This is a genomic window from Bacillus sp. YBsi01, from assembly GCF_038406745.1.
Lineage (GTDB): Bacteria > Bacillota > Bacilli > Bacillales > Bacillaceae > Bacillus > Bacillus siamensis.
Map to the genome: position 1 here is coordinate 3,664,045 of NZ_CP151679.1, position 115,343 is coordinate 3,779,387.

The 115,343-nt window shown below is 48.1% G+C and carries 103 protein-coding genes and 4 pseudogenes (1 of these 107 running past the window's edge); 70 read left to right on the forward strand and 37 right to left on the reverse strand.

Features of this window, described 5'->3' with window-relative positions; translation table 11 throughout:
* The first annotated feature begins 21 nt into the window (after window positions 1–21).
* Complete coding sequence (locus AADZ70_RS18515) at window positions 22–711, forward strand: DUF421 domain-containing protein (RefSeq protein ID WP_045927133.1); 690 nt, start codon at window positions 22–24, stop codon at window positions 709–711.
* Window positions 712–743: 32 nt separating this feature from the next.
* On the opposite strand, the gene AADZ70_RS18520 is transcribed toward AADZ70_RS18515, so the two are convergent.
* Entirely contained in the window at window positions 744–1,070 is a 327-nt protein-coding gene (locus AADZ70_RS18520) for an antibiotic biosynthesis monooxygenase (protein ID WP_045927132.1), read from the reverse strand.
* Window positions 1,071–1,137: 67 nt separating this feature from the next.
* A complete protein-coding gene (locus AADZ70_RS18525; RefSeq protein ID WP_049628048.1) occupies window positions 1,138–1,500 on the reverse strand; it encodes a VOC family protein in 363 nt (120 codons plus the stop codon).
* A 161-nt stretch (window positions 1,501–1,661) separates the two neighbouring features.
* Between AADZ70_RS18525 and AADZ70_RS18530 the strand changes: the two genes are divergently transcribed.
* The 4 genes from AADZ70_RS18530 (at window position 1,662) to AADZ70_RS18545 (ending at window position 4,054) form a co-directional block, all read left to right on the forward strand.
* Window positions 1,662–2,528 (forward strand): STAS domain-containing protein, encoded by an 867-nt coding sequence (locus tag AADZ70_RS18530; RefSeq protein ID WP_045927130.1) that lies wholly within the window; start codon window positions 1,662–1,664, stop codon window positions 2,526–2,528.
* Between the two features lie 281 nt (window positions 2,529–2,809).
* On the forward strand, window positions 2,810–2,986 hold the full coding sequence (locus AADZ70_RS18535) for a YezD family protein (RefSeq protein ID WP_016936952.1): 177 nt from the start codon (window positions 2,810–2,812) through the stop codon (window positions 2,984–2,986).
* A gap of 30 nt (window positions 2,987–3,016) precedes the next feature.
* Entirely contained in the window at window positions 3,017–3,319 is a 303-nt protein-coding gene (locus AADZ70_RS18540) for a hypothetical protein (protein WP_045927129.1), read from the forward strand.
* Between the two features lie 90 nt (window positions 3,320–3,409).
* A complete protein-coding gene (locus AADZ70_RS18545; protein ID WP_016936954.1) occupies window positions 3,410–4,054 on the forward strand; it encodes a Bax inhibitor-1/YccA family protein in 645 nt (214 codons plus the stop codon).
* A 36-nt stretch (window positions 4,055–4,090) separates the two neighbouring features.
* On the opposite strand, the gene AADZ70_RS18550 is transcribed toward AADZ70_RS18545, so the two are convergent.
* On the reverse strand, window positions 4,091–4,603 hold the full coding sequence (locus tag AADZ70_RS18550; protein WP_342007457.1) for a MarR family transcriptional regulator: 513 nt from the start codon (window positions 4,601–4,603) through the stop codon (window positions 4,091–4,093).
* 149 nt (window positions 4,604–4,752) lie between these two features.
* Between AADZ70_RS18550 and AADZ70_RS18555 the strand changes: the two genes are divergently transcribed.
* The gene (locus AADZ70_RS18555; RefSeq protein WP_045927126.1) at window positions 4,753–5,874 is read left to right on the forward strand and encodes an FAD-dependent oxidoreductase; all 1,122 of its coding nucleotides are present in this window, start codon (window positions 4,753–4,755) and stop codon (window positions 5,872–5,874) included.
* Window positions 5,875–5,910: 36 nt separating this feature from the next.
* Here the strand turns inward: AADZ70_RS18555 and AADZ70_RS18560 are convergent, their stop codons facing one another.
* Window positions 5,911–6,981, reverse strand: coding sequence for a DUF3900 domain-containing protein (locus tag AADZ70_RS18560; protein ID WP_064778021.1), 1,071 nt, complete (start codon window positions 6,979–6,981; stop codon window positions 5,911–5,913).
* A gap of 160 nt (window positions 6,982–7,141) precedes the next feature.
* Here AADZ70_RS18560 and AADZ70_RS18565 point away from each other — a divergent pair, with 160 nt between their 5' ends.
* The 7 genes from AADZ70_RS18565 (at window position 7,142) to AADZ70_RS18595 (ending at window position 17,717) form a co-directional block, all read left to right on the forward strand.
* On the forward strand, window positions 7,142–10,327 hold the full coding sequence (locus AADZ70_RS18565) for a bifunctional cytochrome P450/NADPH--P450 reductase (protein WP_342007458.1): 3,186 nt from the start codon (window positions 7,142–7,144) through the stop codon (window positions 10,325–10,327).
* A gap of 427 nt (window positions 10,328–10,754) precedes the next feature.
* Window positions 10,755–12,683, forward strand: coding sequence for an LTA synthase family protein (locus AADZ70_RS18570; RefSeq protein ID WP_016936959.1), 1,929 nt, complete (start codon window positions 10,755–10,757; stop codon window positions 12,681–12,683).
* Between the two features lie 218 nt (window positions 12,684–12,901).
* A complete protein-coding gene (gene rfbF / locus AADZ70_RS18575; RefSeq protein WP_016936960.1) occupies window positions 12,902–13,666 on the forward strand; it encodes a glucose-1-phosphate cytidylyltransferase in 765 nt (254 codons plus the stop codon).
* Window positions 13,667–13,672: 6 nt separating this feature from the next.
* Window positions 13,673–14,641 carry a GDP-mannose 4,6-dehydratase gene (locus AADZ70_RS18580; protein ID WP_045927122.1) on the forward strand — a complete coding sequence of 323 codons (969 nt, stop codon included), beginning with the start codon at window positions 13,673–13,675 and terminating at the stop codon, window positions 14,639–14,641.
* Between the two features lie 22 nt (window positions 14,642–14,663).
* On the forward strand, window positions 14,664–15,575 hold the full coding sequence (locus tag AADZ70_RS18585; RefSeq protein ID WP_342007459.1) for a putative nucleotide-diphospho-sugar transferase: 912 nt from the start codon (window positions 14,664–14,666) through the stop codon (window positions 15,573–15,575).
* A 27-nt stretch (window positions 15,576–15,602) separates the two neighbouring features.
* Window positions 15,603–16,763, forward strand: a complete 1,161-nt coding sequence (locus AADZ70_RS18590; RefSeq protein WP_342007460.1) for a glycosyltransferase family 2 protein — start codon at window positions 15,603–15,605, stop codon at window positions 16,761–16,763.
* A 15-nt stretch (window positions 16,764–16,778) separates the two neighbouring features.
* Window positions 16,779–17,717: a putative nucleotide-diphospho-sugar transferase gene (locus AADZ70_RS18595; RefSeq protein ID WP_064778018.1), complete on the forward strand. Its 939-nt coding sequence runs from the start codon at window positions 16,779–16,781 to the stop codon at window positions 17,715–17,717.
* 28 nt (window positions 17,718–17,745) lie between these two features.
* On the opposite strand, the gene AADZ70_RS18600 is transcribed toward AADZ70_RS18595, so the two are convergent.
* Both AADZ70_RS18600 and AADZ70_RS18605 read right to left on the reverse strand, forming a co-directional pair.
* Window positions 17,746–18,975 carry an MFS transporter gene (locus AADZ70_RS18600; protein WP_342007461.1) on the reverse strand — a complete coding sequence of 410 codons (1,230 nt, stop codon included), beginning with the start codon at window positions 18,973–18,975 and terminating at the stop codon, window positions 17,746–17,748.
* 116 nt (window positions 18,976–19,091) lie between these two features.
* The gene (locus AADZ70_RS18605; protein ID WP_099744471.1) at window positions 19,092–20,477 is read right to left on the reverse strand and encodes an amino acid permease; all 1,386 of its coding nucleotides are present in this window, start codon (window positions 20,475–20,477) and stop codon (window positions 19,092–19,094) included.
* A gap of 244 nt (window positions 20,478–20,721) precedes the next feature.
* Between AADZ70_RS18605 and AADZ70_RS18610 the strand changes: the two genes are divergently transcribed.
* The 3 genes from AADZ70_RS18610 (at window position 20,722) to AADZ70_RS18620 (ending at window position 24,077) form a co-directional block, all read left to right on the forward strand.
* Window positions 20,722–22,179, forward strand: coding sequence for an aldehyde dehydrogenase family protein (locus tag AADZ70_RS18610; RefSeq protein ID WP_045927117.1), 1,458 nt, complete (start codon window positions 20,722–20,724; stop codon window positions 22,177–22,179).
* 15 nt (window positions 22,180–22,194) lie between these two features.
* Window positions 22,195–23,049 (forward strand): methyl-accepting chemotaxis protein, encoded by an 855-nt coding sequence (locus AADZ70_RS18615; RefSeq protein WP_045927116.1) that lies wholly within the window; start codon window positions 22,195–22,197, stop codon window positions 23,047–23,049.
* Window positions 23,050–23,177: 128 nt separating this feature from the next.
* A complete protein-coding gene (locus AADZ70_RS18620) occupies window positions 23,178–24,077 on the forward strand; it encodes an SDR family oxidoreductase (protein ID WP_032858503.1) in 900 nt (299 codons plus the stop codon).
* A 46-nt stretch (window positions 24,078–24,123) separates the two neighbouring features.
* Here the strand turns inward: AADZ70_RS18620 and AADZ70_RS18625 are convergent, their stop codons facing one another.
* Window positions 24,124–25,191 carry a glycosyltransferase family 2 protein gene (locus AADZ70_RS18625; RefSeq protein ID WP_342007462.1) on the reverse strand — a complete coding sequence of 356 codons (1,068 nt, stop codon included), beginning with the start codon at window positions 25,189–25,191 and terminating at the stop codon, window positions 24,124–24,126.
* A gap of 158 nt (window positions 25,192–25,349) precedes the next feature.
* Here AADZ70_RS18625 and AADZ70_RS18630 point away from each other — a divergent pair, with 158 nt between their 5' ends.
* The 3 genes from AADZ70_RS18630 (at window position 25,350) to AADZ70_RS18640 (ending at window position 29,089) form a co-directional block, all read left to right on the forward strand.
* Window positions 25,350–27,239 (forward strand): ABC-F family ATP-binding cassette domain-containing protein, encoded by a 1,890-nt coding sequence (locus tag AADZ70_RS18630; protein WP_342007463.1) that lies wholly within the window; start codon window positions 25,350–25,352, stop codon window positions 27,237–27,239.
* Window positions 27,240–27,418: 179 nt separating this feature from the next.
* Window positions 27,419–27,841 (forward strand): MerR family transcriptional regulator, encoded by a 423-nt coding sequence (locus AADZ70_RS18635; protein WP_049628076.1) that lies wholly within the window; start codon window positions 27,419–27,421, stop codon window positions 27,839–27,841.
* Window positions 27,842–27,904: 63 nt separating this feature from the next.
* Window positions 27,905–29,089: an MFS transporter gene (locus tag AADZ70_RS18640; RefSeq protein ID WP_064778011.1), complete on the forward strand. Its 1,185-nt coding sequence runs from the start codon at window positions 27,905–27,907 to the stop codon at window positions 29,087–29,089.
* Window positions 29,090–29,133: 44 nt separating this feature from the next.
* Here AADZ70_RS18640 and AADZ70_RS18645 read toward each other — a convergent pair whose 3' ends face one another.
* Complete coding sequence (locus tag AADZ70_RS18645; RefSeq protein ID WP_342007464.1) at window positions 29,134–30,690, reverse strand: ABC-F family ATP-binding cassette domain-containing protein; 1,557 nt, start codon at window positions 30,688–30,690, stop codon at window positions 29,134–29,136.
* A gap of 170 nt (window positions 30,691–30,860) precedes the next feature.
* Between AADZ70_RS18645 and AADZ70_RS18650 the strand changes: the two genes are divergently transcribed.
* Window positions 30,861–31,991, forward strand: coding sequence for a DEAD/DEAH box helicase (locus AADZ70_RS18650; RefSeq protein ID WP_327816175.1), 1,131 nt, complete (start codon window positions 30,861–30,863; stop codon window positions 31,989–31,991).
* Between the two features lie 72 nt (window positions 31,992–32,063).
* A complete protein-coding gene (locus tag AADZ70_RS18655) occupies window positions 32,064–32,510 on the forward strand; it encodes an N-acetyltransferase family protein (RefSeq protein WP_342007465.1) in 447 nt (148 codons plus the stop codon).
* A gap of 53 nt (window positions 32,511–32,563) precedes the next feature.
* On the opposite strand, the gene AADZ70_RS18660 is transcribed toward AADZ70_RS18655, so the two are convergent.
* Together AADZ70_RS18660 and AADZ70_RS18665 are read right to left on the reverse strand one after the other, a co-directional pair.
* The gene (locus AADZ70_RS18660; RefSeq protein ID WP_095242010.1) at window positions 32,564–33,583 is read right to left on the reverse strand and encodes an NADP-dependent oxidoreductase; all 1,020 of its coding nucleotides are present in this window, start codon (window positions 33,581–33,583) and stop codon (window positions 32,564–32,566) included.
* A gap of 113 nt (window positions 33,584–33,696) precedes the next feature.
* Window positions 33,697–34,047, reverse strand: a complete 351-nt coding sequence (locus AADZ70_RS18665; RefSeq protein ID WP_052690277.1) for a DUF3212 family protein — start codon at window positions 34,045–34,047, stop codon at window positions 33,697–33,699.
* Window positions 34,048–34,238: 191 nt separating this feature from the next.
* On the opposite strand from AADZ70_RS18665, the gene AADZ70_RS18670 reads away from it, so the two are divergent.
* The 5 genes and pseudogenes from AADZ70_RS18670 to AADZ70_RS18690 form a co-directional block, all read left to right on the forward strand.
* Complete coding sequence (locus AADZ70_RS18670) at window positions 34,239–34,586, forward strand: general stress protein (protein ID WP_016936978.1); 348 nt, start codon at window positions 34,239–34,241, stop codon at window positions 34,584–34,586.
* A gap of 162 nt (window positions 34,587–34,748) precedes the next feature.
* Complete coding sequence (locus tag AADZ70_RS18675; RefSeq protein ID WP_342007466.1) at window positions 34,749–36,014, forward strand: pectate lyase; 1,266 nt, start codon at window positions 34,749–34,751, stop codon at window positions 36,012–36,014.
* 117 nt (window positions 36,015–36,131) lie between these two features.
* The gene (locus tag AADZ70_RS18680) at window positions 36,132–37,568 is read left to right on the forward strand and encodes an anion permease (protein WP_007408966.1); all 1,437 of its coding nucleotides are present in this window, start codon (window positions 36,132–36,134) and stop codon (window positions 37,566–37,568) included.
* A 106-nt stretch (window positions 37,569–37,674) separates the two neighbouring features.
* Window positions 37,675–38,382, forward strand: a complete 708-nt coding sequence (locus tag AADZ70_RS18685; RefSeq protein WP_029575252.1) for a hypothetical protein — start codon at window positions 37,675–37,677, stop codon at window positions 38,380–38,382.
* Window positions 38,383–38,496: 114 nt separating this feature from the next.
* Window positions 38,497–38,877 (forward strand): annotated as a pseudogene (locus AADZ70_RS18690) (NTTRR-F1 domain); the annotation flags it as partial.
* Here AADZ70_RS18690 and AADZ70_RS18695 read toward each other — a convergent pair.
* The gene (locus AADZ70_RS18695; protein ID WP_342008075.1) at window positions 38,835–46,595 is read right to left on the reverse strand and encodes a DUF4573 domain-containing protein; all 7,761 of its coding nucleotides are present in this window, start codon (window positions 46,593–46,595) and stop codon (window positions 38,835–38,837) included. The pseudogene AADZ70_RS18690 and the gene AADZ70_RS18695 sit on opposite strands and share 43 nt — an antisense overlap.
* On the opposite strand from AADZ70_RS18695, the gene AADZ70_RS18700 reads away from it, so the two are divergent.
* The 7 genes from AADZ70_RS18700 (at window position 46,564) to AADZ70_RS18730 (ending at window position 54,194) form a co-directional block, all read left to right on the forward strand.
* Complete coding sequence (locus AADZ70_RS18700) at window positions 46,564–46,959, forward strand: hypothetical protein (RefSeq protein ID WP_223152455.1); 396 nt, start codon at window positions 46,564–46,566, stop codon at window positions 46,957–46,959. The genes AADZ70_RS18695 and AADZ70_RS18700 overlap by 32 nt on opposite strands.
* Before the next feature lie 425 nt (window positions 46,960–47,384).
* On the forward strand, window positions 47,385–48,989 hold the full coding sequence (locus AADZ70_RS18705; protein ID WP_064778129.1) for a sensor histidine kinase: 1,605 nt from the start codon (window positions 47,385–47,387) through the stop codon (window positions 48,987–48,989).
* The gene (locus AADZ70_RS18710; RefSeq protein WP_016936789.1) at window positions 48,986–49,666 is read left to right on the forward strand and encodes a response regulator; all 681 of its coding nucleotides are present in this window, start codon (window positions 48,986–48,988) and stop codon (window positions 49,664–49,666) included. Before AADZ70_RS18705 ends, AADZ70_RS18710 begins: the two co-directional genes overlap by 4 nt.
* A 12-nt stretch (window positions 49,667–49,678) precedes the next feature.
* Entirely contained in the window at window positions 49,679–50,641 is a 963-nt protein-coding gene (locus AADZ70_RS18715) for a tripartite tricarboxylate transporter substrate-binding protein (RefSeq protein ID WP_045925410.1), read from the forward strand.
* A gap of 193 nt (window positions 50,642–50,834) precedes the next feature.
* Window positions 50,835–52,133: a citrate:proton symporter gene (locus AADZ70_RS18720; RefSeq protein WP_047476462.1), complete on the forward strand. Its 1,299-nt coding sequence runs from the start codon at window positions 50,835–50,837 to the stop codon at window positions 52,131–52,133.
* Window positions 52,134–52,184: 51 nt separating this feature from the next.
* On the forward strand, window positions 52,185–52,979 hold the full coding sequence (locus AADZ70_RS18725; RefSeq protein ID WP_198698942.1) for an MBL fold metallo-hydrolase: 795 nt from the start codon (window positions 52,185–52,187) through the stop codon (window positions 52,977–52,979).
* Window positions 52,980–53,102: 123 nt separating this feature from the next.
* A complete protein-coding gene (locus AADZ70_RS18730; protein ID WP_342007467.1) occupies window positions 53,103–54,194 on the forward strand; it encodes a nitric oxide synthase oxygenase in 1,092 nt (363 codons plus the stop codon).
* Here the strand turns inward: AADZ70_RS18730 and AADZ70_RS18735 are convergent.
* Window positions 54,188–54,460, reverse strand: a complete 273-nt coding sequence (locus tag AADZ70_RS18735) for an acylphosphatase (RefSeq protein ID WP_342007468.1) — start codon at window positions 54,458–54,460, stop codon at window positions 54,188–54,190. The two genes, AADZ70_RS18730 and AADZ70_RS18735, sit on opposite strands and share 7 nt — an antisense overlap.
* Window positions 54,461–54,527: 67 nt before the next feature.
* Here AADZ70_RS18735 and AADZ70_RS18740 point away from each other — a divergent pair, with 67 nt between their 5' ends.
* A complete protein-coding gene (locus tag AADZ70_RS18740; protein WP_016936783.1) occupies window positions 54,528–55,187 on the forward strand; it encodes an MOSC domain-containing protein in 660 nt (219 codons plus the stop codon).
* Window positions 55,188–55,227: 40 nt separating this feature from the next.
* On the opposite strand, the gene AADZ70_RS18745 is transcribed toward AADZ70_RS18740, so the two are convergent.
* The 4 genes from AADZ70_RS18745 to map all read right to left on the reverse strand — a co-directional run bounded on the left by AADZ70_RS18745 (window position 55,228) and on the right by map (window position 56,896).
* Complete coding sequence (locus AADZ70_RS18745; protein ID WP_003155609.1) at window positions 55,228–55,362, reverse strand: YflJ family protein; 135 nt, start codon at window positions 55,360–55,362, stop codon at window positions 55,228–55,230.
* A 179-nt stretch (window positions 55,363–55,541) separates the two neighbouring features.
* Complete coding sequence (locus AADZ70_RS18750; RefSeq protein ID WP_003155608.1) at window positions 55,542–55,697, reverse strand: hypothetical protein; 156 nt, start codon at window positions 55,695–55,697, stop codon at window positions 55,542–55,544.
* 81 nt (window positions 55,698–55,778) lie between these two features.
* Window positions 55,779–56,090, reverse strand: coding sequence for a DUF3243 domain-containing protein (locus tag AADZ70_RS18755; protein WP_003155607.1), 312 nt, complete (start codon window positions 56,088–56,090; stop codon window positions 55,779–55,781).
* Window positions 56,091–56,146: 56 nt separating this feature from the next.
* Window positions 56,147–56,896: a type I methionyl aminopeptidase gene (gene map, locus AADZ70_RS18760; protein WP_016936782.1), complete on the reverse strand. Its 750-nt coding sequence runs from the start codon at window positions 56,894–56,896 to the stop codon at window positions 56,147–56,149.
* A 165-nt stretch (window positions 56,897–57,061) separates the two neighbouring features.
* Between map and nagE the strand changes: the two genes are divergently transcribed.
* On the forward strand, window positions 57,062–58,438 hold the full coding sequence (nagE, locus tag AADZ70_RS18765) for an N-acetylglucosamine-specific PTS transporter subunit IIBC (RefSeq protein WP_342007469.1): 1,377 nt from the start codon (window positions 57,062–57,064) through the stop codon (window positions 58,436–58,438).
* Between the two features lie 128 nt (window positions 58,439–58,566).
* A complete protein-coding gene (locus tag AADZ70_RS18770) occupies window positions 58,567–59,010 on the forward strand; it encodes a YfmQ family protein (protein ID WP_007408492.1) in 444 nt (147 codons plus the stop codon).
* A gap of 40 nt (window positions 59,011–59,050) precedes the next feature.
* Here the strand turns inward: AADZ70_RS18770 and AADZ70_RS18775 are convergent, their stop codons facing one another.
* The gene (locus AADZ70_RS18775; RefSeq protein WP_342007470.1) at window positions 59,051–60,988 is read right to left on the reverse strand and encodes an LTA synthase family protein; all 1,938 of its coding nucleotides are present in this window, start codon (window positions 60,986–60,988) and stop codon (window positions 59,051–59,053) included.
* Between the two features lie 247 nt (window positions 60,989–61,235).
* Here AADZ70_RS18775 and AADZ70_RS18780 point away from each other — a divergent pair, with 247 nt between their 5' ends.
* Window positions 61,236–61,613 (forward strand): DUF1992 domain-containing protein, encoded by a 378-nt coding sequence (locus tag AADZ70_RS18780; RefSeq protein ID WP_016936778.1) that lies wholly within the window; start codon window positions 61,236–61,238, stop codon window positions 61,611–61,613.
* Window positions 61,614–61,622: 9 nt separating this feature from the next.
* On the opposite strand, the gene AADZ70_RS18785 is transcribed toward AADZ70_RS18780, so the two are convergent.
* Genes AADZ70_RS18785 through AADZ70_RS18795 form a run of 3 tightly spaced genes read right to left on the reverse strand, consistent with a single transcriptional unit; the run spans window position 61,623 to window position 62,587 of the window.
* Window positions 61,623–62,054, reverse strand: coding sequence for an Hsp20/alpha crystallin family protein (locus tag AADZ70_RS18785; protein WP_016936777.1), 432 nt, complete (start codon window positions 62,052–62,054; stop codon window positions 61,623–61,625).
* Window positions 62,055–62,069: 15 nt separating this feature from the next.
* On the reverse strand, window positions 62,070–62,312 hold the full coding sequence (locus tag AADZ70_RS18790) for a spore germination protein (protein ID WP_003155595.1): 243 nt from the start codon (window positions 62,310–62,312) through the stop codon (window positions 62,070–62,072).
* Window positions 62,313–62,326: 14 nt separating this feature from the next.
* Window positions 62,327–62,587 carry a spore germination protein gene (locus AADZ70_RS18795; protein WP_007408496.1) on the reverse strand — a complete coding sequence of 87 codons (261 nt, stop codon included), beginning with the start codon at window positions 62,585–62,587 and terminating at the stop codon, window positions 62,327–62,329.
* Between the two features lie 70 nt (window positions 62,588–62,657).
* On the opposite strand from AADZ70_RS18795, the pseudogene AADZ70_RS18800 reads away from it, so the two are divergent.
* Window positions 62,658–62,785, forward strand: a pseudogene (locus AADZ70_RS18800) (trehalose operon repressor); the annotation flags it as partial.
* A 133-nt stretch (window positions 62,786–62,918) separates the two neighbouring features.
* Window positions 62,919–63,584 (forward strand): NAD(P)H-dependent oxidoreductase, encoded by a 666-nt coding sequence (locus tag AADZ70_RS18805; RefSeq protein ID WP_016936776.1) that lies wholly within the window; start codon window positions 62,919–62,921, stop codon window positions 63,582–63,584.
* Between the two features lie 39 nt (window positions 63,585–63,623).
* On the opposite strand, the gene AADZ70_RS18810 is transcribed toward AADZ70_RS18805, so the two are convergent.
* The 5 genes and pseudogenes from AADZ70_RS18810 to AADZ70_RS18830 all read right to left on the reverse strand — a co-directional run.
* The gene (locus AADZ70_RS18810) at window positions 63,624–64,385 is read right to left on the reverse strand and encodes a YibE/F family protein (protein ID WP_047476487.1); all 762 of its coding nucleotides are present in this window, start codon (window positions 64,383–64,385) and stop codon (window positions 63,624–63,626) included.
* Window positions 64,382–65,521 carry a YibE/F family protein gene (locus AADZ70_RS18815; RefSeq protein ID WP_342007471.1) on the reverse strand — a complete coding sequence of 380 codons (1,140 nt, stop codon included), beginning with the start codon at window positions 65,519–65,521 and terminating at the stop codon, window positions 64,382–64,384. The genes AADZ70_RS18810 and AADZ70_RS18815 overlap by 4 nt, the downstream gene beginning before the upstream one ends.
* Window positions 65,522–65,701: 180 nt before the next feature.
* Window positions 65,702–67,837 (reverse strand): annotated as a pseudogene (locus AADZ70_RS18820) (5'-nucleotidase C-terminal domain-containing protein); the annotation flags it as partial.
* Window positions 67,838–67,886: 49 nt separating this feature from the next.
* Window positions 67,887–68,078, reverse strand: a complete 192-nt coding sequence (locus tag AADZ70_RS18825) for a hypothetical protein (RefSeq protein WP_342007472.1) — start codon at window positions 68,076–68,078, stop codon at window positions 67,887–67,889.
* Between the two features lie 729 nt (window positions 68,079–68,807).
* Window positions 68,808–70,127: pseudogene (locus AADZ70_RS18830) on the reverse strand (bifunctional 2',3'-cyclic-nucleotide 2'-phosphodiesterase/3'-nucleotidase); the annotation flags it as partial.
* A gap of 220 nt (window positions 70,128–70,347) precedes the next feature.
* On the opposite strand from AADZ70_RS18830, the gene AADZ70_RS18835 reads away from it, so the two are divergent.
* On the forward strand, window positions 70,348–70,863 hold the full coding sequence (locus AADZ70_RS18835) for a type 1 glutamine amidotransferase domain-containing protein (protein ID WP_003155578.1): 516 nt from the start codon (window positions 70,348–70,350) through the stop codon (window positions 70,861–70,863).
* Between the two features lie 19 nt (window positions 70,864–70,882).
* Here AADZ70_RS18835 and AADZ70_RS18840 read toward each other — a convergent pair whose 3' ends face one another.
* From AADZ70_RS18840 to AADZ70_RS18860, 5 genes are all read right to left on the reverse strand, one after another.
* Window positions 70,883–71,914 carry a LacI family DNA-binding transcriptional regulator gene (locus tag AADZ70_RS18840; protein ID WP_342007473.1) on the reverse strand — a complete coding sequence of 344 codons (1,032 nt, stop codon included), beginning with the start codon at window positions 71,912–71,914 and terminating at the stop codon, window positions 70,883–70,885.
* A gap of 136 nt (window positions 71,915–72,050) precedes the next feature.
* Window positions 72,051–72,935: a shikimate dehydrogenase gene (locus AADZ70_RS18845; protein WP_016936770.1), complete on the reverse strand. Its 885-nt coding sequence runs from the start codon at window positions 72,933–72,935 to the stop codon at window positions 72,051–72,053.
* Window positions 72,936–72,999: 64 nt separating this feature from the next.
* Window positions 73,000–73,761, reverse strand: a complete 762-nt coding sequence (gene aroD, locus AADZ70_RS18850; RefSeq protein WP_045925424.1) for a type I 3-dehydroquinate dehydratase — start codon at window positions 73,759–73,761, stop codon at window positions 73,000–73,002.
* Between the two features lie 27 nt (window positions 73,762–73,788).
* Window positions 73,789–74,982: an MFS transporter gene (locus tag AADZ70_RS18855; RefSeq protein ID WP_016936768.1), complete on the reverse strand. Its 1,194-nt coding sequence runs from the start codon at window positions 74,980–74,982 to the stop codon at window positions 73,789–73,791.
* A 331-nt stretch (window positions 74,983–75,313) separates the two neighbouring features.
* Window positions 75,314–75,529 carry a DUF1128 domain-containing protein gene (locus tag AADZ70_RS18860; protein ID WP_003155571.1) on the reverse strand — a complete coding sequence of 72 codons (216 nt, stop codon included), beginning with the start codon at window positions 75,527–75,529 and terminating at the stop codon, window positions 75,314–75,316.
* Window positions 75,530–75,684: 155 nt separating this feature from the next.
* Between AADZ70_RS18860 and AADZ70_RS18865 the strand changes: the two genes are divergently transcribed.
* Genes AADZ70_RS18865 through AADZ70_RS18875 form a run of 3 tightly spaced genes read left to right on the forward strand, consistent with a single transcriptional unit; the run spans window position 75,685 to window position 77,349 of the window.
* The gene (locus AADZ70_RS18865; protein WP_342007474.1) at window positions 75,685–76,158 is read left to right on the forward strand and encodes a low molecular weight protein-tyrosine-phosphatase; all 474 of its coding nucleotides are present in this window, start codon (window positions 75,685–75,687) and stop codon (window positions 76,156–76,158) included.
* Window positions 76,159–76,171: 13 nt separating this feature from the next.
* Window positions 76,172–76,498: a hypothetical protein gene (locus tag AADZ70_RS18870; RefSeq protein WP_016936766.1), complete on the forward strand. Its 327-nt coding sequence runs from the start codon at window positions 76,172–76,174 to the stop codon at window positions 76,496–76,498.
* A gap of 11 nt (window positions 76,499–76,509) precedes the next feature.
* Window positions 76,510–77,349 carry a YihY family inner membrane protein gene (locus AADZ70_RS18875; RefSeq protein WP_016936765.1) on the forward strand — a complete coding sequence of 280 codons (840 nt, stop codon included), beginning with the start codon at window positions 76,510–76,512 and terminating at the stop codon, window positions 77,347–77,349.
* 185 nt (window positions 77,350–77,534) lie between these two features.
* Here the strand turns inward: AADZ70_RS18875 and AADZ70_RS18880 are convergent, their stop codons facing one another.
* Window positions 77,535–78,713, reverse strand: coding sequence for an MFS transporter (locus tag AADZ70_RS18880; protein ID WP_016936763.1), 1,179 nt, complete (start codon window positions 78,711–78,713; stop codon window positions 77,535–77,537).
* Window positions 78,714–78,871: 158 nt separating this feature from the next.
* Between AADZ70_RS18880 and cax the strand changes: the two genes are divergently transcribed.
* Window positions 78,872–79,927 (forward strand): calcium/proton exchanger, encoded by a 1,056-nt coding sequence (gene cax, locus AADZ70_RS18885; RefSeq protein WP_016936762.1) that lies wholly within the window; start codon window positions 78,872–78,874, stop codon window positions 79,925–79,927.
* Between the two features lie 70 nt (window positions 79,928–79,997).
* The gene (locus AADZ70_RS18890; RefSeq protein WP_095242108.1) at window positions 79,998–80,792 is read left to right on the forward strand and encodes a YfkD famly protein; all 795 of its coding nucleotides are present in this window, start codon (window positions 79,998–80,000) and stop codon (window positions 80,790–80,792) included.
* Between the two features lie 28 nt (window positions 80,793–80,820).
* Here AADZ70_RS18890 and AADZ70_RS18895 read toward each other — a convergent pair whose 3' ends face one another.
* Both AADZ70_RS18895 and yfkAB read right to left on the reverse strand, forming a co-directional pair.
* The gene (locus AADZ70_RS18895) at window positions 80,821–81,654 is read right to left on the reverse strand and encodes a mechanosensitive ion channel family protein (protein ID WP_342007475.1); all 834 of its coding nucleotides are present in this window, start codon (window positions 81,652–81,654) and stop codon (window positions 80,821–80,823) included.
* A 6-nt stretch (window positions 81,655–81,660) separates the two neighbouring features.
* Window positions 81,661–82,782, reverse strand: a complete 1,122-nt coding sequence (yfkAB, locus tag AADZ70_RS18900) for a radical SAM/CxCxxxxC motif protein YfkAB (protein WP_095242109.1) — start codon at window positions 82,780–82,782, stop codon at window positions 81,661–81,663.
* Window positions 82,783–82,927: 145 nt separating this feature from the next.
* Here yfkAB and AADZ70_RS18905 point away from each other — a divergent pair, with 145 nt between their 5' ends.
* Together AADZ70_RS18905 and pdaA are read left to right on the forward strand one after the other, a co-directional pair.
* Window positions 82,928–83,113 (forward strand): SE1561 family protein, encoded by a 186-nt coding sequence (locus tag AADZ70_RS18905; protein ID WP_003155558.1) that lies wholly within the window; start codon window positions 82,928–82,930, stop codon window positions 83,111–83,113.
* Between the two features lie 101 nt (window positions 83,114–83,214).
* Window positions 83,215–84,006 carry a delta-lactam-biosynthetic de-N-acetylase gene (pdaA, locus tag AADZ70_RS18910; protein WP_016936758.1) on the forward strand — a complete coding sequence of 264 codons (792 nt, stop codon included), beginning with the start codon at window positions 83,215–83,217 and terminating at the stop codon, window positions 84,004–84,006.
* A gap of 34 nt (window positions 84,007–84,040) precedes the next feature.
* Here pdaA and AADZ70_RS18915 read toward each other — a convergent pair whose 3' ends face one another.
* From AADZ70_RS18915 to corA, 3 genes are all read right to left on the reverse strand, one after another.
* Window positions 84,041–84,901, reverse strand: a complete 861-nt coding sequence (locus AADZ70_RS18915) for an NAD(P)-dependent oxidoreductase (RefSeq protein ID WP_342007476.1) — start codon at window positions 84,899–84,901, stop codon at window positions 84,041–84,043.
* 50 nt (window positions 84,902–84,951) lie between these two features.
* Window positions 84,952–85,599 (reverse strand): hypothetical protein, encoded by a 648-nt coding sequence (locus tag AADZ70_RS18920; protein WP_342007477.1) that lies wholly within the window; start codon window positions 85,597–85,599, stop codon window positions 84,952–84,954.
* Between the two features lie 63 nt (window positions 85,600–85,662).
* Entirely contained in the window at window positions 85,663–86,622 is a 960-nt protein-coding gene (corA, locus tag AADZ70_RS18925) for a magnesium/cobalt transporter CorA (RefSeq protein ID WP_016936755.1), read from the reverse strand.
* A 106-nt stretch (window positions 86,623–86,728) separates the two neighbouring features.
* Between corA and AADZ70_RS18930 the strand changes: the two genes are divergently transcribed.
* From AADZ70_RS18930 to cyoE, 20 genes are all read left to right on the forward strand, one after another.
* On the forward strand, window positions 86,729–87,592 hold the full coding sequence (locus tag AADZ70_RS18930; protein ID WP_342007478.1) for a DNA-3-methyladenine glycosylase: 864 nt from the start codon (window positions 86,729–86,731) through the stop codon (window positions 87,590–87,592).
* A gap of 144 nt (window positions 87,593–87,736) precedes the next feature.
* Window positions 87,737–89,137, forward strand: a complete 1,401-nt coding sequence (rlmD, locus tag AADZ70_RS18935) for a 23S rRNA (uracil(1939)-C(5))-methyltransferase RlmD (RefSeq protein ID WP_016936752.1) — start codon at window positions 87,737–87,739, stop codon at window positions 89,135–89,137.
* Between the two features lie 481 nt (window positions 89,138–89,618).
* A complete protein-coding gene (locus tag AADZ70_RS18940) occupies window positions 89,619–89,918 on the forward strand; it encodes a YfzA family protein (RefSeq protein WP_016936751.1) in 300 nt (99 codons plus the stop codon).
* 618 nt (window positions 89,919–90,536) lie between these two features.
* On the forward strand, window positions 90,537–91,520 hold the full coding sequence (locus AADZ70_RS18945; protein WP_029575235.1) for a tRNA-dihydrouridine synthase: 984 nt from the start codon (window positions 90,537–90,539) through the stop codon (window positions 91,518–91,520).
* A 189-nt stretch (window positions 91,521–91,709) separates the two neighbouring features.
* Entirely contained in the window at window positions 91,710–92,162 is a 453-nt protein-coding gene (locus AADZ70_RS18950; RefSeq protein ID WP_342007479.1) for a DUF6884 domain-containing protein, read from the forward strand.
* Window positions 92,163–92,434: 272 nt separating this feature from the next.
* Window positions 92,435–93,421: a thiamine pyrophosphate-dependent dehydrogenase E1 component subunit alpha gene (locus tag AADZ70_RS18955; RefSeq protein ID WP_016936748.1), complete on the forward strand. Its 987-nt coding sequence runs from the start codon at window positions 92,435–92,437 to the stop codon at window positions 93,419–93,421.
* A gap of 18 nt (window positions 93,422–93,439) precedes the next feature.
* Window positions 93,440–94,468 (forward strand): alpha-ketoacid dehydrogenase subunit beta, encoded by a 1,029-nt coding sequence (locus AADZ70_RS18960; RefSeq protein WP_016936747.1) that lies wholly within the window; start codon window positions 93,440–93,442, stop codon window positions 94,466–94,468.
* 14 nt (window positions 94,469–94,482) lie between these two features.
* Window positions 94,483–95,676: a dihydrolipoamide acetyltransferase family protein gene (locus tag AADZ70_RS18965; protein WP_342007480.1), complete on the forward strand. Its 1,194-nt coding sequence runs from the start codon at window positions 94,483–94,485 to the stop codon at window positions 95,674–95,676.
* A gap of 14 nt (window positions 95,677–95,690) precedes the next feature.
* Window positions 95,691–97,070 (forward strand): dihydrolipoyl dehydrogenase, encoded by a 1,380-nt coding sequence (gene lpdA, locus AADZ70_RS18970; protein ID WP_342007481.1) that lies wholly within the window; start codon window positions 95,691–95,693, stop codon window positions 97,068–97,070.
* A gap of 107 nt (window positions 97,071–97,177) precedes the next feature.
* A complete protein-coding gene (locus AADZ70_RS18975) occupies window positions 97,178–98,986 on the forward strand; it encodes a sigma-54-dependent Fis family transcriptional regulator (RefSeq protein ID WP_342007482.1) in 1,809 nt (602 codons plus the stop codon).
* A gap of 65 nt (window positions 98,987–99,051) precedes the next feature.
* Complete coding sequence (locus AADZ70_RS18980) at window positions 99,052–99,234, forward strand: small acid-soluble spore protein H (RefSeq protein WP_016936743.1); 183 nt, start codon at window positions 99,052–99,054, stop codon at window positions 99,232–99,234.
* 171 nt (window positions 99,235–99,405) lie between these two features.
* Entirely contained in the window at window positions 99,406–100,755 is a 1,350-nt protein-coding gene (gene glvA / locus AADZ70_RS18985; protein WP_045925445.1) for a maltose-6'-phosphate glucosidase, read from the forward strand.
* A gap of 67 nt (window positions 100,756–100,822) precedes the next feature.
* Window positions 100,823–101,584: a MurR/RpiR family transcriptional regulator gene (locus AADZ70_RS18990; RefSeq protein ID WP_342007483.1), complete on the forward strand. Its 762-nt coding sequence runs from the start codon at window positions 100,823–100,825 to the stop codon at window positions 101,582–101,584.
* A 16-nt stretch (window positions 101,585–101,600) separates the two neighbouring features.
* Complete coding sequence (locus tag AADZ70_RS18995) at window positions 101,601–103,187, forward strand: alpha-glucoside-specific PTS transporter subunit IIBC (RefSeq protein ID WP_045925446.1); 1,587 nt, start codon at window positions 101,601–101,603, stop codon at window positions 103,185–103,187.
* A 195-nt stretch (window positions 103,188–103,382) separates the two neighbouring features.
* Complete coding sequence (locus tag AADZ70_RS19000; RefSeq protein WP_342007484.1) at window positions 103,383–105,707, forward strand: peptidase G2 autoproteolytic cleavage domain-containing protein; 2,325 nt, start codon at window positions 103,383–103,385, stop codon at window positions 105,705–105,707.
* A 296-nt stretch (window positions 105,708–106,003) separates the two neighbouring features.
* On the forward strand, window positions 106,004–107,737 hold the full coding sequence (locus tag AADZ70_RS19005; RefSeq protein WP_342007485.1) for an ABC transporter ATP-binding protein: 1,734 nt from the start codon (window positions 106,004–106,006) through the stop codon (window positions 107,735–107,737).
* Window positions 107,718–109,535: an ABC transporter ATP-binding protein gene (locus tag AADZ70_RS19010; protein WP_064778755.1), complete on the forward strand. Its 1,818-nt coding sequence runs from the start codon at window positions 107,718–107,720 to the stop codon at window positions 109,533–109,535. The genes AADZ70_RS19005 and AADZ70_RS19010 overlap by 20 nt, the downstream gene beginning before the upstream one ends.
* A gap of 167 nt (window positions 109,536–109,702) precedes the next feature.
* A complete protein-coding gene (locus tag AADZ70_RS19015; RefSeq protein ID WP_014304646.1) occupies window positions 109,703–110,107 on the forward strand; it encodes a DoxX family protein in 405 nt (134 codons plus the stop codon).
* Window positions 110,108–110,123: 16 nt separating this feature from the next.
* Window positions 110,124–110,981 carry a VOC family protein gene (locus AADZ70_RS19020; protein ID WP_342007486.1) on the forward strand — a complete coding sequence of 286 codons (858 nt, stop codon included), beginning with the start codon at window positions 110,124–110,126 and terminating at the stop codon, window positions 110,979–110,981.
* A 297-nt stretch (window positions 110,982–111,278) separates the two neighbouring features.
* Window positions 111,279–112,226 carry a heme o synthase gene (cyoE, locus tag AADZ70_RS19025; protein ID WP_342007487.1) on the forward strand — a complete coding sequence of 316 codons (948 nt, stop codon included), beginning with the start codon at window positions 111,279–111,281 and terminating at the stop codon, window positions 112,224–112,226.
* 39 nt (window positions 112,227–112,265) lie between these two features.
* Here the strand turns inward: cyoE and AADZ70_RS19030 are convergent, their stop codons facing one another.
* Window positions 112,266–112,817: a PadR family transcriptional regulator gene (locus tag AADZ70_RS19030; RefSeq protein WP_064778752.1), complete on the reverse strand. Its 552-nt coding sequence runs from the start codon at window positions 112,815–112,817 to the stop codon at window positions 112,266–112,268.
* A gap of 221 nt (window positions 112,818–113,038) precedes the next feature.
* Here AADZ70_RS19030 and AADZ70_RS19035 point away from each other — a divergent pair, with 221 nt between their 5' ends.
* From AADZ70_RS19035 to AADZ70_RS19045, 3 genes are all read left to right on the forward strand, one after another.
* Window positions 113,039–113,641, forward strand: a complete 603-nt coding sequence (locus AADZ70_RS19035) for an NAD(P)H-dependent oxidoreductase (RefSeq protein ID WP_064778751.1) — start codon at window positions 113,039–113,041, stop codon at window positions 113,639–113,641.
* Window positions 113,632–114,720, forward strand: coding sequence for an acyltransferase family protein (locus tag AADZ70_RS19040; RefSeq protein ID WP_342007488.1), 1,089 nt, complete (start codon window positions 113,632–113,634; stop codon window positions 114,718–114,720). Before AADZ70_RS19035 ends, AADZ70_RS19040 begins: the two co-directional genes overlap by 10 nt.
* 343 nt (window positions 114,721–115,063) lie before the next feature.
* On the forward strand, window positions 115,064–115,343 hold the 5' end (the start) of the coding sequence (locus tag AADZ70_RS19045) for a PEP/pyruvate-binding domain-containing protein (RefSeq protein ID WP_342007489.1). It continues 2,132 nt past the right edge of the window; 280 of the gene's 2,412 nt are visible here — the first part of the coding sequence; its start codon is at window positions 115,064–115,066; the stop codon falls past the right edge of the window.

A 115,343-nucleotide genomic window follows, 5' to 3' on the forward strand; every position in this document is an offset into this window, starting at 1 on the left:
TTTTAAGAAGAAGGTGCAGATATGGGACATTTATTTACAGTGGCTTGGGAATTAGTATGCGGTTTGGGTATTTTATTTGTGATTTTAAAATTGCTCGGAAAAACTCAATTCTCACAGATTACGCCATTTGATTTTATTTCGGCGCTTATCCTCGGCGAATTGGTCGGAAATGCGGTGTATGATAAAGGCGTCAGGATCGTTGAAATCATTTTTGCTTCTCTGTTATGGGGGATTTTAATCTATTTCATCGAACTGATTACGCAGAAAGTGAAAAGCTCCAGAAAGCTGTTGGAAGGCGAGCCGAACATTGTCATTCATAAAGGAAAACTGAAATATGATGTGCTGAAAAAAAATAAATTGGACATTAATCAGCTGCAGAGCCTTCTCAGACAGGCGAACTGCTTTTCCATACAGGAAGCGGAATATGCGATTTTAGAAACAAACGGGATGGTCAGCGTCCTGCCGAAATTTCCGTACGACACGACGAAAAACGGCGACATGCAAATAAAACCGAAGCAGGTCTCTTTACCGGTCACACTGATTATTGACGGTGAAGTGCTGCACGAAAATCTGAAAGAAGCCGGGGTGGAAGAAGAACAGCTGATGCAAGACCTGAAAAAGCAAAACATCAAAAAAACGGAGGACGTGTTGTATGCGGAATGGAAGCCCGATAAACCGCTGTTTGTCCTGCCGTATGAGGAGAAAAAATAAAAAGAGCTTTGCCCCGGGGCAAACGCTCTTTATTATTTTCCGTGTACGCCTGTTTTAACGGCTTTGACATGATACATACCGACGTCCGTCCCAAGCATGTAATCAGGTTTCGGCTTGCCTTGGTTTGCTTTGTGGGCCGCGATGTGATCTTCGCTTTTTTCCCATTGTTTCCAATGGTCTTCTGACTCCCAGCGGATTAAGACGACGACTTCTTCATCGCCGCGGCGGATTTTTTTCTCCAGGACTGTTACGTCAATCAAGCCTTCCTGCTTTTCAATTACGCCTTCTGAGCTGAAGCGTTCGATCACTTTATCGGCATGTCCTTCTTTTACGGTCATTTTTCTGATTTGCACGAACATCTGGCATCTCTCCAATCATTTTCATGTTTTATTTTAAATGAAAATGATTCTCAAAGTCAATTGGGACTCATGATTTGAGGAGAAAGACATGGCCTTCCTCGTCTTTAAATTGCACGAAGCTGCCCCACTCCATTTGTTTCGGTTCATCTATAAATGTGACGCCGTTTTTTTTCATCTGTTCGTACGCGGCAAAGACATCTTCGCATTCAAATACGATTGAAGCCTCCATATGCTCGGCCCCTTTCATCATCGCTTTCGGATAGATAACCAAATGAGTCTCGGCTCCTTTTGGCGCTACTTCAAGCCAAAAGGCATTCGGGCCCATCGGATGTTCGGCGACGGTTTCAAACCCCGCTTTTTCCGTCCAGAATGTTTTCGCTTTTTGCTGATCATCAGTGTATACGGCGACTGTCGCGATTTTTTTGATCATCTTACTGACCTCCTGTTTCATTTCTTTTATAGTGTGTCCTGCAGGCGAAAAAAGCAACCGAAAGCTTTAATGTGCCGGCTTTTTTTTATTTCTCTAGTACGATCGGCAATTCCGATTTATAATTTAGACAAAAGTACATATTCTTGAAAGAGGAGACGGCAGTGAACAAAGACCAATTACTTCATGATTATATTATTACACATTCGGCCGAGCTGACGGAAAAATGGCTCAAGCTGAGACGGAAGCTGAGAGGGCATTTTTATTCTGCGAATCAATTAAGTGAGGAAATGAAACAGCTGCTGATCGAGCAGCATACCTTTACGAACACGGCCGTCGCAAGCGCTTTTTTGGAAGACCCGGCTGTTTTTCAGCATAACAAAGAAAAATGGGCCGCACAGGTAGCGAAAAGCAGAGTGGAGCAGGACGCGCAGGTTCATGAGGTCGTTGAAGCGATCGGCAATTCAAGAACCGTCTTTTGGGAGGCGGTCACCCGTTTTATAGATGAGCATCAGGATATCGTAACAAAAGAGGATGTCCGCCGCTGGAATCACCTTGTTAACAGCTCATTTGATCAGCTGATGACGGATTTTACTGAACAGTATCAGACATTAATGATCGCGAGGCTGTCATCTCAGCAGGAGCTTATTTCCGAATTGAGCTGTCCGGTTATTTTGATCGCGGATACGATCGGCACTCTGCCGCTCATCGGCGCGATTGATACGAGACGGGCGCGCGTGATATTGGAGACGGTGCCGGAAAACTGTGTCGCCAAACGGATCACAAACCTTGTGATTGATCTGTCCGGTGTGCCCATTGTCGATACGATGGTGGCGCAGCAATTGTACATGCTGTCGAAAACGTTATTTCTCCTCGGCATCAGAACCGTATTTTCCGGCATTCGGCCTGATGTGGCACAGACTTCTATCCAATTGGGACTTGATTTTTCAGCGTATCAAACCTACGGCTCTCTGGAGCAGGCGCTCGCCAGCATGGGTGTCACATGTACGATCGAGGAAACAAAAGCATAGAAAAAAGGTGCTCCGGCCAGAGGCGGGGCGCTTTTTTTGTCAGCGGGAAACAATTACGATTATCCGGTCAATTGAAGGCATATTATGTTCCTTTTTTAAAAAGGAGATCATATGCCTTTTTTTATGCAGAGAAAGAGAAAAGAAATCATATCCAAAAATCGTGTAAATGTTATTGATTTTTGGAGGGAAACATAATAGTATAATTATATATTTCTTATCAGAATAGTATGAATTAAAATCATTGTCTTAAGATGAACGGCCAGACATAAAGGGGGAGCATGATGACGTCCAAAGGAAACGTAGATCCGCATGTGGTTGAAAAGATTATCAGTGCGCTGGAAACGATCGATTTCGGGACTGTTCAGATTACGGTTCATAATTCCCAAGTGACACAAATTGATAAGGTGGAGAAATATCGATTTTCCCTGAAGAGCAAAGAAGCAAAACAGCAATCTTAAAAAAACGGCCAATGACAGGAGGCGGTACATATGAAGCATTCAACTGTTCCTTTCCGGGAGAGCCGGTATCTGCACCTGCCCGAAGTGCGCTTTCTGCATTGGTGCACAAAGCAATACGGCATAAATAAAGGCGTGCTGAATACAATTGACGGCTGGTTTTATGATGCGGGCATCATTCCCATTCCCGTCAGGCGTCTTTATGTGCTGGCGTTTCTCGATTATGCGAAAACGCCGGGACAGAAGGGGAATATCCGATTCGGGCACGGCGGATTGACGAAAAAACTGCATGATTTCATGAATATGCAGGAGTGTGCAGCAAAACGCCAGGCCTGATATCCTTAAAATCTTCTTAAAATCATGCAAATTTCTCCCATTTTATTTATAATAGACCTATCACGATCATTTTTTGGGAGGACTTTTGACATGCAAACTGCTGCTTATGAGAGCAAACAATCTATTATGCAGCGCATTATAACGGTATTTGTGTTTACGCTGTTAGTTGCGACAATCGGCCTGTATACCGGCCAGTTCATTCCGCCGGCATTGATGCTGCCGCTTTCGATCTTAGAGGTCGTCATGATCTTCGCGGCGTTTTGGCTGCGCCGAAAAAAAGCCGTCGGGTATGCGTTTGTGTTTTCATTCGCTTTTATTTCCGGAATGACGCTGTTTCCGATTATCAGCCATTATGCGTCCGCAGCGGGCGCCTATGTCGTATTGGAGGCATTCGGCTCTTCGTTTGTGATTTTTGCGGTGCTCGGCACGATCGGCGCTAAGACGAAAAAGGACTTGTCGTTTTTATGGTCCTTCTTGCTTGTTGCTGTTATCGCGCTTCTCGCGGTGGGGATCTTTAATATTTTCAGCCCGCTGAATTCCGCCGCTATGATGGCGTATTCCGTCATCGGAACGATTGTGTTTTCAATGTACATCTTATACGACCTGAACCAGATCAAACACCGTGACATCACGGCGGATCTGATTCCTTTGATGGCATTGACGCTTTATATCGACTTTATCAACCTGTTTATCAACCTGCTTCGGTTTTTCGGGATTTTAAACAGTGATGATTAACCGCGCGAAAAAGGCGCCCTTCTAAAGGGGCGCCTTTTATGTTCTGCCGCCGGAAAACAGCAGAATCTTATCAAATAAAACTTCAAGCATTTTTGTGAAGGCCGCTTTTTCTTCAGCGGTGAAGTTTTCCATCACACCTGAAATCTTAGAAAAGTGGCCGGGGAGGAACAGTATCAGCTTTTCTTTTCCTTCCTTTGTGAGCTCGATACTGATTTTTCGTCTGTCGCCGGTATGCCGGCTGCGGTTTACAAAGCCGTCCCGTGCGAGTCCGTCGATCAATCCGGTGATGGTCGCTTTGGTGACGTTGGATTTTTTCGCCAGCTCCGTCGGACTCAGGCTGCGGCCGGGTGCGTCAAACAGAAACATTAAAATTTTGAATTTGCCTTCTGACAATCCGTGACTTGAGAAATAATGCTCCATGACATGATTCATTTTTTTCGCCATATCAAATAAAGTCAAAAATGTTTTCAATGAGTCAGCATCCATATCGGCGTAAATCTCAGCGTGTCCGGCAATCTGCGAGTAATCCGGCAAATCTCTCAATTCCATTTTTGTAAGCCTCCGTACATTTTTGTGATTCAAAGTATAAGCTTGCCGGGTTCAAAAGGCAACTTATAAAGATTGACAGTTTTTCAGCCTGTATAGTAAGGTGGCTAATAGTTAATGAGTGGTAAATAAATAGAGAAGGCGGTAACGTGATGAACCATGAAGTGAAGAAGATCATCATAGCGGGCGGAGGGATCGGCGGCTTGTCCGCAGCGATTTCTCTCGGGAGAGCGGGTTTTGAAGTGACCCTTTGCGAGGCGGCGTCCGACATGCGAAAAAGCGGGGCGGGCATTCTACAGCCTCAAAATGCGCTGCGGGTGCTGAGGGAAATCGGGGTGTATGAAGAATGCTGCCAACATGGCTTTCAAACGGAATGGCTGAAGCAGCATGATGAAAACGGAACGCTGCGGTTTAAAGTGAGTGAGGCGTTTTTAGATGATTCATTGCCTGGGAGGAATAATATACTTCGGCAAACCTTAAATGATGTCCTCAGAAAGCATGCTGAAGCGGCGGGGGTTACGATTCTGCTGGGGAAAAGAGTCGTATCTTACGAAGAAACAGCAGATGAAATAACGGTGCATTTCGCAGACGGAACCGCGATGACGGCTGACATTCTCGCCGGTTTTGACGGCATCCGCTCTGCTGTCCGCGATCAAATGCTGCAAAGGGAAGTGGAAACGGAGTATCTCGGCATGGGGGCGCACAGATTTTACATTTCTTTTCCCGAGCCGATATTTCATGATTCGACACTGATGTATAAAAAAGGGCAGACACAGGTCGGGGTCGTGCCGCTGTCCGAAAAAACAGGATACGTATTTATTATCCGGCCGTATGACGCTGACTTCAGGGATGATGAGGACACGCGTTTTGAACGGGTGAAAGACTTGCTGCGCGGATTTCCTGGAGTGAAGTTTGTGATAGAGAATATGTCAAAGGAATATCCCGTTTTGTTTCATAAGGTTGAGCAGATGGCGGTCAAAGAGCCGTGGCACAGAGGCCGCGTCGTTCTCGGCGGGGATGCCGTCCATGCAGGAGCGCCGACATTGGCGCAGGGCGCGGCGATGGCGATTGAAGACGCGATCGTGCTTAGTGAAGAACTGCAAAAGCACAAAAACCATGAAACTGCATGTCAAGCATACTTCGAACGACGGGCGGAGCGGGCTTTACGGGTGCAGAATCTCTCATCTGAAATCGTCCGCCGCGAGATAAAGGGAACGCCCGGCGTCCAAGACATCATCGGTGAATGCTATCGATTGCTCAAAGAGCCTTATTAAATAAAGAAAGTCCAGAACATAGCGTCTGGACTTTTGTCAGTCTTGTTCAGATTTATTCCGTATCCGCTCAATCACCTCATGCAGCCCCTCAGGCCTGTGAAACTCCACCGGCGAACTGCCTTTTTCAAACGAGATCGTCTCCGCCTCAATGAGCGCGACATAGCGCCCGTTTACTTTTGCGAGATGGATGGATTCGCCGAAATCGGCCAGCAATCCTTTAATCTCTGTTTCTCCGACTTTCATTTTCAGCTCGGCTTCCGGCGTATGTTCAATGATCTGGGCAGATGCCTCGATGACTTGATGGGTGTCGAGGCGCTCCTGAATTTCCCGCTTTTCACTCGCTTCCCAAATTTCAATGTCATGCTCAAACTGCTGAAGCTCTTCGCTGTTTTCTTCAAAGGTTTCATACACGTGTTCCTGCACCATATTCATGACTTGGTTTTTCATGATTTCCGGCATCGATTCGCCGTATTCGACAAATTTGAGAAAGTCCTCAAAATAACGGGCATGCGAGGCTTGGTGGATTTTCAGCTCGTGCTCTTCCGTCATGCCTTCTTCCGGCATATACGGATATTGAATGCTTTTCATGTTTTTTGTCGTGATGGCCATTTCGACCTTTTTAATGAGAGATGAGGCGTCTGAAATCCGGGCGACCTTCGGCTCGAAATCGCATTTCATCATAAAGACGAACTTGTCCTCAAAATATTTACGCGGCACAGCCGATGCCACGATAAAAACACCGCCGCGAACGGCGCTCGTGTCCAGATAAGTGCGGACGAACTGCTCGCTTGCTTCGATAAATGCATCCTTCGTATCCGCAAGTCTGGCACGGTTGAAAAGGTTGTAATTCGGATTTGAATCAAGCTCATGACCCGGCTCCGTGATAAAATGGCCGATTTTTGTGGGGACCTGCTCGGATTGCGGATGCCGTTCGGCTTTCCGTTTGACAATTTTCTTCAATTCCCCGTCCAGGAAATCCTTCAGCTCGCTTTCTTCAAATTCTTCCGTATCAAGCGTCTGGAAATGTTTGAACTGTTTGTTTGCCTGTTCGTCTTTTCCTTCCACTTGAATGACATAAAACGATAAAAACTTGATTTCAAAATCCATATATGAACTCACCTTATTTCTGTATTTGACAAGCCTCTCCAGTATAGAAAAAACCGTTAATGATCGTCAATGAGGATTGCCCGCCCTGGCGGATAATCAGCGGGTGAAAAGGGCACTGTAGTTGGAAGAAACGCATTCCGTTTAAGAAAGGGTGTTATTCATGAAGGAAACAAGTCCGATTCCGCAGCCGAAGACGTTCGGCCCGCTCGGAAATCTTCCTTTGCTTGATAAAGACAAGCCCACCATGTCGCTTCTCAAACTGGCAAATGAGCAGGGGCCTATTTTTCAGCTGCATACGCCGGCGGGCACGATTATCGTCGTGTCAGGCCATGAACTGGTGAAAGAGGTTTGTGATGAAGAGCGGTTCGATAAAAGCATTGAAGGGGCTTTGGAGAAAGTCCGCGCGTTTGCCGGTGACGGGCTGTTTACAAGCTGGACGCATGAGCCCAACTGGCGAAAGGCACATCATATTCTGATGCCGACCTTCAGCCAGCGCGCGATGAAAGATTATCATGCGATGATGACGGATATTGCGGTGCAGCTGATTCAAAAATGGGCAAGGCTGAACCCGGACGAGGCCGTTGATGTGCCTGCCGATATGACCCGGCTGACACTCGATACGATCGGGCTGTGCGGTTTTAACTATCGGTTTAACAGCTATTACAGGGAAACGCCTCATCCGTTTATCAACAGCATGGTGCGCGCCCTTGATGAAGCGATGCACCAAATGCAGCGCCTTGATGTTCAGGATAAGCTCATGATCAGAACGAAGCGCCAATTTCATCACGACATTCAGGCGATGTTTTCGTTAGTAGACAGTATTATCGCAGAGCGTAAGTCGGACGGCGGCCGGGATGAAAAGGATCTGCTGGCCAGAATGCTGAATGTGGAAGACCCGGAAACAGGCGAAAAACTAGACGATGAAAATATTCGGTTTCAAATCATCACGTTTTTAATTGCCGGCCATGAAACGACAAGCGGCCTGCTTTCCTTTGCCATCTACTTTCTGCTGAAGCATCCCCGTGTTTTGGAAAAAGCCTATGAGGAAGCCGATCGGGTATTGACTGATCCCGTTCCTTCATATAAACAAGTGCTGGATCTTACTTATATCCGGATGATTTTGCAGGAGTCATTGCGCCTATGGCCGACCGCGCCTGCGTTCAGTCTTTATGCGAAAGAGGATACGGTGATCGGCGGGAAATATCCGATCACGGCAAAAGACAGAATTTCCGTCTTAATTCCTCAGCTTCACCGTGATAAAGAGGCGTGGGGAGACAATGCGGAGGAATTTTATCCGGAGCGGTTTGAACATCCGGATCAAGTGCCCCACCATGCGTACAAGCCGTTCGGAAACGGTCAGAGGGCGTGTATCGGTATGCAGTTCGCCCTGCACGAAGCAACTCTTGTTCTGGGTATGATTCTTCAGCATTTTACCTTCACAGACCACACCGATTATGAGCTGGATATTAAACAAACATTAACGCTCAAGCCCGGCGATTTTCATATTCGGATGCGGCCGCGAAACAAAGAAGGTGTTTCGGCTGCTCTCCCGGCGGCTGAAAAAGCGGCAGAAGGCGTCAAAAAAGAAAAACAGGAGACAAAAGGCGCTTCCATTATCGGACTTGATAACCGTCCGCTTCTGATTCTGTACGGCTCAGATACGGGAACTGCAGAAGGCGTAGCGCGGGAGCTTGCCGATACTGCCGGGATGCACGGCGTCCGTACCGAAACAGCGCCCTTAAATGACCGGATCGGAAAACTGCCGAAAGAAGGAGCGCTCTTGATCATTACATCCTCTTATAACGGAAAGCCGCCGAGCAACGCGGGGCAATTCGTGCAATGGCTTGAAGAAGTCAAATCCGGGGAACTGAAAGGCGTCCGATATGCCGTCTTCGGCTGCGGTGACCATAACTGGGCGGCGACATATCAGGCCGTTCCGAGACTGATTGATGAAAAGCTTGCCGAAAAAGGGGCGGAACGCTTTTCTGCCCGCGGCGAAGGAGATGTCAGCGGCGATTTTGAAGGACAGCTTGATGAATGGAAAAAAAGGATGTGGGCGGACGCCATGAAAGCGTTCGATCTCAAGCTGAATGAAAATGCCGAAAAAGAGCGAAGTACGCTGGGCCTTCAATTTGTGAGCGGGCTTGGCGGCTCCCCTTTGGCACAGACGTATGAAGCGGTTTACGCCTCCGTTGCGGAAAACAGGGAGCTTCAGGCGCCGGAAAGCGGCCGGAGCACAAGGCATATTGAAATCATTCTGCCGAAAGAGGCTGCTTACAATGAGGGGGATCATCTCGGCGTTCTGCCGGTAAACAGCAAAGAGCAGGTCGGCCGTGTTCTCCGCCGGTATAATCTGAACGGGAACGACCAAGTGCTGCTGACGGCCAGCGGACAGAGCGCGGCTCATCTCCCGCTCGATCGGCCGGTCAGGCTGCACGATCTTCTGAGCAGCTGTGTCGAATTGCAGGAAGCGGCATCAAGGGCGCAAATCCGGGAAATGGCTGCTTATACGGTCTGCCCGCCGCACAAACGGGAATTGGAAGATTTACTCGGAGAGGGCGTCTATCAGGAGCAAATCTTAACATTGCGCGTCTCAATGCTCGATCTCCTTGAAAAATATGAAGCGTGTGAACTGCCGTTTGAGCGATTTTTGGAGCTTTTGCGTCCGCTGAAGCCGCGTTATTATTCGATTTCCAGCTCACCGCGGAAACATCCCGGTCAGGCTTCAATTACCGTCGGCGTCGTTCGCGGCCCCGCCCGGAGCGGTTTGGGGGAGTATCGCGGAGTCGCTTCGAATTATTTAGCGGAACGCAGCCCTGAAGATGGTATCGTGATGTTTGTCCGCACTCCGGAAACAAGGTTCCGGCTGCCCGAAGACCCGGGAAAACCGATTATTATGGTCGGTCCCGGCACAGGAGTCGCCCCCTTCCGCGGATTTCTGCAGGCACGCGCGGCGTTAAAAGAAAAAGGGAAAGAGCTGGGGGAAGCTCATCTGTATTTCGGATGCAGAAACGATCATGATTTTATTTACCGTGATGAGCTTGAAGGTTATGAAAAAGACGGAGTCGTGACGCTTCATACGGCGTTTTCACGCAAAGAAGGCGTGCCGAAAACGTATGTGCAGCACGTCATGACGGAAGATGCCGAAGCTTTAATTTCGATCCTTGACCGGGGAGGGCATCTATACGTATGCGGCGACGGAAGCAAAATGGCGCCTGATGTAGAGGCAGCACTGCAAAAAGCGTATCAGTCGGTTCACGAAACAGATGCACGGCAAGCGCAAGAATGGCTTTTGGATCTCCAAACAAAGGGCATTTACGCAAAAGATGTCTGGGCCGGTATTTGACCGATTTGATGAAAAGGACTGGATGACTCCAGTCCTTTTTTGCATCGGCGGAAAAAAATATTCAAGTTTTTCAATCCCTTTGCATACAATAACTTCAGCCCGCCTGTCGGGCGGCTGCCTTTGATATTCATTTTTCGTTTTTAAGTAGTTTGTGTTATTCTTATATTTGGTATCTCCTAGTTTCAGACCGGGTCTGAAACGGTGCCTTTTAATGCCAGAAAAAAATGTGAAACGAAGAACGGATATCCTGCGTCTAATGGCTGGCGGGATAAGATGTTCAATGGGCATGACACGAATGATAAATATATCGTTTATTAAAATGGTGTGTTTATGGGGCTGTGTGATGCTTTCGTTTTGCTCGGAAAGCAGGAATTGAAGCAAAAAGTAAGAATACAGATTTAAAGTGTTTAGGAAAGTAGAGGTTGCCATGAAGAAATTATTTTCTTACAGACTTAGTTTTTTTGTACTGGCTATTATTTTGTTTTGGGCCAAAACGTATTTAGCCTATCATGCTGAATTCAACCTTGGGGTGAAGGGGCCGACGCAGCAGTTTCTGCTAGTGATCAATCCGTTCTCAAGCGCCATTTTCTTTTTAGGACTGGCATTGTTTGCGAAAGGCCGCAAATCAGCGATTATCATGGTGATTATTGATTTCATCATGACGTTTATTTTGTATGCGAATATCCTATTCTATCGATTCTTCGATGATTTCTTGACATTCCCTAACTTAAAGCAATCCGGTAATGTCGGAAATATGGGAGACGGCATCTTCAGCATTATGTCCGGCCATGATATTTTGTACTTTGTTGACATTATTATTTTAATCGCACTTCTGGTGTGGAGACGTGAGCTGAAGGAATTCAAGCTGAAAAAACGGTATACGTCATTAATTATCGTGACGGGTATTGTTTTGTTCTTTGTTAACTTGGCGATTGCCGAAGAGGACCGCCCGGAGCTGCTGACAAGAACGTTTGACCGCAATTACATTGTAAAATACTTAGGTCTTTATAATTACACGATTTATGACGGCGTGCAGACGGCGCAGACGGAAACGCAGCGGGCATATGCAAGCAGCGATGACCTGACGAGCGTTGAGAACTACACATCGTCGCATTATGCGAAGCCGAACGCCGAGTATTTCGGCAAGGCCAAAGGCAAAAATATCATTAAGATTCACTTGGAAAGTTTCCAATCGTTTTTAATCAACTACAAACTTGACGGAAAAGAAGTCACGCCGTTCCTGAATAAACTCGCCCGCGGCGGTGAGGACATGACGTACTTTGATAACTTTTTCCACCAAACAGGCCAAGGTAAAACATCTGACGCCGAGCTGATGATGGATAACAGCCTGTTCGGACTGCCTGAAGGATCAGCCTTTGTGACAAAAGGGGAAAATACGTATCAATCGCTTCCTGCCATCCTTGACCAAAGTGAAGGCTATACAAGCGCCGTTTTACACGGTGACTACAAATCATTCTGGAACCGTGATCAGATTTACAAACATATCGGCTATGACAAATTCTTTGACGCCAGCACATACGATATGTCTGATGACAACCTTGTCAATATGGGACTGAAGGATAAACCGTTCTTCAAAGAATCCATTCCGAAGCTTAAATCGCTGAAACAGCCGTTCTATGCGCATTTGCTCACGCTGACGAACCATTATCCGTTTACGCTTGATGAAAAAGACGCAACGATCGAAAAAGCGAAAACGGGCGATGCGACTGTAGATGACTATTTCCAGACGGCGCGTTATCTTGACGAAGCGCTTGAACAGTTCTTTAAAGATCTGAAGTCATCCGGTTTATATGACAACTCGGTGATTATGATTTACGGAGACCACTACGGAATCTCTGAAAACCATAACCGCGCGATGAAAGAAATTCTCGGCAAAGAAATTACGCCTTATCAAAACGCGCAGAACCAGCGTGTGCCGCTTATGCTTCACATCCCCGGCAAAAAAGGCGGAGTGAACCATACATTCGGCGGTGAAATGGACGTTGTGCCGACGATCCTTCACTTGGAAGGCATCGATTCTAAGAAATATATTAATTTCGGTACCGATCTCTTCTCGAAAGACCATGATGATACGGTGACGTTCCGTAACGGAGACTACGTCACGCCGAAATATACTTCTATCTCCAATGTCGTATATGATACGAAGACAGGAAAAGAACTGAAAGGCAATCAGGAAACGAAAAACCTGAAAGCCAGAGTCACAGAGCAGCTGAAGCTGTCTGACAGCGTGATGTACAAAGACCTGCTCAGATTCCACAAATTGAGCGACTTTACGCCGGTTGATCCGTCTAAATATCATTACGGCAAAGAAAAGCTTAATGAGGATAATAAATAATAGAAAGAGCCTTACGGATGGTTTTCCGTGAGGCTCTTTTTTTGTGTGTATCTTCACCAATCTGAAAAAAGAGAGAGCTTTCGGTCACAAAGGGCGCCAATCTCTCATATCTTAGAGTAGATTTTGAAACCGGTGATAGAGAATCGGACAAATTATCCGGTTGGTTTCTCTTGTACGGGCGGTTTCGAATCCAATATTCACAGAGAAGAGGGGTAGAGATGAAAGCAGTCATTCTCTGCGGCGGAAAAGGAACGAGAATGAGCGAAATCACCAATGAACGTCCCAAACCGCTCGCCATGATAGGCGGAAAACCGATTCTATGGCATATTATGAAACTCTATCAATACTATGGCGTGAACGAATTTATCCTGCTTCTTGGTTTCAAAGGAGAGCTGATTAAGGAATATTTCTTAGATTATGACTGGAAGAATCACAGTATGACGCTCGACAGCTCTACCGGAGAAGTGCGGATATTGGGAAAATCCGAGCCGTGGAAAATCACTTTTTTAGACACGGGGGAACACACGCAGACAGCGGGGCGGCTTTTACAGGCAAAGGACATCATCGGTGATGAAACCTTTCTCATGACATACGGAGACGGACTGGCCAACATCAACCTGTTTCACCTGATCAGCTATCATCAATCAAAAGGGGCTGCGGCAACCGTCACCGGTATTGAAAAGACCTCGCAATTCGGGACGCTGACGGTCGAAGACGGCATGGCGAAAAGCTTTTCTGAAAAAACCTCGAGTGACGGCATCATCAACGGCGGATTCTTCGTGCTCAGCCCGAAGGTATTTGATTATCTGCCGAAAGACAGCGATGTCATGTTTGAAGAAGAACCGCTGAAGGAGCTGGCGAAGGACGGCGAATTGGCGGTATATCGGCATTACGGTTTCTGGACGGCGATCGATACGTATAAAAACCTGCTGGAAATCAACAAGATGTGGGATCAAGGACAACATGTATGGAAGGTATGGTGATCAAGTTTGAGTTTCTGGAAAAATAAAAATGTGTTTGTGACGGGATGTACAGGTCTTTTAGGAAGCTGCTTGGTAAAGGAACTGATCGATCAGGGGGCCAATGTGACAGGCCTTGTCCGTGACACTGTGCCCAAATCTAATCTGTATCAGGGAGAACAAGTGAAGCAAATGAATATCGTGCAGGGCGCTCTTGAAGATCTGGATGTGATTGAGCGGGCGCTGGGCGAATATGAAATCGACACGGTCTTTCATTTAGCAGCACAGGCGATCGTCGGCGTCGCAAACCGCAATCCGATTTCCACATTTGAAGCCAATATTCTCGGCACATGGAACATCCTTGAAGCGTGCCGCCGGCATCCGCTCATCAAGCGGGTGATCGTCGCCTCCAGTGATAAAGCATACGGCGACCAGCCGGCACTGCCGTATGATGAAAACATGCCTCTTCAGGGCAAACATCCGTATGATGTGTCAAAAAGCTGTGCCGATCTGATAAGCCACACATATTTTAATACGTACGGCCTTCCGGTTTGTATTACGCGCTGCGGCAACTTATACGGCGGCGGGGATTTGAATTTCAACCGGATTATCCCGCAGACGATTCAGCTCGTGCTGAACGGTGAAGCGCCGGAAATCCGCAGCGACGGCACATTTATCCGTGATTATTTTTACATTGAGGATGCGGTCGAGGCGTACCTTTTGCTGGCGGAAAAGATGGAGGAGCTCAATCTTGCGGGAGAAGCGTTCAACTTCAGCAATGAGATTCAGCTGACGGTGCTGGAACTTGTAGAAAAAATTCTTAAGGCCATGGACAGTGACTTGAAGCCGAAGGTGCTCAACCAGGGGAGCCACGAAATCAAGCATCAATATTTGTCGGCGGAAAAGGCGAGAAAGCTTCTGAACTGGACACCCGCGCATACCATTGATGAAGGGTTGGAAAAAACGATCGAATGGTATAAAGCCTTTTTTCAAAAGTAACAGAAACAGAGGTGATAAAGACGTGACAAGCGCATATTGCACAGTTTTATCAAAAGGAAGGCTGTATCAGGCCATCGCTTTATTCGGCTCATTGAAAGAGGTTCAGGCGGACGCCCCCATTTTTACTTTGTGTATGGATCAAGACACCTATGACGTGCTTCAGGCAATGCATCCGGATAATGTCACCCTGATTCCGGTGTCTGCACTGGAAAATGAGGAGCTCCTTGAATTGAAGCGGACGAGAGACCAGAGCGAATACTGCTGGACGGTGAAGCCGGTATTTCTCGAATTCGTGCTGGACGGACATCCGGACTTAGAGCGTGTCACGTACATTGATGCCGATTTGTTTTTTTTCGCTGATCCGCGCCCGATTTTTGAAAATCAGCCGGATTGTTCGGTGCTTCTGTCACGGGGCGATATCGTCATCCCCTCATTTAAAAAACAGGAAATTGACATGCTGCAGCGCCTTTTAGGCCGGTATAATTCCGGTTTTCTCAGCTTCAAAAACGACCGAGCCGGCACAGATTGTCTCAGATGGTGGAAAGAACGCTGCCTTGAAGAATGCAAAAATGCGCCGGGGGAAGGAAAATTCGGAGATCAGGGCTACTTGGATTACATGTCTGATCTATTCCCTAATGTGTGTGACATTACAACGCCCGGTGTGAATATCGGCCATTGGAATTACGGCCGGCACACATTTTCATGGAAGGACGGGCGTCTTGTGCTCGAAGACGGGAGTCCGCTGATTTTCTATCATTTCAGCGGATACCGGATCATCACAGCCGGCGACATTCGGCAGATTCACGAGAAGACCCGGACCGACCTGCCGTTTGTCCATCAGCTTTACAAAGACATTCTGAAGCAGGTGATCGGGACGGTCAGCGCCGTCTGCCCGGAGTTCAGCGGCTTCGCATCTGAGGATGATAACAAATAAATGATTATATACAGGAAGTGAACAAAAGTGAAGGCAAGCGTCATAGTTCCCGCATATAATTCCAGGGAGCGGCTTTATAACAGCCTGCTGTCCCTGAATGAACAGGAATGCACAGAGCCGTTCGAAGTGATTGTGGCTGACAATGGTTCAGAAGACGGAACCTTATCCATGCTCGAATCATTCAGCGCGAATTTTCCGCTGATTTTTGTGAGAATTAAAGAAAACAGAGGAATCGCTTACGGCCGGAATCAGGCGGTCCGCAATGCCAGAGGCGATATTTTGATTTTCCATGACAGTGACATGCTTGCCGAAAAGGATTTGGTGGCGAAGCATATCAAGGCTCATGAGAATCGGGACGATCTTGTCGTATGCGGTATGTTCTGGAAGCGGCTGTACAGCTTTTATTATGACCGTTTTGAAAAAGAGCACAAGGAAAAGCTCGCCGAACTGTATGAAGAGCTGCCGGGCGATAAAGAGCCGCTTCTTGATGAAAGTGCCATCAGAGACGGAAGCTTTCTCGACCGATGCTTTGACTTAGATACCGATTTTATACGTGTGCTGAAAAGCATTTTGGAAAAATACGGAGACGACTTGGAAGGCTACCGTCTGCCGTGGCGTTTTTTCATTACGAACAATTCATCAGTCAAACGGCAGCACGTGGCAGATCTCGGTCTGTTTGATGAAGGCATTGTCAGATACGGTTTTGAAGATTATGATCTCGGCATCAGGCTTCACCAGTCGGGCTTGTCGTTTCAGCTGCGGCGCGATATCATGAGCGTCCATCAGGAGCATCCGAGCAACTGTGCTTCCGTTGATGACATCAGGGCGAATATCGCGTACATGTGCGACAAGTACAATGACATCCATTCGCTTGACGTGCACCTCGCGTTTAACGGCCCGTTTGACGCGGAGTTAACCAACAGCATTATGGCAGACATCGAAGTGCTGCTTGATTATGAGAAATATGAAAGCCTGCTGTACATCTTTCTTGAGCTGATGCACGCAGTTAAAGACCGCAACCTCAATCCGGACTGGAGGACGAAAAGCCCGCGTATCACGGCGAACAGCTTTCATCTGCCGGAGGCCCAAAAGCTTTTGTCAAAAGCGGAAAAAAAGCTGGGCGTTACGCACTTTGCAAGAGCGTTCAAAGCGCTGTTTGCTGATTTACTGCATGTGGATCTAAAATAAATTGGATGTGATATGGTGAGTAAATATCATTTTTCAACCATTGTTTCAAGAACGCATATCTTTAAACTGATGCCGATGATTCATTCTCTCCATGAGCATTGCCGTGATTTTCATCTGTATGTGCTGTGTGTCGACAAGAAGGCGTATGAACTGCTTCAGCAGGTGCCGTGGGAGCATGTCACGGCGGTTCAGCTCCATGAAATGGAGGACCCGGAGCTGCTTGAAGCAAAGGGCGGGCGGACGTTTCATGAATATTGCTGGACGCTGAAGCCGGCATTTTTGTTCCATGTGATGACGGAGTATGATGAAGCCGAATATTTTGCCCATTTGGACACCGATCTCTTTTTCTTCTCAGATGCGGGCGAGCTGTTTGCGGAAAAGCCGGATGCTTCTCTTTTTCTGACGGATCACCGCAATTCAGAACGGTTTGCGTCTTATTACAAGCTGACCGGGCAGTACAACACCGGGTTTGTCGGCGCGCGGAATACCGAGGAGGCGTATCGGGCGGTCTGGCAGTGGAGACAGGATTGCATCTCCTATTGTACGGTGGAGATGAATGAAGAAAAAAAGACATACGGTGACCAAAGGTATGTTGAAAAGTGGCCCGCGCAGTTTGAGCACGTCCATGTCACGGAGTCGATCGGCGCGAATGCCGCGCTGTGGAATATTGAGCAATACGAAGTCAGCCAGCGTGACGGGGCTGTATATGTCAATGACACCCCGCTGATTTTTTATCATTTTTCAGGCTTTACGCTCGTCACGGAGAACGAATTCAATCTCTGCTGGTACTATCACATTGATGACAAGGCGACAGTCAATATGATTTACGTGCCGTACATCAAAAACATAAAAAAATGGATTGATGAAATTCAAAAGGCGTTTCCCGATTTCAGAGACGGGTTTATTCCGAGATATGCGGTTCCTGACACTCATTTTTATACGGTTGAAACATAAAATCCCTGCCGAAAAGGCAGGGATTTTTTTATGAATGCCATTCTTTTAATGTTTTGTCGCTCGGCAGGACAAACGCGAGCAGTCCTAAAACGGGCAGAAAGGCGACGGCTGTCATGGTCGGCGTCAATCCCGCGGAATCAATGAGGGCGCCGAGCGCAACGGCTCCGATTGCTCCCATTCCGAAGGCGAGCCCGACCGTAAGCCCTGACATCGTGCCGATTTTACCCGGGACGAGCTCCTGCGCGTAGACAACGGTCACAGAAAAGCTGGACATCAGGACAACGCCGATCAGCGCCAGTACGCCATAGGCGATGACAGGCCCCGCAAACGGAAGGAAAATCGTCAAGGGAGCCGATGCCATCATTGATACGATAATGACGTTCCGCTTTCCGAAACGGTCTGCCAGCGGCCCGCCGAGAAACGTTCCGACAGCCCCGAAGAATAAAAAGACGAAGATGTAGCTCTGTGCCTGCTGAATGCTGACATGATAGGCATTCATCGCATAGAACGTATAAAAGTTGCCGATCGCGCTCACATACCAGGAACGCGCGAAAATCAGGAAGATAATCATGATAAGGGCAAGAATAATCGGCTTTGTAATCACGGTCTCCACAGCGGCAGCCGGTGATTTTTTACTTGCGGCGCGCAAATGAATAAGGCGCCCTTTATACCATTTGGCGATATAAATGAGAAACAGCACAGCGATTGCGGCGACAAGTGTAAACCAGACAGAGCCGAATTGACCGAGCGGAACGAGAATCAGCGCGGTAATCAGGGGCGCCATCGCCTGGCCGGTATTTCCGCCGACTTGGTAAATCGATTGCGCCAAGCCGCGCTTTTCGCCGGCGGCCATGTAAGCGACACGCGATCCTTCAGGATGAAAGACGGCGGAGCCAAGGCCGATAAAAAATACGCAGCATAAAATTGTCAGAAAAGACGGGGCGAACGCGAGACCTAAAATGCCGAGCATGCTTGCGGTGAGTCCGAGCGGCAGGGCATACGGCATCGGGCGTTTATCCGTATACCAGCCGATGACGGGCTGCATTACGGAAGACACCATATTCAGCGTAAAGGCGATCATTCCGAGCTGTGTAAAGGTAAGACTCATAGAACGTTCCAAAATAGGAAACATCGCCGGAATCACCGCTTGCAGTGTATCGTTCAGCAAATGACAAATCCCGATAATCAATAAAATGGAATACATGGTTGTATCGGGACGATGGACAGGTTTTTCTTTCATCGGTGCGGCAATTGCCAAAGTGATTCTCCTCCTTTTATGTAAGCAAAGCATACACCATATTATTCATAAGGTGAATGAATGATCAAGAGCAAAAAAGGCTCTTCTTTCTCAAATCGAAAAAAGAGCCTCCCTTTTTATTTGTTTAACAAACTGTGTTTTCTCGAATAAACCATATAAACGACGATCCCGGCGGCGATCCAGATGACAAAGGAAAGCCATGTCACGCCGGGCAGGCTGCTTGCGAGATAGAGGCATAAGCATGCGCTGATGATCGGCACAAAAGGAACGAAAGGAACACGGAAGGAAGATTTGATCTCCGGATGTTTCTTTCTTAAAACGATGACGGCGATCGCGATGACCGTAAAGGCCGCCAAGGTTCCCATGTTGACGAGATGCGCCAAGGTTCCCAGATCAATAAGGCCGGCGATCCCGGCGGCAACGATCCCCGTCACCCAGGTGTTTTGAAACGGTGTTTTAAAACGCGGATGCACCTTGGAAAATACGCGGGGCAAAAGACCGTCTCTGCTCATCGCAAATGTGAGACGCACCTGAGCGTACAGCAGAGCAAGCATGACTGTTGTAATCCCGATAATCGCGCCGACGGAAATAATGCCCGCTATTTTGTTCTGGCCGACAAATTGGAGCGCAAATGATACCGGATCTCCGACATTTAATTTAGTGTACGAAAGCATTCCCGTCAGAACGAGCGACACGGTAATGTAAAGGATGGTGCAGATGGCGAGCGCGCCGATAATCCCGATCGGCATTGATTTCTGCGGGTTCTTCACTTCTTCCGATGCGTTTGACACGGCATCAAACCCGAGATACGCGAAGAAAACGGTCGCGGCGCTCGTGATGACGCCTTTCATTCCGAACGGCATAAACGGCGACCAGTTTTCCGGTTTCACGTAGCCGAATCCGACGACGATAAACAGCAAAATGATCGCAATTTTCATCAAAACAATGACATTATTAAAGCGGGTGCTTTCTTTCACGCCTCTTGAAACAATCGCGGTAATCACCAAAATAATAATAACGGCAGGCAGATTGAGCACGGCGCCCGCTTTGCTTCCGGGTGCGGCGGTCAGCGCCTCCGGAAGATGCAGCCCGAAGCCCGCAAGAAGCGACTGGAAATACGATGACCAGCCGGTTGCGACGGCGGAGAGCGCAATGACATATTCAAGCATTAAGTCCCATCCGATTAAAAACGCGAGACATTCTCCGAGAGTGACATAGGAGTACGTATATACGCTGCCTGAAATCGGAATGGATGAAGAAAATTCCGCATAACAAAACGCTGCGAGCGCGCAGGCAAGGCCCGCGAGCACAAACGACAGAATCAAAGCCGGTCCTGCCCCTGTTGCGGCCACAGTCCCGGTAATCACAAAAATCCCCGTGCCGACAACACAGCCGATTCCGAGTAAAACCAAGTCAAAAGCGCTTAACGAGCGGGCCAGACCGGCCTGTTTGCTCTGGGCCTTTAAGTCGGCGATCGGCTTTTTCCGAAATAATAAAGACATATGAGTCCTCCTGAAAATTCATAATATTCATATCATTATATACACTGACGTTTGTATTATATTGTCGAAATTTCGCACAGTCAATTAAAGAATTTTCCACTTTAAAAGGAAAAAGCTCAAAAGCGTCGATGTGCGGAAGGAACAGTAATTTTATTGTGAAATAGTTCAATTTTCTCACGTTAAGACCGATACAAAAAATGACTCATCAACTATTTTCAAGTTTCGGTGAAAGGGAGATGTTTACATGTTTCAATATGAAGAACTAAATAAGCAGTTTATCGGCGGCCGATGGAGGGATGGGAGCAGCCGGAACGTATTGGAAAACAGAAATCCTTATACTCAGAAAGTCATCACCTCATTCCGAAAAGCGACGCCTGATGACGTGGATGCGGCGTATCGCGCCGCAGCTCTTGCGAAACAAGAATGGGACAAAGTCAATCCTTTTAAAAAGCGGGCCATTTTGGAAAAAGCCGTATCTTTCATCGAAGAGCACGAAGAAGCGATCATTTACTTAATCATGGAGGAGCTTGGCGGAACAAGGCTGAAGGCTGAGTTTGAAATCGGACTTGTCAAAAATATGATAAAAGAAGCCGCAACATTTCCGGTGCGGATGGAAGGGAAAATTCTCCCGTCCACGATTGACGGAAAAGAAAACAGGCTGTACAGAATACCAGCCGGCGTCGTCGGTGTCATCAGCCCGTTTAATTTCCCGTTTTTCCTTTCGGTGAAATCAGTTGCGCCGGCACTCGGAGCGGGCAACGGCGTTGTGCTGAAGCCTCATGAAGAAACACCGATCTGCGGCGGAACACTGATTGCGAAGATTTTTGAAGCGGCCGGCGTACCGGACGGGCTGCTGAATGTCATCGTGACGGATATCGGGGAGATCGGCGACAGTTTTGTTGAGCATCCCGTGCCGCGGATTATCTCATTTACGGGTTCAACCGGAGTGGGCAGCTATATCGGACAGCTTGCGGTCAAGCACTTTAAAAAACCGCTCTTGGAGCTTGGCGGAAACAGCGCGCTGATCGTGCTTGAGGACGCTGATCTCGAATACGCCGTCAATGCGGCCGTATTCAGCCGGTTTACGCATCAGGGCCAGATCTGCATGTCGGCGAACCGCGTGCTCGTTCACACATCTGTATATGACAAATTCACAGAGCTTTACGAAGCGAAAGTGTCATCGCTGAAAGTCGGCGATCCGATGGACCCTGATACGGTGATCGGGCCTTTAATCAATGAGAGGCAGGCGGAAGGTTTGAAACGGTCCGTTGAAAAAGCGATAGAAGAGGGAGCGGTTCCGGTGCTTTCCGGCCGATTCAGCAAAACGGTAGCTGAGCCCGTCATCTTAAAAGATGTAAAGCCGGAGATGAGTATCGCAAAAGAGGAACTGTTCGGTCCGGCCGTCTGCATTATGCCGTTTGAAACGGAGGATGAAGCGGTAAGCATCGCAAACGCGACACCGTTCGGTTTAAGCGGAGCCGTGCATACGGCAAACGTTGAGCGCGGCGTTGAGTTTGCTAAGCGGATCGAAACCGGCATGATTCACGTCAACGATACGACCATTAATGATGAACCGAATGTCGCGTTCGGCGGCGAGAAGCAATCAGGTCTCGGCAGGCTGAACGGCGAATGGAGCCTGGAAGAATTCACTACGCTGAAATGGATTTCGGTTCAGCATGAAAAACGGCAATTCCCATATTAAGAAGGAGTGAAAGAAATGAGTATACAGACGGAACAGCAAACGCACAGCCTGCTTGACGCTTTTGTCAAAGTTGCGCCTTTTTTAAACAGCCTGATCCAAGATGACATCACCATCGGAATTTATGATACAGAAAAATTAATCGTGAATATTCCGGCTAAAACGTTTTCTCTTAACGTAAAGCCGGGAGACCCGCTCCAAAAAGGAGACATCATTACAGACGCCATCCGTTTGAATCAGAAGAAGACAAGCATGGTGCCGAAAGAGCTGTTCGGATTTCCGCTTATCGCCAGAGCGATCCCGCTTCACGATGAGAACGGAAAAGTCATCGGCGGCGTCGGTCTTGGCACGAGCCTTGAAAAATCAGCCAAGCTTCATGATGTCGCTGAAAGCTTGTCCGCCGTCGTGGAACAGACCGCTTCAGCCATCGCGGATATTTCAGAATCCATCAGCGGCTTTTCAGCACAGATGACCGGGATTTCCGCTCAGGCGAAACAAGTCAGTGAAAGCGCGGGAGAAATCGCCGACATTTCCGTCACTGTCAAGGGCATCTCAGATCAAAGCAATCTGCTCGGTTTGAATGCGGCCATTGAAGCCGCGAGAGCTGGAGAATCCGGCAAGGGCTTTTCCGTGGTGGCGGATGAGATCCGCAAGCTTGCCACTCATTCAAAAGACAACGTCGGCCAAATTGACCAGATTACGAAAAAAATCCACAGCCTGCTGAAAGGGCTGGAGGACTCAATTGAATCCATCAACCAGAACACGGACGGCCAAGCGGCGGCGGTAGAACAAATTTCTGCCACGATGCAGGAAATTTCGGGAAGCGCCCAGCATTTAGCGAAAATGGCTGAAAACGTGCTCGGAGAATCATAAAAAAAGGGAGCTTACGGGCTCCTTTTTTGTTTTCCCTTATCAATCGGAAACTGCACTTACACGTTTGATCCATCATGCTCAGGGGGTACACATACGAATACATCACCAATGATAAAGGAGAGTCTTGTATGTCTGATGCAAATCTGCACAACCCGCTGACGAAATATGATCATGATGAATTTCCAAAACAATATCAAGAACCGCCCGGTTTGCAGAAAGAGATGAAGCCTGTGCCGGACTGCGGCGAAACAAGCTATAAAGGAGCAGGCAAGCTGAAGGGAAGAAAAGCCCTCGTCACCGGCGGCGATTCGGGGATCGGACGGGCTGCTGCGATTGCTTATGCCCGGGAAGGGGCGGATGTGGCCATTAACTATCTGCCTGAGGAACAGCCGGATGCCGAAGAAGTGAAAGCATTAATTGAAAAAGAAGGAAGAAAAGCCGTTCTCCTCCCCGGAGATTTAAGCGATGAAGCGTTTTGCGGAGAATTGGCGGAAAAAGCGTATCAAGAGCTTGGCGGTCTTGACACGCTCGCCCTTGTTGCCGGCAAACAGCAGGCAGTTGATGATATCAGCGATCTTGCCACAGAACAAATCTATCAAACATTCGAAGTTAATGTTTTCTCACTGTATTGGCTCGTCAAAGCGGCGCTTCCGTATCTGCCGGAAGGCGCGTCTATTATCACGACAACTTCTGTCGAAGGGTACAATCCAAGTCCGATGCTGTTGGATTATGCCGCGACGAAACATGCCATTATCGGCTTTACCGTCGGCTTAGGAAAGCAGCTGGCGAATAAAGGAATCAGAGTCAACTCTGTAGCGCCGGGGCCGATCTGGACGCCGCTTCAGATTTCCGGAGGACAGCCCGGTGAAAACATTCCGAAATTCGGCAAGGAAACACCGGCCGTGCCATTACAGCGTGCCGGCCAGCCCGCAGAGCTTGCAGGGATTTATGTTTTTTTGGCCTCAGAAGAATCGAGTTATGTGACATCCCAGATTTACAGTGTCAGCGGAGGTATTCCGACGGCGTAATGAATAAGGAGCTGCCCTCTTACAGGGGACAGCTCTTTTTTCGATGTTATGTGCCGAGCACGTTTTGATTATACAGTACGCTCGGATGTGACGGGTGATAGGAGGCGGCTTTGTCGTTATGAATCTTCGCTTTTTCTCTGTCGCCGAGCTGCCAGTGGCAGACGCAGAGCTGCAGATGAGGATACCAGGTGGAATATTCGAGCTGGGTAAAGCCTGAATCGCTGTATGTGGCGGATAGGGCGAGCTCATACCAAAACACGCCCTGCCGGTATTGCCGTTTCTCCGCAAAATAGTCGCCGAGCCTGCAGCAAAACTCCGGCCGCGGACAATCAATCAGAAATGATTTTAAGAGCGACGTCATGGCGGCCTCTTCATGGCCGACCGCCCTGTAGCAATCGAATAGATATTGGCACGTTCTGATCTCGTCTTCGATCCAGCACTGTTTAGTGGAAAGAAAATGATGATAATACGTAATGGCGCGCTGATACTGGCCGTGATCCTTTAATTCATTCGCGAAATAAAATAAATCGCGCGGTGTCATCGTTTCACTGTTTTCCGCCATTTTCTCGTAAATCCTTAGGTTGCGGTCTGAGGGAGGCGAGTGCTTTTTCTCGGATTTGCGGTGTGTGACGGCGATATCGGTTTCTATAATGTTTCCGTATACTTCCAGATACTCATGCACGGCTCCGATCCAGCGGAACCCTTTTTCCCGCTTGACGAGACGGTTGCGGCGGTATCTGAAGCTGACCTCTCCCCGATCATCAAAGCCGACGTGATAATACATGGATACCGCGTCCACCTCTTTTGAAAGCGACGCCTTCAGTTCAATCAGCTTTTCACGATCCTTTTCCGTCAGCAAATCGTCGGCGTCCAGCCACAGAATATATTCCATTTCCGCTTTCGAAAACGCAAAATTACGGGCGGCCGCAAAGTGATCGATCCATTCAAAATCATAAATCTTATCCGTATAACGGGCCGCGATTTCTTTCGTCCGGTCGGTCGACCCCGTATCAGCAATCACAATTTCATCCGCAATGTCTTTGACGGAATCAAGACAGCCCGCAAGCACTTCCTCTTCATTTTTCACGATAACGCATAAACTGATGCTGATCATGTCATCACCTCTTCATCTCCAGTGTATAAAAGGAGAGGCGGAAACATTCTTCGGACAAAATGATCGCTTCCAAGAAATTTGTCTGCCCTTTTACTAGTTTTATTCCAACGCCTGATTTAAAATGAACACATGAACTTACGTGAGGATTGATAGGAACCATGAGCATCTTAAAAGCGGAAAATCTTTATAAAACATACGGAGAAAAGACATTATTCGACCATATCTCCTTTCATATTGAAGAGAATGAAAGAATCGGTTTAATCGGCCCGAACGGAACGGGGAAGTCCACGCTTCTGAAAACCATTGCCGGCCTTGAATCAACGGAGGAAGGCGAGATGACGGCTTCAGGAAACGTGCATATTGAGTTTTTGCATCAGGATCCCGATCTTCCTGCCGGACAAACCGTCCTTGAGCATATTTATTCCGGTGACTCAGCCGTTATGAGAACGATGCGGGAGTACGAAAAAGCGCTTCAGGAGCTGAATGAAGAGCCGGAAAATGAACAGCGCCAAAAGCACCTGCTTGATGCGCAGGCGAGAATGGACGCGAATGATGCGTGGGAGGCGAATACATTAGCCAAAACGGTTTTAACCAAACTCGGTGTCACCGACTTGATGAAGGATGTCAGCGAGCTGTCCGGCGGCCAGAAAAAGCGCGTCGCGATTGCGAAAAACGTCATCCAGCCGGCTGACCTGCTTATTTTGGATGAACCGACAAACCATTTGGACAATGAAACGATTGAATGGCTGGAAGGCTACTTATCGCAATATCCGGGCGCCGTCATGCTTGTCACGCACGACAGGTATTTTCTGAACAGGGTGACGAACAGAATTTACGAGCTTGAGAGAGGCAGCCTTTATACGTATAAGGGAAACTATGAAGTATTCCTGGAAAAACGGGCCGAACGTGAGGCGCTGGCAGAGCAGAAAGAAACGAAACGTCAAAACCTCCTGCGCCGCGAATTGGCGTGGCTCAGAAGAGGGGCGAAAGCACGCTCAACGAAACAAAAAGCGAGAGTGGAAAGAGCGGAGGCGCTCAAGGAGCAAAAAGGGCCGGCAGTCTCCGGATCGCTCGATTTCGCGATCGGTTCCCACCGTCTCGGAAAACAGGTGATAGAAGCGGAAAACGTCACCCTCACCTACGACGGCCAAGCGCTGATCAGCCAATTTAACGAGCTTGTCATTCCGGGTGAACGAATCGGCATCATCGGGCCGAACGGAATCGGGAAAACGACACTTTTAAACAGCCTTGCCGGCAGAATTCAGCCAGACAGCGGCCGCATCACCATCGGGCAGACGGTCAGGATCGGGTACTACACCCAGGACCACAGCGAAATGAACGGCGATATGAAAGTCATTGACTATATAAAAGAGACGGCTGAAATCGTCAAGACGGCGGAAGGTGATGTCATCACTGCGGAACAAATGCTTGAGCGCTTTCTGTTTCCGCGCCCGATGCAGCAGACATATATCAGAAAGCTGTCAGGCGGGGAAAAGCGCCGTCTGTACTTGCTGAATGTACTGATGCAGGAGCCGAATGTGCTGTTTTTAGATGAGCCGACCAATGATCTGGACACAGAAACATTAAGCGTGCTCGAAGATTACATCGAACAGTTTCCGGGCGTCGTCATTACCGTATCCCATGACCGCTATTTCCTTGACCGTGTCGTGGACCGCCTGATCGTATTTGAAGGACAAGGCGTCATTTCGCGTTTCCAAGGTTCGTACAGTGAATACATGGAATACGCAAAAGCGAAGAAGACTGCGGTAAAACAACCGGCCGAAGAGAAAAAGGCGGAAGAAGAGCCGAAGAAAAAGCGCAAAAAGCTTTCATACAAAGATCAGATCGAATGGGACGGCATCGAAGACAAAATCGCCGGCCTTGAAGAAAAGCATCAGCGTCTGGAAGCGGAAATCGCTGAAGCGGGAAGTGATTTCGGAAAGATTCAAGAACTGATGGCCGAACAGGCAAAAACGGCTGAAGAGCTTGAAGCGGCGATGGAGCGCTGGACCGAATTGTCACTGATGATCGAAGAACTTGAGAATTAAAAAAAGCCGGTACGGCCCAAAGAAAATGGCGGGTCATACCGGCTTTTTTTGTCATGAACAGATGCCCATTATGTGGTATGGATGTTTATCCAGTGAAAATTTCTTTTCAAAACTTCACGTTTACGTTAAGGTTCAAAAGGTGTATAATAGAAACAGAAACGACAAGAGGGGGATTCACCTTGGAATGGATGAAGATTGATCAAGTTGCCAAACGAAGCGGATTGACAAAACGAACCATTCGTTTTTACGAGGAGATTGGTTTGATTCCTGCTCCTAAACGGACAGAAGGCGGCGTCCGGCTTTACTCTGAAGATGATATGGAGGAGCTTGAAAAAGTCATCAGCACAAAAGAAGTGCTCGGTTTTTCCCTTCAGGAGCTTCAGCAGTTTATGGAGATGAGCCGTCAGCTGGAATTAAACAAAGAGGGGTACTTGTTGTCACTGGATCCGAAGGAACGGAAAGCAAAGCTGGAAGAGCTTCAGCACGCATTGAACCACCAGCTTGAGATGATTGATGAGAAGATCAGCACATTTCTGCATTTTAAAGAGCGCCTTAACGGAATGAAAGAAAAAGCTGACCGCGCCATTCAATCAATCGAATGATTTTGCTGTAAACGCTATGAAGATAGCGTTTCTTTTAATGGATCAAATAGGAGGTCTGATCAAATGGATACATCATCACAACAGAAAACAGGCTTATTCAGCCAGCCGAAAGCCGTTTGGGCGGTCGCGTTTGCCTGTGTGATTTCCTTTATGGGAATCGGACTCGTCGACCCGATACTTCCGGCGATTGCCGCACAATTACATGCTTCACCTAGTGAAGTATCTCTGTTATTTACAAGTTATTTACTCGTTACCGGTTTTATGATGTTTTTCTCCGGCGCGATTTCCAGCCGGATCGGCGCCAAATGGACGCTGCTTCTCGGACTTATTTTTATCATCGTGTTTGCCGCCCTTGGCGGAAGCTCAAGTTCAATCGCTCAGCTTGTCGGCTATCGCGGCGGCTGGGGGCTTGGGAATGCTCTCTTTATTTCAACCGCGCTTGCTGTCATTGTCGGGGTATCTGTCGGCGGCAGCGCCAAAGCCATTATTTTGTATGAGGCCGCGCTCGGCTTGGGGATTTCCGTCGGGCCGCTTGCAGGCGGAGAGCTTGGCAGCATTTCATGGCGCGCTCCGTTCTTCGGAGTGTCTGTCCTGATGTTTATAGCGCTTTGCGCGATTTCACTCATGCTGCCGAAGCTGCCGAAACCGGCAAAACGCGTCGGTGTGTTTGATGCGATGAAGGCGCTCAAATATAAAGGCCTTTTAACGATGGCCGTATCGGCATTCTTATACAACTTTGGATTTTTTATTTTGCTTGCTTATTCTCCGTTCGTTCTGGATTTAGATGAACACGGTCTTGGATACGTCTTCTTCGGCTGGGGGTTATTGCTGGCAATTACGTCAGTCTTTACGGCTCCGCTCGTGCACAAAGCGCTGGGAACAGTGCGTTCGCTCGTCGTTCTCTTTATCGCCTTTGCGGTCATTCTCATCGTCATGGGGATCTGGACTGACCATCAGACGTTGATCATTACATGTATCGTTGTCGCCGGTGCCGTGCTCGGTATGGTGAATACGATCATGACAACGGCTGTGATGGGTTCTGCGCCGGTTGAACGTTCAATCGCGTCTTCAGCCTACAGCTCAGTCCGCTTTATCGGCGGTGCGCTCGCTCCGTGGATTGCGGGAATGCTGTCAGAACACTTTACCGCAAGCACGCCATATACAGTTGGCGGGATCGTCGTTTTTGTCGGCATGCTTGTCCTTCTCATGGGACGCAAACATCTCTCCGGAATAAAAGCCGGACATTAAGAAAAAAAAGGAACTTCCGCACAGGCGGGAGTTCCTTTTTGTGTTTACAGCACTTTCGTCGTCCAAGACTCACAGTTCCATGTTTCCGTCGCGATATCCTTGTAAAACTCCGGTTCGTGGGAAATGAGCAGAATGGAGCCTTTGTATTCTTTCAGCGCGCGTTTCAGCTCTTCTTTCGCATCGACATCCAGGTGGTTTGTCGGTTCGTCAAGCACGAGCAGATTTGTTTCTGAATTGATCAGCTTGCACAGTCTGACCTTCGCTTTTTCTCCTCCGCTTAATACGGAGACGCGGCTTTCAATGTGTTTAGTGGTCAGGCCGCATTTGGCGAGGGCGGCGCGGATTTCGTACTGGGTAAAGGAAGGAAATTCGCTCCACACTTCTTCGATGCACGTATTGTTATTGGTTTCTTTCACTTCCTGCTCGAAATAGCCCGTGTATTGATGCTCGCCGCGTTCCACCGTGCCTTCAAGCGGCTGAATTTCACCGAGCAGGCTTTTTAACAGCGTCGTTTTCCCGATGCCGTTCGCGCCGTACAGGGCGACTTTCTGTCCGCGTTCCATTCTGAGGTTGAGCGGGCGTGACAGCGGGGTATCGTAGCCGATGACTAAGTCCTTCGTTTCAAAAATCAGCTTGCCTGACGTTCTCGCCGGCTTGAAATGGAATTCCGGTTTCGGTTTTTCAGCCGCCAGTTCAATCATATCCATCTTATCGAGTTTCTTTTGGCGGGACATCGCCATATTTCTCGTGCTGACCCGCGCTTTGTTGCGGGCGACGAAATCTTTCAGCTCTGCGACTTCCTGCTGCTGCTTTTTGTAGGCCGCTTCGAGCTGCTGTTTTTTCACTTCGTATACTTCCATAAACTGATGATAATCACCGACATAACGCGTCAGCTCTTGATTTTCTACATGATAAATTAAATTGATCACGCTGTTTAAAAACGGAATGTCGTGAGAAATTAAGATGAACGCATTTTCATATTCCTGCAAATAGCGTTTCAGCCATTCAATATGCTGCTCATCAAGGTAGTTCGTCGGTTCGTCCAACAGGAGGATTTCCGGTTTTTCCAAAAGCAGCTTGGCGAGCAGCACTTTCGTCCGCTGTCCGCCGCTTAAGTCAGTGACGTCGCGGTCAAGGCCGACATCCTGCAGGCCGAGGCCGCGGGCGATTTCTTCAACTTTGCTGTCAATCACGTAGAAATCATTATTTGTCAGGGCGTCCTGAATGACACCGACATCTTCAAGCAGCTTCTCAAGCTCATCAGGGTCCGCTTCGCCCATTTTGTTGTAAATCTCATTCATTTCTTCTTCCATCGCAAATAAGTAATGGAACGCATCTTTCAGCACGTCGCGGATCGTTTTGCCTTTTTCAAGCACTGTATGCTGATCGAGATAGCCGACGCGCACGTTTTTCGCCCATTCAACCTTTCCCTCATCAGGCTCAAGCTTTCCGGTAATAATATTCATAAATGTTGATTTACCTTCGCCGTTAGCTCCGATTAAGCCGACGTGCTCCCCTTTTAAAAGACGGAACGATACATTGTTAAAAAGCGCACGGTCACCGAAGCCGTGGCTTAAATCTTTTACGGATAAAATACTCATCATTACACCTCTATCGTTATCAGACACGCTTTTTTATCATGTGTCTTTCTCATTAATGATTATAAAGGAGGAGACCGTTTGTTAAAAGGCTTGGAAGGAAAAAGAAAATTGCGTTTGCCGCTTGCATTTGAGATACTATGGAGTAGATTTTAAGAATTGAGGAGAACGACATGACCCAAACATGGCCATTTTTACAGCATACACAACCATTTATCGCCGAAAACTGGAGAGCGTCAGGCTTTCAGAAGCCGACCGACATTCAGGAAAAAGCCGCTCAGGTGATCATGGAAGGGAAGGACGTCATCGCCGAATCCCCGACGGGAACGGGAAAAACATTGGCGTATACGCTTCCGGTTCTGGAGCGGATCAATCCGGAGCAAAAACATCCGCAAGTGATTATTTTAGCGCCGTCCCGCGAGCTTGTGATGCAGATTTTTCAGGTGATTCAGGATTGGACAAAAGGCTCCGACCTTCGCGCCTTGTCTTTAATCGGCGGAGCAAACGTGAAAAAGCAGGTGGAAAAGCTCAAAAATAAACCGCATATCATTGCAGGCACACCGGGCAGGGTGCTCGAATTGATTCAGGTGAAAAAGCTGAAAATGCATGAAGTCAAGACGATCGTTCTTGATGAAGCGGATCAGCTCGTGACAAAGGAACACCGCGAAACAATGAAAAAAATCATTAAAACGACGCTGAAAGACCGCCAGCTTTTAAGCTTTTCTGCTACGCTGCAGCCGGAGACAGAAGAGGTGCTGAATGGAATTGCACACGAACCGGCCGTTTTGAAGGTGGAGCGGAATACGGCGGAAAAAGCGCGCGTCACGCATCAATATCTTGTCTGCGATCAGCGGGATAAAGTGAAGCTATTGCAAAAGCTGTCACGGCTGAACGGCATGCAGGCGCTCGTGTTCGTCAGAGATATCGGAAATTTAAGCGTCTATGCGGAAAAACTCGCCTATCATCACGTGGATCTCGGCATCCTGCACGGAGAAGCGAAAAAAATGGAGCGGGCAAAGATATTATCAGCGTTTGAACGGGGAGAATTTCCGCTGCTTCTGGCGACTGACATAGCAGCGCGCGGACTTGATATCGACGATCTTCCGTACGTCATTCACGCGGACATCCCAAATGCAGACGGGTACATTCACAGATCAGGCCGGACGGGGCGGGCCGGTAAAGAAGGAACGGTACTCAGCCTTGTCACGCCGATGGAAGAATCCAAACTGAAAAAAATGGCCAAATCACTCGGAATTGAGCTGAAAGAGGCCGTTTATTCAGGCGGAAAATTATCTGAGAAATAAGAAACGGAGGGCGGGAAGCCCTTCGTTTTTTGTTGTAAAATAATAGAAAAGGTTCGCGCGGGGGATGGGAAGATGGTTTCAATAGACAGATTTCAAATATTGAAGGAACGTGAGCTGAAAATACTTGAGCACTGGTTTAAAAACGATAATATCAGACGGAGAATGGATGCGATGCTGCCATTAGATGCGTGGTATGCACGATTGAATAAAGATGAAGACGATACTGTCTTTATGGCATATGACGGGCAGCTGCCGGCTGGCATAGTCTCTATAGAGTTTGTGGAGGAACGGGTGTATATCGGATTGATCGTCAATCCTTTGTACCAGCTTCAAGGGTACGGAAAACGGATATTGCAAAAACTCCTGACTGACCCTGGGTTTACCAGTGTGCGGGAATGGGCGGCAAGCATCGAAAAAGACAATCAAATCAGTTTAGCCTGCTTTCAAGCAGCGGGATTCACTTTGGAAGATACGGAGCCGGATGAAGACGGCTTTCTTACTTTGATTCTTCGCAGCTGATCCGAAAAAGAAGAAAAGGAGGGGACAAAGCCCTCCTTTTCTTCATTATCATGTTAACTTGGATCACTGACTTTGATGATCTGTTTGCCTTTGTTTTCTCCCTTAAACAAACCGAGGAACGCGTCAGGAATATGGCTGAATCCTTCCGTAATCGTTTCTTCATAATGAAGCTTCCCGTCCTTGAGCCATTCAGCCAATTGTTTCGCGCCTTCGGAAAAGCGGTCAGCATAATCACCGACGATGAATCCCTGCATCAGCGCTTTTGTTTTGATCAGTTTCGGCTGTACGCGGGGGCCCATGTCTTCCTCTTCACTTTCGGTATTGTATGAAGAGATCGCTCCGCATACCGGAATGCGGGCGAATTCATTCAGCAGGTTTATCACCGCATCCGAAATCGGTCCGCCGACATTGTCAAAATAGACATCGACGCCGTCAGGGCATGCCTGTTCAAGCGCTTTTTGAATATCATCCGCCGTTTTGTAATTAATGGCTTCATCAAATTGAAGCTCCTCTTTCAGATACGCGATTTTTTCGTCAGAACCGGCGATGCCGACAACCCGCGCGCCTTTGATTTTGGCAATCTGCCCGACCGTTGAGCCGACGGCGCCCGCAGCCCCTGAAACGACGACGGTTTCGCCTTTTTTCGGACGGCCGATATCAAGCAGCCCGAAGTAAGCGGTCAGTCCGGTCATCCCTAAAATGCCGAGATACGCCGAGGCGGGTGCGATATCCGTGTCCAGTTTGCGGAGGGCGGACTCATTCACTGCTGAGTATTCCTGCCATGAGAGATTCCCGATCACGATATCGCCTTTTTTCAGCTTATTGCCGTCTGTGAGAACCTCGGCAATCACTCCGCCTGTTATGGCTTCATCTAAAGCGAACGGCTCGACATATGATTTTGTATCCTGCATTCGTCCGCGCATGTATGGATCAACGGACACATAATTTGTTTTTACAAGCACTTCACCGTCTTGCGGCTCGGGAACGGCAATCGTTTCAAAGCGGAAATCGTCATGGACGGGAACGCCTTTAGGGCGTCTCGCTAATTGAATCTGCTGCTGATTTTTCGGCATGATGCATCCTCCTTCAACATGAGTGTTTGTTTCAAATGTAACACGAACCATTTCCCGAATACAAAATCAAACCGTCCGCCGGCAACAAAAAAAGAAGGGCCCGGGCCCTTCTTTTAATAGAACAACCGGAACATCTCAGTGTTTTTCTCATGTTCCAAATATTCATAGGCATTTGTTTTAGAAGAATGAAGCATGTCGGGGGTAATGACGGGCTGAAGCGCGGTCAGATAAGTACCCAGCGTATTCTCAATTTCTTTCGGCAGAACGGATTCGATATCACCGATATTGATAATAATAGAGAACACGAAATCGATATTAATATGAAAGGTATCTTCAGCAAAGGCCGTAAGCTCTTTTATTCCATCCGGGCAGCGGGTATGCCGGCGGAAAACCTGTTTCACTAAATCACTGACAACCCAAGCGTTAAATCGCTGTTCCGGTGAAAAATAATGAATAGGAACCACCTCCCTGCTTGATCGGCTCTTGAAAATTTTTATTTTTCTGATAAAAGTAGCTTCTCCTACTGTAACATGTCCCGGAAGAAAATATCCACCGACAATCTGCCCGATTTTTCACTGAACGCTCTTTCTTTTGTTTGGCACTTGGTGAAGCGGGTAAACACACAATATACAAAAACAAAAGGGAGGACTTATCAATGAAACCGGTAGTAAGAGAGTATACAAACGATCAAAAACTGATGCAGGACGTAAAAGAGCTTCAGCAAATGGGTGTCGCAAAAGAAGATGTATACGTGCTTTCTCATGATGACGACAGAACGGAACGACTGGCCGACAATACGGATGTTAATACCATCGGAGCAAAAGAAACGGGCATTAAACACGCGGTCGGCAATATGTTTAATAAAAAGGGCGACGAGCTCCGCAACAAAATTCACGAAATCGGCTTTTCAGAAGAGGAAGCATCACAATTTGAAAAGCGCTTAGATGAAGGAAAAGTTCTTCTGTTTGTCACGGATAACGAAAAAGTAAAATCATGGGCGTAAGCCGATCAGGTCCCAAGGGGTTTCGGTCCCTTGGGATTTTTTTGCGGATTCCGCAATAAAACCGAAAGACACAATCAGTACATTTTCGGTGCTGTTTCTTAATTGATTTGATACAATTCTTTTGTAATAAATTGGAATATAAAATCAGGAGGAGCACCATTTATGAAAAAAATGTTACTGATGCTGGCGGTTTGTTTATGGATGATTCCTGCGGGTGTCCATGCCGCTGACCTTGGCCGGCAGACGTTAGGAGCAAATGACGGATGGGGAGCCGCTTCCGGCGGGACAACCGGCGGCGCGAAAGCCTCTTCATCGAATGTATACACCGTATCAAACAGACAGCAGCTCGTTTCTGCATTAGGTGGAAGCGCCAACAGCACGCCGAAGATTATTTACATACAAGGCACAATCAATTTGAATACCGACGACCGCAATAAAACGCTCGGCTTTCATGATTATAAAGATCCGGCATATGATCTCAACGCCTATTTGAAGGCGTACGACCCGGATAAATGGGGGAAAAAAGCACCTTCAGGCACCCAGGAAGACGCCAGACAGCGATCCCAAAAAAATCAGAAAGCGCGGGTCGTGATTGATATCCCTTCAAATACGACGATCATCGGTTCAGGCTCAAACGCCAAAGTGACAGGCGGAAATTTTAATATGAAGAACGGCGTCGACAACGTCATCATCCGCAACATCGAATTTCAAGACGCTTACGACTATTTTCCGCAATGGGACCCGACTGACGGCAGCAGCGGCAACTGGAACTCGGAATATGACAATATCACCATTAACGGTGCGACGCACATCTGGATCGACCATTGCACCTTTAATGACGGATCGAATCCCGACAGCGGTTTTCCCTACTATTACGGGAGAAAATATCAGCACCATGACGGCCAGACGGATATAGCCAACGGGGCGAATTATATTACATTATCTTATAATAAATATCATGACCATGACAAAGGCTCCGTCATCGGAAACAGCGACAGCAAGACGTCAGATGAAGGAAAACTGAAGGTGACCCTTCACCATAACTATTACCAGAACATCGTCCAGCGCGCCCCGCGGGTCCGGTACGGGCAGGTTCATATTTATAATAATTTTTACGCAGGCTCGAAAAGCGCCGCGTACCCGTTCAGTTATGCATGGGGCGCAGGACATGCGTCAAAAATATATGCGCAGAATAATGTTTTTGAGGTGCCGGGCCTGGCTGCCGATAAGGTCATCAGCGTCTTCAGCGGCGGAAAAGCGCTTCATGAAGAGGGCACTCTTTTAAACGGCGCTGCCATTAACGCGTCAGCCGCCAACGGATTAAGTCAGTCTGTCGGCTGGACACCGGCATTGCACGGCTCTATCGGCTCATCCGCAAATGTAAAACCAGATGTTATATCTAAAGCCGGTTCGGGTACGTTAAAATAAGAAACACAAAGGAATATTTTCCTTTGTGTTTTTTAATTAACAAAAACGTTTATTAACTTAGTTAAGTAGTAAAATGGGATGGGGGATGGAAGACAACAAAATAGGAGGAGACCTGTAATGGCTTCAGAAAAAGACGCAAAAAAACAGCAGGCGGTAAAAATCATTCCTTTGCTTATTACTGTTGCTGTGGGATTAATCATTTGGTTTATTCCCGCGCCGTCCGGACTTGAACCTAAAGCATGGCATTTGTTCGCTATTTTTGTCGCAACAATTATCGGCTTTATCTCCAAGCCCTTGCCAATGGGCGCAATTGCAATTTTTGCATTGGCAGTCACCGCGTTAACGGGAACGCTTTCTATTGAAAATACGTTAAGCGGATTTGGAAACAAGACAATCTGGCTGATTGTCATCGCCTTTTTTATTTCCCGGGGATTTATCAAAACCGGGCTCGGCGCAAGGATTTCTTACGTATTCGTACAACGGTTCGGGAAGAAAACACTCGGCCTTTCTTATTCACTGCTTTTCAGTGATTTAATTTTATCACCTGCCATTCCGAGTAACACGGCACGGGCGGGCGGCATTATTTTTCCTATTATCAGATCATTATCCGAAACTTTCGGATCAACGCCGGCAGACGGAACAGAGCGGAAAATCGGCGCTTTCTTATTAAAGACCGGTTTCCAAGGAAACTTGATTACGTCTGCGATGTTTTTGACGGCAATGGCGGCGAACCCGCTGATCGCCAAGCTGGCCCATGATGTCGCAGGGGTGGACATCACATGGACAAGCTGGGCAATCGCGGCCATTGTCCCGGGATTGGCGAGCTTAATCATTACACCGCTCGTCATTTATAAACTGTATCCGCCGGAAATTAAAGAAACACCGGATGCGGCTAAAATCGCAACGGAAAAATTGAAAGAAATGGGTCCGTTTAAAAAATCCGAGCTCTCCATGGTCATCGTCTTTTTATTGGTGCTTGCGCTGTGGATTTTCGGAGGAAGCTTAAATATCGACGCAACGACGACGGCCCTGATCGGATTATCCGTTTTGCTTTTGTCACAGGTATTAACATGGGAGGACATCAAAAAGGAACAAGGTGCGTGGGATACACTGACTTGGTTCGCGGCGCTTGTGATGCTGGCGAATTTCCTGAATGAACTCGGCATGGTGTCTTGGTTCAGTAATATGATGAAATCCTCTGTTTCCGGTTTTTCATGGATTGTGGCATTTATGATTCTGATCGTTGTGTATTATTACACCCATTACTTCTTTGCGAGCGCAACCGCGCATATCAGCGCCATGTATGCGGCATTTCTCGCCGTCATTGTGGCGGCAGGCGCTCCGCCGCTATTGGCGGCGCTCAGCCTGGCGTTTTTCAGCAACCTTTTCGGTTCGACGACGCATTACGGCTCAGGAGCGGCTCCGGTCTTTTTCGGAGCGGGCTATATTTCGCAAAGCAAATGGTGGTCCATCGGCTTTATCCTGTCAATCGTCCATATTGTGACATGGCTTGTGATCGGCGGATTATGGTGGAAAGTATTAGGTTTATGGTAGAAGAAAAAAGGCAGACTCAGGTCTGCCTTTTTTTGTTTTGATAAGAGGCGGGAAGGCCCTGCACATGATGGCTTCAGCGTGAATACAATATAGCCGGGGTGATAATATGAGCAGCGGCCGTAATCAATACATGATATTGAAACAGAAACCTTACAAATATATGAGCAGACATATGAAACGCTGGTATGAACAATTACTATACGATCATGAAAAAACGGAAATAGTGACGGAAAAACAGTTTCCGTCTTTAGATGAAAATCGATCTGCCCTGTGCGTGCCCCAGATGCGGGGTCCCGAAGGCAAAAGAGGCCCCGCCGGCTCCCGCGGTCCGCAAGGGGAAGCAGGTCCGCCCGGTCCGCCTGGTCCCCCGGGGCCTGAGGGTCCGCCCGGTGCGGTTCCGGCTGTAGCTTTTCAAAATACAACAGAACAAATGACGATTCCGTTAGAAGGAACACCGATAAATGTATTAAGCACGGTGGTAGATGCGCCGACAGATCAATTGGTAAAAACGGATGCCGTCATACAAGTAAATGTGGAATTAGATCTGCTCGCTTCTAATTTTTCATTAGACTTAGCTGTCGATCTCCAAAGAAATGGGGTATCTATTCAAACACTAAGACAAGAGCTGAACCTCTTTTCTTCAGGCGGGCAAATCTTGGGGATTCCTTTTACGTACATCGAGGAAATGACAGCGGGAGAAACAGCTGCGTATCAGCTCTTTTTATCTGTACTGTCTTCGAATCATGTCACGCAAGTCACAGCGGCAAACCGTTCCCTCATTGCAACGGGATTCCCCATTCAAGGATCGGACTAAGGTGATGAATAGAAATCACCTTTTTTATTTAGGTTGTCAAAAGACAGCCCGTATTAATATGCTGTCTTAAAATGTAAGGTTATCCGCAACAGGAAGGAGAGGGAAAAAGCTTGAATGAATAATCCGATTATAAATGGGAGCTTTGAAACCGGCACATTAGAGGGTTGGAGTTCGGCAAATACCCAGATTAACAGTTTGTTTGCACATTCAGGGAGATATTCTGCACAATTTATTGGAACTCAGCCATATGCTTACCTCAGTCAAATCATCCCCATTTCAGCTCAGTCACTGACTCTATTCGTATCACTGGCAACGCTCGGAAATGAGCCAAGTCCCCAGGTAACCCTCCAGATCATATATGTCAGCGCAGCAGGTGAACAAATCAGTTCCGTTCAAGAAAATATCACACCCGGAAATTTGCCGAACGTGCTCTTTCACACATGGTCTGAAATCTATAAAACAAGTACTGTGCCTACTGGTGCGGCCTCTGCTGTCATTGTATTAAGTAAAGTTTCTTCCGGCACGGTTTTAATAGACGATGTTTCATTGGCGCAAACCGGGGGTGACCCTGGCGTTACAGGCCCTACAGGAGCAACAGGGGTAACCGGATCAACCGGAGCAACGGGTGCAACCGGATCAACCGGAGCGACTGGAATCACAGGGTCAACCGGAGCGACTGGAATCACAGGGTCAACCGGAGCGACTGGAATCACCGGGTCAACCGGTCCAACTGGAGTAACAGGAACAACAGGATCAACAGGTCCAACCGGTGCAACAGGCTCAACAGGAGCGACTGGGATCACCGGGTCAACCGGTCCAACTGGAGTAACAGGAACAACAGGAGTAACAGGTCCAACGGGTGCAACAGGCTCAACCGGAGCGACTGGAATCACAGGGACAACCGGTCCAACTGGTATAACAGGAACAACAGGAGTAACAGGTCCAACGGGTGCAACCGGATCAACCGGAGCGACTGGAATCACCGGGTCAACCGGTCCAACTGGAGTAACCGGAGTAACGGGAGCGACAGGAGCAACGGGTGCAAGAGGAGCAACCGGAGCGACTGGAATCACCGGGTCAACCGGTCCAACTGGAGTAACAGGAACAACAGGAGTAACAGGTCCAACGGGTGCAAGAGGATCAACCGGAGCGACTGGAATCACCGGGTCAACCGGTCCAACTGGTATAACAGGAACAACAGGAGTAACAGGTCCAACGGGTGCAACCGGCTCAACCGGAGCGACTGGAATCACAGGGTCAACCGGAGCAACAGGAGTAACAGGAACAACAGGAGCAACCGGACCAACGGGACCAACAGGAGTAACTGGTGTAACCGGCCCAACCGGGGCGACAGGAGTAACCGGAGCAACGGGTCCAACCGGAACAACCGGGGCAACTGGAGCAACAGGAGCAACTGGGTTAACAGGAGCCACAGGGCCAACCGGTGCAACCGGAGCAACCGGAGTAACGGGCGTAACCGGCCCAACCGGAGCGACCGGAGTAACTGGAGCAACGGGCCCAACCGGAGCGACCGGAGTAACTGGAGCAACGGGCCCAACCGGAGCGACCGGAGTAACTGGAGCAACTGGCTCAACCGGCCCAACCGGGGTGACTGGCCCAACGGGTGTAACGGGCCCAACCGGATCGACTGGGGCAACCGGGGCAACGGGTGCAACAGGAGTAACGGGAGCCACCGGAGTAACAGGTCCAACCGGTGCAACCGGAGTAACGGGTGCAACAGGAGCAACAGGATCAACAGGATCAACCGGGGCAACCGGAGCAACAGGTGTAACAGGAGTAACCGGAGCAACCGGAGCGACAGGAGAAACGGGATCAACAGGAGCAACAGGAGTAACTGGTGAAACGGGTCCAACAGGAGTAACGGGCTCAACCGGAGCAACTGGTGTAACTGGTGCAACCGGGGCAACCGGAGTAACGGGAGCAACCGGGTCAACAGGCCCAACCGGAGAAACTGGCTCAACCGGAGCAACAGGAGTAACAGGAGCAACGGGAGCAACCGGGGCAACAGGAGCAACAGGTGTAACAGGAGTAACCGGAGCGACAGGAGAAACGGGATCAACAGGAGTAACTGGAGAAACGGGTCCAACCGGAGTAACGGGCTCAACCGGAGCAACTGGTGTAACTGGTGCAACCGGGGCAACCGGAGTAACGGGAGCAACCGGAGCAACAGGAGTAACTGGAGAAACGGGTCCAACTGGAGAAACTGGTTCGACCGGAGTGACAGGAGAAACTGGCCCAACGGGTTCAACCGGAGCAACGGGAGTAACTGGTCCAACAGGAGAAACAGGAGCAACAGGAGTAACTGGTGTAACCGGCTCAACTGGAGCAACAGGAGTAACCGGAGTAACAGGAGCGACTGGAGAAACGGGACCAACAGGACCAACAGGAGAAACAGGAGCAACAGGTGTAACCGGAGCGACTGGAGAAACGGGTCCAACCGGATCAACAGGAGTAACTGGTGTAACCGGATCAACAGGAGTAACTGGAGAAACGGGACCAACCGGATCAACAGGAGTAACTGGTGTAACCGGAGCGACTGGAGAAACGGGAGCAACCGGAGCAACCGGAGCAACAGGAGAAACCGGGTCAACAGGAGAAACAGGAGCAACAGGAGAAACAGGATCAACCGGGGCAACCGGATCGACTGGAATCACCGGGTCAACAGGCCCAACAGGAGCAACCGGATCAACAGGAGTAACTGGTGTAACCGGCCCAACCGGGGCAACCGGCCCAACGGGTCCAACCGGGGCAACAGGAGTAACCGGATCAACAGGAGTAACCGGGGCAACAGGAGTAACCGGAGCAACAGGAGTAACCGGAGCAACAGGAGTAACTGGTGCAACCGGAGCGACTGGAGAAACCGGCCCAACGGGTCCAACCGGGGCAACAGGCCCAACCGGTCCAACCGGAGTAACAGGAGCAACAGGAGTAACTGGAGAAACGGGTCCAACTGGAGCAACCGGAGCGACAGGAGAAACGGGACCAACAGGACCAACCGGAGTAACAGGTGTAACCGGAGCGACTGGAGAAACGGGACCAACAGGAGTAACTGGTGAAACGGGACCAACTGGAGAAACAGGTCCAACCGGATCAACAGGAGTAACCGGGGCAACCGGAGCAACTGGAGAAACGGGTCCAACCGGATCAACCGGTGCAACAGGATCAACAGGAGTAACCGGAGCAACCGGAGAAACCGGAGCGACTGGAGAAACGGGAGCAACCGGAGAAACAGGAGCAACAGGAGTAACTGGTGTAACCGGAGCGACAGGAGAAACGGGAGCAACAGGAGTAACTGGTCCAACTGGAGAAACAGGCTCAACCGGAGTGACTGGAGAAACCGGACCAACGGGAGCAACAGGAGCAACAGGAGTAACTGGAGAAACAGGTCCAACAGGACCAACCGGATCGACTGGCTTAACTGGAGCAACAGGAGTAACCGGAGCGACTGGAGAAACGGGACCAACAGGACCAACCGGAGTAACCGGTGTAACAGGAGCAACCGGCCCAACGGGAGCAACCGGAGTAGCTGGAGAAACAGGAGCAACCGGGGAAACAGGATCAACAGGAGCGACCGGAGTAACTGGAGCAACCGGCCCAACGGGTGCAACAGGAGTAACCGGAGTAACTGGTCCAACCGGAGCGACAGGAGTAACCGGATCAACCGGCTCAACTGGTCCAACCGGCTCAACCGGAGTGACTGGAGAAACCGGCCCAACAGGTCCAACTGGCTTAACAGGAGCAACCGGGGCGACAGGAGAAACCGGCCCAACCGGAGTAACTGGAGCAACAGGACCAACCGGGGAAACCGGATCGACAGGAGTAACAGGGCCAACCGGCTCAACCGGAGTAACAGGAGTAACAGGAGCAACCGGAGAAACAGGATCAACCGGCTCAACTGGAGAAACTGGCTCAACCGGAGTGACTGGAGAAACGGGAGCAACCGGGGCAACAGGAGCAACCGGAGTAACGGGAGCAACAGGACCAACCGGAGCAACAGGTGTAACCGGAGCGACTGGAGAAACGGGAGCAACAGGAGTAACAGGATCAACCGGGGCAACAGGAGTAACAGGATCAACCGGCTCAACTGGAGAAACTGGCTCAACCGGAGCAACAGGAGTAACAGGATCAACCGGAGCAACAGGATCAACAGGAGTAACTGGTGTAACCGGAGCGACTGGAGAAACGGGATCAACAGGAGCAACCGGAGCAACAGGATCAACAGGAGTAACTGGTGAAACAGGACCAACAGGATCAACAGGAGCAACCGGAGCAACAGGATCAACAGGAGTAACTGGTGAAACAGGACCAACAGGATCAACAGGAGTAACAGGAGTAACAGGATCAACCGGGGCAACAGGATCAACCGGAGAAACAGGAGCAACCGGTGCAACCGGAGCAACCGGAGTAACGGGCGTAACCGGCCCAACCGGAGCGACCGGAGTAACTGGAGCAACGGGCCCAACCGGAGCGACCGGAGTAACTGGAGCAACTGGCTCAACCGGCCCAACCGGGGTGACTGGCCCAACGGGTGTAACGGGCCCAACCGGATCGACTGGGGCAACCGGGGCAACGGGTGCAACAGGAGTAACGGGAGCCACCGGAGTAACAGGTCCAACCGGTGCAACCGGAGTAACGGGTGCAACAGGAGCAACAGGATCAACAGGATCAACCGGGGCAACCGGAGCAACAGGTGTAACAGGAGTAACCGGAGCAACAGGAGCAACAGGTGTAACCGGAGCAACCGGCCCAACCGGCCCAACAGGCTCAACCGGAGTAACAGGATCAACCGGGGCGACCGGAGTAACCGGCCCAACAGGAGAAACTGGCTCAACTGGAGTGACTGGAGAAACCGGCCCAACGGGTGCAACCGGAGCAACGGGAGTAACTGGTCCAACTGGAGAAACAGGAGCAACAGGAGTAACTGGTGTAACCGGCTCAACTGGAGAAACGGGACCAACAGGAGTAACAGGAGTAACAGGAGTAACCGGAGCGACAGGAGAAACGGGACCAACAGGAGTAACAGGAGTAACAGGAGTAACCGGAGCGACAGGAGAAACGGGACCAACAGGAGTAACAGGAGTAACAGGAGTAACCGGAGCGACAGGAGAAACGGGACCAACAGGAGTAACCGGAGCAACCGGGGCAACTGGAGAAACAGGATCAACAGGAGTAACCGGAGCAACCGGAGTAACTGGAGAAACGGGAGCAACTGGAGAAACAGGCTCAACCGGAGTGACTGGAGAAACCGGCCCAACGGGTGCAACAGGATCAACAGGAGTAACTGGAGAAACCGGTCCAACAGGAGCAACCGGAGTAACTGGCGCAACCGGCCCAACGGGTGCAACCGGAGCGACCGGAGTAACTGGAGAAACGGGACCAACAGGAGCAACCGGGGCAACAGGATCAACAGGATCAACAGGCTCAACTGGTCCAACAGGCTCAACTGGAGAAACTGGCCCAACGGGTCCAACCGGATCAACCGGGGCAACTGGCGTAACCGGATCAACGGGAGTAACAGGAGCGACAGGAGAAACCGGCTCAACTGGAGAAACCGGTGTAACGGGTGCAACCGGAGCAACAGGAGTAACTGGTGTAACCGGAGTAACTGGTGAAACGGGTCCAACTGGAGAAACTGGCCCAACGGGCCCAACCGGGGCAACTGGCGTAACCGGCTCAACTGGAGTAACAGGAGCGACAGGAGTAACTGGTGTAACCGGCTCAACTGGAGAAACTGGTTCAACAGGAGCGACAGGAGAAACCGGCTCAACTGGAGAAACCGGTGTAACGGGTGTAACCGGAGCAACAGGAGTAACTGGTGTAACCGGATCAACAGGAGTAACTGGAGAAACGGGACCAACCGGAGCAACAGGAGTAACCGGGGCAACAGGAGCAACTGGTGAAACGGGTCCAACCGGAGCAACAGGAGTAACCGGGGCAACCGGAGCAACTGGCGTAACCGGCTTAACTGGAGAAACTGGTTCAACCGGAGTGACTGGAGCAACCGGCCCAACGGGTGCAACCGGAGAAACAGGATCAACCGGGGCAACCGGCTCAACTGGTCCAACAGGAGTAACTGGTCCAACTGGAGCAACAGGAGTAACTGGTGAAACGGGTGCAACCGGAGTAACTGGAGTGACAGGAGAAACCGGCCCAACAGGAGTAACTGGAGTGACTGGAGCAACCGGAGTAACAGGCTCAACCGGAGAAACGGGACCAACAGGAGCAACTGGTGTAACAGGCTCAACCGGAGAAACCGGCCCGACAGGAGTAACTGGAGAAACCGGCCCGACAGGAGCAACTGGAGCAACCGGAGCGACCGGAGTAACAGGAGAAACCGGCCCAACAGGAGTAACAGGAGCGACTGGAGAAACGGGACCAACAGGCCCAACAGGTGTAACCGGAGCAACCGGCTCAACCGGAGTGACTGGAGAAACCGGTTCAACGGGTGCAACAGGTCCAACAGGTCCAACAGGAGTAACTGGTGTAACGGGAGAAACCGGGGCAACCGGAGTAACCGGCTCAACCGGAGCGACAGGAGTAACCGGGCCAACAGGAGAAACTGGCTCAACAGGAGCAACAGGTGTAACAGGACCAACCGGAGAAACGGGACCAACCGGATCGACTGGCTCAACAGGAGCAACAGGTGTAACAGGAACAACCGGAGAAACGGGACCAACCGGATCGACTGGCTTAACAGGATCAACAGGAGCAACAGGTGTAACCGGCTCAACAGGAGTGACTGGAGAAACTGGTCCAACAGGTGCAACCGGATCGACTGGCTTAACAGGATCAACAGGAGCAACAGGAGTAACCGGAGCAACCGGCTCAACTGGAGAAACTGGTTCAACCGGAGTGACTGGAGCAACCGGCCCAACGGGTCCAACTGGAGAAACAGGTCCAACCGGAGCAACCGGAGCAACAGGATCAACAGGAGTAACCGGAGCGACTGGAGCAACGGGAGCAACAGGATCAACAGGAGCAACAGGCTCAACCGGGGCAACAGGATCAACAGGAGCAACAGGCTCAACCGGGGCAACAGGAGCAACAGGATCAACCGGCTCAACCGGAGTAACAGGAGCGACAGGAGAAACTGGCCCAACCGGAGTGACAGGAGAAACTGGCCCAACGGGTCCAACCGGATCAACAGGAGAAACTGGTCCAACAGGAGCAACCGGAGTAACTGGTGTAACCGGATCGACAGGAGAAACGGGACCAACCGGAGCAACAGGTGTAACCGGAGCAACCGGGTCAACAGGGTCAACAGGATCAACAGGAGTAACAGGATCAACAGGAGTAACTGGTGTAACCGGCTCAACTGGAGAAACTGGTTCAACCGGAGTGACAGGAGAAACTGGCCCAACGGGTGCAACCGGATCAACAGGAGAAACTGGTCCAACTGGTCCAACTGGAGAAACAGGAGTAACAGGATTAACGGGTCCAACCGGAGAAACAGGAGCGACCGGAGCAACCGGGGCAACTGGCGTAACCGGCTCAACAGGAGTAACAGGAGCGACCGGAGTAACTGGAGAAACTGGCCCAACGGGTCCAACCGGAGCAACAGGAGTAACTGGTGTAACTGGATCAACTGGGTCAACCGGAGCAACGGGACCAACAGGAGTAACTGGTGAAACGGGACCAACAGGAGCAACAGGAGCAACAGGTGTAACCGGAGCAACCGGAGTAACAGGAGCGACCGGATTAACCGGGGCAACTGGCGTAACCGGCTCAACAGGAGAAACTGGTTCGACCGGAGTGACTGGAGCAACCGGCCCAACGGGTACAACAGGAGTAACTGGTCCAACTGGAGCAACCGGAGCAACTGGTGTAACTGGTGTAACTGGTGCAACAGGAGTAACGGGCTCAACCGGAGTAACTGGCCCAACGGGTGCAACCGGTGCAACCGGAGTAACGGGTCCAACCGGAGTAACCGGAGTAACGGGAGCAACTGGCTCAACAGGATCAACCGGAGTAACGGGCGCGACTGGAGTAACCGGAGCCACTGGTGTAACCGGCCCAACCGGCTCAACCGGCCCAACTGGTCCAACCGGAGTAACGGGAGCAACTGGCTCAACAGGATCAACCGGAGTAACGGGCGCGACTGGAGTAACAGGAGCCACTGGGGTAACTGGAGCAACCGGCTCAACAGGCAGTACACCAACCTTGCTCTTCACAAGAACTAATGGGCCGCTCACTGTTTTTCCGCCGTTAAATACTGAAGTTCCCGTTGCTACGCTGGCAATCCCAGTTAATGCTTTGCAGAATGTAAAGCTGGATTATGCACTCAGTGTCGCGTTAACAACTGCAGCAAATTCAAACTTTGTTTTTGAAGTGAGATTATATAGGGGAGCAGTGCAAATTCATACAAGAACTCTGTCGCGAACTAGTCCAACCGCAGCTACGGATAGTTTTTCGATTGCTGATACAACAGTGGATACTGCGCCGACCGCAGGAACAAACACTTACCAGCTCAGGGTTATTTTCACAACTGCTAATAATTTAACGACAGCAACTGCTCTGAATATCGATTTTAACAGCATTGTTTTTCCGACATCATAATGAAAAGACCTGACTGATATTTTAAAGATGAAAGACCTGACTGATATACGGTTAGGTCTTTTTTTCTGTAAATTAATCCTTTAAATGGGGTTTTGAAACACAGTTGTATTCTGAAAATATTGTAAGAAGAGATAGTGTAGTGAGAAAAGGAGATACATGGTATAACAGATACGAATCTTGGGGTGGCTGCTGTGGGTATTGTTATGAGGCTGTCATTGCCAGCATAAATGAACGGGGTTGACTGAGCAACAGGGCTAACCGGAGCAGGCGCGATCATTCTTTGTTACATAAATCCTCAAAAGTGAAAATATGCCTATCATCCTTTTTGAAAATCAGCAAGAGAAAAAGATCACGAAAATTCTTAAAAATAAAAAATAAGGATATAAAAAGTGGTATGATTTTAGGAGGAAAGGACGGCTGGTGCTGTGTTGGAAGAGAAACGGTTTTATGTCTCTCTGCAAATGAAAATCGCCGGATTAATTACGGCTTTATTAATACTTGTCATCGGAACGCTTACTGTTATATTTGCCTTTCAGCAATTAAAGGAAGGCCAGAAGCAGGCGGAACAGCTGGCGGTGCAGACGGCAAAAACCATATCATACATGCCGCCTGTAAAAGAGGCATTCCGGCTTGCGGATCAAAATGCTTTTAAAAAGTTAGACGTCATTGAACAAATGAAAGAACAGGCAGGTGCGCACGCCGTCTACATTACCGATCAAAAAGGGCATGCCGTGTTTCATTCGGATCGCAGCAGCATTCCGAAAGACAATCAAAATCTGAAAAACAAAGCCGTCATGTTCGGCGGAGCTCCGGTTTCTGACGGAATGAAGGCCGTCCGGGGAAGCGCACCGGTTATTCTGGAGGAAAAAAATCATAACGAAGTCGTCGGAACGGTGACAGTCGAGTTTCTGCAAGATGAGATAGAAAAAGATATGAAAGCGCATCTGCGGCACTTAAGCTATTTTGCATGTTTGGTGTTCCTTATCGGCATCGGGGGAGCGGCGGCGCTTGCAAAAAGCATCCGTAAAGATACACTCGGCCTTGAACCGCATGAAATTGCGGCGCTGTACCGGGAGCGAAATGCGATGCTCCTTGCGATTAAAGAAGGGATTATCGCCGTAAACAAAGAAGGTGCGGTGACCATGATGAATTTGTCTGCGGCTGATATGCTGCATCTTCCGGAACCGATGATCGGAAGGCATATAAAAGAAATCATGCCGGGCGCAAGGCTCATGCCCGTTTTTGCAGGCGGAGAATTACCGCCGAACGTGGAGGTGCGAGCCGGGGATAAAGTGTTTATCTTAAACGTAAAAGAGATGAGACAGGCCGGGCAAGTATACGGAGCGGTCATAAGCTTCCGCGAAAAAACGGAGCTCAAGAAGCTGATTAACGAGCTGACTGAAATAAAAAAATACTCGGAAGATCTCCGTGCGCAAACGCATGAATTCTCAAACAAGCTTTACGCGATACTCGGTCTGTTAGAACTGGGAGAATACGATGAAGCCATTGAACTGATTAAAGAAGAGTACGCCATCCAGAATGAACAGCACGAAATCCTCTTTCAAAACATTCATTCACAGCGGGTTCAGGCCATACTATTAGGAAAAATGGGAAAGGCATCTGAGAAGAAAGTGAAGCTTTCAATAGATGAAAACAGCTTTTTAGAATCGCTGCCGGCGCATGTGGGCTCATCCCAGCTCATTACAATCATCGGAAATCTTATTGATAACGCTTTCGAAGCCGTCGCCGAAAAAGAGAAAAAAGAGGTATCCTTTTTTATGACTGATATCGGAAGGGATATTGTCATAGAAGTGGCGGACTCGGGAGATGGGGTGCCTCAGGAAAAAACAGAAACGATATTTGAAAAGGGATACTCTTCAAAGGGGACAAGGAGAGGATACGGCTTAGCCAATCTGAAGGAAGCCGTCAGTGAATTGCAGGGATGGATAGAGATTTCACAGCAAAAGAGCGGCGGTGCCGTATTTACGGTGTTTATACCGAAAGAAAGGCCAAAGGGGGAATCCGTGTGATTAATATCGCGATTGCAGAGGACGACTTTCGAATCGCGCAAATCCATGAAAAATTCATCGAACATCTTGATGGATTCAATGTCATCGGCAAAGCAATCAATGCCAAAGACACCATATCGCTGCTTGAGAACCGGCAGCCTGATCTGCTGCTTTTGGATATTTATATGCCGGATGAGCTGGGGACAGATTTGTTGCCGCTCATCCGCTGCCGTTTTCCTTCTGTTGATATCATCATTATTACGGCTTCTGCCGAAACAAGATTGCTGCAGGAAGCGCTCAGATCAGGCGTTTCCCACTATGTCATAAAGCCGGTTTCGGCACATAAATTTACAGAAGTGCTTTTGCAGTACCGTGAAAAAAGAGATTGGCTGCACTCACAGCCGGAGCTGAGCCAGTCCGTCATCGATATGTTTTTCGGAAGCGGCCAGAAAGAACAAAAACAGCTCAATGATCTGCCCAAAGGCATTAATTCTATTACACTTCAAAAAATCAAAAACGCGCTCAGGACTGCAGAAAAAGGGATGACGGCTGAAGAACTGGGTGAAAAAATGGGGGCCTCCAGAACAACAGCGCGGCGCTACGCCGAGTTTCTCGTTTCTCAGGAAGAAGCGCTCGCTGAATTAGAGTACGGCATTATCGGCAGGCCGGAACGGAAATATTATTTAGCACATGAATAAGGGATGGGAGAAATGAAGCGGTTGGGAGTGCTCCTTGTTTTGCTGGCGGCGCTGGTTTCATTTGACGGACGGCAGATGGCGGGCATCCGCTCAGCCGGAGGACCGATTGAAATCGTCGTACCCGCAGCGCCTCAAGGGGGCTGGGATGTAACGGCAAAAGCTTTGCAATCGGTAATAGAGCGGAAGCATATATTAGACCGGCCCGTAAAGATTATCTATAAGCCCGGCGGAGGCGGAGACAGCGGCTGGAAATATGTAAACGAACGCAAAACGGATGTCATCAGTATGAATTCAAGCCTGCTGTTAAGCAATGAAATTTTAGGACAAAGCCGGCTGAAGGCAGATGATTTTACGCCTTTGGCCATTATTGCAAAAGAGTGGCAGACTGTCGCTCTTCCGAAAGATTCAAAGATAAAAAGCGGAAAGCAGCTGCTCGGCGATATTAAAACACATCCGGGCGGCATAAAGATCGGATTTGCGCCCGGTCTCGGAAATGATGACCAGCTCTCCTTTGCGAGAGCCGCGGAAATGGCGGGAATTTCGCCGTTTGATATCCGCTTTTTTCAATACGGGAGCAGCAATGAAGTCATTGAAGCTCTTATCAATCATGATATAGATGCCGCCTCGATGACCATTTCAGAAGCGAGAGACACCTATCAAAAAGGGAAAATCACATTAGCGGCCGTTACTTCTGACAAAAGGCTTTCGGGCTTCAGCGATGTCCCGACATGGAAAGAACAGGGAGTGCCGTTTGTCTTTGCCCACTGGAGAGGCATCATGGGACCGAAAGACATGACCGAAGGCGAGATCGCTTATTGGGATCAGGCTTTGAAGCAGATTACCTCATCTGCGGAGTGGAAACAAATGATGAAAAAACAGGATTGGGAGAGCTTTTATAAAAACAGCAGCGGCGCAAAACACTTTTTAGAAGAGCAGACCGAGTTTTATAAAGAAATGATGAGCAGCGAAAAATAAAGATTCCGCAGACATGCGGAATCCTTTTTATTTATAAATGAACAAAATGAACGAAAAGGTTATAAAAAATTAAAAATCTTTAAAATCCAAAATATTTACTTCAACATGCAATTCTCATAATATAGCAAAAAGGCGGATGAAGGGGAATCGGGCCTTTAAAATGTAAGCGTATTCATAATAAGGGGGACATACTGTGTTAGCAATCTTAGGCTTTCTTATGATGGTTGTTTTTATGGTGCTGATTATGACAAAACGGCTTTCGGTGTTAACTGCGCTCGTATTGACGCCGATCGTATTTGCGCTGATTGCCGGCTTTTCATTTAACCGGGTCGGCGGGATGATGATCTCCGGTATTGAACAGGTGGCGCCGATTGCAGTCATGATTATGTTTGCGATTCTTTATTTCGGCATTATGATTGATACCGGTTTATTCGATCCGATGGTTGCGCGTATTTTAAAGCTGGTCAAAGGCGATCCGCTCAAAATTGTTGTCGGAACAGCCGTGCTGACCATGCTTGTCGCGCTGGACGGAGACGGTTCGACGACGTATATGATTACGACTAGCGCAATGCTGCCTTTATATATTATGCTCGGAATCCGTCCGATTATTTTAGCGGGAATCGCCGGGGTCGGCATGGGGATTATGAACACGATCCCATGGGGCGGCGCGACGCCGCGGGCGGCGAGCGCGCTCGGCGTGGACCCGGCGGAGCTGACGGGACCGATGCTGCCTGTCATTGCGAGCGGCATGGTGTGTATGATTGCGGTCGCTTATGTACTCGGAAGGATGGAAAGGAAACGGCTCGGGGTGATCGAATTAAAGCAGCCGTCCCATACAAATGAAACGGCTGCGGCTGTGGAAGATGAATGGAAGCGGCCGAAACTGTGGTGGTTCAATTTACTTTTAACGCTTTCTTTAGTCGGGTTTTTAGTATCAGGAAAAGTGAATTTAACCGTGCTGTTCATCATCGCGTTTTGTATCGCGCTGATTGTCAATTATCCGAAGCTTAACGATCAAAGGGAGCGCATTTCAGCCCATTCGAGCAATGTGCTAGCGATCGGGTCGATGATTTTTGCCGCAGGCGTGTTTACCGGAATTTTAACGGGGACGAAAATGGTTGATGAAATGGCCATATCTCTCGTTTCGCTTATTCCGGAGCAGCTGGGGGGATTTATTCCGGCGATTGTTGCCTTAACGAGCGGTATTTTTACATTTCTGATGCCCAATGACGCCTATTTTTACGGCGTGCTGCCCATTTTGTCCGAAACCGCCGTGGCGTATGGTGTTGATAAGGTGGAAATCGCCCGCGCTTCGATTATCGGCCAGCCGATTCATATGTTAAGCCCGCTCGTGCCGTCGACGCATTTATTAGTCGGGCTTGCCGGGGTAACCATTGATGAGCATCAGAAATTTGCGATGAAATGGGCGGTTCTTGCCGTTATCGTCATGACTGCCTTTGCACTCCTTATCGGCGCGATCACGATTTTTTAACATAAAACAGCCTGTTCGTCGCACACTAAAGGCATCAGAGGAGGTGCCATGATGAGTGATCCGTTTATGCCGCTTTTTTCGGTTAAAAGCGGCGTCGGTTTTAAAGCGGCGGACGGCGTTTACGGACTGACCGTGCAGATTGCGAATGTTTACTTTATCGAAAATCCCTCAGTTCCGGGGGAAATCATTCTTGTTGACGCGGGAATGCCGCAATCGGCGGAAATGATTACAGATGAAATGAAACGCCGGTTCGGGCAGGGGTATCAGCTGAAGGCCGTCATTTTGACGCACGGCCATTTTGACCATGTCGGTGCGATGGAAGAGCTGCTTAAGCATTGGGATGTACCGGTTTATATTCATGAACAGGAGCTCCCGTACGTCACGGGAAAAGCGGATTATCCGCCTGCCAGGCCGGATGCGAAAAAAGGGCTTGTCGCAAAGCTGTCACCGCTGTTTCCCCGCCATACGATCCGCATTCCGTCCGTTCAGGCGCTGCCTTCAGATGGCGCCGTTCCATTGCTTGAAGATTGGAAATGGATTCATACGCCCGGCCACACCACCGGCCATATTTCATTATTCCGGGAGAAAGACCGCGTTTTGATTGCCGGTGATGCCGTGATCACTGTTGAGCAGGAATCCCTTGCGGACGTTGTCATTCAAAAGCAAGAGCTTCACGGGCCGCCCGCCTATTTCACAGCGGATACGCAGACTGCGGCAGCATCCGTTCAAAAACTTGCCGAACTGGAGCCGGAAGCGCTTTTGACGGGTCACGGGATTCCGATGTCAGGAAAAAACTACCGTGATGATTTGCTTACACTGGCTGAAAAACTGCATTCCGTTTTGTGAAACACCTGCGAAAATCACAGGTGTTTTTTCTTTGCACTTTCCAGTATGAGACAAAAAAACCATTGTGTTCACCCTTAAAAACGATACAATGAGAAGCAGATGTAAATTGAAGGAGAGAGTTTTTTGAAACATACGGAATTACTCTGGGATGAGGCGAAGGATTTTATTGAGGTCTGCTATCAGGAACTCGGCATGGAATCGCAAATCAATGCGCGTCTTCACTCGATAAAAGATGAGATAGATCGGACGAGCAGTTATGTCCATACGGCGGAAGAGCTTGAACACGGGGCAAAAATGGCATGGCGCAACAGCAACCGCTGTATCGGGCGTCTGTTCTGGCAATCGCTGAACGTCATTGACCGGCGCGGCGTGAATACAAAAGAAGAGGTGCGCGACGCTTTATTTGAACATATCGAAATCGCGACGAACGGCGGAAAAATTAAACCGACAATTACGATTTTCCCTCCTGAGAAGAATGGGGAGAAACAGGTCGAAATCTGGAATCATCAGCTCATTCGCTATGCGGGATATGAGACTGAAAAAGGAAGAATCGGCGATCCGGCATCGTATGAGCTGACGGCTGTCTGCGAAAAACTCGGCTGGCGCGGAAAGCGGACCGATTTTGATATTTTGCCGCTGCTGTTCCGGATGAAAGGGGACGAGCAGCCCGTTTGGTACGACCTGCCTCAGGCTCTCGTGAAAGAGGTGCCGATCTCTCATCCTGATATTGAAGAGTTTGCCGATTTGAATATCAAATGGTACGGGGTTCCGATTATCGCCGATATGAGGCTTGAAATCGGCGGACTGTCGTACAACGCGGCGCCTTTTAACGGCTGGTATATGGGAACCGAAATCGGCGCAAGGAATCTTGCTGATGAGAAACGGTATGATCTGCTCAGAAAAATCGCGTCGGCCATGGGGATTTCATCCAGCCTGAATACCGACCTGTGGAAAGATCAGGTGCTTGTAGAACTGAATAAGGCAGTGCTCTATTCATACAAAAAACACGGTGTCAGCATTGTCGATCATCATACGGCGGCAAATCAGTTTAAGCGTTTTGAAGAGCAGGAACAAGACGCGGGCAGAAAGCTGACGGGAGACTGGACCTGGCTGATTCCGCCGATCTCGCCGGCTTCCACCCACATTTTCCATAAATCATACGACAATACGATTGTGAAGCCGAATTATTTTTATCAGGACAAGCCTTATCAGTAGCTGATGGAAAAGGTGCGGTACCCTTTCAGATGGCGTGATTCTTCGATGGTTACGCCTGTTACATTTGAGAAGGAGCTGCCTTTTCTGACGGCTTCGGCAAAGTGTTTTAACGACTCTTCAGGGCCTTCGGCAAGGATTTCAACCCGGCCGTCATCGCGGTTTTTGACCCAGCCGGTAATCTTATGTCTGTCTGCTTCCATCTGGACGAAGTAGCGAAAACCGACGCCTTGAACCCGGCCGTCTGCAAACATATGATATTGAAGCATGGAAAAACCACCTTTTTCCTACTATGATAAAGGAAAGATATGATATTTCGCAAAGGATGTGAACGGGATGACGCAAGACTATTCTGTCTTATCTATCAATCTCGGAATGCCGGCAATTCATGAATTTGCCGGCAGACAAATCAATTCCGGCATCGTCAAGCGGCCTGCGGATTCTCCCGTCATGCTGTATAAAACCCATTTTGCGGGGGACGGACAAGCCGATCTGAAGAATCACGGCGGCCCTGATAAAGCGGTGTGCGTGTATCCCGCCGAGCATTATTCATATTGGGAAACAACGCTTGCGAGAAAACTGCCCGCCGCAGCGTTCGGAGAGAATGTAACAGTCAAAGGGCTGGCCGAACAGGACGTATGGCTCGGAGACGTGTTTCAGCTGGGCGAAGCCGTCGTGCAAGTAAGCCAGCCGCGCCAGCCCTGCGTCAAACTCGCCCTCAAATACGGCATCAAAGATATGGTGCTCCGTGTACAGCAGACGGGATTTACCGGCTTTTATTTCAGGGTGATTGAAGAAGGATATGTCGATCCGCATCCGGTCCTGAAGCGTTTGTCGAGAGGCAAAGAAAGCATTTCCGTCTGGTATGCGAATGAAGTGAAATACCATGATTCAGGCAATCTGCCGGCCATTGAAGAAGTGCTGCGGGAAGAAGCGCTGTCAGAAAGCTGGAGGGAGTCCTTCCTTAAAAAAAGAGACAGGCTCTTGAATGTATAGAAAAAAAGCCGCGCTGCACTGACAGCACGGCTGATTGACGTTATGCTTGTTTCTTTGTTTCCAGCAGATTGGCAAGGAAATACTTTTTGAAGCTTTGAAGCTTTCTTCCTTCATAGTGGGTAATTCCTTTTTTCTTTAATTCTTCTACATACCAGCCTTTACTGCCATAATGCATGTCAGAAAACTCCTTTCTCCGTTCTCCCGCAGGGGAGGGTTTCTTCAGTTTTTGCCAAACTTTTGGCATTGTAACATCTATAAAAAGACGCTGAAAAGGGGGAAAGCAAAAACTGAGCCTTTCGATTCAGAGATGTAAAGCTTTCTTACATATATATGTAAAGGGCGGTCTGTTCATGCTTAATGGCCGGTTAATTTTAACAGCACCGTGCCGAGTGTCATAATTCCGAATACGACGCCGAAATAAATCAGCATCCCCTTCTTTTTCTTCACCCCGTAAACGGTCAGAATGATGCTTTCAATAAAGAAAATAAACCCGAAGATAATAAACCACATGTTGAAAAATGGCTCCTTTCACAGACATATGTCCAGTGTAGCACATCTCTTGTCACGAAACATAAAAAGCCGGGCACTGTATCAGTGTCCGGCAAGTTTGACGAGAAGCTGGGCCAAATGCTGTTTTTCATTGTCATCCGCAATATCCCACAGCTCTTGTAAAAGTTTTTCTTCCGCATTGCGGGGCTCCTCGTGCTTGGCGAGATAGTCCCCGAGGATGGCGGCGCTTTTGATGATTTTGCTGTCATCCAGGCCTAGTTTCTTTCCGGCGGAAATTTTCTGGTGAAGGTACGCTTTAAATTCCTCGAAATCCTCTAAAATCTGCTGTTTCGTAACGCCGTGCATGGCGTGTATTTCGTTTTCGATTTTGATTTTTTCTTTATCTTTTTTCATGCGTCTCCCTCCTTCGGGTTAGTTGTTGTATACCTGTTTGGAAGGGAGATGAAACATTACAATGCCGTTAAAATAATCGGTTTGTCTTTTGTGATGACGATGGTGTGCTCCACTTGGGCGACAAGGCTTTTATCCGGTGTTTTATATGTCCAGCCGTCTCCCGCTTCAACAATGGTTTCAGCCTTCGTGGAAATAAACGGCTCAAGCGCGATCACGGTGCCGTTTTTAAACAGCGCGTTATCAAACGGATCGTAGTAATTCATGATGTGGTTCGGCGCTTCATGGAGGTTTCTGCCGATTCCGTGGCCCGTCAGCGTTTTAATGACGGTAAATCCGTTGGAGCGGGCTTCATGGTAGACGGCTCTGCCGATCTGATTTTGGCGTTTTCCGGCTTTTGCCTGCTCCAGTCCTTTTTGAAACGCGGATTGTGCGCAGTTGCAAAGCTTTTGCAGACGTTCATCGCCTTCTCCGAGCACGAATGAAATTCCCGTATCGGAATAAAAACCGCCGAACTCCGCCGAAATATCGATATTTACAAGATCCCCGGCTTTTAAGATTTTAGAGGCGCTCGGAATGCCGTGAGCGACTTCGTCATTTACGCTGATGCATGTCACGCCGGGGAAATCGTATTCCTTCTCCGGAGCGGAAGCGGCTCCGTGTTCGTCAAGCACCGCCTTTCCGATCAGGTCAAGATCTTTCGTGCTCATGCCGGGCTCTGCCTTTTTCTTCATTTCTTCACGCGCCAGGGCGACGATTCTGCCGATTTTTTTAAGACCTTCTAATTCTTGATCGTTCGTTACAATCATTGTCATTCCCGCTTTCTATGTTTAATCATCTGATTCAAGCTTACCACAACTGCTTTATAAATAGAAAACCAACAAGCCTTATGTGCATAAATGAAGGGAAAATTGGTATAGATCACTAGATGACTTATGTGATATATTTAAGAAAAAAGAAGGGGGATGGGTAATATGCTTCAATTTTTGCAAAAACTCGGAAAATCCTTTATGCTTCCGATTGCCGTTCTGCCCGCCGTGGGTATTATTTTGGCCATCGGCAGAGAGGATTTATTAAATATTCCGTTCATTTATGCGGCGGGGACAGCGGTATTTGATCATTTGCCGCTGATTTTTGCGATCGGAATCGCGATCGGGATCTCAAAAGACAGCAATGGGGCCGCCGCTCTGTCGGGAGCAATTTCCTATATTATGCTGGACGCGGCTGTAAAATCGATCAATTCGACAAATAATATGGCCGTTTTCGGAGGGATTATCGCGGGGTTAATTGCGGGATACACGTATAATCGCTTTAAGGATACGAAGCTGCCTGAATATCTCGGATTTTTCAGCGGACGCAGGCTCGTTCCGATTGTAACGGCGCTGATTACCATTATTTTGGCCGGTATTTTCGGCTTTGTGTGGCCGCCGATTCAGTCGGTGATTACGTCATTCGGGGAATGGATGATCGGGCTCGGGGGCATCGGTGCCGGAATTTACGGGATTTTTAACCGGCTTTTGATTCCATTCGGTCTTCATCATGTACTGAATAATATTTTTTGGTTCCAGTTTGGCGATTTTCACGGAAAAACGGGAGATCTGGCCCGCTTCTTTGCGAAGGATCCGACGGCCGGGACTTATATGACGGGATTCTTTCCGATTATGATGTTCGGGCTTCCGGCCGCTTGTCTGGCAATGATTGCCGCAGCTAAGCCAAGCAAGCGCAAAGCGACGGCCGGAATGATGATCGGCCTTGCGCTGACGGCATTTATTACCGGAATTACAGAACCGATTGAATTTGCATTTATGTTTTTATCACCGCTTCTGTACGGGGTTCATGCTTTATTAACCGGGTTCTCTTTATTTATCGTCAATATTCTCGGCATCAGGTCAGGCTTTTCGTTCTCAGCGGGGGCGATCGATTATCTTCTCAGCTACGGTATTGCGGAAAAACCGCTTTTGCTGCTCGTTGTCGGGCTTTGTTATGCGGTGATCTATTTTGCTGTCTTCTACGTGCTCATCAAATCGTTAAACTTGAAGACGCCGGGACGGGAAGATGATGAGGAAGAGGAAGAAGTGCTTAGTGAGGATACGGCCGGTTCGGTTGAAGAACATGCCATGCTCAAGGGGCTCGGAGGCAGACAAAATCTCGAAACGATTGATCACTGTGCGACCCGCCTCAGACTGACCGTTCAGGATACATCCCTCATTAATGAGACGGCACTTAAAAAAGCGGGAGCAAAAGGGGTTATCAAAACGGGGAATAAAACGGCGCAGGTCATTATCGGGCCGAACGTCGAATTTGTCGCAGAAGAGTTGAGAGAGGCCGTCCGCCATGACGGTCAGAAGTAGACCGAAGCACGAATCATCTATGTGATCCGGGTTTTTTTGAACATATATCAAGTTTCACATAATGGACAAAAAACAACGTTTCCTCCTGTGGTAAGATTCATGTAGAACAAGTATGGAGATGATGTAAGGTGACGTGGATTGCAGTTGTTTCAATTGTTGTCATAAGCCTGATTAAGATTGTGCTGACATGCCTTCCTACCGGAGCGGTGGAATGGATTCTCCGAAAATTTGAAACCCATTCGAAGCTCAGTGACGCGTCCGCTGCCGTATCCCTCGGCGGAAAACGTCTGGAAGGCGAAGACAAACGCCGGGTGATTGATGATTTTAACGAAGCCGTATTTATCGAACGGCATTATATATACCCAGGTGATGAAGAGCGGTATCTTCATCCGCAGAACGGAGCCGACCCGCTTGTCATTAAGACGAGAAAAGGGAAAAAAGATGTGACGGTGTTTGTATACAGCTACGAAGATCATGTAGATGTCGTCAAACAGCAGAAAAAGAAAGTCGTCGCTTATTCGGTTCTTTCCGACAGCCTGCAAAAGCGCTCTATGGCCGCTGCCGGGAGCTGAACATAAAAAAGCCAGATCATTGATATGATCTGGCTTTTGTTTATTCTTTTTGATCATCTGCTGAAGAATCTTCACGCTTTGTATAATTGATTTTTGAAGGATCCACTTTCTTGAAGCCTTTCGGCTGATAGAAGCGAAGCAGATCTCCGTTGATGATCTTATCAGACATCTCAAGCTCAGTCTTGACGAGTGAGTCTTCTTTTTTGTCGACTTCTGAATCATCTAAAAGTCTTCCGGTTTTCGTATCGTAATACTTGCCGGATACTTTCGTGTAGTTCGGTGAGATGAAGTCGCCGTTACGGAACGGAATCACTTCTCTGTGCTCTTTCGATAAGATATCTGAACCTGACATGAGATAATCTTTCGTATCGACGCCGAGCAGATGGAGAACAGTCGGCGCGACATCGACATCGCCGGCAAATTTATGATTGCGGCCGCCTTTCACGCCCGGAGCGTGGATAAAGAGCGGAACCCGCTGAAGCTGGGCATTGTCGTATTCATTGATCTCATCTTTGCCAAGCACTTTCGCCATCGCTTTATTATGGTTTTCAGAGATGCCGTAGTGGTCTCCGTACATCACAATAATCGATTTATCATACAGGCCGTCTTTTTTCAGGTCATTAAAGAACTGTTCGATTGATTCATCCAGATAGTTCGCGGACTGGAAGTAGTTATTGACGACCGAATCGCCAAAGTCTCCCGCCGGGAAGTCTGTGTCTTCTTTATCCATCCCGAACGGGAAGTGGTTTGACAGCGTAATGAACTTCGTATAGAACGGCTGCGGCAGGCTCTTTAAGAGCGGCATGGATTCTTTGAAATACGGTTTGTCTTTCATGCCGTAGTTTTTCGTATTCTCTTCGCTCATGTCATAATAAGCAGAATCGAAAAACTTATCGATGCCTTCCGCTTTGTACATTTCGTTACGGTTCCAGAAGGTCTGCGTATTTCCGTGGAAAGCGGCAGACGTGTAGTTTTTGCCTTTTAAAATCGCAGGAACGGACTGCAGCGTGTTTTGCGCTTTATTGACGAAAACCGAACCTTGCGAGAGCGGGTACAGAGAGTTCTCCATCATAAATTCCGCATCTGATGTTTTACCTTGTCCCGTTTGGTGGAAAAAGTTATCAAAGTAGAATGTTTGATTGTCATGCGCCAGTTTGTTTAAAAACGGCGTCACTTCCTTGCCGTTAATTTTGTAATCAATGATGAAGGACTGCAGAGACTCTAATGAGACGTAGATCACGTTTTTTCCTTCGGCTTTTCCGAAGTAGACATTGTTCGGCACGTCATAGTTGGCCTTCATATAGTTTTCCACATCCGTTACATCGCTTGAATCGGCAAGCGCGCGCTGGCTGTTTGACTTCACATTCTGCACGGCATCGTAAATCGTAAAGTTGTACGTGCCCAAGTATTTCACCAGATAGTTACGGTCAAATGAGCGTGTCAAAAGCTCAGGACGGTCGGTTTCCGCTACGGCGAGGTTGATCAGGAACACAAGCACGGCGGAAGCCAAAACGATTCTGAATGATTTCTTCGCCGGTTTTTCAGCCGGTTTTTTCATCTTAAGGGCCAAAATAATCAAAATGACGGTATCCAGGAAGTAGAAGACGTCTGTCCATCTCATTAATGAGAACGCGCTGTCTCCGAGCTGGCCGCCGTTTGTTTTTGCCTGCATCATGACCGGGATGGTAATGAAATCATTAAAGAATCTATAATAGACGATGTTTGCATAAAGCAAAAAAGACAATAAAAAATGAATCACAATAATGGCTGTCTGCTGTAATTTTTTCTTGAAAAGAAGTCCAAATCCAAGAAAGAACAGGCCGGAGCTCAGCGGATTCACAAAAAGCAATATTTTCTGGATCGTGTTGTCTATGCCGAGGTTAAAGTTTAAAATATAAGCAGCATATGTTTTCACCCACAATAACACGACCGCTATCAAGAAGAAGGCAAGTCCTCTTTCTTTTATAAATGTTTTCATTGTTACACTCCTTTTTTCCGATCACGGTTTACACGGAACGATAGAAAAAACGAACGTAATCAATATACCATGAAACCAGCAAATAGAAAAGGTGGAAAAGGCTCATCGGAAAAAGGGCGAAAAACGCTGTCGCAACGGCGGTTTATCTGATGAATGCCGCCTAAGAAAAATCCGAATGGAACAAAATGGGATCAGGATTTTTGTATGGATATGATCCGGTCTAATTGAAAAAAGGAGGTAACAAGTGATGGATATTGCCCATATCGTGGCTGAAGATAAAATCAAGCGCGCCATTAAGGATGGAGAATTCGCCGGCATCAAAGGCATGGGAAAGCCCCTGCCGAAAGACGATGCCGCACATCTTCCGGAGTCGCTCAGAATGGGCTACCGCATGTTGAAAAATGCCGGGATCGCCGAGGATGAGGGCGCGCTGAAGAAAGAGCTGATGACGCTCGATTATTTGATCGCCAAGTGCCGCAATGAAACGGAGCTGGATCACCTGCGGAACAAACGGACGGAAAAACAAGTCAGACTCGACAAGCTGACGGAGGAGAGAGACATGTTCTCAGAACCCGCATCTTCTCATTATAAGGAGAAAGTGTACAGACGCCTGAACCGTCCGTAAACCGGTTCCTTATATTTTCTGCTGAAAAGGAATGTATTCCATAAGGCGCGGATAGGAAATGTGGAGCAGGCCGTTCATGCACTGCGCCTGCAGCAGATGGGGCTCAGCCGGTTCAGGAAGTTCAATCGTCTCATCAATTTCTCCGTAATATCGGTTTTGGCAGATCCCCATGTCCTTTGGAAAAAGGGGCGTGATGTTTCCTTTTATATGCAGCCGCGTTCTTGACACCAGCCTCAATGTCAATTCTTCTTCGTAGACGCCGGGCATTTCCACAATGACAAATGTGTGCTGTTCATCCTGATAGATATCATAAACCAAGGTGTTTTTTTGTAAGGAGAAAAATTCTTCGGGAGATTTCCGTTTCAGGACATTGGTCCAAAAGTCGCTGGGCTTGTGCTCGTTCGTAATCTCAAGCCACTTTCTCATTTTTTCGATATCCACTTCAGCAAACCCCCCTTATATTTGATTTGCGATCGGCATTGACGGGTTGGCGATCTGATCCTGGTCGCTCACATCAGGGTCAAGATGGCCCGAATTCAAACATCCGGCGGCCGGTGAAAAGTCTCCTAAAGAAAAGTTCGCGCCGACAAATTTGCTGTTGGCGGTGTGGCTGTTTTGTACGGTCTGACCGATATCGACGTTTCCGTTTTGGGTGGCTCCGTTTACTTTTATATTGACGACGTTAATTTGGTAAGGCATTCATAAAAACCCCTTTAATCTATAATGGGCGGCACCGGCGTAATATTTGCGGTATCTGCAGTTCCGATGGCTGTCTGGTCGTTTACATCAGGATCATTTAACAAGTTCTCCATCATCGATTCTATAGGTGACGTATCGCCGAATGAAGAGTTCAGTCCTTGTGATTTGTTGTTTGTGGTGGGACTGTTGTATGCCGCTTCCCCAATCGTAATAGATCCGTTGCCAGAAATACTGTTAATCTTCAGATAGTACAGGTTGATAACAGTGGATGGCATCTCTTCACACCTCTTTAACTTAGTTGTACAGTACTGTATGCTTTTTGCGCTCCTGTTGTGAATTTCGCCCGGATTCAGCCATATGGCAGTCGTGAAAAACCGTGTCTTTTTGGAGGACACCAGCTTCTTTCAGTAACGGAAAGCCGGCACAGACTCGATACATTCCGTTTCGTCGGCTTTGCGAGAAGAGAAAAATAAAAACGGACTGCCGCGGCAGCCCGTTTTTTTGTCAGTATCAAAATGAATACTATCCAACAAAAATGTGCGTACTGGTACTTTCAAAAATAATGGCTACAATAGTACATAATGAGATAAAAAGGAGAGATCATGAATGTCAGATAAAAAACAGCAGATCATCGAAGCGTATCAATTCAGACACGCCACAAAGGAATTTGATCCTGAGAAAAAAATTTCAGAAAGCGATTTTGAATTCATTTTAGAAACGGGAAGACTGTCCCCGAGCTCACTCGGTTTGGAGCCTTGGAAATTTGTCGTCGTTCAAAACCCGGAGCTTCGTGAAAAACTCCGCGAGTTCACATGGGGCGCGCAAAAGCAGCTGCCGACTGCAAGCCACTTCGTACTTCTGCTTGCCCGGACGGCAAAGGATATCCGTTTTGACGCCGATTATGTCAAAAACCACTTGAAGGAAGTCAAAAAAATGCCGGAAGATATGTATGAAGGCTATATCAGCAAAACAGAAGATTTCCAGAAAAATGATTTCAATCTGCTTGAATCAGATCGAGCGCTGTTTGACTGGGCTTCAAAACAGACATACATCGCACTTGGCAATATGATGACAGCCGCGGCGCAGATCGGAATCGACTCTTGCCCTGTAGAAGGCTTCAACTACAAAGAAATCCACCGGATCCTTGAGGAAGAAGGACTTCTGGAAAACGGAAGTTTCGACATCTCTGTCATGGCCGCATTCGGTTACCGTGTCAGAGAACCGCGTCCGAAAACAAGATCTGCCGCAAAAGACGTTGTAAAGTGGGTATAAGATCAATAAAAAAAGCTGCCGGGATTTTCCCGGCAGCTTTTAACGTTTCGTCTGTTTCGCTAAAAAACAGGCGGTGATCCAGGACGTAACGGGAATGATGATGCCGATCCCGACGCCGGCGCAAAGAATGGTGACGGCTTCCGCGCTGAAGACTTTTGAGTTCACTATTTTTTCAGCAGAGTATGATAAGTCTTTAAACCAGATAATTAAAGCCAAATAGCTGCCGAAAAAAGCAAAGAATAACGTATTCGTATTCGTTCCTAAAATATCTCTCCCGATGCTTAAACCGAATTTGTACAGATCTTTTCGGCTCATGGACGGGTTATAGCTGTAAATCTCTCTCATCGGTGATGTAATGGAGATCGCCACATCGGTAATTGCCCCTATCGTGCCCATAATGATCATAGCCGCGGTAACCTTCACAAAATCCACCCCGACAAAAAGTGTGAATATGCCGATATCACCCAGTTCTTCTTCACCAAACCCTTGAATCGAAGTCTGTTTCGTGACGGCCAGAATAAAAAACAGCATCAATACGATCGTCAGCATGGCAGAAATAAAGGCGGTTACGGTTTTGACGTTACCCCCGTTAATATAAAAAAGTGTAATGCTGCAAATCGCGGCGGAAGAGAGCAATGTTAAAACAATCGGATTGATGTGCGGGTCTGTCATTAAAATGATGGTGAGAAAGAGAACGCCGAAATTTAAAAATAGCGCAATAAAAGACCTCGCTCCCTTTTTACCGCCGATGAGAACCATCAATAGAAATAAAATCGCCGCAAGAATTACGATGACATTCATGAGCTTGCCTTCTTTCGTTTAATAAAAAAGACAGAAGCATACAGACTGGCGGGGATGGTTAATACAATTCCGATTCCCCCCGCCAATGCTCTGGCTATTTCCAAGGAAATGTTCATAGAAAGAGTGAATCCTATCGGGGAATCATTTTTCAAATACAAAAGCATCATCGGTATAGAGCCGCTGATATAAGCAAAAAACAGAATGTTGGTCATCGCCCCCATGATGTCTTTACCGATCTCCATTCCGGAACGTTTGAGTGCTTGTAATGAGATACTCTTGTTTTCTTCATATAATCCAAAGACAGATGACGTCATGGTAATGGCCACATCCATGACCGCTCCCAGTGATCCGATAAATACCCCGGCCATGAACACCGTGTGATAAGGGCGGGTTAAATACTGCATTTCTTCATATCTGAGACCTTTTTCTCCGGTTGCCGCCATCACCAAATACGTAATGAGCAGGGAGACAAAAGTGCCTGCGAGCGTCGCGGCTATGGCGGCATATGTTTTCGCGTGAAAACCGCTGACAAGCAGCAATGAAATGACAGTAAAGATGAGAATACAGATACCGCAGATGAAAATCAGCCCGATATTCGGGTGCTTTCGGTATAAATCTAATGCATAAGACAATAAAACAGCGTTAAACATCAGGCTGATGATCGAAAAGAAGCCTTGTTTTTTGCCGACGATCAGTAGGGTGAATATGAAAATCCAAGCGATCAGCAAAAGCTGTTTATCCCGTTTTTTATCTATAATGCTTCCGGATATATCCTTACTTGATGGTTTCCCTTTATCAATTGACACGAATACTTCATCGCCGGGCTGATACTTTTGATCATTCGCTCCGGATGAGGAATACTGATTGGACAAATGAATGAGCTTTCCTTTTTGACTGCCGTTTTCAAGTTTGGCTGTAATCGTCTGACTGAAAATCTTATCTTTGTTTTTGTGCATGTCCTGCACATCAGACTGGTGTTCCAATGCTGTTTTCGTCACTTTGGCAATCGGGCGCTCATAAAAAGAAGCGTTGTAATTGACGAAAATGAGCGAGCTGATACAGCAAAGCGCTGTTATCACGTAAAACAGCTTTATTTTGTAAGTAATGCTGTTTCGTTTGTTTTTTGTTATTATCAAAAAAAGTCCTCCAAACAGGCCCCGCCGTGAAGTGTCAAGCTATGCAGCTGCTGCATAAATAACGCTCATATTTTATCATTCGGCCGTACCGCTGTCGATTCAGAAGGCGGACCGGGAAAAGCTCCCCTGACATCAGATCAGGAGAGCTTTTGGGAGAACCGCCCGAGAAAAGCGGCCTTTTTATGCTTCGTTCACTTTTTTTGCTTTTCTTCTTTGATACAGATACAGTGCCGTTCCGAGCGCGCTGATGAGAAACCCGGCAAGGAGGATGGAATACATCGCTGTGGCTGTATCAGGAAGCAGGCCGCCCGGCGATACTCCGTCCTGCGCTTGGCCGGATGAAGGGTTTTGGCCGTTTGGCTGCTTTCCGGAGCCGTGATCTCCGCTTATCGGCGGCGAGCTCTTCGTGTTTGCGTTTAATATCGCGTATTCACTGAAATGATTGGTATAGCCCGTGACGAGATCGTGTGAAACCGATCCGTTGTCTGTTTTTGTATAGGCGTTCTTTTTCCGGTCTATGTGATAAATGCCCGGCTGTTTCGCCTTTTTCGTATTCTCAATGCGCATGGTAAGCTTTACAGGCGCTTTGAATGTTTTGATGTCTTTGTTTTTCTGCTTCATTGTAAAGTCGTATACGTTTGAAAGCGCGCCGCTAACTTTCTTTTTCGGCGTCACGCCGAACCGTGTCTCATCAGCTGCAGCGTTTGCCATCGGCATTTTCATGCTGAACTTGTCATGCAGGATCGTAAGGGAAGAATCAGATGTTCTGTCCTTTAACAGGCCGATCTGTTTTTTGGTTACGCTGAGATCAATCGGCTTTTTGGCGCCGTCATTCTTGTCGTAGTATACGATCGGTGTATTGGCGTTTTTGGCATAAGCCGCAAATGCGCTGTCATCTTCAAGCGTCCACGAGCCGTTTTTTTGTTTCGTCGGCAGGTACACTTCTTGCGCGCGGCCGTCAACTTTCGGTTCCACCGCTTTTCCCGCTTTTTCAAGCTGCTCGATAAAGACCTCATAGTCGACAAAGCCAAGGTCTTCTTTATGGGACGCTTCGTTAAAGACGGAATATCCGTCTCCGCCTTCACCGACAAAGTTACTGGTGGCGACTCTGTATGTTTTCTTATCAGAAATCGGCTTTACGCTGCCGTCATCCTGCACGGCAGCAGCTTGAAGAACGCGGTGTCCCGGCTTTTTATTCAGTGTAAACGTGTATGTTAAACCGGCAACTTGAGGGAAGGCGCCCCCTTGAGCCTCAATTCCGCTTAACCCTTGTTCCAGAGCTTGTTTGATCTGTTTTCCGGTTAAATCCGCGACATAAAGCGTGTTGCCGAACGGCATTACATTCAGCACATCGCCGAGTGTGATGTCGCCTTTATCAATGCCCGCGCGGATGCCGCCCCCGTTTGTGATCGCGATCTGGGCGCCGGCGGCTTCCTTCGCTTTTTGCAGCATGCCGTCCGCGATGAAGTTTCCGAGATTGGTTTCTTTAGAGCGGACATGCTCGCGCCGGCCGTCAAGCGCAACTTTCGTGGAGCCGACTTTTTCATTTTTGACGGAGATGAGCTCTTTTTTAAACGGATCAAGCTCTGTTTTCAGATCCGGGTCTTCTTTCGTCTGCTCATTCACCGGCAGCGCTTGAAGAGAGGATTGTTCCGGAAGAACGACCCCGTTTTTGTCAAATGCGACATCCACCCGGCCTAAATATTCGCCGTATTCTTTTGCCTGGGCAACGATGGTCGGCTCTTCGTTTTTGACAATCTCCATTTTATCTACAAGCGTATGCGTATGTCCGCCGACGATTAAGTCGATGCCTTTTACTTTTTTGGCGAGATCGAGATCACGCTGATGCCCGATATGGGTCAGGGCGACAATTTTATTGACATGTTCTTTGTTCTGTATTTCTTTTACCGTATCTTGTGCGGATTGGAAGGCATCATTAAAGACAATGCTTTTACCCGGGCTTGATGTGACGGACGTATCTTCTGTCGTTAAGCCGAATACGGCGACTTTTTCTCCGTTTACATCAAGCAGAATGTATGGATAGATGCCTGCTTTTTTCTTTTTCCCTGCCGTAAAGGTGTCTGCTTTTTTCATGAATGGTCTGAGTTTTGACTCTTTGGACACATCGACATTTGAGCTGACAAGCGGGAAGTCAGGCGCTTGGAAATTGTATTTTCCGGACGGGTCAGCTGCGCTTCCGTTCCCGCTCAGGAAGCTGGCGAGAGCACCTGGGCCTTTATCGAACTCATGATTTCCGAAGGTCATTGCGTCGTAGCCCATGCTGTTCATCAATTTTAAATCAGCCAGTCCCTGCCACTATCCCAACCCACTCCATCTTAACACCTACACCCTCAACCCTTATCCTTCATCTTCTTAAACGTCCACATACAAACATCAAAACTACAACCTCCAACTCGCTATCACACTTATTTCTATCTATATTACTTAATAAAATCACCCTTATCTCAACATCTACCAACAAACTTCTTCTATATCCCTTAACAACCACAAATACCAATTCTAATACCATACCTAACTCCCTTATAATAATCAACACTACTCTTCTCCTACAACATCTCTTTCTTTCCACCTCAAATCTTCCCCCTCTAAACCAAATACCTTAAAATAACCATATCCCTTCCTTTCATTCCATAACATAACATTCATCTAAAACAATCTAAAATCATTCAATAAACACACAAAATACATCCATTAAACACTTATCATCTAAACATAAAAAAACAAAGCTAACTATATTCCAACCACCTCACCCATACAATTCTCTTACAAACAAATATCCACAACATCAACAACCATCTATTCTAATCACCTTGCCAAACCATAAACATCTTTTAATACTAACCTTCAATCAAACTTTCATAATTACATAACTAAACTTATTAATACTCTTAACGTTGTACATCTACACATAAATTATACTCCTACACATCCCACCCACAATAAATATCTTAATTCTACACAAAAACTCTCCCATTTCATCTCCTTAATCCATATCGAAACTTGAATAAAATATGCCCTGCTGACATTATTCAGCCCGATTTCCTACCGCTGGTACAGCATTACTGCACTTGAACCTTGTTGTTCAACCATTAATACCACGCGCACTATTTTTTTCTTTCCTATGTACACCCATCCGTCCCGTAACCCCCCCCCCCCCCCCCCCCCCCCCCCCCCCCCCCCCCAACCCCCCCCACCCCCCCCCCCCCCCCCCCCCCCCCCCCCCCCCCCCCCCCCCCCCCCCCCCCCCCCCCCCCCCCCCCCCCTGCGTATAGTAGTTTGAACCGTTCCGCCCGCCGGCTTTAAACGGAGCGCCCGCCGAGAGGATTGGCAGATCTTTATATTCCGTATCTTTCATCTTATTTTCGGCGTACCATTTTTGCGCATCCGTCACGATTTGAATGGACGGATCATCTTTGACTTGGGCGAAAAAACTGTTGATATCGGCTTTTGTCTGGCCGACGGGTTCTCTGATGTATTTCAGTGTGCTTTCATGCGCTTTTTTGACGGTATTGACGACGGTTTCGTTTTCCGAAGTCACATGGCCGGCAATCGGCTCGATCCTGCCTTTCCCATCTTCCACATGCCATGCGCCGTCTGTTTTTGCAAGCCGGAGGTCGATGACGCCCGCATATTTACCCCAGCTGCTTGACATGACAACGGGGATGCCGTTAATCGTGCCTTTATCGACGTCGAATTGATCAGCGCCTTTGTATTCAGCATCAGGGAACAGACCGTGCTGATGGCCCGATACGATCGCGTCAATTCCGCTGACTTTCGTTGCCAGATCAAAAACGGCATTTTCCGCACGGGAGGACTGTGCTTTTTTTTCGATGCCGCTGTGGGCGAGGGCGATGACGATATCAGCACCTTCAGTTTTCATTTTCGGGACGGTTTTCTTCGCGGATTCCACAATGTCCTCGACTTGAACGCGTCCTTCAAGATTTTTTTTATCCCACGTCATGATTTGGGGAGGGACAAAGCCGATGTAACCGACTTTTAACTGGTGTTTTCCGCCGTTTTCATCCGTAACGGTTTTGTCTTTTATGACATAAGGCGTATAACGGTTTTCACCGCTCAATGTTTTCACATTGGCGTTGACGATCGGATAATCAGCGCCTTTCATCGTCCCGTCCAGAAAATCCAGCCCGTAATTAAATTCATGATTGCCGAGTGTTCCTGCGTCATAGTGCAGACTATTCATCACTTCAATAATCGGATGGGTCTTTGCGCCTGAAATGATATCGTTTTTCTGATATTTTACAGCGTATTCTCCGAGGGGATTCCCTTGAATCAGGTCTCCGTTATCGACAAGCAGCGTATTCGGATTTTCGCTTCTGTGCTTCGCAATGAGCTGAGCCGTTCGGGCCAGCCCGAATTCCGTTGTCGGTTTGTCGCTGTAGTAATCGTAGTCCATCATATTGGCGTGAACGTCAGTTGTCGCTAAAATGCTGAGGTTCACACTGGAGGATTTGTTTTCTTCTGCTTTAATGGGTGTTATTGGGAGGATTAGACTAAGTATCATAACTAGGGGCAGCAGAATACGGAGTGTCTTATTGACGCTGCATCGTCTTTTCTGTATTCTCACCTGTTCTCCACCTTTCAACAAATTTTGTCATGCAGTACCATTGTAAGAATATTTTGTGAAAGTTTATATAGATTTCATGATGATTCTTGTAAAAAGAAGAAAAATGAGGATAATGACCTATGTAAAACGAATGGGCGGCAAATGAGTCTTTTATGTTTGATGTTAGTGTGGCTGGGGTACATGGATTTATGTAGACTTCATCAAGCAGGAGGTAGTAACTATGGGTAAAAAAATTGCAGTTGTATTAACGGATTATTTTGAGGACGTCGAATATACGGAACCTGCGAAAGCTTTTAAAGATGCGGGTCATGAATTAACAGTGATTGAACAGGAAAAAGGAAAAACAGTCAAAGGCAAACAAGGGGAAGCGGAAGTGAAAGTGGATGCGTCCATCGATGATGTGAATCCGAAAGACTTTGACGCATTGCTGATCCCGGGCGGATTCTCACCTGACATGCTGCGTGCGGATGACCGTTTCGTCCAATTTGCCAAAGCATTTATGGATGATAAAAAACCGGTTTTCGCCATCTGTCACGGCCCTCAGCTTCTCATCAACGCGAAAGCATTGGACGGGCGCAAAGCGACAGGGTTTACATCCATCCGTATTGACATGGAAAACGCGGGCGCAAATGTGGTGGATGAAGAAGTCGTCGTCTGTCAGAATCAGCTGGTCACAAGCCGCACACCGGATGACATTCCGGCATTCAACCGCGAATCATTAAAACTGCTTGCATAATAAAAAGCGGAGCGCCGTATCAGGCGTTCCGCTTTTTTTGTGAAGATTCACGAATGACCAGCTCGGGCGCCAGAATAATGCGCTGTTTTTGGTGCTGGGAATTGGTGATTTTATGATGCAGCAATTGAGCCGCTTCTTTTCCCGACTGCCGGGGAAAAGAAGAAACGGTTGTAAGCGGGGGATAAGAAATTTCAGCTTCCGGCACGTTGTCAAAGCCGACAATGTCAATATCTTCGCCCGGGATGAGTCCTGCTTTTCTGATCCCTTGCATGACGCCGAACGCGACCAAATCACTGAAACAGAAAATCGCGGCCGGGCGCTCAGGCCGGCGGAGCAGCTCCATCACTGCCTCATAGCCTGCCTCGCGGGTCGGCGCGCTGTCAATCACAAATTCATTTTTTACTTCAAGATCCGCTTCACGTAGCGCTTTTTTAAAACCTTTCATCCGTTTCGTCCATGTTGATGAGTGCTTCACGCCGCCCAGAAACGCAATCTCCTGGTGCCCTTTCTCAATGAGGTGGCGCACTGCCTTATAGGTGCCTTCCTCATAGTCAGCTCCGACAAAATCACAGTCCGCATCGGCAATCTCCCTGACGGCGAGCACGACCGGAATATCAAGCTGCTCAAGGCGGGAAAGTGTTTCCTCAGCTGCGCCTGAAACCGGGCATAAAATCAATCCGCCGACCCTGTGTTCCAGCATGGTCGAGATCAGCTGCTCCTGCTTGGCGACGGAATCAAAAGTCGTGCCTAAGAGCACTGTTAATCCGACTTCCTCGAGTGTATTCTGCACGCCGATCAGAAACTCTGAGAAAAACGTATTGGAAATGTCAGTGATAATCAATCCTACCGTTGTGGACGTCTGTGATCGTAAATTCGCGGCGACCCGATCATATACGTACCCAAGCTCCCGCATGGATTGAAGCACTTTCTCACGGGTTGCTTCGGAAATTCGCGGATTATTGCGGACGATTAATGAGGCGGTGGATGTTGAGACGCCGGCATGCTCAGCGACCTGCTGCAATGTCACCCGGCGTTTTTTTTGCTGTTTCATACGTCGCATTCCTCACTTGGTTTTTATTCGTTACCTCCATTATAAGCGTTTTGGCGCGTGAGAAGAAAGAGAGAGGGGGAGAAAAAGATAAAGCGCCGGAAGACGGATTGTCCTTCGGCGCTTCTGTCACAATAGATTATTCAAACATCTGCTCTTTAATATACTGAACCGGCATTTCACGGCCTGTCCAATATTCAAACGCCATGGCGCCCTGCCAAAGCATCATGCCGAGGCCGTTAATGGTCTGGCAGCCGGCCGCTTGAGCCTGTTCAAGCAATTTCGACGTAACGGGGTTGTAAACGACGTCTGTCACAATCAAATCCGGACGGAGCATGGATGTGTCTTCAATGACGCTCAAGCCTTCAAGCGGTTTCATGCCGACACCCGTTCCGTTTGTAAAAATATCGCTAGAAGCGATTTCAGCACGCAGCGCATCTTGATCTTCGAGCGGGAAAAGATTCGCTTTACAAGAAGAGCCCTTCATTTCTTCATTGATGATGCGGACATTCTCTTCCGCTTTTTCGAAAAACGCGTCATTGCGGGCGAAAATTGAGATTTCGCCGAGGCCTTCCAATGCGGATTGAATCGCAATCGGAGTAGCGGCTCCGCCGGAACCGACCAGCGTCATTTTTTTGCCTGTGATGTCGATGCCGTGTTCTTTTAAGTTGCGGACGTATCCCATACCGTCAGTGGAGTGTCCGATCAATTTTCCGTTCTCATTCACCACTGTATTCACCGCGCCGGTGAATTTCGCTGAATCCGCGAGTTCATCGAGGTAAGGGAGAATGTTCATCTTGTTCGGCATCGAGACATTGAAACCTCTGACGTTTAAGGCGCGCATTCCCGTCACCACATCTTCAAGCTGTTCATTGCCGACTTCAAATGCGAGGTAAGCGTAGTTCAGCCCTAATTTTTTAAACGCCAGGTTGTGCATCGTCGGAGATAAAGAGTGTCCGATCGGTGTCGCGAATAATCCGATAAGCTGAGTTTTTCCGTTAATCCGTCCTAAATCTTTCTTCATGATGTATTCCTCCGTTAGTCCATTCATTTGTTTTTCATTCCGCTTGAGGGAAGAAAAACGCTGATTACATATTTTTATTTAAAATGCTGAGTACACTTCGCAATTCAGCAACGGGAATCTGTCCGGGCGCAGATGCTTCTTTGCCCGCGCCGAACGTACACGCCGAGCCGAAGACTTCCCCGGCCAGCCGGCTGATCAGGCCCGTTCCCGCCATTGACATCGTGATGATCGGCCGGTCTGCGTATTGTGTTTTCATCGTATGTGTGGCATCCAATAAGACGAAAACATCTTCAGTGCTTTGCGGCATCACCGCGATTTTCGGAATGTGCGCGCCGTACGCCTGCATTTTCCGCAGCCGGGAGATGATTTCTTCTTTTTTTGGTGTCTGATGAAAATCATGATTGGACATGACGACATATACGCCATTGTCTTCAGCAGTTTTCACAATTGATTTGACTTCCGCTTCTCCCGTAAACAATTCAACGTCTACAAGGTCAATGTGTGTTGTTTCGATTACGGTTTTAAGCAATTCAATGTAAAGGCGGACGTCAATAACTTTATTTCCGCCTTCTTTATGGGTTCTGAATGTAAAAAGCAGCGGTGTTGCGCCTGCGGCTTTCCGCACCTTTTCAAGCATGCCTTTTACGGCGTCCGGGCTCTCAACGTGCTCGTATACATCCGCCCGCCACTCAATGATATCCGGGTTAAGCCTGTTGACGGCTTCAATTTCTTCAAGGAGTTCTTTCTCTCGGGCTGCCATCAGCGGCACAATGATCTTCGGAAGTCCTTCGCCGATGACCGTGTTTCTGATTGTAATAGATTGCATGATACGTTCTCTCCCTTTAAAAAATAGTCAGGCTTTCATCACTTGCTTAAAACGGATACCGATAAACAATGCGAGGAGGGCGCTGACGGCCGCAATTCCGATATCAAGCAGAAAAACAGGGGTCAGGCCGGCCGTTTTGGATATCGCTCCCGTTATAAGCGGAATGACAATAAAAGATAAGCTTGATGCTATATTAACAAAAGATGTGATGGTCCCTTTATTTTTAGGGAATAAAACAGCCATAACCGTCATCGCCAATTGCAGAATGCCCGCAGTTGAAAGTCCGATGACGAAGGAACTGATGACCGATACGGCCGGCTGCTGAATGAAAATCAGAGCAAGCAGCGCGATTGCCGCGATCACCGGGTACAGCACCATAACCGTAATCGGCTGAATCACTCTGTTTAACAGCACAGCCAGCAATAACACGGACACAAGCGCCCCGATGCTGTAATAGCTCAACAATTTGACGGCCTGCACTTCGGGCATACCCAAAACGGATTGACCGAACTTAGGAAGCCATACTTGAACGAGCATAAACAGCGCCGTTGATGAAAAGCCTAACAAAATAATGGCAAGGCCTTCGCGCCATATCGACGGCTGTGATCTGAACGTGTCATCAGACGGGGAAGCTTCCGTCCGGCCGCCGTCATCTTTTTGTTTATGATTCGGGAACGGAACTTTCAACAGGAAAAAGCCGTTCAGGAAGAAAATAATGCCGGGCACGAAAAACGTCCATCCGTAAAATAAATGCCTGTCCGCAATAAATGCGATAAAAAACGGAAGCACCGTCGCGCCGATGGATACAAACGCTTTGATTAACACGGTTGCAGAGCTTGCGTTTTTCGGAAATCCTTCAATAAGCGCCGGATATGTGCCGGAATCCAAAAATGAATTGGCGATCCCTGCGAAAATAGCAAAGATAAACGCTTCCGTATAGTTTGTCGAAAGCGGAATTCCGATTAAGAAAATCAGATACAGAAATGCGCCCGCCACGATAAACGGCCGTCTCCCGAATGTATCCGAGAGCTTTCCGGCAAACAGAAGCGAGATCAGCTTCCCGATGCCGATGGCGGAGACCAAATAGCTGACTCCGGCTGCGGATGTATGAAGCTGTTTTGATAATGCTTCCATATTCGATGCGATAATAATATTGATCATGCCCAGCAGGAAATAGTTGATATAAAGACCCGCTGCCATTTTGGTGTATATGTTTTTCATGATGACATCCCCTAATGCGGTTATTAAAGTTAAATTATTTTTTAAATTGATAAACGCACAGAACCATTCCCCTTTATTGAACCACTGCCTTTCTTTAAAAACTGGTTTGATAAAACGGCTGCAGGTATACTTGATTAACACTGATAAGACAGCAAGTATATCGTTCTACTAAATAAAAACAAATTAGCGGCCCGCTCTTTTAGTATATCGTTCTACCAAGTTCACAGTTACTATACGCCTTCTTTTTAATTGTGTCAAACCGATGAACTTTTATTTTTTACTTTTTTAAATCAAAAAAGCCCCGCTGTTTTTCGGCGGGGCTGACACGGGTTTATTTTCTGAGAGAGGCGAGCTCCTCAGCAATGGCCTGCATTTCACTCGGACTGAATGATGCTTTTTTCATGACCATTTGATGAAGGTATGTAAGATCTTCTATTTTTTCATCACTGAAATCTTCCGCTCTGATGACGCCGACATTGAGCATGTTGAGCTTCTGCGAAATGTCTTCAATCATTTTGTTTAACGTTTCTGTTTGTTGGCTCGGCAAATTCATGCATCCTTTCATGACCGTTTTCGTACCCTTTATTCTAACAGAATTCATTTAGAATAAAAGCTTATTTCCACAGCCGCAGAAAAATTGCTAAGATGTTGATAAGGTTTTTGATCCTCAAAATGCGGGGAAAGAATAGGGAGGTTATCGATATGATACATGTGCTGTTTGTCTGTCTGGGAAATATTTGCCGTTCGCCTATGGCAGAGGCGGTATTTTTTGATATGGTGAAGAAAAACGGGCTGAACGGGCAGATTAACATTGATTCAGCGGGAATCGGCGCCTGGCATGCGGGAAATCCGCCGCATGAGGGAACAGATAAGATCCTTAAAGAGAAAGGGATCAGCACAAGCGGCATCACGGCGAGACAGGTCCGTGAGTCTGATCTGACCGATTTTGATTACGTCATTGCGATGGATGCTGAAAATATCGGGCATCTGCGCAGCATGGCCGGTTATAAAAAAGCGGCGCCGCGTATCGCAAGGCTGCTTGATTATGTACCGGAGTCGGATCTTGCGGACGTGCCTGATCCGTATTATACCGGAAATTTCAGCGAAGTGTACGCTCTGATCGAGTCCGGGTGCCGTCATTTGCTGGAGACAATAAAGAAAGACCATCATTTATAAGGGGGATTGACCGATGAAGCAGACACGCATCATGGCAAAAGCGATTCTGATCGGCGCTGCCGCCGGCGGAGCACTTTCTTTATTACATAAGCCGACAAGAGAGGCATGTTTCCGGAACATGGACGCGTGCAGGCGGCGTGCGGCATTTTACCGGAATAATCCCGAAGCCTTGAAACAGGAGGCTTCTGCAAAACTGGATCAAGTGAAAAGCATCGCCAATACCGTATCGGACGATCTGAGTTTTTTAAACGGACAGATCACCAAGCTGAAGCAGACGACGCCGCAGGTCATTGACCTGTTAAAAGAGACGAAGGAGCATTTTTCGAAAAACGATCATTGAGGTGGGATGTCATGAGTTTTATAAAGGAGCTGTTTGCAAGATTTTCTCTGCATGAAGGACAAAGTAAATCGGCGGAGCTGGCGTATTTTTTTCTTCTGTCATTGTTTCCGTTAATGATTTTCATGCTGACGCTCACCGCCTATCTTCCCATATCGGCAGAAGACGTGCTCGGCGCAGTCGATCAATACGCGCCCGACAGCGCAATGTCCATGGTGAAATCCATTACGGAGCAAACGCTGAACAAACGCAGCGGCGGACTTTTGTCATTCGGGATTATCGCCGTCATCTGGTCGGCTTCTAACGGTATGAACGCGATTGTCAGAGCATTTAACCATGCCTACGAAGTCGAGGAAAACCGCTCATTTATCATCATTCGCCTGACCTCAATTTTTTTAACCATCGCGATGGTGGTTACGATTTTAATCGCACTGCTTCTGCCGGTATTCGGCAGAGAAATCGGACTGCTGGCCGCAGATTTTATCGGCGCCCCCGGCTTGTTTTTGCAGGTGTGGTCGGTTGTCCGCTGGGGTATCAGTCCGCTTATCCTTTTAATCGTCTTTACCGCGCTTTACATTTTCGCGCCGAATAAAAGGCTTTCCCTCCGTTTTGTGCTGCCGGGAGCCGTATTTGCGGCAGCCGGCTGGATTATCGTCAGTATGCTGTTCTCATTTTACGTCGGCACCTTTGCCAACTACAGCGCCACATACGGGAGCATCGGGGGAATTATCGTCCTTATGATCTGGTTTTACCTTACGGGAACCCTGCTGATTTTAGGAGGAGAAATCAACGCGCTTTTACATAAACGTAAAAAGCTTCCTGATGAAAATCCGTATCGCGGGAGCAAGCTATAGAGGAACGGATGACGTTCAAGCTGAAAAACGGAGGGGAATCGGCTATGACCAAGCATACGAAAAAAGGCGGAAGCCATAATAAACAAAACTCAAAAAACGGCCCGAAGAATAAAACAAGCGGAAGCGCCAACGGGCAGAACGGATACCACTAGAAAGAAGCCGCCTGGCCTAAATCAGGCGGCTTTTTATGAGGCGGGAAAAGAATGGGATTCGGATGCGGCGCTGTGCTTTGTTTTCCCGAAGACGAGCGCAAGCCAAATACAGACCAGAATCACCGTAATAAAGTAAAACAAATTGGCGCTTTCAAACCGCTGCATATACCAGCCGCCCGCCACCGGCCCGATCATGCTGCCGAGGCTGAACGAAATCCCGCAGAGCAGATTGCCCGCCGGAAGAAGATGGGACGGCAGCAGGTCGCTCATATAGCTGATGCCGAGGGAAAACATACTGCCGACCGCCATCCCTGCCATGAAAAAGCAGCCGCCGATGACAGAAGGCGACGGAAACAATCCGGCCGTCAAAAAGCAAAGGGCACCCGTTAATAAGATGACGAGCAGGACACGTTTTCTCCCGAATCGATCGCTTAATAAACCGAGAGGGAACTGGAATACAATACCTCCGATGGCGAAAGCGGGCAATATCAGCGCGACGGCATCAACGGATATGCCTAAGCGCAGGGCGTACACGGGAAAACTCCCGTTCAGCGCCGTTTCTAAAAAACCGTAGCCGAAAGCCGGGAGAAAAGCGACCCAGCCGAAAAGAAGGGCGCGGTAAAACCGTTTTGCGCTGTTGTCCCCGGATGTTTCATCCGGACCTTGCGCCGGGTACTCGTTACGTAAGGCAAACACAAACAGCCAGGCGGCAAGACTGATACAGCCGGATACGATAAACGGAAGGGACGGACTTGTTTTCACAAGAGGGACCATGAACGGGCCGACAGCGAATCCAAGCCCGAAGGACAGTCCGTACAGCGAAATGTTTCTTCCTCTGTTTTGGGGCGTTGACTTGGAAGTCACCCACGTTTGGGTGGAAAAATGCAGCATATGATCCCCGATTCCGATCAGCAGCCGAAGAAAAAACCATAACCATATGGATTGAAGCCAAATAAAACTGAATAAGCTGATGATGACAAGAAATCCGCCCGCGACCATCAGAGGTTTGAATCCGAGCTTTCTCAGCGGCGCTTCCATAAATGGCGACGCGAGAAGCACGCCGATATACAAGCCTGTTGCGTGAAGGCCGTTTATGGCGGCTGATTCTCCGTTCGTTTCAAAAATGACGGAAATCACCGGCAAAAGCATGCCTTGGGAAAAACCGGAGATGGAAACAAGCAGAACCAAAATAAAGAAGTGCAGTCGTGACATCGCGTATTTTCTCCTTCTTCAGTATCTGTTTTGATCGTACACGGAATTTTCGCGTCCGGCAACCTGAAAATGCCAATTCGGTTTTCTGCGGAAGTGTAATTGAGGGAGTTTTTGAGAAGGATAAAAAAAGACTCATTCGAAAAAGGAGCCAGGCAGATATGAATCGGATTTTTTTCTTTACGGCTGCGGCGGGAGTGCCGCTTTCAGTCATCGGCGGCCTGATGCACTGGCCGTCAGCGGTTTTGTTTATTATTTATTGCTTGACGATTATTGCGCTTGCAAGTTATATGGGGAGAGCGACTGAATCTCTTGCCATTATCGCGGGACCGCGGATCGGCGGTCTGCTGAATGCCACGTTCGGCAATGCGGTAGAGCTGATTATATCGCTATTTGCCTTAAAGGAAGGGCTGACGGGCATCGTACTTGCTTCACTGACCGGTTCGGTGCTCGGCAATCTTCTGCTTGTCGCGGGATTGTCGTTTTTTATCGGCGGTTTGAAATACAAGCGGCAGGAATTCAATATTCATGATGCCCGCCATAATTCAGGCCTGCTGATATTTGCCATTATCGTAGCTTTTGTCATTCCCGAAGTGTTTTCCATGGATATGGGGGAAAAAAGCAAACTTGATTTGAGTGTCGGCATCAGCATCATCATGATCCTTTTATACGTGGCGGCTCTTTATTTCAAGCTCGTCACCCACCGCGGTGTTTATCAGCCGAACCAGCCGGAGGCCAAGGAAGAAGAGGAGCAGCCTGAGTGGTCGGGGAAAAGAGCGACAGCCGTCTTATTTATCGCAACCATTATTGTCGCCTACATATCTGAAAACCTTGTTCATACGTTTCATGCGGTGGCTGAACAGTTTGGCTGGAGCGAATTGTTTATCGGGGTGATTATCGTCGCAATCGTCGGAAATGCCGCAGAGCATGCGTCGGCCATCATTATGGCGTACAAAGACAAAATGGATGTCGCCGTTGAAATCGCGGTCGGCTCGACTTTGCAGATCGCCATGTTTGTAGCCCCGGTTCTTGTGATCTGTTCCATCTTTTTTCCGGTCAATATGCCGCTGGTATTCACATTGCCTGAGCTTGTCGCGATGATATCATCCGTCCTTTTGATGACAATGATTTCAAATGACGGTGATTCGAACTGGTTTGAGGGGGCTACTCTCCTTGCCGCTTATGTCATCATGGCGATCGGATTTTTCCTGCTTTAACCTGTAAAAAATGCGGATAACAACGATTACGGAGGAAAAGACTAAAGGAAAATGCTATAGAAAGAGTGATATGATGAAAAAGCTGTTTCATGCCACATTGATTCTGCTGTTATCCTTTAGTTTTTTTGCAGCGCCGTCTGCCGGTGCAAAGAAACCGTTTAAGGTTCCCAACTCTGTCGTCAGCATTTCCAAGGAAAATACGTATCCGAATGCTTCACAGGACCAGCCGATGCTTCAGCCGAGCAAACTGGCAAAGGAATTGTTAGATACATCAGAGATCAACATCGAAAATCCGCATCTGATAAAGATGCTGAATGAATCCTCGGTTTCCGGTTCACCGCTTGCCATCGGATACCGGGCGACAATATTTCTCGGGAAATGGGCGCTCGGTTATCAATCGAACGAAACGGTCGCCAACTGGGAATATAAAAAAATCAACACGAACAGAGCGGATAACCGGGGCGGGCAGCAAGCCGCGGAAATCTCATACGCCCAAGAACAGCAATACAAAATCAAAGGCGGGCTCACAGCGAAAGTGCCGAACGCAGAAGACGTAAAAAGCATGATGATGCAAAAAGCGATGAAGAAAACAAAACTGCCGCTTGCGTTTGAAACGGTCATCGGCGCCGGGACAAAACGCGATCAGATTTATAAAATTTCTCCGCAGCGGCTCGGCTATTTACATGCCTATGCCCCGGCCGTTAATGAAAAAGGAAAAGTAACATACGGCGAAGTGTATTTGGTGCTGAAAGGCAGCAAGCGGAAACTTGTCGTCAAAAATGTGACCTCGCAAGGAATCGGTGCTTGGATTCCGGTGCAGGATCATGTCACATTCGGTTTTCAAATGACAGCGCAGCCGAGATAAATAAAAAAAGCTGATTCCGGTTTGGGAATCAGCTTTTTTGTGTATGATTCATTTCCTCAAGCAATTGCACATTGTTGTTGTACAGTTCCCGGGCAAGAACGCGTCTCACCGCAAGGCTCGCCGAGAAATATTCTTTGTCTTGAACCATGCCTTTGACGGTAAACTCAATGCCTCTCGTCAATTTGTTCAGGCTCATGATTCCATGCACTTGAAACGGTTCCGTTGCATTGAGAAATTCATCCCGCTTCAGTGAATCGCGAAGCTCATCATTGAGCATGTCACAGGCTTTTTCTAAGACGGCGTATACCCGCTCAGGATCTTCCTTGTAACTGATCACGACAGACTCGGTAATCCTCATAAAATCAATGTTATAGTTTTGAAGCTGTCTCACCTCACCATTTGAAATGGTAAGCAGCTTGCCGGAGAACTCACGGATCTGCATGGAACGGAGTCCGATTTCTTCGACTGTGCCGTTGAACAGATTATTAATCGTCACGTAATCGCCTTTATGCAGCTGGCGTTCGTATATTAAAAAGACACCGGCCAAAATGTCCTTGATTAAAGACTGGGCGCCGAAACCGATGACGATACCGGCAACGCCCGCCCCGGCTAAAATTCTGCCGAAATCATGAACGAATAAAGAAATGACGTAAAAGATAAATCCGATCGTCGCCGTATACTGGGTGATGGATCGGACGAGGCTCTCAATCGTTTTCCCTTTCCGTTCCTCCAAGAAATCTGTGCGTTTAAATAACACCTGTACAAAGCGGTTGATCAGAAAGACACCGGTGTAAAGCACGAGAGCGACGATGATGATCTCAACCACTTTGCTTTTCAAAATATCCGTAATTGTCGTTTCCATCTTCTGTTAACCTCTGGCTTTTCGTAATGAAAAATCTGTCTCCTGATAATAACTGTTTTTGACAAGGACGTTCGGTCCGAGGCATCGGACGTTTGTACAGCGGCAGTTCAGCTCTTTGCTCAGCTTCGTCTGTCTCCACTTGTCATACGCTTCAGGAAGGCTGTCAGTTTTAATATTGCCGAGCGGCGGTGTATCACCGAAATCCGTGACAATGATATTTCCGTCAAAGATGTTGACATTCAAGCGGGAGCGGCCGTCAGGATCGTTTCGCACCGTAACGTTTTTCGCTTCCCGCAGGCGGCGGAGGAGCTTCTGATCTTCTTCATCAGGGCTGCATGCGTAAAACGGGAGCGTACCGAACAGCATCCATGTTTCTTCATCGCGAATATCGAGCAGATGATGAATGGCCTGTCTCATGTCCTTCAGGCTGAGTGATTCAAGCGCGCTGGCGAAATCACTCGGATACATCGGATGGACTTCGTGGCGCTGGCATTTCATTTCTTCCGTAATCTGCCGGTGAATATGTTCAATATGCGGAAGCGTGCGTTTATTCAGCATCGTTTCCGCTGAAACCATTACACCCGCTTCGACCAGCGTGCGGCTGTTTTCAATCATTTTGTCAAAATAGCGCGCCCGCTGTTCAAATGTCGGTTTTTTCTCCATCATCGCAAATCCGATGTCGGCAAAGTCCTCGACCGTTCCCCAGTTGTGGGAAATGTGAAGGACGTCCAAATAAGGAATAATCCGTTCGTAGCGGCCGATATCAAGCGTCAGGTTTGAATTGATCTGTGTGCGCACGCCGCGTTCATGCGCATATTTCAAAAGCGGGACGACATATTCTTTTACCGATTTCAGCGAAAGCATCGGTTCGCCGCCCGTAATGCTGATCGAGCGTAACAGCGGAATTTCTTCAAGCCGCTTTAATAAAAGCTCGATCGGCAGCGCATTCGGGTCTTTCGGCTGGAGCGTGTACCCGACGGCGCAGTGCTCGCATCTCATATTGCACAAGGTCGTCGTTGTAAATTCAACGTTCGTCAGTTTCATATCTCCATACTGGTCGACATCCATGTACGCTTCCCAAGGATCGTACTCCGGTGTGATCGGACGCAGTGCTGTGTTTTGTGTCATGACTATCTAACTCCTTTATAAATGGGCATACTAACGTCTGCCAAGTGTTAATTTTAGACCTGATCTGCCAAGATCGCAAGTAGCGGAACCATTGAAAAACGGCAAAAAATACGCTACCATTATAAAAAATGAATGGAGTGGAAGTATGGGGAATGCAGTAAACAGCAAAGATCAGCAGCTCGATTACTTGAAGAACAGACTCGATATGTTTATGAATGTCATTGATTCATTAGACCCTGAATCAACGGACGTTGAAGATATAGACCGGCTCATCGGCATGCTTGATGATCTGGAAGCGAAATACGAACGCTTCAAAAAGGATTGGGAATAAACCCCGGCAGTCTGCCGGGGTTTTTCTCTTTCCATAATGCGGCTGTATAAAAGGGGTGAGCCTACTGCAAAATAAGGAAAAATGCAGAAGGAGTGCTGGGCATGAAATGGTTTTGTTCAATTTGCTGCATGGCTGTTTTACTTGCGGGAGGCATAAACAGTGCAGAGGCCGTGCCGAATGAACGGATAAACTGGGGATTTAAACGCAGCGTCAATCATCAGCCGCCGGATGCCGGCAGACAGCTGGACAATCTTGTAAAAAAATACGATGCCTTTTATTTAGGCAATACGAAAGAAAAGACCATTTACTTAACGTTTGATAACGGATACGAAAATGGGTATACCCCGAAAGTGCTTGATGTTTTAAAAAAACATCATGTCACAGGCACTTTTTTTGTCACAGGCCATTTTGTGAAAGAGCAGCCTGATTTGATTAAACGGATGTCAAAGGAAGGCCATATTATCGGCAATCATTCTTTTCATCATCCTGATTTGACGACAAAAACGGGCGATCAGATTCAAGATGAACTCGATTCCGTCACGGAAGCTGTTTACAACATTACCGGAAAGCGGGACAATCTGTATCTCCGTCCGCCGCGCGGCGTGTTCAGCGAATATGTCCTGAAAGAAACGAAGCGCCTCGGCTACCAAACCGTTTTCTGGTCCGTCGCATTTGTCGATTGGAAGGTTAACGAGCAGAAAGGGAAAAAATACGCCTATGATCACATGATAAAACAGGCGCATCCCGGCGCGATCTACCTTCTCCACACTGTTTCAAAGGACAATTCAGAAGCTTTGGACGATGCGATTACCGATTTGAAAAAAGAAGGATACACGTTTAAAAGCATCGATGATCTGATGTTTGAGAAAGAAATGAAGCTGCCGCGTCTGTAAAAAACACCTCTCCGTTATAAGGAGAGGTGTTTTGTTATTTCAGACATTTAATCAAAGCGGCCCAATCCAGATCCCCGAAGCCTTGTTCGATCCCGCTTTCAAAATGGCTCTTGGCCAGCTCGGCAAGAGGGAGTTTGGCGGAAACCTGTTCCGCGGCGGTGAGCGCCAGATTGGTATCCTTCAGCCCTAAAGACATCTTGAAACCGGCCGGCTCAAATGCCTGCTCAGCCATAATGGTACCGTAATTTTGATAGACAGGAGAGCCAAAGAGCGCGCTGACGATTTCTAAAAATTGTTTCCGTTCTAAACCGTACTTCTCCATCATTAAGAATGATTCTGATAGCGCCTCCAGCATAGAAACGAGCAAGAAATTGATGCTGATTTTCGCAGCATTGGCGGTCTTTGTTTCTTCACCGACGTCAAATATCTGCTGGCTCAGGCTTTTTAGCAAAGGCTCGGCCTTTTTCTTTGCTTCTGCCGGTCCGGCTGTGATGATGCGAAGCTCGGCCTTCTCAGCGGCATCGGGCCGGCCGAGGACGGGAGCGGCGATAAAGGATTGGCCTCTGCCCGAATGTGCAGCGGAAAGCTGTTCTGACAGCGCCGTACTGATGGTGCTCATTGAAATATGAATGCCGTTTTCAGATAACCCGGCAATAATGCCGTCAGCTCCGAACGTCACGCCTGTTACGGCTTCATCGTCTGACAGCATTGAAAGCACAATGTCCGCATGTTCTGCTGCCTGGCGGGGCGTTTCGGCATATTCAGCCCCTTTTTCCAGCAGATCAGCCGCTTTTTCCTTCGTCCGGTTATATACAGTCAGACTGTATCCGGCTTTCATGATATTTTCGGCGATGGGGTGTCCCATGTTGCCGAGTCCCGCGATGGCGATCTTCATTTGACAGTCCCTCCAATGTAATGTTTTCCGCTATTATACATGCAAAATGTTTATTGTGCTGTGTACAGGCTTGCCACTTTCAGTTCTGGGTCTGATGACCAGCCGGAATCTGATGCGGCTTTCCCCTTATGAAATCCGGTAAACCGCGTCTTGATGATTGTTTTTGAACGGGGCTTTACTGTGAACGTTTTTGATTTGAATGTGACGCCTTTTATGTCCTTAGATAAATCCGGCGTGACAGAAATGGCTTGTTCCCCTTTTCCATAATGATTGATATAAAGTGTGCAGCTCATGCTCGCTCTTTTTCCCTCAATGAAATGGCTGCATTCGCTGCGGTGCTTCAAATATTCGACAGCCTCTTTTTCGGGCGCGAATTGTTTTAAGGAAAAAGCGGCATATTCGGTGGCGGGACTGATACCGGAAGCGGCTCCCATACTGAGAAAGATCAAAAACAGCCCCGCCGCGGGAAGCGTCCGCCTGAACGCGGCGGCACACCAGATTAACGCCGCAAAGTAAAGGACGACCCCGGGAATGACGGAGATATGGGCTCCGTCTTCAGACCAGGGAGAAAAGCCGAGCGATTCAAAGATGTAATCAGACATCGTACAGCCGTTATACAGCGGGGCAATGGAGATGACACAAAAAAGCAGGAGGACAGAAGAAATTGTTTTATGTGAAAGCATGATAACGGCGCACACCTCTTTACGTTTTTTTCCAACATATCATGTTTTCTCAAAAAAAAGAACAGCCGGCAGCCGTTCTTACTTGAAAATATTAAACCAGCCTTTGCGGGCGAACCAAAACAGCATGGCGGCCACAAGAACGGCCATGACGCCCAAAACGATAAAATATCCGTATTTCCAGTGAAGCTCGGGCATGTTATCAAAATTCATACCGTACACCCCCGCGATGAACGTCAGCGGTATAAAGATGGTCGAGACGATGGTTAACGTCATCATAATGGCGTTCATCCGGTTTGAATTCAGCGTTACGTAACTGTCCCGCAGATCTGACGTCATATCACGGTTTGACTCGATCAGCTCAGCGAGTTTTAACAGGTGGTCATAAATATCACTGAAATATGCCTTCGTTTCACGGCTTTCTTTTACATGGTCAAGGCTCAAAATCCGGTACATTAAATCACGCATCGGAATGATCGTCCGTCTCAGGTTCAAAAGATCAGTCCGCAATTCAAATACTTCATTCATTAAAGTGCCGTAAGATTTATGTGTTCTGCTGTCTTCAATCTCATTCAGCCGGTCTTCAATTTTGTACAGCACAGGGAAATATTCATCGACAAGCTGATCCATAATCATATAAGTGATATGTCCGGGCCCTTTTTTGGCTAATCCCGGAGAAGCGAAAAACCGTTCTCTCACCCTTGAGACACCGGGCGATTCGTGCAAATGGAAGCTGACGATGAAACGGTCGGACTGAAAGATGTCCACCTCTTCCATTTCCAGTGTGTCCGGGTTTAAAGCGTGGAGCACATAAAAACGGTAACCGTCATAGTGGTCGATTTTCGGCCGCTGCATGTGCTGAAAGCAATCCTCGATCGCAAGCGGATGAAAATGAAAATAATCCCGCAGCAGCTCGGTCTCATCATTCTCGGCGCCGAAAAAATCAACCCAGTACCATGCGATGTCCGGTTGTTCTGTACGTGATAGGGGGATATTATCTAATATCTCATTATGTGTTGTGATTGCGGTTATATGTATCATAAACAACCCTCCGCCTGCCATTATATCATGCGGCGTTATGAAGAAAAGTATACGAATTGCCGCCGGGCCGCTTCATGATATACTTGGACAAAAAGGGGTGGAGCATATGTGGGAGGAAACGGTTTCGGTCACGCCGCCGTATCATTTTGATAAAGTGCTTGAAAGGCTGTCACTCGATCCGCTGAATGCGGTCGATCGTAAAGCAAGATCAATCAAAGTGCCGCTCAGAACACGGGACGGCAAACTGTCCGTCATCACGGTTCAAGCGGAAGGCACCGCCGCAGACCCGGTTTTTCTCGTCAGCGGAGAAAGTGACCGCGAGGAGATGATTGAACGGATCAAACACATTTTTCAGTGGGAGCAGCCGCTTCAGCCGGTGCTTGATCATTTCTCAAAAACAAATCTGTCGGCGCTTTTTGAGGAGCATGCGGGAACCCCGCTCGTCTTAGAATATGACGTCTACAACTGTCTTATGAAATGCATCATCCACCAGCAGCTCAACCTGTCCTTCGCTTTTACGTTAACGGAACGGTTCGTCCATGCCTTTGGTGAACAAAAAGACGGCGTCTGGTGCTATCCCGAACCGAAAACGATTGCGGCGCTTGATTATCAGGACTTGCGGGAGCTCCAGTTCAGTATGAGAAAAGCGGAATATGCGATTGACATTTCACGGATGATTGCAGAAGGAGCGCTCAATCTGGCGGAACTTTCCCATCTATCAGATGAAGACATTATGAAAAAGTTGATCACCATCAGAGGCATCGGGCCGTGGACCGTCCAAAACGTCCTCATGTTCGGCCTCGGCCGCCCGAATCTGTTTCCTTTGGCGGACATCGGCCTGCAAAACGCTGTCAAACGCCGCTTCGCCCTTGAGGATAAACCGTCAAAAGACGTGATGCTCCAGGTAAGCAGCGAATGGGCGCCTTATTTAAGCTATGCGTCCTTATATTTGTGGAGAAGTATTGAATGAAAACCGCCTTGATCATTTTTTGGAAACTTCCAATGAAAAACATGAAGGAACCGCCGGCTGCATGTTATACTGAAAAGATGCGGTATTTCAAATCAGCCGTTTTCCCATGAGGAAGGCTTTATATAGAAACGGAGAGAAAAAAACGTGAATCAACATCAAAAAAAGGCGCCTGCCGAATTGAAAATCGGACAGACATTTCCGCTGACCATTAAACGTCTAGGCATTAATGGAGAGGGCGTCGGTTATTTTAAGAAAAAGGTTGTCTTCGTTCCCGGCGCTCTGCCCGGCGAAGAAGTCGTTGCCGAAGCGACAAATGTGCAGCCGAAATTTTCAGAAGCACGCATCAAAAAAATCCGCAAGCCGTCTGAACACCGCGTCACACCGCCATGTCCGGTCTATGACCAATGCGGCGGCTGTCAGCTTCAGCATCTGGCATACACCCAGCAGCTTCGCGAAAAACGCGATATCGTCATTCAATCTTTGGAACGTCATACGAGATTCAATGCCGAAGAAATGAACATTAAAGAAACGATCGGAATGGACAACCCGTGGAATTACCGGAACAAAAGCCAGTTCCAAGTCGGACGCTCGCAAAGCGGCAGCATCATTGCCGGCTTATACGGACTTGACTCCCATAAAATTGTTCCGATCAAGGAATGCATTGTCCAGCATCCGGCGACAAACAAAACAACGGGTATCGTCCGCCGCATTTTGGAAAAACACAACGTATCTGTTTATAACGAACGGACCAAAAAAGGCGATGTCCGCACGATCGTGACGAGAGTCGGTTTTGAAACAGGCGAAGTGCAGGTCGTGCTTGTCACTGCGAAGGAGACACTGCCGAATAAAGACGAAATCGTCAAAGCCATTCAAAACCGTCTGCCGGAAGTGAAATCGATTATTCAAAACATCAACGGCGCGCGCACGTCCGTCATTTTCGGTGACAAAACAAAAGCGCTGGCCGGAAGCCATGCCATTCAAGAGGTGCTCGGCGACGTGTCATTTGAACTGAGCGCCCGCGCTTTCTTTCAGCTCAACCCTGAGCAGACGGTCAAGCTGTATGACGAAGTGAAACAAGCGGCGCAGCTGACCGGAACAGAGAAAGTCGTTGACGCGTATTGCGGCGTCGGTACGATCGGCATGTGGGTCTCAAGCGGTGCAAAAGAGATCCGCGGCATGGACGTCATTAAAGAATCAATTGATGATGCGAAGAAGAACGCTAAAAAACACGGCATCAAAAACGCGGCATATGTCACAGGAACAGCCGAACACTGGCTCCCGAAATGGGCGAAAGAAGGCTTCCGCCCTGACGTGGTCATCGTCGACCCGCCGAGAACCGGCTGTGACAGAACATTTTTAGACACCATCAAAAAAGTAAAACCGAAACGCTTCGTCTACGTATCCTGCAATCCTTCCACACTGGCCAAAGACTTGCAGGCGCTGTCGAAAGACTATCGCGTCGAATATATTCAGCCTGTGGATATGTTTCCGCAGACGGCTCATGTGGAAGCTGTGGCGAAGCTTGTGTTGAAATCGTCTCACTAAAATTAAACAATTTCTCATCAGATCTGGATTTCGGCAGAATGAACATTGCCGATTTCCGGATCTTTTTCATGTGCGGATTATTATTTTAACTGACGAAAAGAGTTGAAAAAACGTGAGATAAGCGAATGAAAACAGCTAATTTCGAGTATAAAAGTATGGGAATAGGGTTCGGCAGGAAAAGTACATCGTAAGAGGGAAGAGATTTTACTACTCCGAACGTGCCGGCATAACTCTATCCAGTTCTCAAATCCGTTATATCGGCAGCCAATAATAAAAATTGATCGTTTCAAAAAAGAATTTTATAACAGTTAAAACTCTAACACTTATCGTTCGATGATAATCATTGAAGGTTGGAATTAAAACAGTTCACATACAGACTTATGAAAGTGGTGAGAAAAGAAGTTGGCACATCTGCTGCTTCATAATATAATGATTTTAGATGGACACTCAGTAAAAATATTGCAGAAAAGGAAACTGATAAATGGATAAAGTAAACAAAAAACGATCGTTATATAAAAGAAGTTGGTTTCTCACGGTTTTGGCATTTTTAGTTTCACAGTTTTATTTTAACTTTGTAGAATTAACGGGATGGGGTCCTAAGTATAGAGAAATGAATGGATTCCCAGCAAATATAGTTGAACTGGATTTCTTTCAAAAATATCTTTCATTCTATGATAATCCATGGTTTAATATTATCACTGTTTTCTTGGGGGTTTACACTGTTATACAAATCATCACAGGTATAAAAAAGGATATTCGAAAAGTAGACTGCGGAACTTAGTCAGCAGTCTATTTTATTGGTTTTGGATCAGGATTACCAAATCGAAACCTTATCCAAACATATATAGATGATTTCTGGCGACGCCTTATAAATGTAATTATTTTTTTATGCAGATATTTTGTTTATAAGTAATAACTTTAAAACTAAAACGTTATAAAGATATTGACATATGGCCAATTATTTTGCATTGGTAATAGGGAGAACTCATATGATATTCTATTTAGGCTGGAATTCTTTTTATCCAAAAAGTTCATAAGTAAGGCCGCTAAGAAAGATGAAGGTCAGCGCTAATATTAATAAACCACAATATAAATAAGGTGCAGTTAATCATCACACTTTTTCTCTTAGAACCTATTAAAGGTTAAGGAGTTTGACTGAGTTGATCAGAAATGAACGGTATGGGGATGACTATAGCGATAGTCTATTACGTTAACTCAATTAATGTGTTCTGCTTCAGTTTGCTTTTTCACTTTTTCACGTGTAAAAAGTGAAATGTTCAAAATTTACTATCGTTTGATAAGAAATGCTTTCGCGTGCTATAAGTGTAAAAGGAAAGCATGGTCAGTTTTTTAATAAATGATGCAGCCGTATTCCCTAATGAAAGGATATGAATTTGTTATGATAGATAATTTCTGGCGTGAATTGCCGCGGCCATTTTTTGTACTGGCGCCAATGGAAGATGTGACGGATGTCGTTTTTCGCCATGTTGTGAGTGAAGCTGGCAGGCCTGATGTGTTTTTCACAGAGTTTACAAACTCAGAAAGCTATTGTCACCCGGATGGGAAGGATAGTGTGCGCGGCCGTTTGACTTTCACAGAGGATGAACAGCCGATGGTAGCCCACATATGGGGAGATAAGCCTGAAAACTTTCGCCAAATGAGTATTGGGATGGCGGAATTAGGGTTTAAAGGGCTGGATATCAATATGGGCTGTCCTGTGCCTAATGTGGCGGGGAACGGAAAAGGAAGCGGCCTGATCTGCCGTCCTGAAGTTGCAGCCGAATTAATACAGGCAGCAAAAGCGGGAGGACTGCCGGTAAGTGTGAAGACCAGACTTGGCTACACGGATGTAGACGAATGGCGCGGCTGGCTGACACACGTATTGAAACAGGATATTGCTAACCTTTCCATTCATCTGCGCACCAGAGCGGAAATGAGCAAAGTAGATGCGCATTGGGAGCTCATCCCGGAAATCAAGAAACTTCGTGACGAGATAGCGCCAGATACCCTTTTGACGATCAATGGGGATATTCCTGACCGGGAAACCGGGTTAAAGCTTGCCGAACAATACGGTGTTGACGGGATTATGATTGGACGAGGCATTTTTACAAATCCATTCGCTTTTGAAAAGGAGCCGAAAGAGCATAGCAGTAAGGAATTGCTTGATCTTTTGAGACTGCATCTTGATCTTCATGATGAATATTCAAAAGAAGAAGCTAGAGCATACAAACCGCTCCCTCGCTTTTTCAAGATTTATCTCCGCGGATTCCGGGGAGCAAGTGAATTAAGAAATCAATGCATGAATACAAAGTCAACAGATGAAGTGCGTGCATTGCTCGATAACTTTGAGAGAAAGTATCTTGATGGGATGGAGCAAGAGTGACATAAACAATTCCTCATCCGGCCCGGATTTCAGTATGAATTCCGGGTCTTTTTGTGTGCAGCCTTTACCCCGCCTGCACCCTGATTACAGAAAGCAGATCTATGTCCCGTTCCCCTGACGTTTTATCATGCGTAAATCAGCAGATAATGGTACATTGATATGAGAAACTGCATAAAGGGGGAGAGAAAAATGAAACGACTGTGCATTATCCCCTGCGGCAAGAAAAAAATCTGGGACGTCAATCCGGATACAGGGCCGGTAAAGGCGGAGGACGCCTATCTCAGTCCGTTTCATCAGGCATGCGAGCGATACGCGAAAGCTTTTTTCGATGAGTGGGTGATTTTGTCGGCAAAACACGGATTCCTTCGTCCGGATGATATGGTTCCCGGAAATTACGATGTCACTTTTGGAACCGGTCATCCGGAGATCATGGTAGCGGAGGAGCTGCAGCGCCAATTTTGTGAAAAAGGCTTTTCTGACACCGTTGAAATTGTCATGCTTGGCGGGAAAAAATACCGAAGCGTCCTAAACGCCGTCATCGGAGAGCATCAGCATGTCAGCTGGCCACTGTCATCGTACAAAGGCATTGGCTACATGCTTCAAGCGCTGAATAAGGCTCTAGAAGAAAAGCATGAACTGTAACAGCCATTCAGACAAGCAGTGCAGAAGTATGAAGCTGTTAAAAGATTTCCGAGGAAATAAATACGTCGATCATTGTCAAAGACCGGGTGATGTCCGGTCTTTTTTGTATGCCTGAAAACGAGACAAATGGATATAGATCGAGACAAAATGAGACACCTGTACCAAACTGTCTCACAGTATAAAATAAAAACATTGATTTTACGGGCTTTAAAAGCTGGCACACTTCTTGCATTTATAAATATGAACCCTAAATAGAAGGAGGCGCACAAAAAATGGAATTGTTAAAACGAGAAGGCTTGTCATTAACTGAGGAGAAAGCGCTGTGGATGTACCAAAAGATGCTGGAAATCAGGGGCTTTGAAGACAAAGTCCATGAACTGTTCGCGCAGGGAGTGCTTCCAGGATTCGTCCATTTGTATGCCGGTGAGGAAGCGGTAGCTGCAGGGGTGTGCGCTCATTTGAATGACGGAGACAGCATTACGAGCACACACAGGGGACATGGCCATTGTATCGCCAAAGGCTGTGATCTGGATGGTATGATGGCGGAAATATTCGGGAAAGCGACCGGACTGTGTAAAGGCAAGGGCGGTTCTATGCACATTGCGGATCTGGATAAAGGCATGCTCGGCGCAAACGGAATTGTAGGCGGAGGATTTACGCTTGCCTGCGGATCAGCGCTGACAGCTAAATATAAAGGGACTAATAATGTAAGCGTTTGCTTCTTTGGAGACGGCGCAAACAACCAAGGTACGTTTCATGAGGGGCTCAATCTGGCGGCTGTATGGAATCTTCCTGTCGTGTTTATCGCAGAAAACAATGGCTACGGAGAAGCGACGCCGTTTTCGTACGCGTCGGCCTGTGATTCTATTGCCGACAGAGCGGCGGCTTACCGGATGCCCGGCGTAACTGTGGACGGAAAAGACGTGCTGGCCGTTTATGAAGCCGCAGAAGAAGCGGTCACGCGGGCGAGAAACGGCGGAGGGCCGTCATTAATTGAATGCATGACTTACAGAAATTACGGCCACTTCGAAGGAGACGCCCAGACGTATAAGCCGAAAGAGGAAAAGACGGATCACTTAGACCGTGATGCAATCAGCGCTTTTAAAGCATATCTGCTTCAGGAAAAGACAGCGGAACAAAAGCTTGCCGATATTGAAAACAATGTGAAACAAGCGGTTGAAAAAGCGGTTTCTTTCAGTGAGAAAAGCCCGTATCCGAGCGAATCTGAGCTTCTGACTGATGTGTATGTGAGCTATTAAAAAAGGGGGAATGTTGAAATGGCAAGAATCGTGAGCATGTCCGATGCAATCAATGAAGCGATGAGACTTGCGATGCAAAGAGATGAAAATGTGCTGTTAATCGGTGAAGATGTGGCCGGAGGCGCGGATGTCGACCATTTGCAGAATGATGAAGCATGGGGCGGCGTGCTTGGTGTGACGAAGGGGCTTGTTCAGGAATTCGGGAGAAGCAGGGTGCTTGATACGCCGATTTCTGAAGCGGGCTACATGGGAGCGGCCATGGCTGCGGCCTCTACCGGACTCAGACCGATTGCCGAGCTGATGTTCAATGACTTTATCGGAACCTGCTTTGATCAGGTGCTTAATCAGGGGGCAAAATTTCGCTATATGTTCGGCGGGAAAGCCCAAGTGCCGATTACAGTGCGTACGACTTACGGAGCGGGTTTCAGAGCGGCCGCCCAGCATTCTCAAGCCATGTATGCTCTGTTTACAAGCATTCCCGGCCTGAAAACCGTCGTCCCTTCAAATCCGTATGATGCAAAAGGACTTCTTCTGGCTGCGATTGAGGACAATGATCCGGTGTTCTTTTTTGAAGACAAAACGTCCTACAGCATGACAGGCGAGGTGCCTGAAGGATATTATACGATCCCGCTCGGCAAAGCCGATATTAAACGCCAAGGCGGCGATGTGACACTTTTTGCAGTCGGCAAGCAGGTGAATACGGCGCTGGAAGCCGCGGAAGAGCTGTCGAAAAAAGGGATCGAAGCAGAGGTGCTTGACCCCCGCAGTCTGTCCCCGCTTGATGAAGAGGCTATCCTTGCGTCACTTGAAAAAACAAACAGGCTGATCATTATTGATGAAGCCAATCCGCGCTGCAGCATTGCGACAGACATCGCGGCGCTTGCTGCGGATAAAGGCTTTGACCTGCTGGACGCACCGATAAAACGAATCACGGCCCCGCATACGCCTGTTCCGTTTTCACCGGTCTTAGAAGATATTTATCTTCCGGCGCCGGCCCGTATCGTAAATGAGACGCTTGAGCTTTTAGGAGAACCTTTGGCGTATTAAAGGAGGGATAAAGAATGGCTGTAAAAGTAGTGATGCCGAAGCTTGGAATGGCGATGAAAAAAGGTGAAGTATCCGTCTGGAATAAAAAAGTCGGCGACCCGGTTGAAAAGGGAGAAAGCATCGCTAGCATCAACTCTGAAAAAATAGAAATGGACATTGAAGCGCCTGAAAGCGGCACGCTTCTTCATATTAAAGTCAAAGAGGGAGAGGGAGTCCCGCCGGGAACGGCCATCTGTTATATCGGGGAAAACGGCGAAGAAGTGCGGGAAAAAGAGACACCGGCGCCTGAAAATGAAGGGAAACCGCAAGCTGAACCTGAAAATATTCCCGCTCCCAAAGCCGGGCAAAAGCGTAATCACCGCGTGAAAATATCTCCCGTTGCCCGAAAAATGGCGGAGAAAGCCGGATTGAAAGTCGATACGCTGAACGGGACGGGGCCCGGAGGCCGAATTGTAAAAGCTGACGTCATCGAGGCCATGAAGACGGAAGCTGAACCGCAGTCTTCGGTTCAGACGGCACAGCCGGAGGGGAAACCGGCTTCAGCGATGAGAAAAGTGATTGCAGACCGAATGCACAAAAGCCTGCAAAACAGCGCCCAGCTGACGCTGACCATGAAAGCCGACATTACAGAGCTGTTGAAATGGCAGCGGCAGCTCGCTGACAGTGCGAAAAAGCGGAGCGGAGTTAAGCTGACAGTCACGCACTTCGTATCCCGGGCGGCGGTACTTGCGCTGAAACAGCATCCTGAACTGAACAGCTCTTATCAAGAGGAGCGGATCATCACCTATCCATATGTCCATCTCGGGATGGCGGTTTCGCTTGAAAACGGCCTTGTCGTGCCGGTGATCCGGGATGCGGAAAAGCTTTCATTCCTTGAGCTTGCGGATCACATCAGCACATCTGCACGGCGGGCGCGGGAAGGCAATGCTTCCGGCGATGACCTTTGCGGATCGACATTTTCTATTACAAATCTCGGGGGTTACGGAATTGAGCATTTCACCCCGATTCTTAATCCGCCTGAAGCCGGTATTCTCGGAGTAGGCGCAAGCTATGAAACGCCGGCGTTCAAAGGAGATGAGCTTGTCAAAAGCACCATCCTGCCGCTGAGCCTTACTTTTGATCACAGAGTATGTGACGGCGCCCCGGCCGCGGACTTCCTGAAAACGGTCAAAACATTGCTTGAAGAGCCTGCCGGATTGATTTTATAGAGAGAGGTGAAGAAATGAAACTAGCCATTATCGGCGGCGGGCCGGCCGGATATGCAGCAGCCGTGACTGCCGCGCGGAGGGGAGCAGAAGTCGTCCTGATAGACAAAGGACCGCTCGGGGGTACGTGTCTCAATGAAGGGTGCATCCCGACAAAGTCGCTTTTGGAAAGCGCAAATGTGCTTGATAAAATCAGGCACGCAGATACATTCGGCATCGAACTCCCGCAAAACATTACACTCAATTGGGCCCGCATGCAGGGGCGCAAACGGCAAATCGTCAGCCAGCTCGTGCAGGGAATTCAATACTTAATGAAAGCAAATCAGATTAAAGTCATCCGCGGGACTGCTTCATTTCTCACAGATCAGACGCTGCTGATTGAAGAAGAAGAAGGTGCAAAAGACATTCTGGAAGCGGACCGGATATTGATTGCATCCGGATCTGAACCGGCGGAGCTGCCGTTTGCCCCTTTTGACGGCAATTGGGTGATCGACAGCAAAGATGCGCTTTCTTTGCAGCACATTCCTTCCTCTCTTCTCATTGTCGGAGGAGGTGTAATCGGCTGCGAGTTTGCATCTTTATTCAGCCGGTTTAAAACGAAAGTAACCGTGATTGAATCGGCTGACAGGCTGCTCCCGGCAGAAGACGGAGAAATCGCGGCCGCTTTTGAAGACTCTTTAAGAGAGAGCGGGGTTGATATTCAGACGAAAGCCGCCCTACAGCGGATTGACAGAGAAAGGAAAACTGCTGTGTGGACACAAGACGGCAAAGAAATTGAGGCCCGGGCTGATCACATTCTGGTTGCAATCGGCAGAAAACCGCGTTTGCAAAAGCTGAACATGGAGCAGGCAGGCATCCGGTATTCTCCGCGCGGCATTGAAGTCAATGACCATATGCAGACAAACGTGCCGCATATATATGCATGCGGCGACGCGGCCGGAGGAATGCAGCTGGCGCATGCCGCTATTCATGAAGGCATCACCGCCGCTTCGCATGCCACGGGAAAGGACAGCAAAGTCGATATGCGGGCGGTGCCCCGCTGCATTTATACATCGCCGGAAATGGCAGCTGTCGGACTGACGGAAACGCAGGCGAGAGAGAAATACGGAGATGTGAAAATCGGAGAATGCTCATTTTCCGCTAATGGAAAAGCGTTAATTAAACATCAGCACGGCGGCAAAATGAAAATCATTGCCGAACCGGAATTCGGAGAAATCGTCGGCGTGTCAATGATCGGACCGGACGTAACAGAATTGATCGGCCAGGCGGTCATGCTGATGAACGGTGAAATGACGGCGGATATGTCAGAGCACTTGATCGCCGCGCATCCGACTCTTTCGGAAACACTTCAGGAAGCTCTGCTGAATGTCACCGGACTTGCGGTGCATTCCGTGTAGCCGGGATACCCTTTCTCAGATTGAGAAGGGGTATTTTTTATTGAAAGCGCTTTACTTTTCCCCTACAATATATGAAAAGATGGTCTGAACAGGGGGGAGCGGATACGATGAATGTCATTCGGAATGATTTTAAAACCTGGAAGCGTTTTGTGAAAGAAGGCGTGCTCGATGAATCCCGTATTCAGAAGCGGGTGGCCGCCTCATGGCACCGCTGCAAAAAAGCCGACGTCAACCCTTATCTGGAAAAGGGGCCGAAGGTAATGCCGGCAGATCATTTAGAAAGGCAGGCCGAAAAGCATGCGTTATTTTTGGCGGCCTCGTCGCCGCATGCAGAAAAAATGAAGACAGCGATGCGGGAAATGGAAATGATGGTTCTCCTGATTGATGCCGACGGCGTTGTCCATTCAGTTAACGGCCACCCGCGCACCATTCATGAAGCGAACCGCATCAATTTCTTAAAAGGCGCCTGCTGGACGGAGACGGCGGTCGGCACGAATGCGATCGGGACGGCCCTTTATACGAATGAACCGGTCATGATACACGGCTCTGAACATTATTCGCTCGCTTCCCATCAGTGGAGCTGTTCCGCCGCTCCGATCCGTTATGAAGACGGGCGGCTGGCCGGTGTCATTGATATTTCCTGCCCTGCCGCCCGCGCTCAGCCATTTATGCTCGGAATTGCTTCCTCCATCGCTTATACGGCGGAACGGGAGCTTGCCTTAAAGATGAAGATGACAGAACTTGATATGATCGGAAAATTTGAGGAACTCACCAAGTCTCATGAACCGATCGTGCTTTGCAATGAGATCAATCGGATTATCGCCGCAAGCCGCCCCGTTCAGCATTTAACCGGGCAAATGCTGCGCGAGCTTGAGGAACAGGGCTTTCAGATCAAGCGGGCGAAACGGGAGGAGAACGGCTTCACATGCTTTTATGTAACCGAACGAGAAGAAAAGCCGTCTTTTATATTTCATGGCGCGGCAGGCGAAAGCCCGTCATCCCGACATATGCTGCAGCAGCTGGAGCTTGTCGCCCGAACGGACGCAACCGTCTGTCTGACCGGAGAAACCGGTACGGGAAAGGAGGTTGCCGCCCGGGCGATTCATAACAACAGCTCCCGAAAAAACGGCCCGTTTATCGCAGTGAACTGCGGAGCGGTCCCCGAGAAGCTGATTGAAAGCGAACTGTTCGGCTACACGGAAGGCGCCTTCACCGGAGCCAAACGGAAAGGACAGATCGGCGCATTGCAAAAAGCCGATAAAGGCACACTTTTCCTCGATGAAATCGGAGAAATATCACACTCCATGCAGGTCGCTCTGTTACGCGTGCTGCAGGAACGGAAGGTCACTCCGATCGGCGGGACGAAAGAAATTCCCGTTGACATCAGAATCATCACCGCCGCCCACACTGATCTGAGACAGCTTGTCGAAAGCAAAAAGCTGAGAGAGGATTTATTTTACCGGCTTCATGTCTGTCCGATCCATCTCCCGCCATTAAGAGAACGCACCGAAGACATTCCCGGCCTCTTCTTTGAATTTCAGCGGAACCGCGGCTGGCCGGGAGAGCTTCCTGATGATTTTTTAGACATCTTAAAGAACCGCAAATGGCTGGGGAATATCAGAGAATTGTTTAATGTGTTTGAACGTCTGTCCGTCATGTTCCCGGACGGAAGACTGTCAGGGCGCCCTCTCCCATCTCTGCTTGAAGCGTCAGGCCTCACAGAAGAGTCTCAGTCTTTTAGCCAAGAAGAAGCGCCCCCTGTTTCCATCCGGGAGCACATTCAGAAAAACATCATCGTAAACGCGCTTGAATCGGCAAAGGGAAATGTCACGCTGGCCGCTAAAATGGCGGGAATTCCGCGGAGCACGTTTTACAAACGCCTCAAAAAATTCAAACTCACCGCCGGACAATTGTAAGAAACAAGCATACTTCTCTTGGCTGCCGGACACGTTATGTGTGAGGCCCAAAGGAGGTTTGAGACGTGAACACACAGCGTGCGAAAGACATTGCTGAATCCGCTGCCATGGCGTATGTGACGTATGAAGGCGTCCCGATTTATATTCAGCATGTCAACGAGGACAAGGAAACGGCCAGGATTTTTCCGATCGGAAATCCTCAATTTGAGCAGGAAGTGCAGCTTTCTGATTTACAAGAGCATTTTTGAGACACAGGTCTGCTGATCACAGCAGGCCTTTTTTGTTCCTGTGAGAACTTTCCCGCTTTTTGAGAAAAATAACTAAAAATGATTAAATGATCTAACTCCCACAAACCCGGTACAGAGAAGCCATTCTCATGATATAAATAAAATGTAAACGTTATCAGAGGAGGGCTTCACATGACAGACAAATCATTCTCAATCGTTATTGCAGGCGGCGGCAGCACATTTACCCCCGGAATTGTATTAATGCTTTTGAATCACCTGGAAGAGTTTCCGATCAGAAAGCTGAAACTTTATGACAATGATAAAGAAAGGCAGGAGCGGATTGCGGGTGCGTGTGAGGTATTCATAAAAGAAAAAGCGCCGGACATTGAATTTTTGGCGACTGATGACCCGGAGACGGCTTTTACGGATGTTGATTTCGTCATGGCGCATATCCGCGTCGGGAAATATGCGATGCGCGCGCTGGATGAACAAATCCCGCTGAAGTACGGTGTCGTCGGGCAGGAAACATGCGGGCCGGGCGGAATTGCATACGGCATGCGGTCTATCGGCGGCGTTCTGGAAATCCTTGATTATATGGAAACGTACTCGCCTGACGCATGGATGCTGAATTACTCCAATCCTGCGGCGATTGTGGCCGAAGCGACACGGCGCCTCAGACCGAATTCAAAAATATTGAACATCTGTGACATGCCGGTCGGAATTGAGGATCGCATGGCGAACATTCTCGGATTATCGTCAAGAAAAGAAATGAAGGTCCGTTATTACGGCTTGAACCACTTTGGCTGGTGGACGTCCATCACGGATCAAGAGGGCAATGATTTAATGCCGAAGCTGAAAGAGCATGTCCGTGAATACGGCTACGTTCCGAAGACGGAGGCTGAACAGACCGAAGCAAGCTGGAATGACACCTTCAAAAAGGCGCGCGATGTTCAGGCGGCCGATCCGGATACGCTTCCGAACACATATCTGCAATATTACTTATTCCCTGATGATATGGTGAAAAAATCAAATCCGAATCATACGAGAGCCAACGAAGTCATGGAAGGGCGCGAAGCTTTCATTTTCAGCCAATGCGATATGATTACGCGCGAGCAGTCATCGAAAAACAGTGAAATTACAATTGACGACCATGCTTCCTATATCGTCGATCTTGCCCGGGCCATCGCTTACAATACCGGCGAGAGAATGCTGTTAATCGTTGAAAATAACGGCGCGATCGCAAACTTTGATCCGTCAGCCATGGTTGAGATTCCTTGTCTCGTAGGTTCAAACGGACCGGAACCGCTCTCCGTCGGGAATATTCCGCAATTTCAAAAAGGCCTGATGGAACAGCAGGTATCTGTCGAAAAACTGACGGCTGAAGCATGGGAAGAGCGGTCATTTCAAAAGCTGTGGCAGGCGCTGATCCTGTCAAAAACAGTGCCGAATGCCCGTGTGGCAAGACTGATTCTTGAAGATCTGATGGAGGCTAATAAGGATTACTGGCCTGAGCTTGATGTAAGTCCGTCTCATATTTCCTGATGACAATCTTCCCCGTTTTCTTCATCTGTTATTCTATATAATAGAAAGAAAACGGGGGGATTTTGGGATGAGTCTTGAAGAACTGGTTAATCAGCATTACGCGAAATTAAATGACAACGATTTTTATAGTTTAAAATATATATTGAACAATAAGCATACGTGCTACCATCTCGGTATCAATGACATGGCGAAAGCCTGCAATGTCTCTCGGTCTTCGATCCTGCGGCTCGCCCAAAAGCTCGGCTTCAGCGGCTACAGTGAATTCCGGGTTTTTCTGAAATGGGAGGATCAGCCTGAAGAAGGCGAGAATATGACATTTGAAAAGCTGCTGGATGATATTGAAGCCAACGTAAAGTACGTAAAGTCAAAAGATATGACGGAGATGTGCCGGCTGATAGATGAAGCAAAACGGATTTTCGTTTACGGATCGGGCACGGCTCAAAGGGTGTGCGCCCGCGAGCTGCAGCGGATGTTTGTATCCCGGCGGAAGTATTTGATTTTAATACAGGACATCACAGAGTTTGATATCATGTGTGATGATTTTACGGTTGATGACGTATTCATCATTATTTCTTTATCCGGGGAAACACCCGAATTAATTCCGCAGGCAAGGACCTTGTCCGCAAAGGGAGTTCCGTTCATTTCAATCACCAATCTGAAAAACAACGTACTGGCGCAGACGACGCCGTATAATCTTTATGCGACCAGCAAGCCGGTAACGTTAAGCGATAAAACGGAAATTGTCGCATTTGCCCCGTTTTTTCTGGTGGGCGAAGCGTTATTCCGTGCATATGTTGATTATAAAGAGCTTGAAAATTTTGATAAATAGCGGGAGGTCACGTGAAATGATGCAAAAAGTCCAGCGCTTTGGCAGCGCGATGTTTGTGCCTGTTTTGTTATTTGCATTTTCCGGTATTATTGTCGGTCTGAGTACGCTCTTTAAAAATAAAACGCTGATGGGGCCGCTGGCTGATCCTGACGGGCTTTGGTATCAATGCTGGTATGTCATTGAACAGGGCGGCTGGACCGTCTTTAATCAAATGCCGCTCCTGTTTGCGATCGGCATCCCTGTCGCTTTAGCGAAAAAAGCGCAGGCGCGGGCTTGTTTGGAAGCGCTTACAGTTTATCTTACATTCAATTACTTTATCAATGCGATTCTGACGGTTTGGGGCGGGGCTTTTCATGTCGATATGAATCAGGAAGCCGGCGGAACGAGCGGGCTGACGATGATCGCCGGGATCAAAACGCTTGATACGAATATTATCGGCGCCATCTTTATTTCATCTATTGTCGTTTACTTGCACAATCGCTATTTTGATAAAAAACTGCCGGATTTCCTGGGGATTTTCCAAGGATCTTCGTACATCGTCATTATTTCTTTTTTCATTATGATACCGATTTCACTTGCGGTGGCCTACGTATGGCCGATGGTTCAGTCCGGAATCGGATCGCTGCAAAGCTTTCTCGTTTCTTCCGGGGCGGTCGGCGTGTGGATTTACACGTTCTTGGAGCGGATTTTAATTCCGACGGGCCTGCATCATTTTATTTACTCACCGTTTGTTTACGGGCCGGCTGTAGCTGAAGGCGGTATCGTCACCTATTGGGCCCAGCATCTCGGAGAATACTCCCAAAGCGTCAAACCGCTGAAAGAATTGTTCCCGCAGGGGGGCTTCGCGCTTCACGGCAACTCGAAAATCTTCGGCATTCCGGGAATCGCGCTCGCCTTTTACGCTACGGCTTCAAAGGAAAAGAAAAAAATCGTCGCCGGCCTTTTGATCCCTGTCACCTTGACGTCCATTGTCGCCGGTATTACGGAGCCGATTGAATTTACATTCCTTTTTATCTCGCCGTTTTTATTTGCGGTTCATGCTTTGCTTGCCGCTTCCATGGCGACCGTCATGTATATGGCCGGCGTCGTCGGAAATATGGGCGGCGGTTTGATTGAAGCGGCGACTTTGAACTGGATCCCGCTGGCCCCAAGCCACGGTTTGACGTATGTATACCAGATCATCATCGGCTTGTGCTTTACCGCCATTTACTTTTTCGTCTTCCGCTTCCTCATTCTCAAATTCAACATCGCCACCCCGGGCAGAGAGAAAGAGGAAGGAAAGGAAACAAAGCTTTATTCGAAAAAGGAGTACAGAGAACGGAAGCAGGCTTCAAAAGAAACAGCTGCGGCAGACGAAACACAGCGGGATACAGCTGCTTTGTATATTGAAGCGCTGGGCGGAAAGGACAATATTACAGAGGTCACCAATTGCGCCACCCGTCTCCGTGTCACTGTCGCTGATGAATCAAAGGTCAAAGGTGATGCCGATTTCAGAGAGCTGGGAGCCCACGGCGTCGTCAGAAAAGGCAAGGCGCTTCAGGTCATTGTCGGATTAAGCGTTCCGCAAATGCGGGAGCGTGTCGAGAAAATATTGAACGGTTAAAATACTGCAGCAGACTATGTGCAGAATGGGAAGAGCGCTTGTTAATCCGGCGCTCTTTTTATGTTTTGAAAAAATGTATGAATGAATTTGTCATACCTTTGCCACCTGTACATGCAGGAGTGAAAGCGGGAGATGCAAAAACGGAATGACTTCTGCGATGTTTCAAATAGCAATTAAAAAATGGGAGGCAAGATCATGACAAACTATACGACGTTCTTAGGACTTTACAAACCCGATAAAACGGAGGGGATTGAAGTTGAAAGCATTGCTCAAAACTTTGAAGCGATTGACAGCAAAATCGGTGCTGCCCTTAGTGATGGCACGTCAACTTATGAAAATTTAAATGAAAGACTTAAAATGTATGAAAACAGATTTGAACATGTGACAGAGCGAAACGTTATGGATTTTGGGGCTAAAGGTGACGGAGTAACAGATGACACGCAGGCATTTCATGATGCTATGGCCGACGGAGGTTATGTCGTAACGGTTCCCGCGGGTGTATTCAGAACATCCGGATTGTTTGTTCCGTCAAATACAATGCTTGTCGGAGCAGGCAAGAAAAGAACGGTCATTAAATTATTAGACGAAACACCGGTAGGCCATTCTGTTCTGACCAACAGCGATTATACGAACGGTAATGAAAATATTTACGTCGGCCATCTTACGCTGGACTGGAACAAGGATACGCGTCCTGCCGGCTGGAAGATTCCGAAGGGTCCTACTTCAAGCTGTTTGCTTTTTGCGAATGTTGACTATTCTTTTGTCGAGCATGTGTTTGCGAAGAACGGCGGCCTGCACGGCTTTGATTCTACAAGCCCGAACTATAACAGACATGGAGAAATGGACGACCCCACTTATTATCAGCCCAACGGCTGTAACTTTGTAACGTTTTCTCATTGTGAAGCAACAGGGTCCGGCGATGATAACTTTACTTGTCATTTTGGATTCCATACTACTTTTAGCCATTGTATTTCTTATCACCCGATGGGAAATGGGAATGGCACGTCAAACTCAAATTGCTTTGAGATTGATGACGGTTCTCAAGATGTATTTTTAGATAGCTGTGTTGCAATTGGCGGTGCCCGCGGTTATGAAATTAAGGCGCATGACTATGCACCGGCGGCTAAACGGGTTCAACTGGCTAATTGCCGTGCTTACGAAAATGCAATCGGTTTTTGTATTAGACATATTGGCCACCATTTATCGGGTGAGCCGACATCAAAAACTGCCCATGATGTTCAATTAGTAAATTGTCAGGCAACAAATCCTAAACAAAATTCTATATATAAAGGCGTCGGGGCGAGTGCTTTAGTTGTTTCGGGCTATGATTCAGTTAATATAGTGAACTTCCAGGCTATTTGTGAAGATCGCTCCTATGATTACAGCAATGACACGATCATTATGATTTATTACAAAGGGCGGTATGTCAATCTGAAGAATATTACGATCCGCGGGTTCCGCTCCGCTGCTCATGATCTGTATGTTCTTGGCGGAGAAAATGCGGTCGGAAAGTGCATGATTGACGGTGTTTTTCTAGTTGACGGCGGCACGACGGGACTTGCTTTTGGCGGAGGCGTTGATAATTGTACAGTGAGCAATGTATACGGGCATAGATTGGGAGCCAGCGGCGGAACGGTCGGACTCTATTCTTCGGGTCCGGATCTGAATATATCAAATATTGATTTTCAAGGATATGAAACAACATTTCATGTAGGCGGTAAAAAAACACCGTATGAGTTGTTTAAACATAAAGGATCTTCCGTTATGGCATCTAAAGATTCCCACGTTACAGGAACTAATGGCTTTGTCATCGGTTCTGTCCGGGGACAGGCTGCAGGAGGTTCTCAATCCGGGGTAATCGGTTCATATAATACGATTAACCCACAAGCTAACTCAACTGTATGGGGCTGGGGTGCCGGCAGCACTCCGTCATCAGCCAACAGAAAAATTGAGCTTCACGCAAAAGAAGGAACAATTAAGGCTTCCGGAGGGGTAACAGGTTCCTCGACATTCTCTGACTACGCTGAGTATTTTGAGAGCCTGACCGGGGAGAAGATTCCGACGGGAACACTTGTCACACTTGAAGGTGATAAGATCAGACCGGCTGAAAAGGGTGATCTCATGCTTGGGGTTATTTCCGAGACTGCCGGAGTGATTCTCGGTGAGTCGAGTTTTCACTGGTCGGGCCGATACGTAAAGAATGAGTTTGGCGGCTATGTTTATGAAGAACAGAAAGATGCGAACGGCCATACGGTCATGGCGCCAAAAGAAAATCCGGACTTTCGCCCTGAAGAAGACTACACTTCAAGACAAGAAAGAGACGAGTGGAACATTGTCGGGCTTATCGGTCAGGTATATGTCAAATGCGATGAGACTGTGAAAGCGGGAGATTTTATTCATGCCCATAACGGGATTGCAGCAAAATCCGACGCTCCAAACCAGCGCTGGCAGGTCATGAAAGTGATCAAAGAGTTTGATGCCGATAAAGGATTCGGGGTCGCTCTCGTTTTTATTCGTTAAATGAAATGACAAAGCATAAATGACCATCCTGAATAGCGGACGCCTTATTAAAGGCTCCGCTAATTTATTTTAAAATCAAGGCTTCGGTTCAGGAGCTGGTAAAAAGAAAAGATAAGACAGCCTCCATATATCTGCATCCCTCATTCCTTCAATTTTGATCTTCAATGATTTCCGTTTTTTCTTCACAAAGTACATAATAAAAGGGGCGGGTTCAAGGGTTAATCCTTTATTCATTTAAGGCAAACAAATAAAATAAATATACATACATACTGAACAAAGAATTTGGAGGCTTACACATGTCAAAGGCTTTATCATATGTAAAACCGTATTCTCTGTTGGCGGGAATCGCTCTGTTTTTCATGCTCATCGAGCTTGCGGTAGAGCTGATACAGCCCCTGCTGATCGGGAAAATCATCGACGAAGGAATTTTAAAGCAGGAGCTCGGAACGGTCTGGCTGTGGGGCGGCGTGATGATCGGACTGACCGTTGTTTCATTTGCATCGGGCATTTTAAATTCGTTCTACTCCGCCCACATCAGCCAAAGCTATGCGTATGATACGCGAAAAGGGCTATTTCAAAAAATCCAGTCCTTCTCCTATTCGACGTTTGCGCAATTCTCATCCACATCATTTATCACCCGGCTGACAAACGATGTGACGCAGGTCCAAAATATGCTTTTCATGAGTCTTCGGTTTATGCTTCGGGCGCCGTTAATGATCGCGGGCGGCATTATTCTCTCGCTGACCGTTAATGCGAAACTCGGTTTTTTTCTGCTGATCACGGTGCCGATTTTGCTTTTGTTTTTGCTGTGGGTGCTGAAAAGAGGCGGCGCGCTGTTTCGGTCTGTGCAAAAGCGGCTTGACCAGGTCAATACGATCATGCAGGAAAACCTGACGGCGATCAAACTGATTAAAGCGCTTCTCCGTGCAAACCACGAAGTGAAACGTTTTTTGAAATCGAATACGAAGCTGATGGAAAAAACAGTATCCGCCTTTCGTCTCGTGGAAGCGGCGATGCCGATCTTAATGCTGCTGATGAACAGCTGCATTTTGTTTATCTTATGGTTCGGCGCCAAAAGCATTGATCAGGGCGGGGCGCAGGTCGGAGATATCGTTTCCGTGATTAACTATGCGACGCGGATTACAGGCGCGCTGTCCGTCCTGCCATTTCTCATTATGGTATTTTCCCGGGCGAAAGCTTCCGGCGAAAGAATCGGCGAGGTGCTGGAAACTGAAGGCGGCGAGGGAACGGGACATGACCCGGCACAAGCGCTTGCCGGCGAAATTGAGTTTCACGAAGTGTCCTTCCGCTATCCGGACATGGAAAAAGACGCGCTGCATCACGTTTCCTTTTCTGCCAGCCCGAAAGAAACGGTTGCCATTATGGGCGCGACAGGCTCAGGAAAATCAACGCTCTTTCAGCTGATTCCGCGCCTGTACACGGCTGATTCAGGCAGTATTTTCATAGACGGAAAACCGATCGGTGAATTCTCCGCTCACGGGCTGCGCAGGGAAATCGGCTATGTTCCGCAGGAAGTGCTCCTGTTTTCGGGCACAATCCGTGAAAATATCGCCTGGGGGCGGGAGGATGCTTCACTAGATGAAGTAATGGAAGCGGCCAAAGACGCGCAAATCCATGAAACGATTATGAAGCTGTCAAACGGATACGACACGGTGCTGGGACAGCGGGGCGTCAATTTGTCAGGCGGGCAGAAGCAGCGCATTTCCATCGCGCGCGCTTTTATCAGAAAGCCGTCCCTCCTGCTGTTAGACGACAGTACGAGCGCGCTGGATCTTCAGACGGAAGCCAAGCTTTTAAAAGCGATCAGATCCTATGAATGCACGACACTGATTATCACGCAAAAAATAACGACCGCGATGAAGGCTGACACCATCTTATTGCTTGAAGACGGCGAACTGCTGGCAAAAGGCACGCACCAAGAGCTGATGGCAGAGTCTCATCTGTACCGGAAGATTTATGAATCCCAATTCGGAAAGGAGGGAGCTGACAGTGGAGAAAGACATTCGTAAACCTTTCCGTTATCCGAAAATACCGCTCAAATCGAGTGAAGGCGGCAGAAAACGAGCGAAAGCAAAAGATGCAAAAGGCACGCTGCGCAGAATCTGGTCGTATGTAGCAGAGAAAAAAGGGCTATTGACTCTTGTGATCATCATGGTAGTCATAAGCGCCATATTCGGCCTCCTCGGACCGTTCGTCATCGGAAAGGCGATTGATCATTTCATCGTCGGACGGACGACGGACGGATTGGCGGGGGTGCTGTTCATACTGTTTGGAATTTACCTCGTGCAATCGTTGTCCTTATGGTTTCAAAACTATTGGATGATCAATATCTCGCAAAGCACCGTGTTTAAAATGCGGAGCGAGCTGTTTACCCATCTGCATGAGCTGCCGATTCCGTTTTTTGATAAACAGCGGCTCGGCGACTTGATGAGCCGGGTCACCAATGATATTGAAAATGTCAGCTCCACTTTAAATACATCCGTCATTCAGGTGCTGTCGAGCGTCATTACATTCGTCGGCACAATCGCCGTGATGCTGTACATGAGCCCGCTTTTAACATTGATTACGCTTTTGATCATTCCGATCATGTTTTTAAGCATCAAATGGATCACCAACCGGACGGGACTCTTGTTTAAGCAGCAGCAGAAAAACCTCGGCGAGCTGAACGGTTTTATTGAAGAGTCGGTATCAGGAGCGAAGGTCATTAAAGCCTACTCAAGAGAAGACCGCGTCATGGAGCAATTTTTAGAAAAAAACGCGGCGTTAAAATCATCGGGGTTTTGGGCGCAGACCATTTCGGGATTCATTCCGAAAGTCATGAACTCTTTAAACAATTTAAGCTTTACGATTATAGCGGCGGTCGGCGGGCTGTTTGCGCTGAAAGGGTGGATCTCAATCGGTTCCATTGTCGTATTCGCTGAATACTCGCGGCAGTTCACCCGCCCTTTGAATGATTTAGCCAATCAGTTCAATACGATGTTATCGGCGATCGCCGGGGCTGAACGGGTGTTTGACGTGCTTGATGAAAAAGAGGAGCGGGAAGATGAAGAGCATGCGGCGCACCAGCCGATCAAAACGGGTGACATTGAATTCCGCGATGTCTCCTTCGGCTATCAGGAAGACAGCCTGATCTTAAAACATCTGTCCTTCAGCGTTCCGAAAGGACAGTCAATCGCCTTCGTCGGTCCGACCGGAGCGGGTAAAACAACCGTTACGAGCTTGATCGCCCGTTTTTACGAGCCGAATGAAGGAAAAATCCTCATTGACGGAACGGACATCAAAAAACTGACAAGATCCAGTCTGAGAAAAAACATGGGGTTTGTTCTGCAGGATTCATTTCTCTTTCAGGGCACTATCAGGGAGAATATCCGCTATGGCCGGCTGGATGCTTCTGACAAAGAGGTGGAGGAAGCCGCAAAAGCCGCCAATGCCCACGGATTCATCGAACGGCTCCCGAAAGGCTACGATACCGTTCTTACCCAAAACGGCGCGGGCATCAGCCAAGGACAGAAGCAGCTCATTTCCATCGCGAGAGCTGTGCTCGCGGACCCGGTTCTGCTCATTTTGGATGAAGCGACGAGCAACATTGATACAGTGACCGAAGTGAAAATACAAGAAGCGCTCGGCCGTTTAATGGCAGGCAGAACGAGCGTCATTATTGCTCACAGGCTGAACACGATTCAAAAAGCCGACCAGATTCTTGTGCTGAAAGACGGCGAAATGGCTGAAAAAGGAACCCATGCCGAACTTCTCAGCCAGAATGGTTTTTACCAAGAATTATATGAAAGCCAGTTCCGGGAATCGTAAATAGGGACAAAGACCTCCGACAGAGTGCGGAGGTCTTTTTTTTATGAGGATAAATAGTACTTTTCAGTTATTTTCGTTAAATGTAACGAAATTACTTGACGTAAATAAGTTATGTATATATACTAGCTTACATAAAGTAAGTGATAATAATTTTCAAGGAGGATTTTATGAATAAATCATTCGAAACAGGAACACTGCTTTTAAGGGTTGTAACAGGTATTATCTTTTTTGTACACGGTTTATCCAAGTTCCAAGGATTAGAAGGCACCACACAATTTTTCCAAAGCATCGGGCTTCCGGCATTTATGGTCTATGTCATCGCAACGATTGAGCTTGTCGGCGGGGTGCTGATCTTTTTCGGCTTGGCGACGCGCATAATTGGCGTTCTGTTTGCCCTCACATTAGTCGGCGCCATCTTTACGGCGAAGCTTTCCTCACCATTTATGGGCGGCTCGGAATTTGATTTCATCTTACTGGTGGCATCTATTCACTTAGCGCTTTCAGGAAGCCGTCTGCTTTCATTGGACCAGCTCCTTTTCAAATCAAAAAAGGGAGAAACTTTTTCAGCATAAGAAAGAAGGCGTTCAAATGACCGGCATTCATCAAGATACAGCAATCGGTTATGTCAAATTGACCATCAAAAATTTGGAACGGTCGCTCGACTTTTACCAAAATGTGATCGGCTTTCAAGTCATCTCGCAAACCGATCGTTCCGCAGAACTGTCAGCAGACGGAAAACGCGTCCTGCTGATGCTTGAAGAAAATCCAAGCGCCGTCATTCTCCCGGAGCGGTCTGTCACCGGCCTGTACCATTTCGCGATACTTCTGCCTGACCGGAAAGAACTCGGCATCGCATTGGCCAGGCTGATTGAAAACGGCATTGCGCTCGGTCAGGGGGATCACGCGGTCAGTGAAGCTCTTTACCTGTCTGATCCGGACGGAAACGGCATTGAAATATACGCCGATCGTCCCCGCAGCACGTGGCAGCGCGATGCAGAGGGCAATTACGTCATGCAAACGGCGCCCGTCGATGTGAACGGGCTTTTGGAAGAAGCCGGAGCTGAACGGAAAAGCCGCCTCCCGGAAGGAACCGTAATCGGTCACATCCATCTTCATGTGACGGATTTACAGGAAGCTAAAGCTTTTTATACCGATATCCTCGGTTTTGATATTGTCGGCAATTACGCCGCCATGTCCGCCCTGTTTGTTTCAGCGGGAGGGTATCACCATCACATTGGCCTGAATATATGGGCCGGAACACATGCGCCGCCGAAACCGGGAAATGCAAGCGGACTGGATTATTACACCATCGTGCTCCCACATCAAAAAGAGCTCTCACGTGTGACAAAAGCGCTGACCGATGCCGGCTTTGAGATTGAAGAAAAAGAAGCGGGCATATTCGTCAAAGACCCTGTGTCAGGGGCGGATATCGCATTTACATTGTAAGAAAGAACCCTTGCCGTCTAACCGGCAAGGGTTTTTATTTTTCTGAAGTGTTCTCGAAAGAGAGCGAAAATCACAGTGATGCACAAAAATGGCGCCTGAAGCCCGCCATCGCCGGCCCGAACTCAGGGCATCCGCTGGATTGAAAACTGTGTATGTTCGGCAGATGAGGGAGCTGTAAGCCGTATCCGGTCAGAAGCTTTCCGTATACTATTTACAATTTTGTGAAAAATAACCGGTATGAATTGAACTTCCTTATTCTTCCTGATATGATAAGCCGAAAAAGGAGAACCTGAACTGATGAATTCTAATGCAGCACAGACGGAACAGCCGATGAAGCATAACGGAAACCGGGTTACGGTTAAGGACTTTATCATCCTTGCCAAACCGGGGATTATCATCTCGAATTCACTCGCCGCATTGGGCGGATTTTGGATCGCGTGGCTTCAGTCAGAAAGGACGGGCGGAGGACCCGGTATATTTGCCGCCATGGCGGTTGCCATGATCGGAACGGCGTTAGTCATGGCGTCAAGCACTGTTTTTAATAACTTCTTTGACCGCGGCATGGACGCAAAGATGGCGCGAACCCGCACCCGTGCAAGCGTCACGGGGAAAATACCGCCGCCGGTCATGATCCTGTACGGCACATGTCTTGGCGCATGCGGATTCATCATGCTTGCTTCGCTTAATGTACTGACTGCCGTTCTTGGCCTGCTTGCATTTTTGCTGTATGCCGTCGTTTATACGCTTTGGTTTAAAAGACAATCCGTCTGGAGCACATTTGTCGGCAGCTTTCCGGGAGCCGCTCCGCCCTTAATCGGTTATTGCGCGCTGGCCGGGTGTATTGATATGCCCGCGATTTTGTTATATGCGATTATGTTTTTGTGGCAGCCGCCGCATTTTTGGGCGATCGGGATCAGGCGAAAGGAAGAGTATCGTGCCGCCGGTATTCCGCTTTTGCCGATTGTAAAAGGCAACCGCGTCACAAAAATGAAAATGCTGCGTTACATCGCCGTTCTGACTGCGGTTTCGCTGCTCGTTCCTTTCTATATAGATGTCAGCCCGCTTTATACCGCGTCCGCTCTTCTGCTCGGAGCCGTCTGGCTGTACCGGAGCGTCAAAGGTTTTCAGGCGGCGGATGACACACAATGGTCGAAGGGGATGTTTTTGTATTCGATTGTATATTTCAGCCTGCTTTTTCTTATTTTAATGGCTGATTCGTTGATCACGGCGGTTCTCAGAACGTAAACAGGCGGCTTATAGATACAAAGCCGCCCGTTTTTTTGTTTATGCTTTTTTGATGAGAGCCAAAATATCTTCAAGCCAGGAAATGTAATTGCGTTCCCGCTCAAGCGCTTTTGTCAGCACGAGATAATGGCCGAAATCCGGAGACGAAAACGAATCCGCATCCTCGGACGATGTCATTAGTTCGTGATAACTGTTTTCCAAGTCGGTCAATTTTTCCTTCCGCTTTACGAGCTGATCGGTGAATAGCTCATCCGCTTCCTCCCGGGTCAAAGCTGAGATGAAATAAGCCTTCAGCATAAATTCATCCTTCACTGTTTCCGGAATCGGATCTTTTTTCGTCAGCCAGGCGGCAAGCTCCCGTTCTCCATTGCCGGTCAGCGTGTACATTTTTTTCTCAAGCTTCGTTCCTTGAATCGCAGTGCGGAACGTAATAAACCCCTCAGCCGTCAGTTTTTTCAATTCCGGATAAATCTGGCTGTGCTTTGCGCTCCAGAACTGGCCGAGCTCTTCTTTAAAATAGCTCGATATATCATATCCGCTCAATTCGCCTTTTCTTAAAAGCCCTAAAATCGCGTACTTTAAAATTCTCATGTTGTCCTCCAAGCCCATTCATTTGACAGCTAGTATACCACACGGCTGCGAAAAAACGCAGAAATGCCGGATGCGGAAATCCTGATCATAGAAAGACTTCAGGATTGGATTTTGGTTTCAGCCGCATACAGATTTGAAACCCCTTTCATCATGTCTTTGCCTTATTCATATAACATCATGATATAATCATTGTAAAAATTAAAAAATACTGGGAGGGACCTATGAAGACGGTGATTGTGTATGCAGACCCGGATGAGAACAGCTTCAATGCGGCTATCGTAAAATACGTCGCCATGGCTTTGAAGGACAGCGGCAAAAGCTATACTGTCATTGACTTATACGCCGATCAATTTGATCCCGTGCTGAAGGCCGGAGATGAAAAAAAGCGGGCGGATATGAAACGGGACGCTGAAACGAAGAGATATCGGAAACTGATGAAAGAAGCGGATCATCTCATTTTCATCTACCCGCTGTGGTGGGGAGGCGTTCCGGCGATTATGAAAGGCTTTTTTGACAAAGTGCTTGTCGCCGGAGAAGCCTATACATTTGAAAACGGCCGCGTAAAAGGCCTGCTGCGGGCAGAGACGGCACAGGTGTTTTATACGGCGGACTCCCCGAACCGGCACTTAAAGTGGTTCCGGAAAAACGCGGACTGGATTACGCTGAAAAAAGGAATTCTGCAATTTTGCGGCATTCAAAAAGCCGAACGGAACTTTATGTCCTCAGTTAAAACGAGCACACCCGAGCTGCGGGAAAAGCGGCTGCGCCAGGCATACGCCAAAGTCCGCCGCGCTTGTGAAAAAGGAGCGGCCGCATGCAGATAAAAGAAATTTTCGTGATCCGCTGCCTGTCCTGCTTAAGTGTCGTTCTGCTGCACGTGGTGTCAATGGTGCTGATGATTCAGGAAGAGTCCTTAGCAAGCGCCGCCCGTACGGTTGATGCATTCCGGACTTTGCTGATGTTCAGCACGCCGGCGTTTATCTTTATCTCGGAATTTTTGCTTGCCAGGTCCTATCCGGAAGGCGTCCCTGCAGGATTCTTAAAGAAAAGGGGAAAAGTTATTTTTGTGCCGTTTCTGTTTATCGCCGCGGTGGATGCCATCTTAATGAAAAGTGTGGCAGAAGAGGGAGCCGGTTTCGTTTCAGTGTTCGGTAAATTTTTAGAAAATGTCTTTTTAGGAAACTTCATCGGGTACTTCATTCTTGTGATCTTTCAATTTTACCTTCTCCATATGCTGCTGCACCGCTGGCTGAACAACACATCTCCCGTGTGGGTGCTGTCTGTTTCGTTTATCATCAATGCCGTCTATCTGGCCTACTTTTCGATCTTTCATCCGCCTGCTTCATCGGGGCTTGATTCTATTTTTCCGTTCTTTTGGGTTCCGTTTCCGGGCTGGCTGTTTTATTTCTGTCTGGCATTTTATTGCGGAAAGGAATACCGGCGTTTTTTAGCGCTCATCAATCAGTACCGATATGCGGTTTACTTCAGTGCGGCCGTATCGGCCATATTGATTGTGGCGGTTTCATATGTCAGCGGCGGGTCCATTTCCTCTAAGCGTCCGGATATTATGATTTACGCGGTCAGTATGATCTTTCTGTGTTTTCATCTGTTTTCAAAGCTCAAAAAAGTGCCCGCGATTGTGATGATGATCAGCAACTATTCGTTTTCAATCTATCTGCTGCACTCCTACTTTTTAATCAGCGGATACCTCCTGGAAGGCTATTTGCGGTCAATGCCTTTGCCGGCTGCCATCCTTCTGTTATTTTTGATCTGCACGCTCGGTCCCATTTTCGTATCTTGGGGGTGCAACCATTTCAGATACGGATACTTGTTTGTCGGGAAAGTGTATCAGCCGAAGCAGATTAAAAGAAATACGGCGGCGCATCAAGGCCGCACAGTCTGAAAAAAAGGCGGCGTTTCAGCCGCCTTTTGATGCGGGTCCGCTTTATCCGGCACGAGGACGGATAGTTGGACATCCTGCATACAAAGCCCCCCGGGCAAGCCGACAGCGAATGCCAGGTAAGCAGTATCGGGCAGCCAATCTCTAATTTTAATAGCGCGTTCACTGGCTGAAGCCCCCCGCCTGCGTCCTTTTTGACCGGATGCATTTATGACAAAATAACGCCATCGATTTTCTCCCTTGTGAAGACCGATATATTGTATACTTATAGGAAATACTTTCAAAAAAAGTGAAAAAGAGAAAAACGGTGAGCTTGGATGAACGACTAAAAAGGAGCGGGGACATTATGAATGACTGTGTCAAAACATTCGGAGAACTTCCGGCCAAATTTTATTTCTCTGCGGGAGGAAAAGGAAGCATTCTCTCTAAAATGTATCAAAGCGGATATCCTGTGCCTGAAGGATTTGTGATTTTGCCGTCAGCCTTTCAGGACGGACAGCTCCGCCATCAGGCGAGAGAGGCTATTGATCAATATGTGAATTCCATCCGCAGCCGCCATGCATCTGCGTTGTTTGCCGTACGCTCATCTGCGCTGAGCGAGGATTCCGCTCAGGCTTCCTTTGCCG

What these genes read in the sequence shown, in the direction of transcription:
- AADZ70_RS18515 (WP_045927133.1), top strand. Translation starts at nt 22, where the DNA reads ATGGGACATTTATTTACAGTGGCTTGGGAATTAGTATGCGGTTTGGGT.
- AADZ70_RS18520 (WP_045927132.1), bottom strand. Translation starts at nt 1,070, where the DNA reads ATGTTCGTGCAAATCAGAAAAATGACCGTAAAAGAAGGACATGCCGAT.
- AADZ70_RS18525 (WP_049628048.1), bottom strand. Translation starts at nt 1,500, where the DNA reads ATGATCAAAAAAATCGCGACAGTCGCCGTATACACTGATGATCAGCAA.
- AADZ70_RS18535 (WP_016936952.1), top strand. Translation starts at nt 2,810, where the DNA reads ATGACGTCCAAAGGAAACGTAGATCCGCATGTGGTTGAAAAGATTATC.
- AADZ70_RS18540 (WP_045927129.1), top strand. Translation starts at nt 3,017, where the DNA reads ATGAAGCATTCAACTGTTCCTTTCCGGGAGAGCCGGTATCTGCACCTG.
- AADZ70_RS18545 (WP_016936954.1), top strand. Translation starts at nt 3,410, where the DNA reads ATGCAAACTGCTGCTTATGAGAGCAAACAATCTATTATGCAGCGCATT.
- AADZ70_RS18550 (WP_342007457.1), bottom strand. Translation starts at nt 4,603, where the DNA reads ATGGAATTGAGAGATTTGCCGGATTACTCGCAGATTGCCGGACACGCT.
- AADZ70_RS18555 (WP_045927126.1), top strand. Translation starts at nt 4,753, where the DNA reads ATGAACCATGAAGTGAAGAAGATCATCATAGCGGGCGGAGGGATCGGC.
- AADZ70_RS18560 (WP_064778021.1), bottom strand. Translation starts at nt 6,981, where the DNA reads ATGGATTTTGAAATCAAGTTTTTATCGTTTTATGTCATTCAAGTGGAA.
- AADZ70_RS18565 (WP_342007458.1), top strand. Translation starts at nt 7,142, where the DNA reads ATGAAGGAAACAAGTCCGATTCCGCAGCCGAAGACGTTCGGCCCGCTC.
- AADZ70_RS18570 (WP_016936959.1), top strand. Translation starts at nt 10,755, where the DNA reads ATGAAGAAATTATTTTCTTACAGACTTAGTTTTTTTGTACTGGCTATT.
- rfbF (WP_016936960.1), top strand. Translation starts at nt 12,902, where the DNA reads ATGAAAGCAGTCATTCTCTGCGGCGGAAAAGGAACGAGAATGAGCGAA.
- AADZ70_RS18605 (WP_099744471.1), bottom strand. Translation starts at nt 20,477, where the DNA reads ATGTCTTTATTATTTCGGAAAAAGCCGATCGCCGACTTAAAGGCCCAG.
- AADZ70_RS18610 (WP_045927117.1), top strand. Translation starts at nt 20,722, where the DNA reads ATGTTTCAATATGAAGAACTAAATAAGCAGTTTATCGGCGGCCGATGG.
- AADZ70_RS18615 (WP_045927116.1), top strand. Translation starts at nt 22,195, where the DNA reads ATGAGTATACAGACGGAACAGCAAACGCACAGCCTGCTTGACGCTTTT.
- AADZ70_RS18620 (WP_032858503.1), top strand. Translation starts at nt 23,178, where the DNA reads ATGTCTGATGCAAATCTGCACAACCCGCTGACGAAATATGATCATGAT.
- AADZ70_RS18625 (WP_342007462.1), bottom strand. Translation starts at nt 25,191, where the DNA reads ATGATCAGCATCAGTTTATGCGTTATCGTGAAAAATGAAGAGGAAGTG.
- AADZ70_RS18630 (WP_342007463.1), top strand. Translation starts at nt 25,350, where the DNA reads ATGAGCATCTTAAAAGCGGAAAATCTTTATAAAACATACGGAGAAAAG.
- AADZ70_RS18640 (WP_064778011.1), top strand. Translation starts at nt 27,905, where the DNA reads ATGGATACATCATCACAACAGAAAACAGGCTTATTCAGCCAGCCGAAA.
- AADZ70_RS18645 (WP_342007464.1), bottom strand. Translation starts at nt 30,690, where the DNA reads ATGAGTATTTTATCCGTAAAAGATTTAAGCCACGGCTTCGGTGACCGT.
- AADZ70_RS18650 (WP_327816175.1), top strand. Translation starts at nt 30,861, where the DNA reads ATGACCCAAACATGGCCATTTTTACAGCATACACAACCATTTATCGCC.
- AADZ70_RS18655 (WP_342007465.1), top strand. Translation starts at nt 32,064, where the DNA reads ATGGTTTCAATAGACAGATTTCAAATATTGAAGGAACGTGAGCTGAAA.
- AADZ70_RS18660 (WP_095242010.1), bottom strand. Translation starts at nt 33,583, where the DNA reads ATGCCGAAAAATCAGCAGCAGATTCAATTAGCGAGACGCCCTAAAGGC.
- AADZ70_RS18670 (WP_016936978.1), top strand. Translation starts at nt 34,239, where the DNA reads ATGAAACCGGTAGTAAGAGAGTATACAAACGATCAAAAACTGATGCAG.
- AADZ70_RS18675 (WP_342007466.1), top strand. Translation starts at nt 34,749, where the DNA reads ATGAAAAAAATGTTACTGATGCTGGCGGTTTGTTTATGGATGATTCCT.
- AADZ70_RS18680 (WP_007408966.1), top strand. Translation starts at nt 36,132, where the DNA reads ATGGCTTCAGAAAAAGACGCAAAAAAACAGCAGGCGGTAAAAATCATT.
- AADZ70_RS18685 (WP_029575252.1), top strand. Translation starts at nt 37,675, where the DNA reads ATGAGCAGCGGCCGTAATCAATACATGATATTGAAACAGAAACCTTAC.
- AADZ70_RS18715 (WP_045925410.1), top strand. Translation starts at nt 49,679, where the DNA reads ATGAAGCGGTTGGGAGTGCTCCTTGTTTTGCTGGCGGCGCTGGTTTCA.
- AADZ70_RS18725 (WP_198698942.1), top strand. Translation starts at nt 52,185, where the DNA reads ATGAGTGATCCGTTTATGCCGCTTTTTTCGGTTAAAAGCGGCGTCGGT.
- AADZ70_RS18735 (WP_342007468.1), bottom strand. Translation starts at nt 54,460, where the DNA reads ATGCTTCAATATCATATGTTTGCAGACGGCCGGGTTCAAGGCGTCGGT.
- AADZ70_RS18740 (WP_016936783.1), top strand. Translation starts at nt 54,528, where the DNA reads ATGACGCAAGACTATTCTGTCTTATCTATCAATCTCGGAATGCCGGCA.
- AADZ70_RS18745 (WP_003155609.1), bottom strand. Translation starts at nt 55,362, where the DNA reads ATGCATTATGGCAGTAAAGGCTGGTATGTAGAAGAATTAAAGAAAAAA.
- AADZ70_RS18750 (WP_003155608.1), bottom strand. Translation starts at nt 55,697, where the DNA reads ATGTGGTTTATTATCTTCGGGTTTATTTTCTTTATTGAAAGCATCATT.
- AADZ70_RS18755 (WP_003155607.1), bottom strand. Translation starts at nt 56,090, where the DNA reads ATGAAAAAAGATAAAGAAAAAATCAAAATCGAAAACGAAATACACGCC.
- map (WP_016936782.1), bottom strand. Translation starts at nt 56,896, where the DNA reads ATGATTGTAACGAACGATCAAGAATTAGAAGGTCTTAAAAAAATCGGC.
- nagE (WP_342007469.1), top strand. Translation starts at nt 57,062, where the DNA reads ATGCTTCAATTTTTGCAAAAACTCGGAAAATCCTTTATGCTTCCGATT.
- AADZ70_RS18775 (WP_342007470.1), bottom strand. Translation starts at nt 60,988, where the DNA reads ATGAAAACATTTATAAAAGAAAGAGGACTTGCCTTCTTCTTGATAGCG.
- AADZ70_RS18780 (WP_016936778.1), top strand. Translation starts at nt 61,236, where the DNA reads ATGGATATTGCCCATATCGTGGCTGAAGATAAAATCAAGCGCGCCATT.
- AADZ70_RS18790 (WP_003155595.1), bottom strand. Translation starts at nt 62,312, where the DNA reads ATGCCTTACCAAATTAACGTCGTCAATATAAAAGTAAACGGAGCCACC.
- AADZ70_RS18795 (WP_007408496.1), bottom strand. Translation starts at nt 62,587, where the DNA reads ATGCCATCCACTGTTATCAACCTGTACTATCTGAAGATTAACAGTATT.
- AADZ70_RS18805 (WP_016936776.1), top strand. Translation starts at nt 62,919, where the DNA reads ATGTCAGATAAAAAACAGCAGATCATCGAAGCGTATCAATTCAGACAC.
- AADZ70_RS18810 (WP_047476487.1), bottom strand. Translation starts at nt 64,385, where the DNA reads ATGAATGTCATCGTAATTCTTGCGGCGATTTTATTTCTATTGATGGTT.
- AADZ70_RS18835 (WP_003155578.1), top strand. Translation starts at nt 70,348, where the DNA reads ATGGGTAAAAAAATTGCAGTTGTATTAACGGATTATTTTGAGGACGTC.
- AADZ70_RS18840 (WP_342007473.1), bottom strand. Translation starts at nt 71,914, where the DNA reads ATGAAACAGCAAAAAAAACGCCGGGTGACATTGCAGCAGGTCGCTGAG.
- AADZ70_RS18845 (WP_016936770.1), bottom strand. Translation starts at nt 72,935, where the DNA reads ATGAAGAAAGATTTAGGACGGATTAACGGAAAAACTCAGCTTATCGGA.
- aroD (WP_045925424.1), bottom strand. Translation starts at nt 73,761, where the DNA reads ATGCAATCTATTACAATCAGAAACACGGTCATCGGCGAAGGACTTCCG.
- AADZ70_RS18855 (WP_016936768.1), bottom strand. Translation starts at nt 74,982, where the DNA reads ATGAAAAACATATACACCAAAATGGCAGCGGGTCTTTATATCAACTAT.
- AADZ70_RS18865 (WP_342007474.1), top strand. Translation starts at nt 75,685, where the DNA reads ATGATACATGTGCTGTTTGTCTGTCTGGGAAATATTTGCCGTTCGCCT.
- AADZ70_RS18870 (WP_016936766.1), top strand. Translation starts at nt 76,172, where the DNA reads ATGAAGCAGACACGCATCATGGCAAAAGCGATTCTGATCGGCGCTGCC.
- AADZ70_RS18875 (WP_016936765.1), top strand. Translation starts at nt 76,510, where the DNA reads ATGAGTTTTATAAAGGAGCTGTTTGCAAGATTTTCTCTGCATGAAGGA.
- AADZ70_RS18880 (WP_016936763.1), bottom strand. Translation starts at nt 78,713, where the DNA reads ATGTCACGACTGCACTTCTTTATTTTGGTTCTGCTTGTTTCCATCTCC.
- cax (WP_016936762.1), top strand. Translation starts at nt 78,872, where the DNA reads ATGAATCGGATTTTTTTCTTTACGGCTGCGGCGGGAGTGCCGCTTTCA.
- AADZ70_RS18890 (WP_095242108.1), top strand. Translation starts at nt 79,998, where the DNA reads ATGATGAAAAAGCTGTTTCATGCCACATTGATTCTGCTGTTATCCTTT.
- AADZ70_RS18895 (WP_342007475.1), bottom strand. Translation starts at nt 81,654, where the DNA reads ATGGAAACGACAATTACGGATATTTTGAAAAGCAAAGTGGTTGAGATC.
- yfkAB (WP_095242109.1), bottom strand. Translation starts at nt 82,782, where the DNA reads ATGACACAAAACACAGCACTGCGTCCGATCACACCGGAGTACGATCCT.
- AADZ70_RS18905 (WP_003155558.1), top strand. Translation starts at nt 82,928, where the DNA reads ATGGGGAATGCAGTAAACAGCAAAGATCAGCAGCTCGATTACTTGAAG.
- pdaA (WP_016936758.1), top strand. Translation starts at nt 83,215, where the DNA reads ATGAAATGGTTTTGTTCAATTTGCTGCATGGCTGTTTTACTTGCGGGA.
- AADZ70_RS18915 (WP_342007476.1), bottom strand. Translation starts at nt 84,901, where the DNA reads ATGAAGATCGCCATCGCGGGACTCGGCAACATGGGACACCCCATCGCC.
- corA (WP_016936755.1), bottom strand. Translation starts at nt 86,622, where the DNA reads ATGATACATATAACCGCAATCACAACACATAATGAGATATTAGATAAT.
- AADZ70_RS18930 (WP_342007478.1), top strand. Translation starts at nt 86,729, where the DNA reads ATGTGGGAGGAAACGGTTTCGGTCACGCCGCCGTATCATTTTGATAAA.
- AADZ70_RS18940 (WP_016936751.1), top strand. Translation starts at nt 89,619, where the DNA reads ATGGATAAAGTAAACAAAAAACGATCGTTATATAAAAGAAGTTGGTTT.
- AADZ70_RS18945 (WP_029575235.1), top strand. Translation starts at nt 90,537, where the DNA reads ATGATAGATAATTTCTGGCGTGAATTGCCGCGGCCATTTTTTGTACTG.
- AADZ70_RS18950 (WP_342007479.1), top strand. Translation starts at nt 91,710, where the DNA reads ATGAAACGACTGTGCATTATCCCCTGCGGCAAGAAAAAAATCTGGGAC.
- AADZ70_RS18955 (WP_016936748.1), top strand. Translation starts at nt 92,435, where the DNA reads ATGGAATTGTTAAAACGAGAAGGCTTGTCATTAACTGAGGAGAAAGCG.
- AADZ70_RS18960 (WP_016936747.1), top strand. Translation starts at nt 93,440, where the DNA reads ATGGCAAGAATCGTGAGCATGTCCGATGCAATCAATGAAGCGATGAGA.
- AADZ70_RS18965 (WP_342007480.1), top strand. Translation starts at nt 94,483, where the DNA reads ATGGCTGTAAAAGTAGTGATGCCGAAGCTTGGAATGGCGATGAAAAAA.
- lpdA (WP_342007481.1), top strand. Translation starts at nt 95,691, where the DNA reads ATGAAACTAGCCATTATCGGCGGCGGGCCGGCCGGATATGCAGCAGCC.
- AADZ70_RS18975 (WP_342007482.1), top strand. Translation starts at nt 97,178, where the DNA reads ATGAATGTCATTCGGAATGATTTTAAAACCTGGAAGCGTTTTGTGAAA.
- glvA (WP_045925445.1), top strand. Translation starts at nt 99,406, where the DNA reads ATGACAGACAAATCATTCTCAATCGTTATTGCAGGCGGCGGCAGCACA.
- AADZ70_RS18990 (WP_342007483.1), top strand. Translation starts at nt 100,823, where the DNA reads ATGAGTCTTGAAGAACTGGTTAATCAGCATTACGCGAAATTAAATGAC.
- AADZ70_RS18995 (WP_045925446.1), top strand. Translation starts at nt 101,601, where the DNA reads ATGATGCAAAAAGTCCAGCGCTTTGGCAGCGCGATGTTTGTGCCTGTT.
- AADZ70_RS19000 (WP_342007484.1), top strand. Translation starts at nt 103,383, where the DNA reads ATGACAAACTATACGACGTTCTTAGGACTTTACAAACCCGATAAAACG.
- AADZ70_RS19005 (WP_342007485.1), top strand. Translation starts at nt 106,004, where the DNA reads ATGTCAAAGGCTTTATCATATGTAAAACCGTATTCTCTGTTGGCGGGA.
- AADZ70_RS19015 (WP_014304646.1), top strand. Translation starts at nt 109,703, where the DNA reads ATGAATAAATCATTCGAAACAGGAACACTGCTTTTAAGGGTTGTAACA.
- AADZ70_RS19020 (WP_342007486.1), top strand. Translation starts at nt 110,124, where the DNA reads ATGACCGGCATTCATCAAGATACAGCAATCGGTTATGTCAAATTGACC.
- cyoE (WP_342007487.1), top strand. Translation starts at nt 111,279, where the DNA reads ATGAATTCTAATGCAGCACAGACGGAACAGCCGATGAAGCATAACGGA.
- AADZ70_RS19030 (WP_064778752.1), bottom strand. Translation starts at nt 112,817, where the DNA reads ATGAGAATTTTAAAGTACGCGATTTTAGGGCTTTTAAGAAAAGGCGAA.
- AADZ70_RS19035 (WP_064778751.1), top strand. Translation starts at nt 113,039, where the DNA reads ATGAAGACGGTGATTGTGTATGCAGACCCGGATGAGAACAGCTTCAAT.
- AADZ70_RS19040 (WP_342007488.1), top strand. Translation starts at nt 113,632, where the DNA reads ATGCAGATAAAAGAAATTTTCGTGATCCGCTGCCTGTCCTGCTTAAGT.